The organism is Streptomyces sp. JL2001 (assembly GCF_050917515.1).
GTDB lineage: Bacteria > Actinomycetota > Actinomycetes > Streptomycetales > Streptomycetaceae > Streptomyces.
Map to the genome: position 1 here is coordinate 2,097,257 of NZ_CP169421.1, position 115,343 is coordinate 2,212,599.

The following is a 115,343-nucleotide window of genomic DNA, read 5'->3' on the forward strand; positions in this document are numbered from 1 at the left end:
GCCCCGCAGGCGGAGGCGACATCGGAGCTGGTCGACCGGTTGCGCGCGGAGGTGCTGCCCCCGCTGGAGCGGACCAGTGGCGCCGATCTGCTGGTCGGCGGCCCCACGGCGGCGACCGAGGACTTCGCCGCCACCGTCTCCGCCCGGATGCCGCTCTTCGTCTCGCTCGTCGTCGGGCTCTCGGCCGTGCTGCTGCTCCTGGTCTTCCGGTCCGTCCTGATCCCGGTAAAGGCCGCGCTGCTGAACCTGGTGAGCATCGGGGCGGCGCTGGGCGTGATCACCCTGGTCTTCCAGCACGGCTGGTTCGGGGTGCAGCCCGGCCCGATCGAGGCGTTCATCCCCGTGATGATCTTCGCGATCGTCTTCGGGCTCTCGATGGACTACGAGGTCTTCCTGCTCTCCCGCATCCACGAGGAGTGGCAGCGCACCCGGGACCCGCAGGAGGCGGTCCGCGAGGGGCTGGCGGCGACCGGCCGGGTCATCACCGCCGCCGCGGCGATCATGATCGTGGTGTTCGCGGCCTTCGTGCTCAGCCCCGACCGGATGCTGCAGCAGTTCGGGCTCGGACTGGCGGTGGCGATCCTGCTCGACGCCGTCGTCATCCGCTGCCTGATCGTGCCGGCGGTGATGCAGCTCCTCGGCCACCGCGCCTGGTGGCTCCCGGCGCCGCTGCGCCGGATCCTTCCGGAGGTGCACCTGGAACGGGACTGAGCACGGGGGATCCGGCACGGCGGGACCGGCCGCGGGAGGACCGGTGACGGGGGACCGGCGGGACCGCCGCCGGGCCCGCGAGCCCGGCCCGCCGACAGGTCAGGCGCCGTCCCTCGGGGACCCGGGCGGCTCGTCCGGCCCCTCGGCGTCCGGGGCCGCCTGCCCCTGCTCCCGCTTGTGGTGCAGGGCCTTCTGCAGCCGGGCGACCACGGCCTCCCCGTACCGCCGGTGGCCGTGGACGCGCGGGTCGTCGGTCACGTCGTACCGCTTAACGTAGGCGCCGAGGAACGCCTGCAGGGTGGCGACGGCGGGGATCGCGATCAGCGCGCCGACGGCCCCGAGCAGCGCCGTGCCCGCGATCACCGAGCCGAAGGCGACCGCCGGGTGGATGTCCACGGTCTTGGAGGTCAGCTTCGGCTGGAGCATGTAGTTCTCGAACTGCTGGTAGACGACCACGAAGATCAGCACCCACAGCGCGTACCAGGGGTTCACGGTGAACGCGATCAGCATCGGCAGCGCGCCCGCGAGGTACGTGCCGATGGTCGGGATGAACTGCGAGACCAGACCGACCCACACCGCGAGCGCGGGCGCGTACGGCACCCCGAGGATCTCCAGCAGGACGAAGTGAGCGACGCCGGAGATGAGGGCCATCAGGCCGCGCGAGTAGAGGTAGCCGCCGGTCTTGTCGACGGCGATCTCCCAGGCGCGCAGCACCTCGGTCTGGCGGGCCGGCGGCAGGACGGAGCAGAGAGCGCGGCGCAGCCGGGGCCCGTCCGCCGCGAAGTAGAACGAGAACAGGAAGATCGTCAGCAGCTTGAACAGCCCGCCGAGGACGGTGGCGGAGACGTCCAGGACGCCGGTCGCGCTGTTCTGGACGTACTTCCGCAGCCAGTCGGAGCGCAGCACGCTGTCCTGGACCTCGACCCGGGAGAGGTCGGTGTGGAAGGTCTGGTTGATCCAGTTGATCAGCGAGTCGAGGTACTTGGGGAAGTTCTCGACCATGTCGACGATCTGGCCCGCGAGCATCGAGCCGAGCAGCACGACGAAGCCGACGCTGACGATGATCACGCCGAGGAAGACGAGGAAGGTGGCGAGGCCACGGCGCATGCCGCGGGCCGCCATGCGTCCCACGGCCGGCTCCATGGCGAGCGCGAGGAAGAAGGCCAGCAGGATGTTGACGAGCAGGCCGACGAGCTGGTGGAAGGCCCAGCTGCCCAACTGGAAGCAGGCGTAGAGCGTGAGGGCGAGCACCAGGGCGCGGGGCAGCCAGCGGGGCATCCGCGCCGTGGCGGCCCCGGTCTCGCCGGGTGCCCCGGAAGGGGACGCGAGCGGTCCCGGGGCGGCGGTCGTCTCGGAGGCGGCGGCGGCCGCGGGCACCACGGAGGCTGTCCGTCCGGTCGCCCCCTCCGCCCGGCCGTTCACCGGGAGGCCCGTGGGCGTCGGCTCACGGGTCGTGTCTTCGTTGTCGCCGGTCTCGTCGGTCTCGTCGGTCTCGTCAGTCGGTGCCACCCCGCCAGTCTCGCGCACCGCGCGGACGTTCCGTCCCGCCGTGGGCGGGACCGCGGCGGGACGCCCGGCTCGGCCACGCCGGAGTGGGGGCGACGCGCCCGGCCGCGTGGGCCGGTCTCAGCGCCTGTCCGCGGGGACGTCGACGGCCGAACAGACCGCCCGCCAGACGTCCTTCGCCTCCCAGCCGGCGTCCAGCGCCTCGTGCACCGTACGGCCTCCCAGCTCGGCCATCACATGGTCCCGCGCGAAGGACTCGGCGTAGGACGCTCCGAAGTGGTCCGCCATCCGTTCCCAGAAAATCGTCAACCGCATGCCTCCAGTATCCCGCTCCCAAGAGTGCAGCCCGGTCCGTAACCCTTGTCACACGCTCCGTGCGGCCTACCGTCGGACCATGGCTGGAACTCCTCTCGCGGCCTCGCCCGCGGCTCCGCACGCGACTCCCCTCGCGCGCGCCGAGCACTTCGTCTGGCTGACGGCCCGCGTCCTCGAACAACGCCGCTTCGCCTACCACTTCCTGCGCGGCGGCGCGGAACCGGTCGAGGTCGCCCTCGCGGCGTACCTCAACGAGGACGGCGGCTACGGCCACGCCCTCGAACCCGATCTGCGGGGCCCGGTGAGCCAGCCGCTGCACACCGGGCACGCGTTGCGGGTGCTGGACTCCATCGGCCGCTGCGGCGGGCTGCGGGTCGAGCGGATCTGCCGCTATCTCACCGAGATCTCGACGCACGAGGGCGCGCTGCCCGCCGTGCACCCGTCCCAGCGCGGCTATCCGGCCGCGCCGTTCGTCCCGGTCGTCGACCACCCGCCGGCGGCGCTGCTGTCCACCGCACCGGTCGTCGGGCTGCTGCACCGCAACCAGGTGTGGCACGCCTGGCTGTTCCGCGCCACGGAGTTCTGCTGGGCCGCGGTCGAGTCCCTGGAGAAGTCGCACCCGTACGAGGTCGAGGCCGCGGTCGCGTTCCTGGACGGGGTCCCCGACCGGTCGCGGGCGCAGGCGGCCGGCGACCGGCTCGGACGCATGGTCCGGGAGCAGGGACTCGCCGTCCTGGACCCGGACCGTCTCGACGACTTCCCGGTGTCGCCCGGGTACGCGCCGGGCGAGCACCACTATCCGTACGACTACGCGCGCGTCCCCGATTCGCTGGCCCGGCGGTGGTTCACGGACGAGGAGATGCGCCGGTCGCTGGACCATCTCGCCGCCGCACAGGAGGAGGACGGGGGCTGGCCGGTCGCCTGGCGGCAGTGGGCCCCCGGCACGGCGCTGGAGGCACGACCGATCGTGACGATCGAGGCGTTGCGGACGCTGCGCGCCCATGGCCGCCGGATCGAGTGACCGCCGGGCCGGCCGGTGCCGGTGCCGGTGCCGGTGCCGAGCCGTCTCAGCGGACAGGGCGGCCAGGCCGGGCGGGCGGGGCCTCGGCGCCGCCCGCCGTGCCCCTCGCGCCGAAACGGGTGCGGGCCGGGCGCGGGCACGCGCCCCCTCCACGGCCTCGCTCAGCCGCCGAGCGCCCGGACCCCCGCCGTGACCACCACCGCCGCGGCGACCACGATCAGGAAGGGCGCGCGCAGGATCAGCGCCACGGCCGCCGCCGCGAGTCCCGCGGCCCGGGCGTCCAGCACCAGCCCGCCGTCGGCGCTGAAGGTCTGCTGGGCGGTGAGCGCGGCCAGCAGGGCGACGGGCAGCAGGGCCGCCAGCCGCTGGACGACGGGCCGCTCCAGGGCGCCGGCGGGGACCAGCAGCCCCAGCAGCTTGACCCCGTAGCAGCCGACGGCGGTGAGGGCGATCGCGAGCCAGACGTTCATCGGGCGTCCTCCTGGTCCTCGACGGGCTGCTGGGCCTCCGCGCGGGGCGCGGGATCCGCCGTGTCCCCGGCGGTGGCGTCGTCGGCCGCGGCGGCGCGGCGCCCCTGCACCCAGAGCACGGCGGGCGCGGCGAGCGCCGCCGCGAGCACCGGGACCCCGGCCGGCAGCACCGGCAGCAGCCCGAGGCCGAGCAGCACCGCGAGCCCGGCGGTGGTGCGCTCGGTGGCCGTGCGGAGCATGGGCGCCAGCAGCGCCAGGAAGGTGGCGGGCCCGGCCGCGTCGAGTCCCCAGGCGCTGGTGTCGCCGATGGCCTCGGCGCCGAGCGCGCCGAGGAAGGTGGTCAGGTTCCACAGCAGGTAGAGCGTGAGTCCGGTGACCGTGAAGCCGAGCCGCACGGCCCGCCGGCTCGGCTGCGCCAGGGCCACCGCCGCGGTCTCGTCGATCACCCAGTGCGCGGCGAACGGCTTGACCGCGCGGGGCAGGGCCAGCAGCTGCGAGAGGCGCAGCCCGTAGAAGGCGTTGCGGGTTCCCAGGAAGAACGCGCCGGCGGCCGCCGTGAACGGGTTCCCGCCCGAGGCGAGCGCCCCCACCAGGGCGAACTGCGAGGCGCCGGTGAAGACGAGCAGGCTGAGCACGCAGGTCTGGAGGAGGGTGAGACCGGACCCGGCGGAGGTCACGCCGAAGGCGAAGCCGGAGAGTCCGACGGCGACGCCGACGCCGAGGGCGTCGCGTACGACCGCCGCGTCCGCCTTGGCGGGGGCGGCGTCGGCCCGTATGACGGGGGGAGCTGTCTGTTCTGCCACGTCAGGGACGTTACGGGTCCCGGCGGCCCGCGGTCTTGTACGTTCTTGCGCGCTGGTACGCCCCCGGCGGGACCCCGACGCTCCGCGCGAAGTGCCGGGTGAGGTGTGGCTGGTCGGTGAACCCGACGGCGACGGCCGCCTCGGCCGGTGCCGTCCCCGCGTCCAGGAGCCGCCGCGCCCGGCGCACGCGGGCGTCGGTCAGCCAGGTGTGCGGCGGCATCCCGTAGGCGTCCCGGAAGGCCCGCAACAGCGCGAACGGGCTGGTCCCCAGGTCGGCGGCGAGCTGCTCCAGGGTCGGCGGGTCGGTCATGCGGGCTTCCAGGACGGCACGTGCGCGTGCCGCGTTGCGGGCGCCGGCCGAGCGGGGCGCGAGCGGGGTGCCGACCCGGCCGCCGTGGCTCCGCAGCATCCGTGCCGTGACGAGCCGCAGCAGGCTGTCGGCGGCGAGGGCGTTGCCCTCCTCCGCGGCCCGGTGGACGCCGACGACGAGCTGGGCGGCGTACGGGTCGTCCACGACGGGGTCGGTGAACCCGACGTCGCCGCGCAGCGCGAGGGTGTCGGCGGCGATCGACCGGATCAGCCCGGCGTCGGGGTAGATCGTGCGGTACGTCCAGCCCTCGGGCACGCCCGCGTGCCCGGTGTGCGAGGTGTCGGGGTTCACCAGGGCGATCTGCCCGGGGCCCGCGTACACGAGGTCGTCGCGGTAGTGGAACGCCTCGACGCCCTCGGTGATCGCCGCGAAGACGAAGGTCTCGTGGGTGTGCCGGGCGAAGGCCTTGCGGACGTAGTGGGCGTGCAGCAGGTCGACGCCAGGCAGCTCGGGGTACTGCCAGTACCGTGCCCGCTCCCCTGTCGCCATGCCCCCATTCTGCGCCAGGCGCCCACCCCGGCGCCCGGCGCGGGCGGCCGGGACGTCCCCGGGGCATCGGCGCCGGCCGCGGGTTCTCCCGGGGTCCCGGCGGTTGTCAGTGCCGGGGTGCACGATGGAGGGCATGGTCACGTCCGCGCTCGACGCCTTCTCCCCCGCGACCCGCGGCTGGTTCACGGGGGCCTTCACCGCGCCCACTGCGGCGCAGGAGGGGGCCTGGCAGGCGATCGGCGCGGGCTCGGACGTACTCGTGGTGGCGCCGACCGGCTCGGGCAAGACCCTCGCCGCGTTCCTGGCGTCCCTGGACCGGCTCGCCTCGACGCCCCCGCCCGCCGACCCCAGGAAGCGCTGCCGGGTGCTGTACGTCTCGCCGCTGAAGGCCCTCGCGGTGGACGTCGAGCGCAACCTGCGCTCCCCGCTGACCGGGATCCGTCAGGAGTCGGTCCGGCTCGGGCGGCCCGAGCCGGACGTGAAGGTGGGCATCCGCTCCGGCGACACCCCGCCCGCGGAGCGGCGGGCGCTGGCCACCAAGCCCCCGGACATCCTGATCACCACCCCCGAGTCGCTGTTCCTGATGCTGACGTCGGCCACCCGCGACGCGCTGGCGGGCATCGAGACGGTGATCCTGGACGAGGTGCACGCGGTCGCCGGGACCAAGCGGGGCGCGCACCTCGCGCTGTCGCTGGAGCGGCTCGACGAGCTGCTGCCGCGCCCGGCCCGCCGGATCGGCCTGTCGGCGACGGTCCGGCCGGTGGACGAGGTGGCCCGCTACCTCTCCCCGCAGCGCCGGGTCGAGATCGTCCAGCCGCCGTCGGGCAAGGAGTTCGACCTGTCGGTGGTCGTGCCGGTGGAGGACATGGGCGAGCTGGGGGGTTCGCCGGCGTCCGAAGGGCGGGAGGGCGGCGACCGGCCGTCGATCTGGCCGCAGGTCGAGGAGCGCATCGCCGACCTCGTCCAGGCCCACCGCTCCACGATCGTGTTCGCCAACTCGCGCCGGCTCGCGGAGCGCCTGTGCAACCGCCTCAACGAGATCGCGTACGAGCGGGCCACCGGCGAGGCGATGCCCGACGGCCCACCGCCGGCCGAGGTCATGGCCCAGTCCGGTGCGGCCCGGGGCGCGCCGCCGCTGCTCGCCCGGGCGCACCACGGCTCGGTCTCCAAGGAGCAGCGCGCCCAGGTCGAGGAGGACCTGAAGGCGGGCCGGCTGCCGGCCGTGGTCGCCACGTCCAGTCTGGAGCTGGGCATCGACATGGGCGCGGTGGACCTGGTGGTCCAGGTCGAGTCACCGCCCTCGGTCGCCTCCGGCCTGCAGCGGGTGGGCCGCGCCGGACACCAGGTCGGCGCTGTGTCCACGGGCGTCGTCTTCCCCAAGTACCGCGGTGACCTGGTGCAGGCGGCCGTGGTCACCGAGCGGATGCGCAGCGGTGCCATCGAGTCGATGCGGATCCCCGCCAACCCCCTGGACGTCCTCGCGCAGCAGCTGGTGGCGATGGTCGCGCTGGACAGCTGGCAGGTGGACGACCTGCTGGCGACCGTGCGGCGGGCGGCGCCGTTCGCCTCGCTGCCGGAGTCGGCGTTCACCGCCGTCCTGGACATGCTGGCCGGCCGCTATCCCTCGGACGCGTTCGCCGAGCTGCGCCCGCGGGTGGTGTGGGACCGGGTCACCGGGACGGTCACCGGGCGGCCGGGCGCGCAGCGGCTCGCCGTCACCTCGGGCGGCACGATCCCGGACCGGGGGCTGTTCGGCGTCTTCCTGGCCGGTGCGGACCCGAAGAAGGGCGGCGGCCGGGTCGGCGAGCTCGACGAGGAGATGGTGTACGAGTCCCGGGTCGGGGACGTCTTCACCCTGGGGACGACCACCTGGCGCATCGAGGACATCACGCGGGACCGGGTCCTGGTCTCCCCCGCGCCCGGTGTACCGGGCCGGCTGCCCTTCTGGAAGGGCGACCAGCTGGGCCGCCCGCTCGAACTGGGCCGTGCGGTGGGCGCGTTCCTCCGCGAGGTCGGTTCCCTCCCGGCCGAGGACGCGCGCCTGCGGCTGGTGGCCGCGGGCCTGGACGCCTGGGCCGCGGACAACGTCCTGGCGTATCTGGACGAGCAGCGCCAGGCGTGCGGTCACGTGCCGGACGACCGGACCATCCTGGTCGAGCGGTTCCGGGACGAGCTCGGCGACTGGCGGATCGTCATCCACTCCCCCTTCGGGGCGCAGGTGCACGCGCCGTGGGCGCTCGCGCTCGGTGCCCGCCTGTCCGAGCGGTACGGCCTGGACGCCCAGGTCATGCACGCGGACGACGGCATCGTGCTGCGGCTGCCGGACGCGGACCTGATGGGGCTGGACCTCCTCGACGACCCCGGGGCGCCGGACGGGCGGTCCGACACGACGTACGACACGGACCAGGCTCCCGTCGGCGCGGCCGACGCCCTCTTCGACAAGGGCGAGATCGGCCAGATCGTCACCGACCAGGTGGGCGGTTCCGCGCTCTTCGCCTCGCGCTTCCGCGAGTGCGCCGCGCGCGCCCTGCTGCTGCCCAAGCGCAACCCGGGCAAGCGCACCCCGCTCTGGCAGCAGCGCCAGCGCGCCGCACAACTGCTCCAGGTGGCGAGCGAGTTCGGATCGTTCCCGATCGTGCTGGAGGCGGTCAGGGAGTGCCTGCAGGACGTCTTCGACGTGCCCGGGCTGACCGAGCTGATGGGGGACATCGAGTCCCGCCGGGTCCGCCTGGTCGAGGTCACCACCCCCGAGCCGTCCCCGTTCGCCCGTTCCCTGCTCTTCGGCTACGTCGCCCAGTTCCTCTACGAAGGGGACTCACCGCTCGCCGAGCGCCGCGCGGCGGCGCTGTCCCTGGACTCCCGGCTCCTGGCCGAACTCCTCGGCCAGGCGGAGCTGCGCGAGCTGCTCGACGTGGACGTGCTCGCGGAGCTGGAGCGGGAGCTCCAGTGGCTCACCGAGGAGCGCCGGATCAAGGACGTGGAGGGCGTGGCGGACGTGTTGCGGGTCCTCGGTCCGCTCACCGACGCGGAGCTGGTGGAGCGGGGTGCCGAGCCGGGCTGGGCGCGGGAGCTGTCCGAGGCCCGCCGGGCCATCCGGGTCCGGATCGGCGGTGCCGAGCACTGGGCGGCGATCGAGGACGCGGGCCGGCTCCGGGACGCGCTGGGCACGGCGCTGCCGGTGGGGGTGCCGGAGGCGTTCACCGAGCCGGTGAAGGACCCGCTGGGCGACCTGCTCGCCCGGTACGCCCGTACGCACGGGCCGTTCACCTCCTCGGCGGCCGCGGCCCGATTCGGCCTGGGCGCGGCGGTCACGGACGGTGCGCTGCAGCGTCTCGCCGCGTCGGGCCGGGTCGTCCAGGGCGAGTTCCACCCCTCCGGCATCGGCCAGGAGTGGTGCGACTCCGCCGTGCTGCGCAGGCTGCGCCGGCGCTCCCTGGCCGCCCTGCGGCACGAACTGGAGCCGGTGCCCCCGGCCGCGCTCGCCACGTTCCTGCCCCAGTGGCAGCACCTGGGCGGGCACGGGCTGCGCGGGATCGACGGGCTGGCGCGCGCGATCGAGCAGCTGCAGGGCGCCCCGGTGCCGGCCTCGGCCCTGGAGAAGCTCGTCCTGCCGTCCCGGGTCGGGGGCTACTCCGCCGCCCTGCTCGACGAGCTGACGACCACCGGCGAGGTCCTGTGGGCAGGAGCCGGCTCGCTGCCCGGCAAGGACGGCTGGATCTCCCTCTACCTCGCCGACGCGGCGCCGCTCCTGCTCCCGCCACCGCACCCCCTGGAGCTCACGGCCCTGCACGAATCGGTCCTGACGGCCCTGACCGGCGGCTACGGCCTGTTCTTCCGCCAGATCGCCGACCAGGTCCGGGCCACCACGCACCCCGACGCGACCGATCCTCAGCTCGCGGACACCGTCTGGGACCTGGCCTGGTCGGGGCGGCTCACCAACGACACGCTCGCTCCGCTGCGCGCGCTGCTCGGCTCGGGCCGTACGGCGGGCTCGACGGCCCACCGTGCCAAGCGCACCGTCCCGCGCGGCCGGTACGGCACGGTCGGCGCCACCCGCCCGGCCTCGCGGACCGGCCCGCCCACGGTCAGCGGCCGCTGGTCGTTGCTTCCCCCGGCGGAGCCGGAGCCGACGCTTCGCGCGCACGCCCTGGCCCGGACGCTCCTGGACCGGCACGGCGTGGTCACCCGGGGCGCGGTGGCCGCCGAGGGTGTCGAGGGCGGTTTCTCGGCGGTGTACCGGATCCTGTCGGCCTTCGAGGACACCGGGCAGGCGCGCCGCGGATACGTCGTGGAGGGGCTGGGCGCGGCCCAGTTCGCGATGGACGGTGCCGTGGACCGGCTGCGGGCGGCGGCGACCGCGCGCGACCGGGGCGCCGAGGCGGGCGCCGGTCCGCGGGCGGTGGTGCTGGCAGCCGCCGACCCGGCCAACGCGTACGGCGCCGCTCTGCCCTGGCCGGAGCCGCCGACCGGGGCGGGCCACAAGCCGGGCCGCAAGGCGGGGTCGATGGTCGTCCTGGTCGACGGCGAGCTGACGCTTTACATGGAGCGCGGCGGCAAGACGGTGCTGTCCTGGCCGACCGAGCCCGACGACCCGGCGCTCCACGCGGCCGCCGAGGCCCTGGCGGCGGCCGCCCTCGCCGGCTCGCTGGGCACGGTCACGGTGGAGCGGATGAACGGAGCCGCGGCGCTGACCTCGCCGCTGTCCAAGACCCTGGAGGCCGCGGGCTTCCACGCCACTCCGCGGGGTCTCCGCCTGCGCCCCTGACCGCCCTGCCACCGGACCGGGGGGCGTCACGCGTGCCGCCGGTCCCCGGCCCGGGCGTCACCCGGGCCGGTCGTCGGCGGCCGCGCGCCGGATCGCGGCGAGCGTACGGCCGACGTCCTCGTCGGTCGTCGACCAGTTGCTCACCGAGATCCGCATCACGCGCCGCCCGTGCCAGGTGGAGCCGCTGATCCAGGCCGTGCCGTCGTCGAGCAGCCGGGTCAGGACCCGATCCGTCCGCTCGTCGCCGCCGAAGTCGGCGCAGACCTGCGTGAACACGACGTCGTTCAGGACGCTCGCGCCCTCGATCGCGGCGATACCCGACGCGAAGGCGGAGGCGTGCCGGCACAGCCGCTCGACGAGGTCGGCCACGCCGGACCGGCCGAGGGACCGGAGCGCCGCCCACACGGTGAAGGCCCTGCCGCGCCGGGAGAGCTCGGGGACCTTGTCGACCGGATCGCCGTGCTCGTGCTGGATGAGGTAGTCGCCGCGCTGGCCCATCGCCGCCCGGAGGGCCGACGGGTCGCGCACGAGGGCGAGGCCGCAGTCGTAGGGGACGTTGAGGGTCTTGTGCGCGTCCGTCGCCCAGGAGTCGGCGTCCGCGCAGCCCGCCGTCAGGTGGGCGTACCGCGGGGAGGCCGCCGCCCACAGTCCGAACGCGCCGTCCACGTGCACCCACGCGCCCGCCTCCCGGGCGGCCCGCACGGTGTCGGCGAAGGGGTCGAAGGCCCCGGAGTGGATGTCGCCGGCCTGGAGGACCACGAGCGTGGGTCCTCGCCCGCCCGCGGCCACGGCACGGCGCAGGGCTTCCGCGTCGATGCGCCCCTGGGTGTCCGCGCTCACGAGCCGCGGCCTGCCCAGCCCGAGGTAGCGCAGGGCCAGGTCGACGGCCATGTGGCGGGACTCGCCGGCCAGGACGCGGACGGGTGGGCCACCGGCGAGGCCGTCGCGGGCGACGTCCCAGCCGGCCCGGCGCAGCACGGCGTCCCGTCCGGCGGCGAGGCAGGTGAAGTTCGCCATCGTGGCGCCGGTGGTGAACCCGACGGAGGCACCGTCCGGCAGGCCGAGGAGATCGAGCAGCCAGGCGGCCGCGATCTCCTCGGCCGCCGCGTAGGCGGGGGTCACGGCGCGCATCACGCAGTTCTGGTCCCAGGCGCTCACCAGCCAGTCGGCGGCGAGGGCGGCCGGCTCGGTGCCGCCGACCACGAATCCGTAGAAGCGGCCGCCGGGAAACGCGGTGAGTCCCGGCTCGCAGGCCGTGGCCAGCAGGTCGACGACGTCGGCGGGCGGGCTGGGTCCGTCGGGCAGGTCGGTACCGAGGGCGCGCACGATCTCGTCGACGGTGGCGCGGGCGGGTACGGGGCGGTCGGGCAGGCTCGTCAGCCAGCGGACGCCATGGTGGTACGCCTGCCGGAGCGCCGCCTCGCGCGGGTCCATACCTCGGACTATGGTCCGGCCGTCCGGGCCCCGCAAGCCGGCGGCGGCCGGGCCGTACCCGCGCCTGGAATCCGCTGGTCCGCCGGTCCCGGTGCGCCATAGCATCCGCCCATGACCGAGAAGGTGGCGGAAGACGCCGGCGAGCAGGAATCCCGGGCCACGGAGGACGCGGAAGCGCCCCGGGAGGTCTGCTGGCGGGGCCGGGGGATCGCCTTCGCGGCGCTCGACGTCGACGACGCGGATCAGATACACGCCTGGCGCAGCGATCCGGTGGCGGCGTACGAGATCGGCATGTGGCCGCGCGCCCTGTCCGGGGTGCGCGAGCGCATCGAGCGCGACCGGGACGACGACGACCGCGACGACTTCCTCGTCCTCCTTCCGGACGGCACTCCGATCGGTCACATCGCCCTGATCGACCAGGACCTGGTGGACGGCACGGCCGAGATCATGCTGATGACGGATCCCGGCCGGCGCGGCCGGGGCCACGGCACGGACGCCGTGAACGCCCTGGTCGACCTCGCCTTCGGCGAGCTGCCCATGCACCGCGTCCAGGCCGTCACGCACACCACCAACACCGCGGCCCTCGCCGTCCTGGCGAAGGCCGGCTTCGTCCAGGAGGGGGTGCGCCGTTCCGCCTGCCTGCACCGCGGCCGGCGGCACGACGTCGCCGTCCTGGCCCTGCTGCGGGACGAGTGGGCGGCGCTCCCCCGTCCCCGGTCGTGGGACGAGCCGGTCGTCGCCGGCTGAGCCACCGGCGGCCCGCCGGCCGCCCCGCGCACCACACGTGCGCCGGGTCGGTCGCGCATCATGGGTGCCATGCCCGAGGGAGACAGCGTCTGGAAGGCCGCGCACCGGCTCGACTCCGCGCTGGCCGGGCGGGTCCTGACCCGGTCCGATCTGCGGGTGCCCCGGTTCGCCACGGCCGATCTCACCGGCCGCACGGTCCTGGACGTCACCCCGCGCGGCAAGCACCTGCTGACCCGTGTGGAGGGCGGCCTGACCCTCCACTCCCATCTGCGCATGGACGGGTCGTGGCGGGTGTACGCCACCGGTGAGCGCTGGCGCGGGGGCCCCGCCCACCAGATCCGGGCGATCCTCGGCAACGCCGAGCACACCGCCGTCGGCTACCGCCTCCCGGTCCTCGAACTGATCCGCACCGCGGACGAGGCCGAGGTCGTCGGCCATCTCGGTCCGGACCTCCTCGGCCCGGACTGGGATCCCGACGAGGCGGTCCGCAGACTCGGTGCGGACCCGGAACGCCCGCTCGGCGAAGCCCTGCTGGACCAGCGCAACCTCGCCGGCATCGGCAATGTCTACAAGGTGGAGCTGGCCTTCCTCGCGGGCGTCACGCCCTGGCTCCCGGTCGGCGAACTCCCGCCGGGTGTCCCCGAGCGACTGGTGGCCACGGCCCACCGCCTGCTGGAGGCGAACAAGGACCGGCCCGACCGCCGGACGACGACGACCGCCCGGAGCCGGGAGCGCCTGCACGTCTACGGCCGCGAGAACCGCCCGTGTCCGCGGTGCGGCACCCTCGTCCGCAAGGCGGAACCCCCGGGGCAGCTGGAGCGGATCAGCTACTGGTGCCCCGGTTGCCAGAAGGGCCCCTCCAGCTGATTGACGGTCCGTCAGATCCGGTCGTACGGTCCCGTCATGCCCCTCATGGCGTACGACCTCACCGGCCGCACGGCCTTCGTCACCGGCGCGGCGAGCGGCATCGGCCGCGCCACCGCCCTGCTCCTCGCCCAGGCGGGTGCCGTCGTCCACTGCGCCGACCGTGACGCCGCGGGCCTGGAGGAGACCGGTGCGCTCGTCTCACGGCACGGGGGGAGGGCTCGCCTCCACCCGCTGGACGTCACCGACCGCGCCGCGCTCGCCGCCGCCGTCGCGAGCGCGGGTCCGCTCGACGTCATGGCCGCCGTCGCCGGGATCATGCACACGAGCACCGTCCTGGAGACCCGCGACGAGGACCTCGACCGCGTCCTCGCGGTCAACTTCAAGGGAGTCCTGTACGCCTGCCAGGAGGCGGCCCGCTCGATGATCGCGTCCGGGACGCGGGGTTCGATCGTGACGATGGCCTCGGGAGCGGTGGACTCGGCCGGCACCGGCCTGCTCTGCTACAGCGCCGCGAAGGCGGCCGTGGTGCAGCTGACGAAGACCCTGGCCACGGAGGTCGGCCGGCACGGCATCCGCGTCAACGCGGTCGCGCCCGGCTGGATCCGCACCCCGATGACCGACCGGCACGAGCCGGCCGCACAGCTGCAGGCGGAGGCGGCCATGGTGCGGTACTCCCCCCTGGGCCGGGTCGGCGAACCGGAGGACATCGCGCACGCGGTCCTCCATCTCGCCTCCGACGCCTCGTCGTTCACGACGGGTCAGATACTCCGCCCGAACGGCGGGGTGGCGATGCCGTGGTGACCCGGGCGTCCGACACGCCCCGCCCACCCCGGCCGCCCGCGGCGGCGGACGCCGTCACGTGCACCGGCAGCAGACTCAACCCCCAGCCACCGGCCGCGACCGCCCCCTCGACCAGCCCGGACTGCTCCGGAACCAGCGCCAGTCGCAGCACCGCCCACCACCACAGCCCGCCGGCCAGCAGTGCGCCCGCCACCCGTGCGCGCGTCACCGCGGGAACCCGTCGCCGTACCATGGCCGCCTCCTGCGGTCGACGCTAGACCGGCCGTATCACCCGGCGGGAGGGCGCATGGGGGGCATACCGGGCGCACGGCCCCCACGGACCGCCCGGCCCGGACGCCGCCTCCGGCGTACGCGTCGGCGGGACCGGGACACCCCGGCCCGCCGTGCGCCCCTCGGACACCCTCAGGCGCTTTCCGCCTGGAACATCCACGCGTGCTTCTCGAGATCGGCCGTGAGGCCGATGAGGATGTCCTGCGTGACCGGGTCCGGTGCGTCGGTGGCCTCGATCCGCTCCCGCATCCGCGCGATCACCGCGACCAGGGCGTCCACGAGGATCTTCACCGCGTCGACGTCCTTGATCCAGCCCGCGGGGGTGTCAGCGATGGCGCTGCCGGAGGCCACCGAGGCGGCCCGGCCGTCGGGGTTCACGCCCACCGCGGAGGCACGCTCGGCCACCACGTCGGAGTGCTGGCGGGCCGTGGCGACGACCTCGTCGAGCTGGAGGTGGACGGAGCGGAAGCGCGGTCCCACCACGTTCCAGTGGACCTGCTTGGCGACGAGGGACAGATCGACGAGGTCGACCAGCGCTCCCTGCAGCGCGTCACCGACCGTCTTCAGGTCGGTCTCGGACAGCGAGCTCTTCACCACGGACATACGTGTTCTCCAACCAGTAGGAGGTTTCCTCACCATGGCACGCATCACCCGAATCGGGCATCTCAAACTCCGCCGCCGAACACACCCGAATGTGCTTGAAGAACGACAAAAGCCCCGGTAGGCGCCCTGCTGGGCACCACACCGGGGCTTTCGCCCACTTCGGTTCAGGCAGCGACGACGTCCACCGCTTCCGCGGGCGCCTTGATGGTCACCCGCTCGGTGGGCACACCTGCCACCGACGTCACCGACACCGAATTGAGCCTCGGGCGGACCGGCGCGGACACCGGTTCGCTCGCCGCTGCCGACTCGGCCAGTTCGGCCAGCGACAGCTCGTCGCTCACTTCACGCATGAGCTCGGACATCCGTACGTCAAGCGCGTCGCAGATCGCGGAGAGCAGCTCGGAGGAAGCCTCCTTCTGCCCCCGCTCCACCTCGGAGAGATAGCCGAGAGAAACCCGGGCGGACGAGGAGACTTCGCGCAGAGTACGGCCCTGGCGCTGGCGCTGCCGACGCAGCACGTCACCCAGCAGGCGACGGAGCAGAATCATCGGTGGCTCCCTCCTCGGACCGCGTAGCCGCATCCTTCACGCCCCACCGTACCGCCTCGCGCTGCGGCCGTGCGGGGAGCGATGTCGTGTTCACTCAGGGCTGCAAACATCAATTCCCCCCGTTCTGTTCCGTATCCTGTGCCCGCGCATTTCCCGAGAGTTCGTCGTGGAGCAGTTCCAGCACGCTCCGTACGCTCTCACTACGGATTTCCGCACGGTCGCCGTTCAACCGCAATGCGGCCACTTTCCCGGCACCGACCGGCCCCGCGACCGCGACGTACACCGTTCCGACGGCCTGGCCGTCCTGCGGATCGGGTCCGGCGACCCCGGTCGTCGAGACGCCCCAGTCGGCGCCGAGGCGATGGCGCACACCCGCCGCCATCTGCAGCGCGACCTCGGGATCCACCGCGCCGCGCTCGCCCAACAGGGTCCCGTCCACCCCGAGCAGATCGTGCTTGAGGGCCGTCGCGTACGCCGTCACGGACCCGCGGAAGCTCCGGGAGGCTCCGGGCACGGAGGTGAGCTCCGCGGCCACCAGACCGCCCGTGAGGGACTCCGCGGCGGCCAGCGTGTGACCACGCTCCGCGAGCAGCTCCAGCACCCGGGCGGCGGCCGTCATCGTGCCGGCCCCGCCTCCGCCGCCGCGGACTCGGCCTCGGCGGCGCCGGCCGCCCGTTCCTCGGCCAGCCCCCGGCGCCTCAGCACGACCGCCTGGCGGACGTAGTCCAGACCGGTGACCACCGTCAGCACGACGGCCACCGCCATCACCCAGAAGCGCAGGGTGGCCAGTGGACCGGTCAGCACGAGCACGTACATCCCGACCGCCGTGCCCTGGGCCAGGGTCTTCATCTTCCCGCCGCGGCTGGCCGGAATGATCCCGTGCCGGATCACCCAGAAGCGCATCAGCGTGATCCCCAGCTCCCGCGCCAGGATCACGATCGTCACCCACCAGGGCAGGTCTCCCAGCGAGGACAGACAGATCAGACCGGCGGCCATGATCGCCTTGTCGGCGATCGGATCGGCGATCTTCCCGAAGTCGGTGACCAGGTTGTACGCCCGGGCCAGGTGGCCGTCGAAGACGTCCGTGATCATCGCGACGGCGAACGCGGCCCACGCCCAGGCACGCCAGACCGGGTCGTGCCCGCCGTCCTGGAGCAGCAGCACCACGAAGCCGGGGACGAGCACCAGCCGGATCATGGTGAGGATGTTGGCGATGTTCCAGAGGCTGGCCTGGTTCACGGCCGCCGCGCCCAGCTTGCCACCGGGCGCCGGCCTACCGGTTCCGCCCGTCGCGGATGCCGGGGCTCCGGTCATCTGCCCGCCTCCTCGAAAAGACACTCGGCCACGAGGTCGACGCCTTCCGTATCCACGACCTTCGCCCTGACCATACGGCCGGGAACGAGTTCCCGGAGCCCTTCGGCGTCGGCGGTGACGATCACCTGGCCGTCCGTCTCGGGCGCCTGGTGGGCGGCGCGGCCGATCACGCCGCCGTCCTCCTCGACGGAGTCCACCGACTCGATCAGTACCTCCAGGGTCTCTCCGAGTCGCTCCTCCGCGCGCTGCGAGGTGAGCTCCTCCGCGAGCCGGGAGAGGTGGGCGAGGCGCTCGTCCACCAGCTCCTGGTCGAGCTTGTGCTCGTAGCCGGCCGCCTCCGTGCCGTCCTCGTCCGAGTAGCCGAAGACGCCGATGGCGTCGAGGCGGGCGTGGGTGACGAAGCGTTCCAGCTCGGCGAAGTCGGCCTCGGTCTCGCCGGGGAAGCCGACGATGAAGTTCGAGCGGGCACCGGCGGTGGGGGCCTTGGAGCGGATCGTCTCCAGCAGCTCCAGGAACCGGTCCGTGTCGCCGAACCGGCGCATCGCCCGCAGCACGTCCGGCGCGCTGTGCTGGAAGGACAGGTCGAAGTACGGCACGACCTTCTCGGTCGAGGTCAGCACGTCGATGAGGCCCGGGCGCATCTCGGCGGGCTGCAGGTAGCTGACCCGGACCCGCTCGATCCCGTCGACGGCGGCCAGCTCGGGCAGCAGCGTCTCCAGGAGGCGGATGTCGCCGAGGTCCTTGCCGTAGGAGGTGTTGTTCTCGGAGACCAGCATGACCTCCTTCACACCCTGCTCGGCGAGCCAGCGCGTCTCGCCGAGCACGTCCGAGGGACGGCGCGAGACGAAGGAGCCGCGGAAGGACGGGATGGCGCAGAAGGAGCAGCGGCGGTCGCAGCCGGAGGCCAGCTTCACGGAGGCGACGGGGCTGCTGTCCAGCCGGCGGCGCAGCGGGGCGCGCGGGCCGGAGGCCGGCGCCAGGCCGTCGGGGAGGTCGCTCGGCACGTTCTGCGGGGTCTCGACGGTGCCGTGTCCGGGCAGCGCCACTTCGGCGGCGGCCTGCTGCCGCTCGACCGGGGACAGCGGCAGCAGCTTGCGCCGGTCGCGGGGGGTGTGAGCCTCGACACTGCCCCCGTTGAGGATGGTCTGGAGGCGGGTGGAGATGTCGGCGTAGTCGTCGAAGCCGAGCACGCCGTCGGCTTCGGGGAGGGCGTCGGCAAGCTCCTTGCCGTAGCGCTCGGCCATGCAGCCGACGGCGACGACGGCCTGGGTGCGGCCGTGGTCCTTCAGATCGTTGGCTTCGAGGAGGGCGTCGACGGAGTCCTTCTTGGCGGCTTCGACGAACCCACAGGTGTTGACGACGGCCACGTCCGCGTCCGAGGCGTCCTCGACGAGCTCCCAGCCGTCCGCTGCCAAGCGGCCTGCGAGCTCCTCCGAGTCCACCTCGTTACGGGCGCAGCCAAGAGTGACAAGGGCGACGGTACGGCGTTCGGGCATGGACTCAAGACTACTTTGTCCCGGCCGTGTCCCCGCCGCGCAGGGTTCACCTGCGCGACGTGGGCCTCTGGCGTCACCCGGCCTCGGGGTCTCCCTTGGTGTACGAGAGCCGCTCGACCTGGCCGGACTCGAAGGAGTCCTCGATCTTCTTGCCGTTCACGAAGAGCTCGATCGGTCCGGCGTTGCCGAGGATCAGGTCGATGCGCTCGTCGTCCTGGAAGGTCTTGGACTCGCCCTTGAGCAGCAGCCCGTCGAAGAGGAGCTTGCCGTCGTGGGCCTTGGCCGAGATCCAGCTCTTGTCGTCGACGGCGGTCAGCTTCACCGTGACCTTGTCCTTCGGGACCGCCGCGATGGCGCTCTCGGAGGGCACGGGCTTGGGATCGGCCGGCCTGGTCGGCGTCGGCTTGGGGCTGGTGGTCTTCTTCTCGGGGGCCGGGCCCTCCGCCACGGCGCCGGTGGTCTTGCCGTCCTCGCCGTTGAACATCGTGAAGCCGGCGAAGCCGACGACGGCGACGATCGCCGCGACCATGGCGGCGGTCCAGTTGGGCCGGCGCGGCTCGGGACGGATGCGTTCCGCCTCGAACAGCGGCGCGGCGGGCGTGGGCGCGGGCCGGCCGCCGTGGTCGGCGTCGAACTGCTCGATCAGGGCCGCGGGATCGAGTCCGACGGCGCGCGCGAGCGTGCGGATGTGACCACGGGCGTACACGTCGCCGCCGCAGCGCGAGAAGTCGTCCTCCTCGATCGCGTGCACGATCGGGATCCGGACTCGAGTGGAAGCACTGACCTCGTCGACGGTCAGACCCGCGGAGATCCGGGCCTGCTGGAGAGCGCGACCGATCGAATCCCGGTCGTCTGCCGGGAAGTTCCGGTCGTCTTCGGGGGAGTTGCCGATGGACACGAGAGCGCCTTTCGAGCGTGTAACCACCTGCTGGAGGTTCAGTCTATGGGTGGTACGAAAGGGTGGGGCAACCGGGCGGGCACATTTGTACGCCATGAGGCTGGGACATCGTCCGTTCCCTTCCTCCAACTTGACGTACGCCCCCGGGAAACGGTTGCCCACGTTCCCTTACGAGTGAGTCTCGGCCAGGTCTCGGTACGGCTCGGCGGCTCTCCGAGCGGCCTGGCGGGTCCGGGCCGGGGCCGGTCCCACCACTCGCCTACCCCGTTACTCGCCCGGCTCCCCCGACTCGCCGCGGATGACGGCCAGGACCGCGTCCAGCTCGTCCGGCTTGACCAGCACGTCGCGCGCCTTGGACCCCTCGCTCGGCCCCACGATGCCGCGCGACTCCATCAGGTCCATGAGCCGTCCGGCCTTGGCGAAGCCGACGCGCAGCTTGCGTTGGAGCATCGAGGTGGAGCCGAACTGCGTCGAGACGACGAGCTCGGCGGCCTGGCACAGCAGGTCGAGGTCGTCGCCGATGTCCTCGTCGATCTCCTTCTTCTGCTTGGTGCCGACGGTGACGTCGTCCCGGAAGACCGGCGCCATCTGGTCCTTGCAGTGCTGGACGACGGCCGCGACCTCGGCCTCGGTGACGAAGGCGCCCTGCATGCGGGTCGGCTTGTTCGCCCCCATCGGCAGGAACAGACCGTCACCCTTTCCGATGAGCTTCTCGGCACCCGGCTGATCGAGGATGACCCGGCTGTCGGCCAGCGAGGAGGTCGCGAAGGCGAGGCGGGAGGGCACGTTCGCCTTGATCAGGCCGGTGACGACGTCGACCGAGGGCCGCTGGGTGGCGAGCACGAGGTGGATGCCGGCCGCTCGCGCCAGCTGGGTGATGCGGACGATGGCGTCCTCGACGTCCCGGGGCGCGACCATCATCAGGTCGGCGAGCTCGTCCACGATCACCAGCAGGTACGGATAGGGCTGGAGCTCGCGCTCGCTGCCCTCGGGCAGCTTGACCTTGCCGGCCCGGATGGCCTCGTTGAAGTCGTCGATGTGCCGGAAGCCGAACGCCGCCAGGTCGTCGTAGCGCAGGTCCATCTCGCGGACGACCCACTGCAGGGCCTCGGCGGCCCGCTTCGGGTTGGTGATGATCGGGGTGATCAGGTGCGGGATGCCCTCGTAGGCGGTGAGCTCCACCCGCTTGGGGTCGACGAGCACCATCCGGACGTCCTCGGGGGTCGCCCTTATCATGATCGAAGTGATCAGGCAGTTGATGCACGAGGACTTTCCGGAGCCCGTGGCACCGGCGACCAGGATGTGCGGCATCTTGGCGAGGTTGGCCATCACGTAGCCGCCCTCGACGTCCTTGCCGAGCGCCACCAGCATCGGGTGGTCGTCGCCCGCCGCGTCGGCGAGCCGCAGCACGTCGCCCAGGTTGACCATCTCGCGGTCGCTGTTCGGGATCTCGATGCCGACCGCGGACTTGCCCGGGATCGGCGAGATGATCCGCACGTCGGGGCTGGCCACGGCGTACGCGATGTTCTTGGTCAGCGCCGTGATCTTCTCGACCTTCACGGCGGGGCCCAGCTCGACCTCGTAGCGCGTGACCGTCGGGCCGCGGGTGAAGCCGGTGACGGCAGCGTCGACCTTGAACTCGCTGAAGACGTTGGAGAGCGAGTCGACGACGGCGTCGTTGGCGGCGCTGCGGGTCTTCCCCGGGCCGCCGCGCTGCAGCAGGTCGAGCGCCGGCAGACCGTAGGTGATGTCGCCGGAGAGCTGGAGCTGCTCGGCGCGGGCCGGCAGCTCGGTGGGCTCCGGCGCGGGCTTGGTCAGGTCCGGTACGGCTCCGGGGACGCGGCCGGGCTGCCCGCCACGGGCCGTCGGCACCGGGGCGGCCGGGGAGGCCGCAGGCTTCTCCCCCGCGGCCTTGGCGGCGGCCACCGCGGCGGCCCGCTCGGCGGTGACGTCCCGGGTCAGGTCGGCGACCAGCGGCGAGGGCGGCATGCCGTTGAGCACGGCGCCGTCGAGAGCGGCCGCCGCGGCGGCGGCGACGTCCACGGCGTCCATCTGCCGGTCGAGGGAGGCGGGGGCGCCGGACCTGCGGGGCCGCTTGCGCCGGGTGAGCGCCTCCTCCTCGGCCCGGTCCGCGTCGTACACCTGCCCGGACGACGGTCCGCCGCGCCGGGGGCGCGTGGTGCGGTCACCCTCGCGCCAGGAGCCGTCGTACTCCTCGTCCGCCGCGGCTCCGGCCGCCTCGGGGTCGTACGCCGGTTCGACGATGCCGAGCTTCGCCCCGAGCGCGCGCAGCCGCTGCGGGATGGCGTTGACGGGAGTGGCGGTGACGACGAGCAGACCGAAGACGGTGAGCAGCACCAGCATCGGTACGGCGAGGACCTCGCCCATCATGAAGATCAGCGGCTTGGAGGAGGCCCAGCCGATCAGCCCGCCGGCGTCCTGCATGGCCTTGGTGCCGTCGCCGCGCCCCGGGGAGCCGCAGGCGATGTGGACCTGTCCGAGGACGCCGACGACCAGGGCGGACAGGCCGATGACGATCCGTCCGTTGGCCTCGGGCTTCTCCGGATAGAGGATGAGCCGGACGCCGATGGCGCCGAGCAGCAGGGGGACGAGCAGGTCGAGGCGGCCGAAGGCACCGGTGACCAGCATCTCGACGAGGTCGCCGACCGGGCCGCGGAGGTTGGACCAGGTGCCCGCGGCGACGATCAGGGCGATGCCGAGGAGCAGCAGCGCCATGCCGTCCTTGCGGTGGGCCGGGTCGAGCCCCTTGGCCCCCCGCCCTATGCCCCGGAACATCGCCCCCACGGCGTGGGCGATGCCGAGCCAGAGCCCGCGGGCGAGCCGGTAGATCCCGCCGGTCGGTGACGGGGCGGGCCTGGGGGCCGCCTTCTTGGCGGGCGCGCGCTTCGCGGGTGCCTTCTTCGCCGCGGTCCTCTTCGCGGGAGGCTTGGCGGGGGATCGTGCGGGCGCCGCTTTCTTGGCGGCGCCGGTCGTACGGCCGGCGCGCGGCTTTGCGGTGCCCGCCGTGCCCTGGGAACCCTTGCCGGACGTACGTGAGGCCATGATGCTGAGGTTACCGGTGTGAGCGGCCTCGGACACGTGCGCGTCCGGCCTCACCCGTTCGTGTCGCCGCGGACGGGGCACGGAACTGACGCCCGTTCACGACGGGCGACGGCACCGTGACGCGATGTCAGTTCTGCGAAGGCAGCGTGGGCGCGGCGCCCGTGCCCGGTTCCAGGGCGTCGAGGGCTCGCCGCAGCCCGGTGAGCTTGCGCTCCAGGTGCGCGGCGGTGGCGACGGCGGCCGCGTCGGCGGAGTCGTCGTCGAGCTGCTTGGACAGCGCTTCGGCCTGCTCCTCCACCGCGGCGAGGCGGGCGGAGAGTTCGGCCAGCAGTCCCGCGGACTCCTTGGCCTGGCCGCCGCTGCCGCCCTCCAGCTGCAGTCGCAGCAGTGCGGCCTGCTCACGCAGCTGACAGTTCTTCATGTACAGCTCGACGAACACCGAGACCTTGGCGCGCAGCACCCACGGGTCGAAGGGCTTGGAGATGTAGTCCACCGCGCCGGCCGCGTAACCCCGGAAGGTGTGGTGCGGGCCGTGGTTGATGGCGGTCAGGAAGATGATCGGGATGTCCCGCGTCCGCTCGCGCCGCTTGATGTGCGCGGCGGTCTCGAATCCGTCCATTCCCGGCATCTGGACATCCAGCAGGATGACCGCGAAATCGTCGGTCAGCAGCGCCTTGAGCGCTTCCTCCCCGGACGATGCCCGCACCAGCGTCTGATCGAGCGCGGAGAGAATGGCCTCCAGCGCCAGCAGATTCTCCGGCCGGTCATCGACCAGGAGGATCTTGGCCTTTTGCACCATGCCCCGTCCTCCTCGCCCCGGCGACGGCTCTCCCCGGCTCATCGAGCCGGAGGTAGCACCGGGTGCCGCCCCAGAAGACGACTCCCTTGCGCCGTCCGTCCTTGTGCCGGTCATGGTAGCCGCACCCCGCCCGTCGCCACACCCTGTCACCGAGATGTCACTGTGCACGTAGCAGAAACGTGGTGAGAGACCAGAAGGTTCCCCGTATCCCGCCCTCTCACACGCCTTCGGCGACAGTCCGTCAGCAAGCTCACCTTCCGTTTCCGCGCATCCACTCCTCCATCACGGACAGCAGGTGGTCCGGGTCGACCGGCTTGGTGACGTAGTCCGAGGCGCCGGACTCGATCGCCTTCTCCCGGTCCCCCTTCATCGCCTTGGCGGTGAGCGCGATGATCGGGAGCCCCGCGAACTGCGGCATGCGCCGGATCGCGGTCGTCGTCGCGTACCCGTCCATCTCGGGCATCATGATGTCCATCAGCACCACCGTCACATCGTCGTGCTGCTCCAGGACTTCGATGCCCTCGCGGCCGTTCTCCGCGTACAGCACCGCCAGCCCGTGCTGCTCCAGGACGCTGGTGAGGGCGAAGACGTTGCGGATGTCGTCGTCGACGATGAGGACCTTCTCGCCGCCGAAGGTGAAGACCCGGCGCGGGGCGGTCTCCGCCTGGTCGTCCTCGGCCGCCGCGGGCCGCTCCTGCCCGCCCGGCTGTCCGGGCAGCGCCGGCCGTACGTCCGTGCCGGCCTGGGCCGCCTTGCGCCGGTGCCGGAACAGCGCTCCGGCACCCGAGCGTTCGCCCGGCGCGGCGGGCGTGGCGAAGTGCAGGCCGGCGTCCGCGGCGCCGCTCCGGCCGTCCTCGAAGCCGGCCTGCGGGTCCGTCCCGTCCGGCTCCCCCTGCCCGAAGCCGCTCGGGGGCAGCTCGCTCGGGTTCAGCGGCAGGTACAGCGTGAACGTCGAGCCGCGGCCCGGCTCGCTCGCCGCGTAGATCTCGCCGCCCAGCAGCCGCGCGATCTCCCGGCTGATCGACAGGCCGAGGCCCGTACCGCCGTACTTGCGGCTGGTCGTCCCGTCCGCCTGCTTGAACGCCTCGAAGATCACCCGCATCTTGCCGGCGGCGATGCCGATGCCGGTGTCCGTCACCGAGAAGGCGATCAGACCGGCCTCCGGGTCGCGCAGCGAGCCGGCCTCCAGGAGCTGCTCGCGGATCGACTGCGGCACGTCCGCGCCGGCGGGCCGGATCACCAGCTCCACCGCACCGGTGTCGGTGAACTTCACCGCGTTGGACAGCAGGTTGCGCAGCACCTGGAGCAGCCGCTGCTCGTCGGTGTGCAGCGTGGCGGGCAGCTCCGGCGAGACCCGGACGGAGAAGTCGAGCCCCTTCTCCGCGGTCAGCGGCCGGAAGGTCGCCTCGACGTAGTCGACGAGCTGCACCAGCGCGATACGGGTCGGGGAGACGTCCATCTTGCCCGCCTCGACCTTGGACAGGTCGAGGATGTCGTTGATCAGCTGGAGCAGGTCGGAGCCGGCTCCGTGGATGGTCTCGGCGAACTCGACCTGCTTGGGCGAGAGGTTGGCGTCCGCGTTGTCGGCGAGCAGCTTGGCCAGGATCAGCAGCGAGTTGAGCGGGGTGCGCAGCTCGTGCGACATGTTGGCCAGGAACTCGGACTTGTAGCGCATGGAGACGGCGAGCTGTTCGGCCCGCTCCTCCAGGACCTGCCGGGCCTCCTCGATCTCGGTGTTCTTCACCTCGATGTCGCGGTTCTGCTGGGCGAGCAGTTCGGCCTTCTCCTCCAGCTCGGCGTTGGAGCCCTGGAGCTCCTTCTGCCGGTGCTCCAGCTCGGCCGACCGCTCGCGCAGCTGCTCGGTCAGCTCCTGGGACTGCTTGAGCAGCACCTCGGTCTTGGTGTTGACGCTGATCGTGTTGACGGTCGTCGCGATCAGCTCGGCGAGCTGGTTGAGGAAGTCCCGCTGGATCTGGGTGAAGGGCTGGAAGGAGGCCAGCTCGATCACGCCGAGGACCTTCCCCTCGAAGAGCACCGGCAGCACGATCACGTGCGCCGGGGCGGCCTCGCCGAGCCCCGAGGAGATCTTGAGATAGCCCGGCGGCACGTTGACCTGGATCGTCCGCTTCTCCTCGGCCGCCGTCCCGATCAGCGTCTCGCCCGGGCGGAAGGAGGTGGGCATGGAGCCGGAGGAGTATCCGTAACTGCCGCGCATCCGCAGCTCGTACGGGCCCTCGCCCGGCCCGACCGGTTCGGCGCCGCCCGCCCCGGGACCGGTCGGCATCGCGACGAAGAAGGCACCGTGCTGGGCCGAGACGACCGGGGTCAGCTCGCTCATGATGAGCGAGGCGACGTCGTCGAGGTCGCGCCGGCCCTGCATCAGGCCGGAGATCCGGGCCAGGTTGCCCTTCAGCCAGTCCTGCTCCTCGTTGGCGAGGGTGGTGTCGCGCAGGTTGGCGATCATCGTGTTGATGTTGTCCTGGAGCGCCTGGATCTCGCCCGCCGCGTCCACGCCGTCGATCTTCAGGTTGAGGTCGCCGCGGGTCACCGCGGTGGCGACGGCCGCGATGGCGCGCACCTGCCGGGTCAGGTTCCCGGCCATCTCGTTCACGGACTCCGTCAGGTCGCGCCAGGTGCCGTCGACGTCCCGGACGCGCGCCTGGCCGCCGAGCTGGCCGTCGGTGCCCACCTCGCGGGCCACCCGGGTGACCTCCTCGGCGAAGTTGGACAGCTGGTCGACCATCGTGTTGATGGTGTTCTTCAGCTCCTGGATCTCGCCCCGGGCGTCGATGTCGATCTTCCGGGTCAGGTCGCCCTTGGCGATGGCGGTGGTGACCGTGGCGATCTGGCGCACCTGGCCGGTCAGGTTGGAGGCCATCGAGTTCACCGACTCGGTGAGGTCCTTCCAGGTGCCCGACACGCCCGGCACCCGCGCCTGACCGCCCAGCTCGCCCTCGGTGCCCACCTCGCGGGCCACCCGGGTCACCTCGTCGGCGAACGACGACAGGGTCGTCACCATGGTGTTGACGGTGTCGGCGAGCTCGGCGACCTCGCCGCGCGCCTCGACCGTCACCTTCTTCGTCAGGTCGCCGTTGGCGACGGCGGCGGAGACCCGGGAGATGTTCCGCACCTGGTTGGTCAGGTTGTTGGCCATCAGGTTGACGTTGTCGCTGAGGTCCTTCCAGGTGCCGGTGACCCCGCGCACCCGGGCCTGGCCGCCGAGGATGCCCTCGGTGCCCACCTCGCGGGCCACCCGGGTCACCTCGTCCGCGAAGTTGGACAGCTGGTCGACCATCGTGTTGACGGTCGTCACCAGCTCCAGGATCTCGCCCTTGGCGTCGACGGTGATCTTCTTCGAGAGGTCGCCCTTGGCGACCGCGGTGGTGACCTCGGCGATGTTGCGCACCTGCGACGTCAGGTTGTTCGCCATGAAGTTCACCGACTGGGTGAGGTCCTTCCAGGTGCCGGAGACTCCCTGCACCTCGGCCTGGCCGCCCAGGATGCCCTCGGTGCCCACCTCGCGGGCCACCCGGGTCACCTGCTCCGCGAAGCTGGAGAGCTGGTCCACCATCGTGTTGAGGGTGTTCTTCAGCTCCAGGATCTCGCCCCGGGCGTCCACGTCGATCTTCTGCGACAGGTCACCCCGCGCCACCGCCGTGGCGACCTGGGCGATGTTGCGGACCTGGGCGGTGAGGTTCCCGGCCATGCCGTTCACGGAGTCCGTCAGGTCGCGCCACACGCCGGCGACGCCCGGCACCTGCGCCTGGCCGCCGAGCCGGCCGTCCGTGCCCACCTCGCGGGCCACCCGGGTCACCTGCTCCGCGAACGCGGAGAGCTGGTCGACCATCGTGTTGATGGTGTTCTTCAGCTCCAGGATCTCGCCGCGCGCGTCCACGTCGATCTTCTGCGACAGGTCACCCCGCGCCACGGCCGTGGTCACCTGGGCGATCTGCCGCACCTGGGACGTGAGGTTGCCGGCCATGAAGTTGACGGAGTCGGTGAGCTCCTTCCACGTGCCGGAGACACCGTCGACGCGGGCCTGACCGCCGAGGCGCCCCTCGGTGCCCACGTCCCGGGCCATCCGGGTCACCTGGTCGGCGAACGACGACAGCTGGGACACCATCGTGTTGACGGTGTTCTTCAGCTCCAGCATCTCGCCCGCGACGTCCACGGTGACCTTCTGCGACAGGTCTCCGTTGGCCACCGCCGTCGTCACCTGCGCGATGTCCCGCACCTGGCCGGTGAGGTTGCGGAACGCCGTGTTCACCGAGTCGGTGAGGTCCTTCCACTTCCCCGCCGCCCCGGGCACCTCCGCCTGGCCGCCGAGCAGACCCTCGACACCGACCTCGCGCGCGACGCGGGTCACCTCCGAACCGAAGGCGGAGAGCTGGTCGACCATCGTGTTGACGGTGTTCTTCAGCTCCAGCATCTCGCCGGCCACGTTGACGGTGACCTTCTGCGACAGGTCTCCGTTGGCCACCGCCGTCGTCACCTGCGCGATGTCCCGCACCTGCGTGGTGATGTTCCGGAAGACGGTGTTGACCGAGTCGGTGAGGTCCTTCCAGGTGCCGGCCGCGCCGGGCACCTGCGCCTGACCGCCGAGCAGACCCTGCGCGCCGACCTCGCCGGAGACACGCGTCACCTCGTCGGCGAAGGTCCGCAGCGTCTCCGTCATCTGGTTGATCGTGTCGGCGAGTTGCGCGATCTCGCCGCGCGCGCTCACCGTGACCTTCTGGGAGAGGTCGCCGTTGGCGACGGCCGTCGTCACCTCGGCGATACCCCTCACCTGATTGGTGAGATTTCCCGCCATGGTGTTGACGGAGTCCGTGAGGTCCTTCCACACGCCCGCGACGCCGGCCACCTCGGCCTGGCCGCCCAGCTCCCCCTCGGTGCCCACCTCGCGGGCGACCCGGGTCACCTCCGAGGAGAACGAGGACAGCTGGTCCACCATCGTGTTGACGGTGTTCTTGAGTTCCAGCATCTCGCCGTCGACGTGCGCGGTGACCTTCTGCGACAGATCGCCGTTGGCCACCGCCGTCGTGACGAGAGCAATGTCACGCACCTGCGCCGTCAGCCGGTACGCCATCGTGTTGACCGAATCCGTGAGGTCCTTCCACGAACCGGACATACCGCGCACCTGGGCCTGGCCGCCCAGCTTGCCCTCGGTACCCACCTCCAGGGCGACCCGCGTCACCTCGTCCGTGAACGCCGACAGCTGGTCGACCAGGTTGTTCACGGTCCGCGCGACCTTCAGGAACTCGCCGCGCAGCGGCCTGGCCGCCCCGTCCGGACCGTCCGACCGCAGGTCCATCCGCTGGTCGAGGTCGCCCTCGGCCACCGCCGACAGCACCCGACCGACCTCGGACACCGGCCGCGTCATGTCGTCGACCAGCGCGTTCGCGGCCTCGATCGCCGCCGCCCAGGCGCCCTCGCTGGCCCCGGCCTCCAGCCGCTCCGACAGCTTGCCCTCGCGCCCCACCGTCCGGCGCACCCGCGACAGCTCACCGGTCAGGTGCATCTGCCGGTCCGCGACCTCGTTGAACACGGCGGAGATCTCCGCCATCACCCCGTCGCCGGACACGGTCAGCCGCTTGCGGAAGTTCCCGTCCCGCATCGAGACGAGAGCGGCCAGCAGCCGCTCCATGGCCGCCGCGTCCACCTGCACCGTCCCCACGCTCCGGGACCGTCCGCCTCTCGCGCGCGTATCGCTGCCGCTTCCGCCGCCGCGCCGCGCCGCCGTGCCAGACTCCACCGTGTCCCTCCCGAAGGGGTTGACCGTACTGCTCGGGCCGTACCGCTCGCGGCTGTCGTCGCAAGCCTTCCCAGTGTTTCACCGCAGCCGAACCCGGCCATAACAGTTCGGCAGCTTCGCATAACGTCCCCACCCCCGGGGGACGGAAACAGCGGTGACCGGCATCCGCCCGGACAGCGAAGGTAAGTAACCTGGCATCCGGCTGTCCAACCGTCCCCATCCGCCCGGCGGGGGGCAGGGTGGCGCGCAGACGACCACCGGGCGGCAGGAGGGGGCAGACCGACCATGGCACAGCCGGGCGTCGAGACGCGTACGAGGAGTTCTGTGATCACCGCGCGGGCGGCTGCCAGCTTCGATCCTGTCGGGCGGTCCGTCGCGACCGCCCGCGCCTTTGTCCGGGACACCCTCCAGGGATGGGGGTACGGCGAGGTCGTCGACGACGCCGTCGTCCTCACCAGCGAGCTCGTCACCAACGCGGTCGTCCACGCCGGCACCTCCGCCGACGTGCTGTGCCTGCGCAGCGACGACGGCGTACGGGTCGAGGTCGCCGACCGCTATCCCGAACGCGAGATCCCGGTCCAGGGCGGGCGCACCGTCGCCCATCCCGACCGCGAGAACGGCCGGGGCCTGCTCCTGTGCGCCGCCCTCGCCACCCGCTGGGGCGTGGAGTACACCCCCACCCAGAAGCACGTCTGGTTCCAACTCGATCTGCCCGAGCGTCCGATCGGCACCCGCGCCGCGGGCCCGGTGCTGCCCGACGCGCTCCTCCCGGTCGCCGACAGCCGCATCCGGGTGGCCGTCGCCCAGATCGACCGCGGCGGCACCATCAGCGCGTGGAACGAGGACGCCGAGGAGCTCTTCGGGTACAGCTCGGAGCAGGTCACCGGCAAGCCGCTCGGCGACCTCGCCGCCTGGCCCCACACCCCCGGCATCGGCACGGGCCTCGCCGAGGCGCTGCGCCTGTCCCGCTGGGAGGGCAGCTACGGCATCCGCTGCGCCGACGGCCGGGTGATCCCCGTCTACGCCTCGCATCTGCGCGTCCGCGACAGCCAGGGAGAGCCGTCCACGGTCTGCCTCCTGGTCCGCGAGTACGAGCGCGCGATCCTGCAGACCCCGCAGCGCCCCGCGGTCTCCGACTCCGGTGCCGAGAACCGCTCGACCGACCCCTTCGAGGTCTTCATCGGCTCTCCGGCGCCCGACGACCTCGACGGGCTGCTCCAGCGGACGGTGGAGCGCGCCCGGGACATGCTGGACGGCGACTCCGCCTTCCTGCTGCTCGCCACCGACGACGAGACGGAGCTGGAGGTCCGGGCCACCACCGGCCTCCCCTCGGCCCGCCAGCGCTTCGCCCGCGTCCCCGTCGAGACCGGCGCCAGCCGCTACGGCTCCGCACGGATGCCGGCCGTCCACGAGGACCTGGCCGCCGTCCCCGGCGCGGTCCCGCTCCTCGAGGGCACCGGCATGCGCTCGGTCGTCACGGTGCCGCTCAAGGTGGAGGGCCGCCTCACCGGCTCCCTGGGGGTCGCCGCCGAGGGCTCGCACCGCTACTCGAACGAGGAGGCCCTGCGGCTGCAGTTCGCGGCGGACCGGATCGCCCTCGCCGTCGAGTCGGCCCGTCTGGGTGAGCTCGAACGCCTCCGCCGCGGATCGCTCAGCTTCCTCGTCGAGGCCTCGGACCTGCTCGCCGGCACCCTGGACCGGGATCAGACCCTGGCCCTGATGGCGCAGATGACCGTGCCGACGCTGGCGACCTGGTGCGCCGTCTACACGATCGCCGACCAGGCGTCGGACCCGTACCTCTCCTATGTGCTGCACGAGGACGAGGACCGCATCGACGGCCTCAAGGAACTGCTGTCCTCGATCGCCCCGCCGGACCCGGTGCCGACGCCCGGTGCCCGGGTCTGGGCCGCCCCGGGGGACGCCGCCCACCGGGCCGCCGTGAACACGTCCATGCGCGAACTGGGCGGCACCGGCGGTTCGCTGGCCTCCGGTATCGACACGACGCTCGCCACGGCCGCCGCGGTCGGCGGCGAGACGGTGGTACTGCCGCTCGTGGCCCGCAACCGCGTCATCGGCATGCTGACCCTGGGCAAGCCCTCGGACGACCACTTCCGCCAGGAGATCCTGGAGCTCGCCGAGGACCTGTCGCGCCGGGCGGCGCTCGCGCTCGACAACGCCCGCCTCTACTCCGAGCGTGTGGCCATCAGCCAGTCCCTCCAGCGGAGTCTGCTGCCGCCCGGCCTGCCCGACGTCCCGGGCGTCGAGGTCGACGTCATCTACCGCGCGGCCGGCGAGGGCAACGAGGTCGGCGGCGACTTCTACGACCTCTTCCCGATCCGCGACAACGCCTACGGCTTCGCCATCGGCGACGTCTGCGGTACGGGCCCGGAGGCCGCGGCGGTCACGGGCCTGGCCCGCCACGCCCTGCGTCTGCTGGCCCGGGAGGGCTTCGGCGGCCCCGCGGTCCTGGAGCGCCTGAACGCCGCCATTCTCGACGAGGGGGCCCGCAGCCGCTTCCTCACCCTGCTCTACGGCGAGCTGTGGCCGCAGGAGGACGGCTCGGCCCTCCTGAAGGTGGTGTGCGCGGGGCATCCGCTGCCGTTGCGGCTGAGCCAGGACGGCACGGTCGTCCCGGCCGCCGACCCGCAGCCGCTGCTGGGCGTCCTGGAGGACCTGGAGCTCTACGAGCAGACCATCACGCTCGATCCGGGAGATGTCCTGCTGTGCGTGACCGACGGTGTGACGGAGCGCCGGGAGGGCACGCGCATGCTCGGTGACGACGGGCTGGCGGAAGTACTCAGGACGTGTACGGGGCTGACGGCCGGCGCGGTCTCCGCGCGCATCCTGCGCGCGGTGGAGCGTTTCGCCCAGGAGCCGGCGTCGGACGACATGGCGATCCTGGCCATGCGCATCCCGGAGCCCGATCACCGCTGAACAGCAAGAAGGCCCCCCGCCGTTGGGCGGGGGGCCTTCTTGGTTTCTGAGCCCCCATGCGGAATCGAACCGCAGACCTTCTCCTTACCATGGAGACGCTCTACCGACTGAGCTATAGGGGCCTGTTGTTCGCGGGGTTTCCCCTGCGGCAACGAGAAGAAGCATACCCCGAACCGAGCGGATCTCCGAATCGCTCCCCGGGCCTTCTCCGGGGCTTCGGTCGCACCTCGCCCGGGCGGGTCTCCGGCGGCGCCAACTTTCCTTTTGCCCAGGTCAGTTGGCCGGGAGAGGTGGGCGACTCCCGTCGCGCACGCCTCCCTGCCGGCAGGGGGACACCGGCCCCCGAGCGGTGGTCGGCGGCGAAGCGGCCTGGCTGTTGGGCCGTCCGTACGGCCCCTTCCCCAGGGGTCGTTGAGGCCGGCGAGCGCGGACAAGGGCTGCGGGGGTCGGTCCTGACGCGGCGTCCGGTCCCTTTGCCCTCGGATCCCTCCAGGCCTGAACGCAAAAATGCCTCAACCCCCGGACATGGTCCGGGGGTTGAGGCTAAAAATTGTTCGGCGGCGTCCTACTCTCCCACAGGGTCCCCCCTGCAGTACCATCGGCGCTGAAAGGCTTAGCTTCCGGGTTCGGAATGTAACCGGGCGTTTCCCTAACGCTATGACCACCGAAACTCTATGAAATAAACAAACTCCAGCCGACAAGGGGCGAGTTCGTTACTTCAGAACTAACACAGTGGACGCGAGCAACTGAGGACAAGCCCTCGGCCTATTAGTACCGGTCAGCTCCACCCATTACTGGGCTTCCACATCCGGCCTATCAACCCAGTCGTCTACTGGGAGCCTTACCCTCTCAAGGAGGTGGGAATACTCATCTCGAAGCAGGCTTCCCGCTTAGATGCTTTCAGCGGTTATCCCTCCCGAACGTAGCCAACCAGCCATGCCCTTGGCAGGACAACTGGCACACCAGAGGTTCGTCCGTCCCGGTCCTCTCGTACTAGGGACAGCCCTTCTCAATATTCCTACGCGCACAGCGGATAGGGACCGAACTGTCTCACGACGTTCTAAACCCAGCTCGCGTACCGCTTTAATGGGCGAACAGCCCAACCCTTGGGACCGACTCCAGCCCCAGGATGCGACGAGCCGACATCGAGGTGCCAAACCATCCCGTCGATATGGACTCTTGGGGAAGATCAGCCTGTTATCCCCGGGGTACCTTTTATCCGTTGAGCGACGGCGCTTCCACAAGCCACCGCCGGATCACTAGTCCCGACTTTCGTCCCTGCTCGACCCGTCGGTCTCACAGTCAAGCTCCCTTGTGCACTTACACTCAACACCTGATTGCCAACCAGGCTGAGGGAACCTTTGGGCGCCTCCGTTACCCTTTGGGAGGCAACCGCCCCAGTTAAACTACCCATCAGACACTGTCCCTGATCCGGATCACGGACCGAGGTTAGACATCCAGCACGACCAGAGTGGTATTTCAACGGCGACTCCACCATGACTGGCGTCACGGCTTCAAAGTCTCCCACCTATCCTACACAAGCCGAACCGAACACCAATATCAAACTGTAGTAAAGGTCCCGGGGTCTTTCCGTCCTGCTGCGCGAAACGAGCATCTTTACTCGTAGTGCAATTTCACCGGGCCTATGGTTGAGACAGTCGAGAAGTCGTTACGCCATTCGTGCAGGTCGGAACTTACCCGACAAGGAATTTCGCTACCTTAGGATGGTTATAGTTACCACCGCCGTTTACTGGCGCTTAAGTTCTCAGCTTCGCAACCCCGAAAGGTCACTAACCGGTCCCCTTAACGTTCCAGCACCGGGCAGGCGTCAGTCCGTATACATCGCCTTACGGCTTCGCACGGACCTGTGTTTTTAGTAAACAGTCGCTTCTCGCTGGTCTCTGCGGCCACCCCCAGCTCACGGAGTAAATCCGATCACCAGTGATGGCCCCCCTTCTCCCGAAGTTACGGGGGCATTTTGCCGAGTTCCTTAACCATAGTTCACCCGAACGCCTCGGTATTCTCTACCTGACCACCTGAGTCGGTTTAGGGTACGGGCCGCCATGAAACTCGCTAGAGGCTTTTCTCGACAGCATAGGATCATCCACTTCACCACAATCGGCTCGGCATCAGGTCTCAGCCTTAATGTGTGACGGATTTGCCTATCACACGGCCTACACCCTTACCCCGGGACAACCACCGCCCGGGCTGGACTACCTTCCTGCGTCACCCCATCGCTTACCTACTACCATCTTGGGTCAGCGGCTCCACCACTCCCCTTTGCCCGAAGGCTCCAGGGCGGCTTCACGGCCTTAGCATTAATGGGCTCGATATTGGGCGTTTCAAAGCGGGTACCGGAATATCAACCGGTTGTCCATCGACTACGCCTGTCGGCCTCGCCTTAGGTCCCGACTTACCCTGGGCAGATCAGCTTGACCCAGGAACCCTTAGTCAATCGGCGCACACGTTTCTCACGTGTGTATCGCTACTCATGCCTGCATTCTCACTCGTGAACCGTCCACAACTCGCTTCCGCGGCTGCTTCACCCGGCACACGACGCTCCCCTACCCATCACAGCACCCGTTGGGGCTTAATTGCTGCAATGACACGACTTCGGCGGTACGCTTGAGCCCCGCTACATTGTCGGCGCGGAATCACTTGACCAGTGAGCTATTACGCACTCTTTCAAGGGTGGCTGCTTCTAAGCCAACCTCCTGGTTGTCTCTGCGACTCCACATCCTTTCCCACTTAGCGTACGCTTAGGGGCCTTAGTCGATGCTCTGGGCTGTTTCCCTCTCGACCATGGAGCTTATCCCCCACAGTCTCACTGCCGTGCTCTCACTTACCGGCATTCGGAGTTTGGCTAAGGTCAGTAACCCGGTAGGGCCCATCGCCTATCCAGTGCTCTACCTCCGGCAAGAAACACACGACGCTGCACCTAAATGCATTTCGGGGAGAACCAGCTATCACGGAGTTTGATTGGCCTTTCACCCCTAACCACAGGTCATCCCCCAGGTTTTCAACCCTGGTGGGTTCGGTCCTCCACGAAGTCTTACCTCCGCTTCAACCTGCCCATGGCTAGATCACTCCGCTTCGGGTCTAGAGCGTGCAACTCAATCGCCCTATTCGGACTCGCTTTCGCTACGGCTTCCCCACACGGGTTAACCTCGCTACACACCGCTAACTCGCAGGCTCATTCTTCAAAAGGCACGCAGTCACGACCCATTGGGTAAACCCAATGAGCGACGCTCCCACGGCTTGTAGGCACACGGTTTCAGGTACTATTTCACTCCGCTCCCGCGGTACTTTTCACCATTCCCTCACGGTACTATCCGCTATCGGTCACCAGGGAATATTTAGGCTTAGCGGGTGGTCCCGCCAGATTCACACGGGATTTCTCGGGCCCCGTGCTACTTGGGTGTCTCTCAAGCAAGCCGTATGAATTTCAGCTACGGGGGTCTTACCCTCTACGCCGGACCTTTCGCATGTCCTTCGCCTATCCATACGGTTTCTGACTCGCCTCACAGCCGGCAGACTGTGAAAGAGAGATCCCACAACCCCGTATGCGCAACCCCTGCCGGGTATCACACGCATACGGTTTGGCCTCATCCGGTTTCGCTCGCCACTACTCCCGGAATCACGGTTGTTTTCTCTTCCTGAGGGTACTGAGATGTTTCACTTCCCCTCGTTCCCTCCACATGCCCTATGTGTTCAGGCATGGGTGACAGCCCATGACGACTGCCGGGTTTCCCCATTCGGAAACCCCCGGATCAAAGCCTGGTTGACGGCTCCCCGGGGACTATCGTGGCCTCCCACGTCCTTCATCGGTTCCTGGTGCCAAGGCATCCACCGTGCGCCCTTAAAAACTTGGCCACAGATGCTCGCGTCCACTGTGTAGTTCTCAAGCAACGACCAGCCACCCATCACCCTGATTCAAACGAATCAAGTTCACTGGGGCCGGCATCGCGAAGATACAAACCTTACGGCCGTACCCTCAGACACCCAACAACGTGCCAAGCACAGTCAGATCAACGATTCTCGCGTTCCACGCCGAAGCAGTACTGGCGAACTCGTCTCACTCACTGTGCCAACTAATCAACGTTCCACCCATGAGCTGACCGTGCAGAACGTTTGTCTGCAATCGGTACTGTGCTCCTTAGAAAGGAGGTGATCCAGCCGCACCTTCCGGTACGGCTACCTTGTTACGACTTCGTCCCAATCGCCAGTCCCACCTTCGACAGCTCCCTCCCACAAGGGGTTGGGCCACCGGCTTCGGGTGTTACCGACTTTCGTGACGTGACGGGCGGTGTGTACAAGGCCCGGGAACGTATTCACCGCAGCAATGCTGATCTGCGATTACTAGCAACTCCGACTTCATGGGGTCGAGTTGCAGACCCCAATCCGAACTGAGACCGGCTTTTTGAGATTCGCTCCGCCTCACGGCATCGCAGCTCTTTGTACCGGCCATTGTAGCACGTGTGCAGCCCAAGACATAAGGGGCATGATGACTTGACGTCGTCCCCACCTTCCTCCGAGTTGACCCCGGCGGTCTCCTGTGAGTCCCCATCACCCCGAAGGGCATGCTGGCAACACAGGACAAGGGTTGCGCTCGTTGCGGGACTTAACCCAACATCTCACGACACGAGCTGACGACAGCCATGCACCACCTGTATACCGACCACAAGGGGGGCACTATCTCTAATGCTTTCCGGTATATGTCAAGCCTTGGTAAGGTTCTTCGCGTTGCGTCGAATTAAGCCACATGCTCCGCTGCTTGTGCGGGCCCCCGTCAATTCCTTTGAGTTTTAGCCTTGCGGCCGTACTCCCCAGGCGGGGAACTTAATGCGTTAGCTGCGGCACCGACGACGTGGAATGTCGCCAACACCTAGTTCCCAACGTTTACGGCGTGGACTACCAGGGTATCTAATCCTGTTCGCTCCCCACGCTTTCGCTCCTCAGCGTCAGTAATGGCCCAGAGATCCGCCTTCGCCACCGGTGTTCCTCCTGATATCTGCGCATTTCACCGCTACACCAGGAATTCCGATCTCCCCTACCACACTCTAGCCTGCCCGTATCGGATGCAGACCCGGGGTTAAGCCCCGGGCTTTCACACCCGACGTGACAAGCCGCCTACGAGCTCTTTACGCCCAATAATTCCGGACAACGCTTGCGCCCTACGTATTACCGCGGCTGCTGGCACGTAGTTAGCCGGCGCTTCTTCTGCAGGTACCGTCACTTTCGCTTCTTCCCTGCTGAAAGAGGTTTACAACCCGAAGGCCGTCATCCCTCACGCGGCGTCGCTGCATCAGGCTTTCGCCCATTGTGCAATATTCCCCACTGCTGCCTCCCGTAGGAGTCTGGGCCGTGTCTCAGTCCCAGTGTGGCCGGTCGCCCTCTCAGGCCGGCTACCCGTCGTCGCCTTGGTGGGCCATTACCCCACCAACAAGCTGATAGGCCGCGGGCTCATCCTTCACCGCCGGAGCTTTCAACCAGCTTCCATGCGGAAGCCGGTGTTATCCGGTATTAGACCCCGTTTCCAGGGCTTGTCCCAGAGTGAAGGGCAGATTGCCCACGTGTTACTCACCCGTTCGCCACTAATCCACCCCGAAGGGCTTCATCGTTCGACTTGCATGTGTTAAGCACGCCGCCAGCGTTCGTCCTGAGCCAGGATCAAACTCTCCGTGAATGTTTACCCGTAATCGGGTGCACACATCACGAGAGCGGAACGACCAGTCGGAATAGGACCGGTCGTTCACAGCGTCCTCGCTGTGTTTTTTGCCTACCTGCCACAAGGGCCAGTAGGACTTCAAAGGAACCTCGACCATCCGAAGATGGACGGGGTATCAACTAATCTGGCGTTGATTTTTGGCACGCTGTTGAGTTCTCAAGGAACGGACGCTTCCTTCGTACTCACCCTCTCGGGCTTTCCTCCGGGCATTTTCCCTTCGGTCTTTCGTTTTTCCAGCTTAGCAGATCCGATTTCCGTTTCTGCCACCCGCTGGAGCGGGCTGCCTTTCAGGAATTCGCTTTCGCGCTTTCCTTTCCGGCGGTTCCGACTTTATCAGAGATTCTGAGCCGGATTTGCCGCCTCTCCCGTTCGGCCGTTCTGGCACACGACGGTGCCGGGCTCACGTTCAGGCGGAGATGTAAACGTACTGGAGCGGGGCGCCCCGATGCAAATCGAGGGGCCCCGCTCCAGGTCGTGCGCGTGGTGGTGCCGGAGGATCAGACCTCGACGACCACCGGAAGGATCATCGGACGCCGGCGGTAGGTGTCCGAGACCCACTTGCCGATCACGCGCCGGATCAGCTGCTGGAGCTGGTGCGGTTCGACCACACCGTCCTGGGCCGACTTGTTCAGGGCCTGGTCGACCTTCGGGATGACGGCGTCGAACGCCGAGTCCTCGATGCCGGAACCGCGGGCGTGGATGTTCGGGCCGCTGACGATCTTGCCGGTCGAGGAGTCGACCACGACGTAGACCGAGATGATGCCCTCGTCGCCGAGGATCCGGCGGTCCTTGAGGTGGACGTCGGTGACGTCGCCGACCGAGAGGCCGTCGACGTACACGTAACCCGCCTGGACCTTGCCGACGATCCGGGCCTTACCGTCGACCAGGTCGACGACCACGCCGTCCTCGGCGATGACGATGTGGTCCTTGGGGACACCCGTCATCGCGCCGAGTTCGGCGTTGGCGCGCAGGTGGCGCCATTCGCCGTGCACCGGCATCAGGTTCTTCGGCTTGCAGATGTTGTAGAAGTACAGCAGCTCGCCGGCCGAGGCGTGGCCCGAGACGTGCACCTTGGCGTTGCCCTTGTGGATGACGTTCGCGCCCCAGCGGGTCAGGCCGTTGATCACGCGGTAGACCGCGTTCTCGTTGCCGGGGATCAGCGAGGACGCCAGGATCACGGTGTCGCCCTGGACGATCCGGATCTGGTGGTCGCGGTTCGCCATGCGGGACAGCGCCGCCATCGGCTCGCCCTGGGAACCGGTGCAGACGAGCACGACCTCGTCGTCCGGGAGGTCGTCGAGCGTCTTGACGTCGACGACCAGGCCGGCCGGCACCCGCAGGTAGCCCAGGTCACGGGCGATGCCCATGTTGCGGACCATCGAGCGGCCGACGAAGGCGACCCGGCGGCCGTACTCGTGGGCGGCGTCCAGGATCTGCTGGATGCGGTGCACGTGGCTGGCGAAGCTGGCCACGATGATGCGCTTCTGGGCGTTCGCGAAGACGTTCCGCAGGACGTTGGAGATGTCCTTCTCCGGCGGGACGAAACCGGGGACCTCGGCGTTCGTCGAGTCGGTCAGCAGGAGGTCGATGCCCTCCTCGCTGAGCCGCGCGAACGCGTGGAGGTCGGTGAGCCGGCCGTCCATCGGGAGCTGGTCCATCTTGAAGTCGCCGGTGTGCACCGCCATGCCCGCGGGGGTGCGGATGGCGACGGCCAGCGCGTCGGGGATGGAGTGGTTGACCGCGATGAACTCGCAGTCGAAGGGTCCGAGCTGCTCGCGCTGCCCCTCGACCACCTCGAGGGTGTAGGGGCGGATGCGGTGCTCCTGGAGCTTGGCCTCGATGAGCGCGAGGGTCAGCTTGGAGCCGATCAGCGGGATGTCCGGCTTGAGCCGGAGCAGGTACGGGACGGCGCCGATGTGGTCCTCGTGGCCGTGCGTGAGCACGATGCCCTCGACCTCGTCGAGGCGGTCCCTGATGGTGGTGAAGTCGGGCAGGATCAGATCGATGCCCGGCTGCTCCTCCTCGGGGAAGAGGACGCCGCAGTCGACGATGAGCAGGCGGCCTTCGTACTCGAAGACCGTCATGTTGCGGCCGATCTCGCCGAGCCCGCCGAGCGGGGTGACGCGCAGGCCACCCTTGGGGAGCTTCGGCGGGGCGCCGAGTTCGGGATGCGGATGACTCAAAAGACTCTCCTCACCACACGCGCCACGTACCGCTTGGGCACGTGGCGCGCATGACATTCGTGCACTTGCTGTTGTCTGTCGGTCGGCCTCGTCGGACGCGGGATGCGCGGTACGTGCTGCGTGGTGCGTCCGCAGGCCGGTATTCACTTGTGAAGTCTGATGTCAGAGATCTACCCCGCCGGCGGCGAGATCGATCTTGAGCTGGGCGGTTTCCTCGGGCGAGAGCTCCACGAGCGGCAGCCGCAGGGGGCCGGCCGGGAGTCCCTGGAGGGCGAGGGCGGCCTTGGTGGTGATGACGCCCTGGGTGCGGAACATGCCGGTGAACACCGGGAGCAGCTTCTGGTGGATCTCGGTGGCCTTCTGCACGTCGCCGTTGAGGTACGCGTCGAGCAGGGCGCGGAGCTCGGGGCTCACGACGTGGCCGACGACGGAGACGAAGCCGCAGGCGCCCACGGAGAGCAGCGGCAGGTTGAGCATGTCGTCGCCGGAGTACCAGGCCAGGCCGGACCGGGTGATGGCCCAGCTCGCGCGGCCCAGGTCGCCCTTGGCGTCCTTGTTCGCGACGATCCGGGGGTGCTCGGCCAGACGGACGATCGTCTCGGTGGCGATCGGGACGCCGCTGCGGCCGGGGATGTCGTACAGCATCACCGGGAGGCCGGTGGAGTCGGCGATCGCCGAGAAGTGCCGGTACAGGCCCTCCTGCGGGGGCTTGTTGTAGTACGGCGTGACCGCGAGCAGGCCGTGCGCGCCGTCGCGTTCGGCGGTGCGGGCGAGCTCGAGGGAGTGGTGCGTGTCGTTGGTCCCGATGCCGGCGACGACGTGGGCGCGGTCGCCCACCGCCTCCAGTACGGCCCGTACGAGCTCAGATTTCTCCGCGTCGGTGGTGGTCGGGGACTCGCCGGTGGTGCCGTTGACGACGAGGCCGTCGTTGCCTGCGTCCACCAGATGGGCCGCCAGTCGCTGCGCGCCGTCGAGGTCGAGTGCGCCGTCCGCCGTGAAGGGCGTGACCATGGCGGTGAGGACCCGCCCGAAGGGGGTCTGCGGAGTGGAGATCGGAGCCATGGGTAACACGCTACTCGCTGCTCAGCGCCCGGTCCCCCCTCGGGGGACGTGTGAAGAGGAGCCCGGCACTGCCTGCTCGGGGGTTCAAGCAGTGCCGGGTCCGTTTGATCAGCCTAGATGAACTTCGTGAAACGCCGCAATACGGACACTTCGTGTGAGGGTTCGTACTGGTGTGCCTTACGGGGCTACACGGCCGTTCTGATTGAAGGCCGCGTAGGTCAGCGGCATGAGCTCGGCCCAGTGCCGCTCCATCTTTTCGCCGACCATCTCGATCTCCCGCTGCGGGAACGACGGCACCTTGGCCAGCTCGTGCTGGGTGCGCAGGCCGAGGAAGTGCATGAGCGAGCGGGCGTTGCAGGTGGCGTACATCGAGGAGAAGAGACCGACGGGCAGGACCGCCCGGGCCACCTCGCGGGCGACGCCGGCGGCGAGCATCTCCTGGTACGCCTCGTACGCCCGGACGTAGGAGTCCTCCATCGTCCGGCCGACCAGCTCCTGCTGGGCCTGGCTGCCCTCGACGAAGACGTACTTGCCCGGGCGGCCCTCCTGGACCAGCTTGCGGGAGGCGTCCGGCACGTAGAAGACCGGCTCCAGCTCCCTGTAGCGGCCCGACTCCTCGTTGTACGACCAGCCCACGCGGTGGCGCATGAACTCGCGGAAGACGAAGATCGGGGCACTGATGAAGAAGGTCATCGAGTTGTGCTCGAACGGGCTGCCGTGCCGGTCCCGCATCAGGTAGTTGATGAGCCCCTTGGACCGCTCGGGGTCCTTCTGCAGCTCTTCGAGCGACTGCTCACCCGCGGTGGAGACGCGGGCCGCCCACAGCACGTCGGAGTCGGCGGCACTGTGCTTCACCAGCTCGACGGTCACATCGCTGCGGAAAGCGGGCTTGAGGTCTGCGGTGGGGGTGTCGGTCACCGACGGGTCCTTCCGATGGCATCGCACGGGCGGCGCCCACTCTACGGGGACCCGCCGACAGCCCCGGGACGCACCCGCCCGGACGACGTTCTTTGGCCGATTCGGGGAAAACTCAGGGAAAACGGCACCGAACGGCGACTTCGCTCGTCTGTCCCTGTGACACCCGCACACCACGCACCCAGCCCAGAGGAGTGTTCCCGATGTTCCGCCGGCGAGAGCCCGTCCCGTTCTCCTTCGTCGCCGAGGCCGACCGATTCCGCAGTAACGTCACTCCGCCGCCCAGGGAGCGCCTCGCGGCCTCCGAGGTCGTGGGCCGTACGCTGGTCGGGCTGACCGTCGTGGCCGGGCTCGTCGGGTCGTTGCTCTTCGGCATGCCGTCCCTGCAGTCGGGCGCGGCGGAGGGGCATCGGCAGCAGGCCGAGGCGTCCGACGGCCGTTGATCTGTACGGCCACCCTGGGGTGGCCCGGTCGGGACCGTCTGGGTAGCCTCACCGGGCACAGCCCCTTCGAGCGTGCTTGTGAGTGAGGATCAGTCGTGCCCCTGCCCTTCCTGACGGCAGACCGCGCTTTCGACGCGACGGACGACGTCGCGCTGCCCTTCGACGACCACGACCAGTGGCGACGTCCCTACCGACCGGGCCCCTGGCGGGTCGGCGCCGCGGCGCTGGCGCTGCTGCTCGCGTCCTTCGTGCTCTTCGCCGCGGTGATCATCGCCGCCGCGGGGGCTACGCCCGGCTCGCTCGCCACCTTCGGGCTGGCCGCGCTGATCATCGCCGCCTCGCTGCGGATGCTGCGCGTGGGCGCCTGGGTCAGCCGGCACGGCGTGCGCCGCGTGGGGTTCTTCTCCACCACGACCGTCGCCTGGCAGCAGGTGACGGCCGTGCGCACGGCCCAGCAGCCGGTGCGCTGGCTGGGTCTCCCCCGCACCGTGCAGGGCCAGGCCCTGCTCCTCGACTGGCGTGGCGGTGAGCAGGTCGCCCTGCTCACCGACCACAACGCCGACTTCCTGTCCCGCATCGAGGCCTTCGACCGCGCCGCCGACACCGTCGAGGCGTGGAACGCCGAGTACGGCGCCCCCGCTACGCGCTGACCGAGGGGGCCGCCGGGCGGCCCTCGTGGAGCGCGATCGCCCGCTGCATCGCCTTGCGCGCGCGAGGGGTGTCGCGGGCGTCGTGGTACGCGACCGCGAGCCGGAACCAGCAGCGCCAGTCGTCGGGCGAGTCCTCGGTCTCCGCGCGGCGCCGCGCGAACACCTCGTCGGCCGAGTCCCGGTCGATCCGGCCGCCGGCCGTCCGCCTGAGCTCGTCCACCGGCAGGCCGCCCTCGGCCTCCAGTTCCTTGGCGAGGTGCTGGGCCCGGCGGGCGAAGCGGGTGTTCTTCCAGAGGAACCAGCCGCCGACGCAGGGCAGCAGGAACGCTATGGCGCCCATGCCCATGGCGAGCGGCTCGCCGGTGAGCAGGAGCAGGACCCCCTCCATCGCCACCACGCCGAAGACGAGCACCAGCACGGTGGCGAGGAAGAAGTACGTGATCTTTCCGCCCATGGCCGTCAGCCCAGGTCCAGGAAGTGTTCCAGGCCGAAGGTGAGGCCGGGAACGTCGACGACACGGCGGGCGCCCAGCAGGATGCCCGGCATGAAGCTGGAGTGGTGCAGGGAGTCGTGGCGGACGGTGAGCGTCTCGCCCTCGCCGCCGAGCAGCACCTCCTGGTGGGCCAGCAGGCCCCGGAGCCGTACGGCGTGCACGGGGACACCGTCCACGTCCGCGCCGCGCGCGCCGTCCAGCGCGGTCTGGGTCGCGTCGGGCTGGGCGCCGAGGCCGGCCTCGGCGCGTGCCGCCGCGATCAGCTGCGCGGTGCGGGTCGCCGTGCCGCTGGGGGCGTCGACCTTGTTCGGGTGGTGCAGTTCGACGACCTCGACGGACTCGAAGTACGGGGCCGCGAGCTGGGCGAACCTCATGGTCAGGACCGCGCCGATGGAGAAGTTCGGGGCGATCAGGACGCCGGTCCGCGGAGAGCCGTCGAGCCACGTCCGCAGCTGCGCGAGGCGGTCCTCGGTCCAGCCGGTGGTGCCCACGACCGCGTGGATGCCGTGGCGCACGCAGAAGTCGAGGTTGCCCATCACCGAGGCGGGGGTGGTCAGCTCGACCGCGACCTCGGCGCCCGTCTCGGCGAGCGTCTCCAGCTTGTCGCCACGGCCGAGGGCCGCGACCAGTTCCATGTCCTCGGCGGCCTCGACGGCGCGTACCGCCTCGGATCCGATGCGGCCCTGGGCTCCGAGGACCGCCACACGCAGCTTGCTCATTGCTCTGAACTCTCTCTAGGAGACGGATTCGTGCAGGCGTGCCGCCTGCTTGTCCTTCAGCGGCCCGATGACCGACAGCGAGGGGCGCCGGCCGAGCACGTCGCGGGCGACCTCCCGGACCTCGTCCGGGGTGACCGCGGCGATCCGGGCGAGCATGTCGTCGACCGACATCTGCGTGCCCCAGCACAGCTCGCTCTTGCCGATGCGGTTCATCAGGGCGCCGGTGTCCTCCAGGCCGAGGACGGTCGAGCCGGAGAGCTGCCCGATGGCGCGGGCGATCTCGTCGTCGGACAGTCCATCGGAAGCCACCTTGTCGAGCTCGTCCCGGCAGATCCCGAGCACGTCGTGGATCTGGTTGGGGCGGCAGCCCGCGTACACGCCGAAGAGGCCGCAGTCGGCGAAGCCGGACGTGTACGAGTACACGCTGTACGCCAGGCCGCGCTTCTCGCGCACCTCCTGGAACAGGCGCGAGGACATGCCGCCGCCGAGCGCGGTGTTCAGGACGCCCAGCGCCCAGCGGCGCTCGTCCGTGCGCGCCAGTCCCGGCATGCCGAGGACGACGTGTGCCTGCTCGCTCTTGCGGCCGAGGACCTCGACCCGGCCCGCGGTGCGGATGGTGCGCAGGCCGTCGCGGGGGGCGACCGGGCGGGCGTCGGTACGGCCGAGGGCGCCGGCCTTCTCGAAGGCGCCGCGGACCTGGCGTACGACCGTGGCGTGGTCGATGTTGCCCGCGGCGGCGACGACCAGATGGGTCGGGTCGTAGTGCTTCCTGTAGAAGCGGGCGATCCGGTCGCGGTCGAGGGCGTTGATCGTGTCGACGGTGCCGAGCACCGGGCGGCCCAGCGGGGTGTCGCCGAACATGGTGTGCGCGAACAGGTCGTGCACGACGTCGCCCGGGTCGTCCTCGGTCATGGCGATCTCTTCGAGGATGACGCCGCGTTCCGCGTCGACGTCGCTCTCCAGGATCAGTGAGCCGGTGAGCATGTCGCAGACGACGTCGATCGCCAGCGGCAGGTCCGTGTCGAGGACCCGCGCGTAGTAGCAGGTGAACTCCTTCGCGGTGAAGGCGTTCATCTCGCCGCCGACCGCGTCGAGCGCGGCGGAGATGTCGAGTGCGCTGCGCCGGTTGGTGCCCTTGAAGAGGAGGTGCTCCAGGTAGTGCGTGGCGCCGTTGAGGGCGGGGGTCTCGTCACGGGAGCCGACGTGCGCCCAGATTCCGAAGGTGGCGGAGCGCACGGAGGGCAGGGTCTCGGTGACGATCCGGAGGCCGCCGGGGAGGGTCGTGCGCCGGACCGTGCCGATGCCGTCCTTGCCCGGGAGAAGCGTTTGGGTACGGGCGACGGCCCGCCCCTCCGAAGAGGTGCGGGCCGTCGTCACGGAACTACGGGACGTCACTGGTCGGCGTCGTCCTTCTGGTCGGTGCCCTCGGCGGCACCCTCCTCGTCCGCGATCACGGGGATCAGGGAGAGCTTGCCGCGCTGGTCGATCTCGGCGATCTCGACCTGCACCTTGGAACCGACCGCGAGCACGTCCTCGACGTTCTCCACGCGCTTGCCACCGGCGAGCTTGCGGATCTGCGAGATGTGCAGCAGGCCGTCCTTGCCCGGGAGCAGGGACACGAACGCACCGAAGGTGGTGGTCTTGACGACCGTACCCAGGTAGCGCTCGCCGACCTCCGGCATGGTCGGGTTGGCGATGCCGTTGATCGTGGCGCGGGCGGCCTCGGCCTGCGAGCCCTGGGCGGCACCGATGTAGATGGTGCCGTCGTCCTCGATCGTGATGTCGGCGCCGGTGTCCTCCTGGATCTGGTTGATCATCTTGCCCTTGGGGCCGATGACCTCACCGATCTTGTCCACCGGGATCTTGACGGTGATGATGCGCGGCGCGTTCGGGGACATCTCGTCCGGAACGTCGATCGCCTCGTTCATCACGTCGAGGATGTGCAGACGCGCGTCACGGGCCTGCTTCAGCGCGGCGGCCAGGACCGAGGCGGGGATGCCGTCGAGCTTGGTGTCGAGCTGGAGCGCGGTGACGAAGGTCTTCGTGCCGGCGACCTTGAAGTCCATGTCGCCGAACGCGTCCTCGGCGCCGAGGATGTCGGTGAGGGCGACGTAGTGCGTCTTGCCGTCGATCTCCTCGGAGATCAGGCCCATGGCGATACCGGCGACGGGGGCCTTGAGCGGCACACCGGCGTTCAGCAGCGACATGGTGGAGGCGCAGACCGAGCCCATGGACGTCGAGCCGTTGGAGCCGAGAGCCTCGGACACCTGGCGGATCGCGTAGGGGAACTCCTCGCGCGTCGGCAGCACCGGCACGATGGCGCGCTCGGCGAGCGCGCCGTGGCCGATCTCGCGGCGCTTGGGCGAGCCCACGCGGCCGGTCTCACCGACGGAGTACGGCGGGAAGTTGTAGTTGTGCATGTAGCGCTTGCGGGTCACCGGGGAGAGGGTGTCCAGCTGCTGCTCCATACGGAGCATGTTGAGGGTGGTGACGCCCAGGATCTGGGTCTCGCCACGCTCGAACAGCGCCGAGCCGTGCACGCGCGGGATGGCCTCGACCTCGGCGGCGAGCGTACGGATGTCCGTGATGCCGCGGCCGTCGATGCGGACCTTGTCCTTGATGATCCGCTCGCGGACCAGCTTCTTGGTCAGCGCGCGGTAGGCACCGGAGATCTCCTTCTCCCGGCCTTCGAAGGCCGGGAGGAGCTTCTCGGCGGCGAGCTCCTTGATGCGGTCGAGCTCGGTCTCGCGCTCCTGCTTGCCGGCGATGGTGAGCGCCTGGGCGAGCTCGCTCTTGACCGCGGCGGAGAGCGCCTCCAGGACGTCGTCCTGGTAGTCGAGGAAGACCGGGAACTCGCCGGTCGGCTTGGCGGCCTTGGCGGCGAGGTCCGACTGGGCCTTGCACAGGACCTTGATGAACGGCTTCGCGGCCTCGAGACCGGCGGCGACGACCTCCTCGGTCGGCGCCTCGGCGCCGCCCTTGACGAGCTCGATCGTCTTCTCGGTGGCCTCGGCCTCGACCATCATGATCGCGACGTCGCCGTCCTCCAGGACGCGACCGGCGACGACCATGTCGAAGACGGCGTCCTCGAGCTCGGTGTGCGTCGGGAACGCGACCCACTGGCCCTTGATCAGCGCGACACGGGTGCCGCCGATCGGGCCGGAGAAGGGCAGGCCGGCCAGCTGCGTGGAGCAGGAGGCGGCGTTGATCGCGATCACGTCGTAGAGGTGATCGGGGTTGAGCGCCATGATCGTCTCGACGATCTGGATCTCGTTGCGCAGGCCCTTGGCGAAGGACGGGCGCAGCGGCCGGTCGATCAGGCGACAGGTGAGGATCGCGTCCTCGGAGGGGCGGCCTTCCCGGCGGAAGAAGGAGCCGGGGATCTTGCCGGCCGCGTACATCCGCTCCTCGACGTCCACCGTCAGGGGGAAGAAGTCGAGCTGGTCCTTGGGGCGCTTGGACGCGGTGGTGGCCGAGAGGACCATCGTGTCGTCGTCCAGGTAGGCCACGGCGGAGCCGGCGGCCTGCTTGGCCAGGCGGCCCGTCTCGAAGCGGATGGTGCGGGTGCCGAAGGTGCCGTTGTCGATGACGGCCTCGGCGTAGTGGGTCTCGTTCTCCACTAGCAGTTTCTCCTACGTGTTCGTCTTTGCGTCCGGGGCCCGTGTGGCCGGGGACGGTGTGAGGAGAAGCCCGCCTTCGGTGCGGGCCGGTCTTCGATCGAAGCACCCGGGGTTGAGGGGTCCGGGAGCCACTACCGAGGACCGGCGGCGGGCCGGCGGCTTCTCGCTCGTGAATGTGGCGTTGTGCGACCAGACTAAGTGCCGGTCGGCACATTGCGCACGTACAGCAAAGGGAGCGGCCCCCTATTCGTGGGAACCGCTCCCTTCACGGCGTCTTACTTGGCACCGCCGGCAGCGCCGCGGCGGATGCCCAGGCGGTCGACCAGCGCACGGAAGCGCTGGATGTCCTTCTTGGCCAGGTACTGCAGCAGGCGGCGACGCTGGCCGACCAGGATCAGCAGACCACGACGGGAGTGGTGGTCGTGCTTGTGCTGCTTGAGGTGCTCGGTGAGGTCCGAGATACGGCGGGAGAGCATCGCGACCTGCACCTCGGGGGAGCCGGTGTCGCCCTCCTTCTGGCCGAACTCGGCGAAAATCTGCTTCTTCGTAGCGGCGTCGAGAGACACTCGGTACTCCTCTGGTGTTCGTGCGCCCACGAGTGCCCCTGGTCTTGGTCTCAGGGGAGCTTCCGTGACTCGGAGGCGAAGGTCCGATGAGCGCAGCTTCCAGAGGATCCGGGATCCTGGGATCCGAGGATCAGGTGGATTCCGGGTGGTTCCGGGAGCGCGTACACAAACGGCCGTCACACAGCGTACCAGCTCGCGGGAGCGCCGTTACTTGCCGGTGAGCGAGCGGGCCGCCATGAAGACGTCCAGGACCGCGAGGCAGAGCGGGACGAGGGCGAGCAGGACGAAGCCCTCGGCGAGGTCGAGGAGCCGGCCCCAGAAGGGCGAGAGGCCCTTGCGCGGGATGATCAGGCCGATCGCGGTGACGAGGGCGGCACCGGCGGCGACGGCCGCGGTGAGCCAGATCGTGCGGATGTCCAGGCCGCCGCGGTCCCCGTACATCAGGAGGTCCTTGACCAGGTCGGCCGGCGGGTTCAGGGAGAGGCCGAGGATCAGCAGCGCGATCGCGGCGATGCCGGCGACCAGGACGCAGGCGACCTGCGAGGTGTAGCGGAAGAGGCGGGCGCGCAGCAGCATCGCGAGGCCGGCCGCGAAGGCCAGCAGCTGGCCCCAGACGTTGCCGGCGAAGCCGAGGACGGCGGCGGAGCCGACGACGACGGCCGCGCAGCCGCCGACGAGGCCGAGGAGCATCTCGTGGCCCCGGCGGGCCTGGAGCGCGATGCGCTCGCCGTCGACGGGCTGGACCTCGTCGGGGAGGGACTGCCCGGGTTCGGCGTGGAACTCCTCGTCGGTGGCGCTCCGCGGGGAGGCGTAGCCGATGGGGAGGCGGGCGAAGCGGGCCGACAGGCCGGGCAGGAAGGCGACCAGTCCGATGGCGACGGGGGCGCAGACGGCGGCGGTCTCGGTGGCGGACGACTCGGACAGGATCGCGAGGAAGGTGGCGAGGGTGCCGACGGTGGCCAGGAAGGTCGCGGCCACGAAGGGGGCGTCACCGCTGGGGGTGAGCGCGACCAGGGTGACGGCGGCGACCAGGACGGTCACGCAGCCGAGCAGGAACTGCAGGCGGCCGGGTCCGTCGCCGGCGTCGGGGCCGATGATCCCGGAGCCGGCGATCAGCAGCAGCGGGAGGGCGCCGAGTCCGAGGGCGACGGCGGTGCCGCGGTCCTTGTAGACGCGGGCGCGGACGCCGGCGAAGGCGGTGAGCAGCGCGCCGACGGCGCCGGCGACGACGCCGGGCAGGCTGTGCATGTCGTGGTGCACCGGGTCGGCGAACCAGAGCACGAAGCCCATCAGGACGAGGAGCAGCACTCCGGCGACCAGTCCGGCGCCGCGCAGCAGGTCGTCGCTCCACAGGTGCCGGTCACGGGTGACGGCGGAGGCGACGGCGTCGGAGACGTCGTCGAAGACGGCGGGCGGCAGCGACTGGGAGAACGGGCGCAGCGAGAGGACCTCGCCGTCGAGCACCTGCTGGGCGGCGAGCGTGCGGGCCCCGTCGAGGACCGAGCCGTCGCGCCGGACGAGGTGGTAGCCGGTCGGGGTGCCGGCGGCCTGGGTCTGCCCCGTGAGCCGCAGGATCTCCGGGTAGACGTCGGCGACCGCGATGTCCTCGGGGAGTGCGACGTCGATGCGGCTGTCCGGCGCCACGACGGTGACGCGGCAGAAGCCGGTCGCTGCGGTCGTACTCACGTGTCTGGACCCCCTGATTCGCGGTTGCGCACACTGCGGCGCCACCCTACCGGGCACAACCCCCGGTCGCTGCAAGTAGGATCGCCACTCTCGCGGGGGAGGCCGTCGTTGATGGGGGCGCCGGTGCGGAAGCTCCCCTCAAGAGGTCCGCCCGCAACGAGGGATTGATGCTCCGGTGAGCCAGATCGTCGTCAAACGACCGCCGAGGTCCCTTCCTCCGGAAGTGCCCGGTGAGGAACTGGTCCTGGAGTCGCCGCCCGAACTCCCGCGGGGGCAGCAGGAAGGCATGCTGATGCAGCTCCTTCCGATGCTCGGCATGGGCTCCTCGGTGGTGTTCTTCTTCATGCCGGGAGCGCATCCGTTCATGCGCATCATGGGCATCCTGATGCTGGTCTCGACGGTCGGCATGGTCATCGCCCAGCTCGTGCGGTTCCGGAAGGGTACGCAGGGGCAAATTGCCGATGTCCGGCGCGACTACCTCAAATACCTCGCCCAGACGCGGCGTACGGTGCGGCGCACGGCGCGCCGGCAGCGGGACGCCCAGCTCTATCTGCACCCCGCCCCCGAGCAGTTGTGGTCCGTGGTGGCCGAGGGCTCGCGGGTGTGGGAACGCCGGGTGGGCGACAACGACTTCGGGCAGGTGCGGATCGGCCTCGGCACGCAGCAGCTGGCGACGCCGCTGGTGGCGCCGGACACCGCGCCGGTGGACGAGCTGGAGCCGCTCTGCGCGGGCGCGATGCAGCAGTTCCTGGCCGTGCACGGCTCGTTGGACGGACTGCCGATGGCCGTCTCCATGCGGGCCTTCTACCACGTGACGGTCTCCGGTGACCCGGAGGCGGCGCAGGCCGCGGCGCGCGGTCTGGTCTCCCAGCTGGTGACGCTGCACTCCCCCGACGACCTGATGCTCGCGGTGGTGGCCGCGCGGAACGCGCAGGAACGCTGGGACTGGACGAAGTGGCTGCCGCACACGCAGGTCGCCGCGCAGGTCGACGGGGCGGGCACGAAGCGGCTGTTCGGCGACGACCTGGGCGAGCTGGAGCAGATGGTCCGCTCGCGCCTGGACGGGCGTCCGCGGTTCAGCCGCGACAACCAGCCGGTGCTGGACCAGCCGCATGTCGTCGTCGTCCTCGACGGCGGGATGGTGCCGCCGGACTCGCTGCTGGCGGCGCCGGAGGGCCTGCAGGGCGTGACCATCGTCGAGGTGGTGTCCGGTGAGCTCGACGAACCGCGCGGCGGGCTGTCCGTCGTGGTGCGGCCGGGCCGGCTGCGCCTGGAGTCGGGCGGCGGCTACGCGTACGAGGGGGTGCCGGACGGGATCTCGCTGCCGGCCGCCGAGGCGCTGGCGCGTCAGCTCGCCCCGCTGCGGATGGGCGGCGGGGACGACGACGAACCGCTGCTCGCCAACCTGGACTTCACGGATCTGCTGAACCTCGGCGACGCGGGTTCGGTGGACGTCGCGCGGACCTGGCGGCCCCGCTCGGTGGCCGAGCGGCTGCGGGTGCCGATCGGTGTCGGCGAGGACGGCCAGCCGGTCATGCTGGACCTCAAGGAGGCCGCGCAGGAGGGCATGGGCCCGCACGGCCTGTGCGTGGGCGCGACGGGTTCCGGCAAGTCGGAGCTGCTGCGCACGCTGGTCCTGGGTCTGGCGGTGACGCACTCCTCGGAGACGCTGAACTTCGTCCTCGCGGACTTCAAGGGCGGTGCGACGTTCGCGGGCATGTCCCAGATGCCGCACGTCGCCGCGGTCATCACCAACCTGTCCGACGACCTGACGCTGGTCGACCGCATGGGCGACGCGATCCGCGGTGAGCTGCAGCGCCGTCAGGAGCTGCTGCGCTCGGCGGGCAACTACGCCAACATCCACGACTACGAGAAGGCGCGGGCGGCGGGCGCTCCGCTGGAGCCGCTTGCCTCGCTGGTCCTGGTCATCGACGAGTTCTCCGAACTCCTCACCGCCAAGCCCGACTTCATCGACATGTTCATCCAGATCGGCCGTATCGGCCGGTCGCTGGGTGTCCATCTGCTGCTGGCCTCGCAGCGTCTGGAGGAGGGCAAGCTCCGCGGCCTCGACACGTACCTGTCGTACCGGATCGGTCTGCGGACGTTCTCGGCGGCTGAGTCGCGTACGGCGATCGGCGTCCCGGACGCCTACCACCTGCCGTCGGTGCCGGGTTCGGGCTATCTGAAGTTCGGCACGGACGAGATGACCCGCTTCAAGGCGGCGTACGTCTCGGGCACGTACCGGACGGGCGGGCCGCGGCTCGCGGCCGGGCAGCTGCCGATCGAGCGGCGCCCCGCGCTCTTCACGGCCTCTCCGGTGCCGGTGGTGTACGCGGCGCCCGACCCGGCGTACCTGACGGCGCAGCGCGAGGAGGAGGACGAGGCGCTCGCGGACACCGTCCTCGACGTGATCGTGCGCCGGCTGGAGGGGCAGGGCGTGCCGGCCCACCAGGTGTGGCTGCCGCCGCTGGACCAGGCGCCCTCGCTGGACCAGCTGCTGCCGGGGCTCGCGCAGACCGCGGACCGGGGTCTGACGGCGACGGAGTACACGCGGCCGGGCGGTCTGACGGTGCCGCTGGGCCTCATCGACAAGCCCTTCGAGCAGCGGCGCGAGGTGCTGTACCGGGACTTCTCCGGTGCGGCGGGCCACATGATGGTGGTCGGCGGTCCGCAGTCGGGCAAGTCGACGCTGATGCGCACGCTGGTCTCGTCGTTCGCGCTGACCCACACCCCGGCCGAGGTGCAGTTCTACGTACTGGACTTCGGTGGCGGCGGCATGGTGTCGCTGGCCGACCTGCCGCACGTCGGCGGGGTCGCGTCCCGGCTGGACCCGGAGCGGGTGCGGCGGACGGTCGCCGAGGTGCTCGGCGTGCTGAACCGGCGCGAGGAGTTCTTCCGGTCGAACAACATCGACTCGATCGCGACCTACCGGCGCAAGCGCGCCGCGGGTGAACTGCCCGGCGAGGCCTGGGGAGACGTCTTCCTGGTCGTCGACGGCTGGGGCGGCTTCCGCAACGACTACGACATGCTGGAGCCGGTCGTCTCGGACATCGCGGCTCGGGGTCTCGGCTACGGCATCCACGTGGTGATCACCGCGGCCCGGTACATGGAGGTGCGGGCCGCGCTGAAGGACCAGATGCTCGGCCGGCTGGAGCTGCGGCTCGGCGACGTCATGGACTCCGAGTTCGACCGCAAGGTGGCGGCCAACGTGCCGGCGGGTGTCCCGGGTCGCGGTCAGGTGCCGGAGAAGCTGCACTTCATGGGCGCGCTGCCGCGGATCGACGGGTCGAGTTCGGCGGGCGACCTGTCGGACGGCACGGCGGCGTTCGTGCAGGCGGCGAAGAGCTCCTGGGCGGGCGCCCCGGCCCCGGCCGTGCGGCTGCTGCCGCGGCGGCTGCCGGCGGAGCAGCTGCCGAAGGGCTTCGAGTACCCGCAGCACGGCATCGCGATCGGCATCGACGAGACGAACCTGGAGCCGGTGTTCGTCGACTTCGAGACGGATCCGTTCTTCCTGATCTTCGGCGAGAGCGAGTCCGGTAAGACGGCGCTGCTCCGGCTGATCGCGAAGCAGCTGTGCGAGCGGTACACGCCGGAGCAGGCGCGGATCGTGGTCGGCGACTACCGGCGCACGATGCTGGAGGCGGTCGCGCCCTCGCACCTGCTGGAGTACGCGCCGATGGCGTCCGCCATGCAGATGCACATGGACGCGATCAACACGGTGATGACGAAGCGGGCTCCGAAGCCGGACATCACCCCGCAGCAGCTGCGGGACCGCAGCTGGTGGACGGGTCCTCAGCTGTTCGTGCTGGTCGACGACTTCGAGCTGGTCGCGACGAACTCGACGAACCCGCTCCAGGTGCTGGTGGAGAACCTGCCGTTCGCGCGGGACGTGGGTATCCGCTTCATCGTGGCGCGCAGCGCGGCGGGCGCGTCGCGGGCGATGTACGAGCCCTTCATGCAGCGCGCGAAGGAGCTGGGCGCGCAGGGCGTCCTCCTCTCCGGCGACCCGAGCGAGGGCGACATCCTGGGCAACGTCCGTGCCCGGCCGATGCCTCCGGGCCGCGGCACCTTCGTCTCCCGCAAGCGGGGTACGCCGCTGGTGCAGCTGGGCTGGCTGCCGGACCGGACGTAGCGGGCCGCGCCGGCGGGGACCCCGAGGGGGCCCTGCCGGCGGATCGTGCGAGGGCCGGGGGACGGGCGCCGTGGCTGGCGGCCCGTCCCCCGGCCCTCGGTGCGTCGGGCCCTCGCGCCTCGGGTCCTCGGTGCCGAACCGTTCGCGCGTACGGCCGCCGGCGATAAGCGGAAGGGCCCGTTCGAGTGATCTGTCGGCGCGGGACCGTTGCCCTAGGCTGGCGGACGCAGCTCGTCCGTACGACCGCGAAGGGACCCGCCATGGCCGACGCCGGCGAGAAGGAACGTCAGAAGGAAGCGCTGTACGCGCTCGACATCTCCGGGGTCGAGTGGCTGGGCGCGCCCGGGACGAGTCCGGACGAGGAGCGCGTCGAGATCGCGCACCTGCCGGAGGGGGCCGTGGCCATGCGGTCGTCGCTCGACAAGGAGACCGTGCTGCGGTACACGAAGGCCGAGTGGGACGCCTTCGTCCTGGGCGCCCGGGACGGGGAGTTCGACCTCACGTAGGCCCCTTCGGAAGCCTTTCCGCGGCGGACATGCGTGAGGGGGTGGACCGCCGGAACGGGCCACCCCCTCACGCGGGGACGCGTGATCTCATCCCATGTTCATGCGGAACCGGGCCGCGTTGCCCTTGTCGGTGTCCCGGTAACCGATGACGGACTCGTCGAGCAGCTGCGCGATGCGCATGAGGTCCTGGTTCATGCCCGACATGTCACGGGTGAGGCGGTCCTGGCTCTCGCGGTACGCGGTCTTGGCCTCACCGTCCCAGTTGGAGGCGACGCGGTTGACCTCGGTCATGAGGTCCTCCAGCTTCTGGGTGAGCTGGGTGGAGGTGAGGCGGACGTCGCCCGCCGCCTGCGTCACGGTGTCGTAATTGACGGCAGTCGTCATGTTCTTGGCTCCTGAGGTGAGAGAGACGAGGAAGGAGAGTGGCCGGGCCCGGAGCCTCAGGCCATGCCGAGGATGGCGCTCTGACCCTGGCTGGTGTCGTCCATCTTGCGGAAGCCGCGGATGCGGTCCTCCTCCTCGCGCGTGAAGCCGTCGGCGCTCATGCGCATGACCTCTTCGAGCTTGATGAGCTCGACGCGCATGTTCTTCAGGCGCAGGTTGAGGTCGTTCTGGACCCGGTCGTACTCCTTGCTGGCCGCACCCTGCCAGCCCGCCTGGATGCGGTCCACGACGCCGTTGAGCGAGGTGATGCGAGACTGCAGCTCGTCGTGGAAGTCCTGGATCCGGCCGGCGAGCTTGGTCTGTTCGGCACTGGTTACGTTCAGGTCTTTCGACATCTTGCCCCTTCTTCCTTCGGTGACGTCGACGGTCGCTGCCGTCGGGCCTTCCGATGCTGATTCGGACGGGAATCTCTTGATGCCGCCCCCGTGCTGGGTCACTGCACTGTCGTGCACCACCCGACGGTCACTCTAGCCAGTTGATACGACAGTTCCAACTGCAAAGTACCGAACCGGTACTTGGTGATTCGGTTCATCGGGCGACTCCGTGACGGCGCCTGCTGTCGCGGATCACGATGGCGGTCGTGGCGACCACCGCCACCAGCACACCACCGATGCCGAGGGCGTAGGTGGCGAGTCGTTCGGTCCGCTCCTGCGGCGTCTCCGTCAGGGCCAGATGGGCCGGTTCGGGCGCGGGCGCTTTGGGCGGGCCGGGGTCGGGGACGGGCTGCGACTGCCGCTCGGCTCCGTCGGCGAGCGCGCGGACCGGATCGACGACGCCCCAACCCACGTGATTGTCACGGCCGTTGACGGACCGCACCGCGGTCTGCTCGATACGGGCCACGATCTCGGCGGCCGTCCAGTCCTTGTACTTGGCGCGCAGCAGGGCGGCGACACCGGCGACGTACGGGGCCGAGAAGCTGGTGCCGTTGTCGACGCACTGGCCGCCGCCGGGCACGGTGGACACCATGTCGACACCGGGCGCCGCGACGCCCACGAACGTGCCGGACTGGGAGAACGCGGCGCGTTCGTTGTTGCGGTCGGAGGACGCGACGGCGAGCACCCCGGGGAAGGCGGCGGGGTACGTGTTCTTCAGTTTGCCGTCCATGCCGTCGTTGCCCGCGGAGGCGACGACCACGACCTCCTTGGCGAGGGCCCTGGCCACCGCCTTGGCCATCGAGGAGTCGGCGCTCAGCGGCTGCGTGGTGTCCTGGGAGATGTTGATGACCTGGGCGCCCTTGGCGACCGCGTGGTCGATCGCCTGGGCCATCGTGTCGGACTTGCCGCTGTTCTTCTCGTCGTTCTGGCGGATCGGGATGATCGTCGCCTCGGGCGCGAGCCCGACGAAGCCGGTGCCCGGGCGCGGGCGGGCGGCGATGATCCCCGCGACCTTCGTGCCGTGGCCGACCTCGTCGACCGTGCCGTCGGTCTTGCCGCGCTTCTCGTCACCCGGCCCCGGGTTGTCCTTGTCGGGCTTGAGGTAGTCCTTGCCCGCCTTCGCGTCCACCGCGGTCTTCAGCTGCGGGTTGACGTCGTCGACGCCGGTGTCGATGACGGCGACGCGGACGCCCTTGCCCTTGGTGTCCTGCCAGAGCTCGTCCAGGAGCACCCGCTGGAGCGACCAGGGGATGCCCTCGATCTGCTTCTTCATCGGGAAGGTGCACTCGCCGCTGCCGTCGAGCCCGCCCACGGCCGGGCCGGCCGCGCCGTCGCCCGGGCCGCCGGCGGCGTACGCGGGCTGGGGCATCGCGAGGAGGCCCGTCAGGGCCGTGGCGGCGAGCAGGGCCGCGCCTCGGTACGTCGTCACCCGTGCCACCCCCTCAGGAACCCTGCGGCTGACGCGCGCTGTTGGTGTCCAGTCTCGGCCCCTTGGACAGGAACTCCGACCAGGTGATCGGGACGAGGACCGGCGTCACCTTCTCGTAGCCGAGACGACTCTGCGCCTCGCTCGGTTCCGGGCGGCCGTCGGTCTGCTTGTTCTCCCCGGCACCGATGTCGGAGTGCGCGGCGTCGCTGTCGCCGTTCGCCTGGACCGCGTAGCGCAGTCCGGTGTCGGTCACGAGGAACAGCGAGCCGTCCGGCTTGGTCTGGTTGCCCTGCACCTGGGTGTAGAGCAGGCCGCTGCCGGGCGTGACGTAGGTGCTGGTGCCGCCGGCGGTGATCTCGGCCGGGTACTTCGTGCCGGCCCAGGTGGTCAGGGTGGTGCGGCCCTTGTCGTCGACCTTGTTGAGCACGCTGCACACGGTGTCGCGGGCACCGTCGCCCGTCGCCGCGTTGACCTGGGTCGACTTGCGGGTGGGCCAGCGCCGTTCGGCCCCGAACGTGCCGGAGTCGGGCGTGAAGGACGCCGCGTCGACCGTGGTGGCCTTGCCGTCCATGTCCAGGGTGTCGGTCTGCGGGGAGTTGATGAGCAGCCAGGCGGTGAAGTCGGACACCGGCTGCACCTTGCCCGGCAGGACGACGTAGTGCTGCGGTCCGGAACCGGTCTGGGCGAGCAGGACCATGCCGACCCGGTCCTCGGTCTGGCTCAGTCCGTTCCCGCCCGCGCCGCCGATCCCGGCGGCGGTGCCGACCTGGCCGGGGATCTGCGGGAACTCGACGGGACTGCCGGTGTGCAGGGTGGCGAGCCAGTCGTCGGTGACCTGCTGCGGTTCCTTGTTGAGGCCGACGAGCGCGGTGGTGAGACCGGCCGACTGGGCCGGGTCGCCGGGCACCGCGTACTTCGTCCCGGTGTGGTCGACGAGGTAGCGGGCGTTGTCCTTCTGCCCCTTGACGTACAGGATCTGCCCGTCGCCGAGCTTCTCGCCCTTGCCCTCGGTGCGCTTGAAGTCCCGTTCGGCGAAGACGAAGGTCGCCTTCTGGACGCTGGATCCCTTGCCGCCGCCGGGCTGTTCGCACACCGCCCAGCGCTTGGCCCGGCCGGCCTCGTCGGCGCCGGGGAGACGGTCGGGCGCGTACGGGATGCCGAGGATCGGGCCGCGCGGCGGGTTGCCCCCGTCGAGCACCTTGTCGTCGACCTGGATGACGGCGAACTCCTGCGGGGTGAGCAGGAGCCGGGCGGACGCGAGGTTGAGGACGGGGTGGAGCAGCGTCTTCTTGCCGCTGCCCTTGCCGGTGGTGAGCACGACGTACCGGGTCGTCGACTGCTTGCCCACGATCACCTTGGTGCCGGGCTTGTCCCAGCCCTTGGGCGCCTTGGGGCTGAACATGCCCCAGGCGCCGAAGCCGGCGAGCACCAGTGCGCCGACGATGAGGCCCGGCACGACCGCGCGCAGCGGCCTCGGCGCCCCCTCCTCCGTACCCGAGGGAGAGGGTTGGAGAAATGCGGCCACCGTGCGCTTCTTCGCAAAGGTGTACGCGTTGAGCTCGTCCCGCCGTGATGCCATGAGTCCCCATTTTCGTCAGGCGCAGTCTTCACCGACGGATCCGGGGAGCATGGCACCCGGGCCCCGGCTGTCGGACCGGCCCCCTACTATGCCTGCTGTCCGACGGTGCTTGTGGGGCGGGTAGGGTGATCCAGCCGCCAAAGCCCTGGCGGGCCAGGGGTGATCGGGACGAATTGGGGGGATTCTCCATGATGGCATCCGCGACGCGGACACGGTCCGCTGCGGGGGCACCCTCCTCCGCGCCTCGGACGCAGCCTTCGACCGACGGTCCGGGGGCTCCGGCATCGGTCTCTCCGCGACTGCAGGCACGACCGGGACACTTCGGATCGTTCCGATTGCAACAACTCGTACTGATTGAGGTCGCGGCCGCGTTGCTGCTCGTGGCCTGGGTCGTGGAGCCGTTGTTGCTGGTCCCCGCCGGTGTGGTCGCGGCGCTGCTCGTCCTGCTGGCCGTCGTGCGCCGGCACCGCCGCTCGATGCCGGAGTGGCTGACCACCTTCCTGGCGCTGCGCGCGCGCACCCGCCGCGCCGCCGCGCTCGTCGTGCCGGAGGGCACGGAGCCGGGCCTGGCACCGGTGGTGGAGTGCGATCCGGCCCTGCGCACCTACGCGTACAGCGACCGGGACCGCCGTCCGGTCGGGATGATCGGCGACGGCACCTTCCTCACCGCGGTCGTGCGCGTCGAGTCCGACGCCACGGCGCTGCGCCCCGACCGCTCGGCCCGGCCGCTGCCCGTCGCGCTCGTCCGGGACACGCTGGAGGTCGACGGCATCCGGCTGGAGTCCGCCCAGATCGTCCAGCACACCCAGCCCGCGCCCGCTCCGCACCTGCCCGCGCAGTCGATGGCGGCCCGCAACTACGCGCCGCTGCAGGCCCAGACGGGGTCGCCGGCGTTGCGCATCACCTGGATCGCGCTGAAGCTCGACCCCGAGCTGTGCCCGGAGGCGGTCGCCGCCCGCGGCGGCGGCATGGAGGGCGCGCAGAAGTGCGTGGTGCGCGCGGCGGACCAGCTGGCCAGCCGGCTGGCCGGAGCGGGCTTCCGGGCGACGGTGCTGACCGAGCAGGAGCTGACGGCGGCGATCGCCACCTCGACCTGCGCGAGCCCGATGGCCATCGCCCAGGCGGGCCGGGGGCAGGCGCAGGCGCGCCGCACCCAGGAGACCGCGCGGACCTGGCGGGTCGACGACCGGCGGCACACGACGTACTGGGTCGGGCGCTGGCCCCAGTTGGGCGGGGCGGGCGGCGGCGCCGGCGCCTCGATGCCGCAGCTGATCGCGCTGCTGACCTCGCTCCCGGCACTGGCGACGACGTTCAGCCTGACCCTGAGCGGCGGCGACCGCCAGGAGGTAACGGTGACCGGCCACGTGCGCATCACCGGCCGGAGCGACGAGGAACTGGTCGCGGCCCGCCACGAACTGGAGCGCGCGGCGCGCGGGGTGAAGACGGGTCTGGTGCGGCTCGACCGCGAACAGGTCCCGGGAATGCTGGCCTCGCTGCCGCTCGGAGGTGCGCGCTGATGTCCTACCCCTCTGCCTCTCCCTCTTCTTCCTACCCGTCGTCCGCCTACCCGCCGCCGGCGCCCGCGCCGTCCTCGCGCGGCACGGGCGGGAGTTCGGCTTCCGGCCGGCGTTCGGGGCGGTCGGCACGGCCGCGGTTCGGCTTCGGGCTCGTGGGCCCGCGCCGCGACCGTCACGCCGTACCGCTCGACCAACTGGGCGCACTGACCCTGCCGGTCGGCGACGACGGCCTGGTCATCGGCGTGGACGCCGAGAGCCGGCCGGCGGTCCTGGGCATCAACCGGCCCACTCCGTACGAGGTCACGCTGATCGGCGGCCTGTGGACGGCCCAGGTCATCGCCCTGCGCGCCGCCGCGACCGGTGCCCGCATCGCGGTGGAGACCGGGCGCACCCAGGCGTGGACCGCTCTCGCGCAGGCAGCCGGGGGCGGCCAGCCGTGTATCACGCTGCACGACGTCGGCCGGGTGCCGCCGCAGGGCGCGTCGGCAGGCAGCCCGGTGGTCGTGGTGCGGGACTGCGGCATGCGTCCGCCGCGCGGCCGGGTCGTGTCCGGTCCCTGGCAGTCGGTGGTGACGCTGCTCCCGTATCTGAGCCCGGTGGCGCCCCGGCTCCTGGAGAAGTCCTCGCTCGTCGGCGTCCAGCGGGTGTCCCCGGACGAGGCGACGCAGATCGGCCGGATCATGGGACTGCCGCGCGGTGAGTCGGAGGCGCTCTCGACGCTGGCCGACGGCGTGACCCTGTGGTGCACGCCGAGCGACCGGCAGTTCGTGATGACGCAGGCGACCGACGCCGAGACCGGATTGTTGGGCAGCGCGCGCCGCATGGACTGAAGACACGAATGCCTTCAAGTCCGTCCGTTTATGTACCGTTTTGGATCGCCATGGGATCGCCGGGGTGTTCACTCTGCGGCGCGGGTAGGTCACTTGAGGGCGAGACCTGACCCCGGGGGACGGGCGCGGGCGGGCCGACGGCCCTGCCCCACCGACACGGATGGCGATTAGGGTGGGAAGGGCCCGCCCACGACGGCACAAGGGTGCGCGACCACACCAGGAGGCAAAGTGAACGGCGATCGGGACGAGATCCGGGGGGGCTGGAATCCGCCCGTCGACGATCAGTCCGACGCGGATCCCGCCGAGATGACGGGTGAGTTCACCATCGACTACACCCCTCCGGCCTGGTACACGCAGAACGCGTCGGGAGGTTCGGGCACGGCGGGCGCCACCGCCCCGCCGCCGACCGGTGCCCCCGTCGCCGTGCCGGGGCTCCCCGCGGGCAGCGGTTTCGAGCCCAACTGGGCTCCCGCGCCCCAGGCTCCCGCACCCTCCGCGCCGGTGCCTCCCGCGCCCGTTCCGCCGGCGCCGCACGCGCCTCAGGCACCGGCACCTCAGGCACCGCAGGCACCACTGGCTCCCGCGCCGCAGCCGCCCGTCCCGTCGGCGGCCGTACCTCCCACTCCTCCCGTACCGGCACCCGCCCCTCAGGCACCGGCGGCCCCGGAGCCCGTCACCGCGAGCGCGCCCGCCGACGGCGGTTCGCTCGGGGGCGGCGACCTGGAGAGCGGTGCCACCATGCGCTTCTCCCCCGCCGCGCTCCGGCGCGAGATGGCGGAGATCTCCGAGCGCGCCGAGAACGCCCGGTCCGAGACGCCCCCGGCCGCTCCCACGGTGGACGCGCAGACCGGTGACCTGCCCGCTGCCGCCGGCTCCGGCGAAGGCCCGGCCGACGGTGCGGACGGCGCCGCGGGCTCCGGCGCGAACGCCGAACCGGCGGCGGTCCAGGCCGGCTCCGGTGACGTGACCACCCCCTCCGACGACGCCGGCTCCTCCGCGGAGGCCGAGGCCGATGCCGCCGGCGCCGCGGACGCTCCCGAGGCGGCTCGGCCGATGCCCGCGGGCACGACGGACGACGGGTCCGAGGTTCCCGTGGCGGACACCGCGGGCGGCGACCCGGCGCGGCTCGGCCAGGAGCCGACCGACGCTCAGGCCGCCGACGCTCAGGTCGCCGACGAGGCGCCGCAGGACGGAGCGGCTCCGCTCGCGCCGGCCGCGGACGAGACCGCGGCGGCCGAGCCCCCTCAGGACGCCGTGCCGGGCGGGCAGCCCGCCGCGGCGCTGCCGCCCGCCCTGCCCCCGGCCCCCGAGCAGTGGAGCCCCGCCGCCCCGCAGGGCGGTGCCGGGCTGCCCCCGCTGCCGCCGTCCTTCCAGCCGGCCGCTCCCGCCGCCGCTCCGCAGTGGCCGGCGTCCGCGCCGCAGGGCGACCCGTCGGCTCCGCAGCCCGCGCCGCAGCCCGGAGCCGCACCCGCGCCGTGGCCCGCACCCGCGACTCCGGCCGCCGGCGCGCCCGTGCCGCCGCAGGCACCCGGCGGCTACGGCTTCCCGCAGCAGCCCACCGCCGACTCCCCCGCCCCGCAGGGCGGTTACGGGTTCCCGCACCCCGGGCAGCCGGGGCCCGCGCCCGTGCCGCCGCAGGCACCCGGTGGTTACGGCTTCCCGCACCCGGGCGCCCAGCCGCCGGCCGTCCCCGCACAGCCCACCCCCGCCGCCCCGGCGCCGCAGGCCGGCTACGGCTTCCCGCACCCCGGGGCCCAGCCCCCGGCCGTCCCCGTACAGCCCACCCCCGACTCCCCCGCCCCGCAGGGTGGTTACGGCTTCCCGCACCCGGGCGCGCAGCACCCGGGTGCCCAGCCCCCGGCCGTCCCCGGACAGCCCACCCCCGCCGCCCCGGCGCCGCAGCCCGGCTACGGCTTCCCGCACCCGGGCGCGCAGCCCCCGGGTGCCCAGCCCCCGGCGGCCGCCGGACAGCCCGCCCCGGGCTACCAGGCACCCGTGCCGCACCAGGACGTGTCGCAGGCGCCGGTCGATCCGCGGACCGGTGCCGCCTGGCCCACGCCGGTCACGCACGACCAGCGGGAGCGGTCCGTGCCCGGCGCCCCGCTCGGCTACAACGCCGCCGTGGAGCTGTCCTCCGACCGGCTGCTGCGCAACAACAAGCAGAAGGCCAAGTCCAGCCGGACTCCCGGCGCCTCGGCCCGGTTCAAGCTCGGCGGCAAGAAGGAGGAGGCGGAGCGGCAGCGCAAGCTCGACCTGATCCGCACGCCCGTCCTGTCCTGCTACCGGATCGCGGTCATCTCCCTCAAGGGCGGTGTCGGCAAGACCACGACGACGACCGCGCTGGGCTCGACCCTGGCGACCGAGCGGCAGGACAAGATCCTGGCGATCGACGCCAACCCGGACGCCGGCACGCTCGGCCGCCGGGTGCGGCGCGAGACCGGGGCCACCATCCGTGACCTCGTCCAGGCGATCCCGTACCTCAACTCGTACATGGACATCCGGCGCTTCACCTCGCAGGCGCCCAGCGGTCTGGAGATCATCGCCAACGACGTGGACCCGGCCGTGTCGACGACGTTCAACGACGAGGACTACCGGCGGGCGATCGACGTCCTGGGCAAGCAGTACCCGATCATCCTCACCGACTCGGGCACCGGTCTGCTCTACAGCGCGATGCGCGGTGTGCTCGACCTCGCCGACCAGCTGATCATCATCTCGACGCCGTCCGTCGACGGTGCGTCCAGTGCCTCGACCACGCTCGACTGGCTCTCCGCGCACGGGTACGCGGAGCTGGTGCAGCGGTCGATCACGGTCATCTCGGGTGTCCGCGAGACCGGCAAGATGATCAAGGTCGACGACATCGTGCAGCACTTCCAGACGCGCTGCCGGGGGGTCGTCGTGGTGCCGTTCGACGAGCACCTGTCCGCGGGCGCCGAGGTCGACCTCGACATGATGCGTCCGAAGACCCGCGAGGCGTACTTCAACCTGTCGGCGATGGTCGCGGAGGACTTCGCGCGGGCGCAGCAGGCCCAGGGCCTGTGGACCGGCGACGGCCAGGGCGGTCTGCCGCCGCACATGGCCCCGCCGATGCCCGGTCAGCCCCAGCCGTACCCCGGCCAGCCCGGCCAGCCCGGCCAGCAGCCGTACCCGCCGCACTACGGCCAGCCCGGTGTCCCGGGACAGCAGCAGCCGTACGCGCCCCAGGCCCCGCAGCCCGGGCAGCCGTACGGCGCCCCGGGAGGCCACCCGCAGGCCCCGCAGCAGCCGTACCCGCAGCAGCACGGCCAGCCCGGCCAGTACGCCGCTCCGCAGCAGCCGGGGCAGCCCGGAATGCCGCAGGGCTGGCAGCAGCAGCCCGCCCCGCCGCAAGCGGATCAGCAGGCTCCTGTACCGCCCGCCGGATGGCCGCAGCAGCAGCCTCCGCAGGCACCCCCGCAGGCTCCGCCAGCCCCTCAACAGTAAGGCGTCAGAGGACTGGACCAATGAGGCTCCGCATCGGCTCCCCGATGCGGAGCCTCATCGCATTCCCGCAGCCCACAAGGGGTTTGAGTCATCGTTGACGCATGTCGGCCACCGCTGATAGACCTTCGCTTCACCAGTTGGCGCCCCAAGATCCACGACGCGAGGTCACGTCCCATGGTCATGGTCACGAAGGTTCCACCCCGTCCGGTCGCCCCACGCAGACTCGTCCGACTCCTCCTCGCCGCAGGGGTCACCGCCACCACGCTGGCGGCCGTGCCGCAGGCCGCCCAGGCCGCGCCGGCCGCCGAGGGCGACGCCAAGAACGGCGGCAACACGCTCACCGTGGCGGTCTCCCAGAGCATCGACTCGCTGAGCCCGTTCCTCGCCCAGAAGCTCACCTCGACCAGCATCCACCGGTTGGCCTACGAGTACCTGACGAACTACGACCCGAAGGACGCCAAGCCCATCCCGGGCCTGGCGACCTCGTGGACGTCGTCACCGGACAAGCTGACCTGGACCTACACGATCCGCAAGGACTCGAAGTGGTCCGACGGGCAGCAGGCCACCGCCGAGGACGCGGCCTGGACCTTCACCAAGATGATGACGGACGAGAACGCCGCCACCGCCAACGGCAGCTTCACGGCGAACTTCAAGAAGGTCAGCGCACCCGACCCGCAGACGCTGGTCATCGAGCTGAAGAAGCCTCAGGCCACCATGACGGCGCTCGACGTGCCGATCGTGCCCAAGCACGTCTGGGAGAAGGTCGGCGACTTCTCGAAGTTCAACAACGACAAGCAGTTCCCGATCGTCGGCAACGGCCCGTACGTCATCACGGACTTCAAGGTCGACCAGTACATCAAGCTGAAGCCGAACAAGTCCTTCTGGCGCGGCGCACCGAAGTTCGACGAGCTGGTGTTCAAGTACTACAAGGACGGTGACGCGGCCGTCGCCGCGCTGCAGAAGGGCGAGGTGTCCTTCGTACCGAACCTCACGCCCGCTCAGGCCGACGCGCTGAAGACCGCGAAGAACATCAAGGTCAACGACGCCCCCGGCCGGCGCTTCTTCGCGCTCGCCACCAACCCGGGCGCCCGTTCCAAGGACGGCAAGACCTTCGGCAACGGCCACCCGGCGCTGCTCGACCCCGCCGTCCGCAAGGCGCTCTTCCTCGCCGTGGACCGCACCACGATCGTCGACAAGGTCTTCCAGGGCCACGCCGTCGAGGGCGAGGGCTACATCCCGCCGCGCTTCGGCTCCTACTTCTGGAAGCCCGGGGGCGCGCAGAAGCTGGCCTACGACCCCGCCAGGGCCGCGCAGGTCCTCGACCAGGCCGGGTACAAGAAGAACGGCCAGGGCAAGCGCGTCGGCAAGGACGGCAGGCCGCTGGACTTCCGGATCCTGTGTCACGCCACCGACCCGAACGACAAGGCGATCGGCAAGTACCTCCAGGAGTGGTGGGGCGAGCTCGGCATCGGCCTGAAGGTCGAGTGCCTCGACAGCGTCAGCGACCCCTGGCTCAAGGGCGACTACGACCTGGCCTTCGACGGGTGGTCGGTGAACCCCGACCCGGACTACGTGCTGTCGATCCACACCTGCGGCACCCTGCCGGCGACGCCGAAGGACTCCGGCGCCACCGACAACTTCATCTGCGACCAGCAGTTCGACGCGCTGTACGCGCAGCAGGCGGTGGAGTACGACGCCGCCAAGCGGGCGGATCTGGTGAAGCAGATGCAGTCCAGGCTGTACGACACCGGGTACATGAACATCATGGCGTACCCGAACGCCCTCGAGGCGTACCGAACGGACCAGATCAAGTCGATCACGACGATGCCGGAGGCGGCAGGCAACCTGTGGGGCCAGGACGGCTACTGGAGCTGGTGGTCGGCCGTGCCGACGGCCTCGGCCGGCGGTTCCGGCTCGGACGGCGGCTCCTCCACCGGAGTGATCGTGGGCATCGGCGCGGCCGTGGTGGTCGTGGTCGGTCTCGGCGTCCTCCTCGGCCTGCGGCGCCGCTCCACCGCCGACGACCGCGAGTAGTCCGTGACGACGGCAAGCACCCCCGCCGACGTGGCGCGGACCGGACAGGTCCGCGCCACGGACGGCGCCTCTCGCACCGGTACGGCCCTCCACTACCTCCGCTACGTGGCGGGCAAGCTGGGCGGCGCGGCGGTCTCGCTGCTCGCCGTGCTGGTCACCAGCTTCTTCCTGTTCCGGATCATCCCCGGTGACCCGGTCAAGGCGATGACGCACGGCATCCCGACCTCGGCCGAGCAGCTGGCGACCCTGCGCCGGCAGTTCGGGCTCGACCTGCCGCTGTGGCAGCAGTTCGCCGAGTACTGCACCAAGGCGCTGAGCGGCGATCTCGGCACCTCGTACCAGTTCCACGCCCCGGTCGGCGAGCTGATCGCGCAGAAGCTCCCCGCGACCCTGCTGCTGACCGGCGTGGCCGTCCTCGTCTACTCGGCGCTGGGGCTCTGGCTCGGCACCCGCTCCGCCTGGAACCACGGCGGGCTCGGCGACCGGGTGAACACCGGCCTCGCGCTGACCCTGTGGTCCGTGCCGTCGTTCTGGCTGGGCCTGCTGCTGATCATCGTCTTCTCCGTCGGCGTCGGTCCGATCCCGGGCCTCTTCCCGACCGGCGGCATGGAGTCGGGGACCGGCGAGACGGGCTTCGCGTACGCGCTCGACGTCGCCCACCACCTGGTCCTGCCGGTGGTCACCCTGGTCGCCGTCGGCTACGCCCAGACGCTGCTCGTGATGCGTTCCTCGCTGCTGGACGAGATGGGCAGCGACTACCTGACGACGGCCCGGGCCAAGGGACTGCGCGACGACGTCGTCCGGCGCCGGCACGCGGTGCCCAACGCACTCCTGCCGACGGTGACGATGGTCTTCATCAACCTGGGGCACGTGGCGGCCGGCTCGATCCTGGTCGAGACGGTCTTCTCGTGGCCCGGCCTCGGCGGCCTGTTCTACCAGGCGCTCAGCGTGCCCGACCTGCCGCTCGTCCAGGGCCTGTTCGTGGTCTTCGCCGGCGCGATGATCCTGATGAACCTGATCGCCGACCTGCTCTATCCGCTGCTCGACCCCCGGGTGGGCCGATGACGACGACCTCTCTGACGTGGACCCGGCGCAGGAACGCCGTGTCCCGCTTCTGGCGGCAGTACCGCGGCCACCGCGCCGGGCTCTACGGCCTGGCGGGGCTCGCCCTGATCGCCCTGCTGGCGGTCACGGCCCCGCTGACCGTCGGTGCGGACGTGCAGTCGGTGACGAACGCCCCCGGCACCGCGCTGGAGTCGCCGAGCGCGGAGTTCCCGCTCGGCACGGACCAGTTCGGCCGGTCCCTGCTCGGGCTGCTGATCTGGGGCGCGCGGATCTCCCTGCTGGTGGGACTGCTCGCGGCGACGCTGTCGGTCGCCATCGGCACCCTGGTCGGGATCATCGCGGGCCACTACGGCGGCTGGTTCTCCACCGTCGTCATGCGTGTCACCGACTGGTTCCTGGTGATGCCGACGCTCGTCCTCGCGATCGTGCTGGCCACGGTCATGGACCGGTCCATGTGGACGGTGATCCTGGCGATCGGCGTCACCAGCTGGCCGACCACCGCCCGGCTGGTGCGCGCGCAGACGATCGCGGTGGAGTCCCGGCCGTACATCGAACGGGCCACCGCGCTGGGCGGCGGGCACGGGCACGTCATGACCCGGCACGTGCTGCCCAACGTCATGCCACTGGTGCTCGCGCAGACCACGCTGGGCATCTCCACCGCGATCCTCACCGAGGCGACGCTGGCCTTCCTCGGGCTGGGCGACCCGACGGTGGTCTCATGGGGCGGCATGCTCCAGGACGCCCGGGAGGCGGGCGCGGTCTCCTCCGGCCACTGGTGGTACCTGGCCCCGCCCGGCATCGCGATCGCCCTCGTGGCGCTCGCCTTCACGCTGTGCGGACGGGCCATCGAGGCCGTTCTCAACCCGAAGCTGGGGGTGGGGCGTTGAGCCTGCTCGAAGTACGGAATCTGACGGTGACGTACGGCACGGGAGGGTCCGCCGTCCCCGCCGTGCGCGGTGTCGACCTGACCCTGGCGCCGGGACGCAAGCTCGGCGTGGCCGGCGAGTCCGGCTGCGGGAAGTCGACGATGGCGCTGGCGATGCTGCGGCTGCTGCCGCCCACGGCCCGGCTGACCGGCGAGATCCTGCTCGACGGCGAGGACGTGCTGGCGATGAAGTGGGGCCGGCTGCGGGCGGTGCGCTGGGCGGGGGCGTCGATCGTCTTCCAGGGAGCGATGCACTCGCTGAACGCGGTGCAGCGGATCGGCGACCAGATCGCCGAGCCGCTGCTCGTGCACGGGCGGGCGACCCCGGCCGCCGCGCGCACACGGGTCGGCGCGCTCCTGGAACAGGTGGGGCTGCCCGCGTCGCGGGCCCAGGCGTACCCGCACGAGCTCTCGGGCGGGCAGCGGCAGCGGGTGATGATCGCGATGGCCCTTGCCTGCGACCCGCGGTTGATCGTGGCCGACGAGCCGACGACCGCGCTGGACGTGATGATCCAGGCGCAGATCCTGCGGCTGATCGAGCGGCTGGTGGCCGACGAGGACATCAGCCTGCTGATGATCAGCCACGACCTGGCCGTGCTCGCCGAGACCTGCGACCGGCTCGCGGTGATGTACGCGGGCCGGGTGGTCGAAGAGGGCCCGGCGCGGGAGGTGTACGAGGCCGCGCAGCACCCTTACGGGCGGGCGCTGTCCTCGGCCTTCCCCCGGATCGGCGACCCGGCGTCCCGGCGGGCGCCGCGCGGGCTGCCGGGCGATCCGCCGGACCCGGCGGACCTGCCGGCCGGCTGCGCGTTCCACCCGCGCTGTCCGGTGGCGGTGGAGGAGTGCGGCGAGCGGGACCAGGAGCTGCGGGTGGCGGGCGCGGAGCGCCGGGCGGCCTGCGTACACGTCGGGAGCACGTCATGAGCACGGTGGTGTCGGACGCCTCGGCCCCGGAGCCCCCGGAGCCCGTGGGGCCTTCCCCGGAAGCGGACGGGGCTACCGCGGAGAAGAGCGGACCGGGTCCGCGGGCGGGCGCGGACGGGGACCGGGTGACGGGCCCGCTGTTGTCGGCGTCCGGACTGCACGTCACCTTCCCCGGGCGGCGCGGCGCGCCGGCCGCGCGCGCCGTGGACGGGGTGGACCTGGACATCGGCGCGGGCGAGATCGTGGCCCTGGTGGGGGAGTCCGGCTGCGGCAAGACGACGCTGGCGCGCTCGCTGCTCGGGCTGGTGCCGCCGACGTCCGGCGGGATCACCTTCGCCGGCGAGCCGCTGTCGTACACCTCCCGCGCCCTGAAGGCGTACCGGAAGCGGGCCCAGCTCGTCCTCCAGGACCCCAGTGGCTCGCTGAACCCGCGGCACACGGTCTACGAGGCGGTGGCGGAGGGGCTGCGCATCCACGGCTACCAGGGGGACGAGCGGGCGGCCGTGGCCGGGGCGCTGGCGCGCGCCGGTCTGCGCCCGCCGGAGCGCTTCTTCCTGCGCTACCCGCACGAGCTGTCCGGCGGGCAGCGGCAGCGGGTCGTCATCGCGGGCGCCCTGGTGCTGGAGCCCGAACTGATCGTCGCGGACGAGCCGGTGGCCTCGCTGGACGCGTCGGTGCGGGGCGAGATCCTGGCGCTGCTGCTGCGCCTGCGGGACGAACTGGGTCTGTCGGCGCTGGTGGTGACGCACGATCTGGGCCTGGCCTGGAACATCGCGGACCGGGTGGCGGTGATGTACCTGGGGCGGATCGTGGAGACCGGGACCGTGGAGTCGGTCCTGACGTCCCCTCGGCATCCGTACACGCAGGCGCTGTTGTCCGTGCTGCCCGAGTCGGGGACGGAGCCGGTGATCCTGACGGGCGAGCCGCCGGACCCCTCCCGAATCCCGTCCGGCTGCCGGTTCCACGCCCGCTGCCACGTCCTGGCCTCGGGCCGGGCCGCCGCGGTCGCGGACCGTTGCCGGGGCGAGGCCCTGCCGGTCCTGTCCGGTGACGGGACACGCGACGCGGCCTGCCACTGGGCGGCCGCCGGGAGCTGAGCGGGTTCCGGGGAGTCGAGCCGGCCGCCCGCCGCGCACCGGACGGGCGGGGGCCGGTGGCGCCCCGGCCCCGTCGCCCGGAGGGGACGGTTCTTACCGCAGGTCGTAGGCCTCGGTCAGCTCGCGGCACCGCTTGACGTCCGCCGCCATGGCGACGAGCAGGTCGTCCAGGGTGTCGAACTTCAGCATCCCCCGGACGTACGCGAGGAAGTCCACGGCCACGTGCAGGCCGTACAGGTCGAGTCCCTCACGGTCGATGGCGTACGCCTCGACGGTCCGCTCCGTGCCGTTGAACTGGGGGTTCGTGCCGACCGAGATCGCCGCCGGCATCCGCTCGCCGTCGGCCGTCAGCCAGCCTGCGTACACGCCGTCCGCCGGGATCGCCGTGTGCGGCAGGGTCTCGACGTTGGCCGTCGGGAAGCCGAGCTCGCGGCCCCGCTGCGCTCCGCGCACGACCACGCCCTCGACGCGGTGCGGCCGGCCGAGGATCTCGGCGGCACCCGCCATGTCGCCCTCGGAGACCAGCCGGCGGGTGAGCGTGGAGGAGAACGGATCCCCGCCGCCCGCGGTGCCGCTCACGTACAGGTCGATGACCTCGACCTCGTAGTCGTAGGTCGCGCCCAGTTCCGTCAGGAAGGCGACGTTGCCGGCCGCCCGGTGACCGAAGCGGAAGTTCGGGCCCTCGATGACGGCCTTCGCGTGCAGCTTGTCGACCAGGACCTTCACGATGAAGTCCGCCGGGGACAGCTGCGAGAACTCGGCCGTGAAGGGCAGGATCAGCACCGCGTCCACGCCCAGCTCCGCCATGAGCTCCGCCCGCCGGTGGTGCGGGGCGAGCAGCGGCGGGTGGCTGCCGGGCCGCACGACCTCGGAGGGGTGCGGGTCGAAGGTGACGACGACCGCGGGGACGCCCAGCTCGCGGGCGCGCTCCACCGCCCGTCCGATGATCAGCTGGTGCCCGCGGTGCACACCGTCGTAGGAGCCGATGGTGACAACACTGCGCCCCCAGTCCTGGGGGATGTCCTCCAAGCCACGCCAGCGCTGCACTGTGACCGCTCCTCGTCCGCCTGTTCGCCGATTACGCAGGTCTAAGACTGCCATGTCCCCGGCCGTCCGTTCGCATCGGCATGGAACTGCCGGGGCCCGACAGGGTACGGCGGGTGCTCGGGCCGACGAGCAGGGCCCAGTCGTCCGGAGCGGCCGACAGCCAGCCCACCAGCAGCACGCCGAAACGGGGGACTTCGCGCGCGAGCTCGACCAGGCGCCGGTCGAAGCGGGTGGCACCCTGCGGAGTGCGCACCAGGAGCAGCCCGACACTGTGGACGAGGTCCCGGGTGCGGCCTTCCGTGCGGCGCTCGCAGTCGAGGGCGGCGGCGCGCAGCAGGGCGTCGAGGACGGCGGGATCCCGCGTCCGGTCGTACTCGAAGTGGAGGAGTACGTCGAGGAGCTCGCTCCGCAGGAGCCGGGAGGCGCCGGTGCCGGGCGCGGCGAGGACGGGCGCCAGGGCACACCGGACCTCCGCCGGATGGCCCAGGATCAGGCCCGTGACCAGGGGGAAGAGGACGGCTCGGGCGGTGGGGCCGTCCTCGAGGCGGCGGTCGACGAAGGCGGCGACCGGCCCGGCGTTCTCGGGGTGGCGGCCGGCGTGGTCGCGGACGAGGGCGGCGGCCCGGCGGGCGAGGGCGGGCGTGGTGAGGCCGGCGAGGACGCGCAGGACCTCGCCGGCCCGCTCGGCCCCGGCGGTGTCCAGGCGGTCGCGGAAGGCGGCGAGGACCGGCTCGGGGTGGGTGGTGAGGGCGGCGGCGAGCGCCGCCGCCGGGACGGTCGGATCGGCCAGTGCGCGTGCCAGGTGCCGGGGACGGCTGTGCGGGTCGCGGACCAGCAGCCCGAGGGCGGGTCCGTGGAGGGCGGGATCACCGGGCCGGGCGAGCAGGGCGAGCGCGGCGTAGCGCAGGAGCTCGCGGTCGGGTCCGGTCGTGACGTGTCCGGCGACGAGGCTGCCGTACGCCGCGGCCGCCGCGCGCCGCTCCGGGCGGCCGTCGTCGTGCGCCCAGCGGTCGACGGCCCGGGCGACGGCGGCCGGCTCGTCCTCGGCGAGCGCGGCGAGCAGCCCTTCGGCCAGCGGGTGCGCGGTGGCGACGAGTGCCTCGCACAGGTCGTCGGCGGCGAGCCGGCGGTGGGTGTGGAGCAGCGCCTGGGCGGCGGTCGCGACCGTGGCGTGCGGGGCCGCGGGCAGCGCGCGCACGTCGGTGAACCAGCGGCAGAGCGCCGGCTGCACGTCCCGGGGCCGGGCGGCCAGCCGGGCGGCCACGGTGTCCAGGTACCGGGCCGGGCCGGCCGGGCCGCCGGGCGCGGGGTCGGCGGTCACGAGGCGCCGCAGCAGGTCCATCCGCTCGTCCTCGCCGAGGCGCAGCGCCTCCCAGAACGCGGGGTCGAAGGGGGCGAACACTCCGGACGGTCCGGGGGTGGGGGACGGTGTGCCGGACCCGACGGGCGGGACCGCGACGGGGCCGCGCGGCTGCGGGACGGTCGGGGGTTCCGGCCGCCGGCGGCCGATCCGGTCCGCCAGGAGGCGCAGGACCGGCAGGCAGGGCCGGGGGTCGGGCAGTCCGAGCAGGGTCCCGGCCAGCAGACGGGCCGCCCACCACGCCTCGTCGGTGCCGCCGAGGTCGGCGTCCGCGCGGCGGTCCAGGGATTCGGCCAGGGCGGCCAGCCGGGGCACGAGGGCCGCGGTGCCGTCGTCCCGGGCGAGCTGGAGCAGGGCCTGCAGGACCGGGCCGATCCGGTGGCGCGGGACGGGGGCGGCGCACGGGGGCCCGTCCGCGACCGTGGTCCGGTCGCGGTGGACCAGGGTGTGCAGGGCGCCGTCGACGTCGAGGTGCGCGCCCTGGAGACGGTCGGCGAGTTCCTCGTGGCCGAAGCGGTATCCGTCGCCCGCGGGCACGAGGAGGCCCTCGGCCAGGACGGCCGGCGCCCAGCCCGTGCTCCACGGGAAGAGCGTCTCGAAGGACGCGCGGTCGAGCGCGCCCTGCCCGGGGCCGAGGCAGCGGCGGGCGGCCTCGTGGACCTGTCCCGAGACCTTCGCCGCGAGCCGGCGCACGGCGGCGCCGCGCGGGACGGGGTGGCGGGCCGCGGCGATCCGCACCGCGATCCGCAGGCACACCAGGTCGAGGTGTGCGGTGAGGATCTCCGTGCGTCCCGGCCGGCCCGGCACGTCCGCGGGCAGTGCCGCCCGTACCTCGGCGAGCAGCCGCAGCGCGAGCGGGTGCCGGGCGTCCTCGGCGGCGAGATCGGTGTCCGCGAGCCCGTAGCGCTCCCGCGCGGTCCGTGCCTCCTCCTCGGACAGGTCGCCGAGGAGGACGGGGTCGGCGGCGCCGCCGGGCCCGTAGAGCGGCCGGGCCTGTTCCCAGTGCTCCGGCCGGCAGCCGAGCAGCAGCCGGACGCCGTGGGCGCGGAGCCAGCGTTCGGTCCCCCGTGTCCACGCGGCGAGGCGGGCGGCGAGGGCGGGCGGCATCTCCTCCGGGCCGTCGAGGACGACCAGCAGCGGTCGGCCGGCGTCCCGGGCGAGGGCGGCCACGCGCTCGGGGGTGGCGGTCGTGACGTCGCCGCGCGCGCCGGACGCGGCGACGATCCGGCCGGCCCGTTCCAGGGCGCGGCCGACGGCGGCGGCGACGGTGTCGTCGTCGGTGCGCAGGTCGGCGCCCCGCAGCCAGACGGTGGGGGCGGGCTCCGCTCCCCGGGCCCGGTGGGCGCAGTGGGCCGCGAGGGCGGTGGTCCGCCCGCTGCCGGGGACGCCGACGAGGGCGAGGACCGGGGCCGGGGCCGCCGCGAAGGCGGCGAACGCCCGCGTGCAGTCGGCCCGCTCGACGGGTACGGGCCACGGCTGCGGGGTGCCGTCGGCGGTCCGGTGGCCGGGGGCGCCGCCCGCGGCCCCCGCGCCGCCGGCGGTGGCGAGGGCGGTGCAGGTGGCGGTGAGCTCCAGGACGCCCGCCAGGTTCAGGTCGCGTCCGTAGCAGGGGACGGTGGCGGCGTTCTGCCGGAGCAGCGCCGCCAGCGGCCGGGCGGCCGCGGGCGGGACGGCGTGTCCGGCGGCCGGCCGGTCGCCGTGCAGCATCGTCCCGAGGACGCCGAGGACGGCGCCGGTGGCGGGGTCCAGGACGGGTCCGCCCGCCGCCCGGCCGCCGGGCCGCAGCGCTTCGGCGCCCTCGGTGCCGACGGCCAGGGCGAGGGCGTCGCCGATCAGGTGGCTGCGGCCGCCGGCCGTGTAGGTGGCGGGCCCGGTGCCGAGGACCCGGGCCTCCCGCCAGCCGTGGGCGGCGATCCGGACGTACTCGCCGGGCTCGGCCGCGGGCCGTTGCGCGATCGGCAGCGGGGGGACGCCGAGCCCTTCGGTGCGCACCAGGGCGAGGCCGTGCTCGGGCAGCGGGGTGACGGCGTCCGCCGCGGAGAGGCACGTCCGGGCGCCGGGGGCGTGCACGACGACCCGGGAGAGTCCGTCGACGACCTCGTGGGCGGTGACGACGGTGCCGCGGTCGTCGGCGAGGAACCCGGTCCCCCGGGGCAGTCCCGCCGGATCGCAGATCCGTACCAGTGTCGCCAGGTCCCCGCATGCCATGGGTCGACGTTAGGTCGGCGGTGATCACCGGGAGAAGCGCGCACCGCGAAAGCGCCCCGTCCGCTCCCCCGGTTCACTCCGAGCGCCTGCCCGAACGGGTGAGATGGGTGGCGGCGGTGGACAGACAGTCCTTCGAGGGGGGGCGTGGGGGCGGGCACGCGCGCGTGCCCGCCCCCACGAGGAGACGGCGAAGTGAGCCGAGGGAACGCCGGAGGGCGTCAGCCGAAGACGGCCAGGCTCTTGGCCTTGCCCTTCTGCTCCTCGACCAGGGCGAGCAGTCCGCCCTCGGGGCCGAAGACCGCGACCGGACCCGGCGGGTACGCCGGCATCTCCAGACGGACCCCGTTCAGCAGCAGCCGGGCCCGCTTCTCGTCGACGTCCCAGCGGGGGAACGCCGCCGAGGCGGCCTCGGCGACCGGCATGACGGTCAGCTCCTCCTGGAGCTGCTCGAGGGTCTTCGCGGCGTCCAGCTTGTACGGGCCGACCCGGGTGCGGCGCAGGGCGGTCAGGTGCCCGCCCACGCCGAGTCCCGCGCCGAGGTCCCGGGCGAGCGCCCGGATGTACGTCCCGGAGGAGCACACCACCGAGACGACCAGGTCGACCACCGGCGTGCCGTCCTCGGCGACGGCCTCGCGGACGTCGTAGACCCGGAAGGAGGAGACGGTCACCGGACGGGCCGGGATCTCGAACTCCTCGCCGCCGCGCACGCGCGCGTACGAGCGCTTGCCGTCGATCTTGATGGCGGAGACCTTCGACGGCACCTGCATGATGGCGCCGGTCAGTTCGGCCACGCCCGCGTCGATGCCTTCCCGGGTGACCCCGGACGCGTCCACGGAGGCGGTGATCTCGCCCTCGGCGTCGTCGGTGACCGTGGTCTGGCCGAGCCGGATGGTGCCGAGGTACTCCTTCTCGGTCAGCGCGAGGTGACCGAGCAGCTTGGTCGCCCGCTCCACGCCGAGGACGAGGACGCCCGTGGCCATGGGGTCGAGCGTGCCGGCGTGGCCGACGCGACGGGTCCTGGCGATCCCGCGCATCTTGGCCACGACATCGTGCGAAGTGAAGCCCGACGGCTTGTCGACGATGACAAGGCCGTCGGGCGTCTTGTTCTGCGTGCTCATTCGGCGGTCGTGCCGTCCTCGTCCTCGTCCGGCTTGCGGTACGGGTCGGCCTCGCCGGCGTAGGCGGCGCCCGAGGACGCCTCCCGCACCTTGGCGTCCGAGGCCCGCGCCTTGTCGAGGAGGTCCTCGATCGTCTTGGCGGTCTCCGGAAGGGCGTCCGCGACGAAGGTCAGCGTCGGGGTGAACTTCGTCCCGGCCGCGGCGCCGACGGCGGACCGCAGGATGCCCTTGGCGCTCTCCAGGCCCGCTGCGGCGCTGGCCCGCTCCTCGTCGTCGCCGTAGACCGTGTAGAAGACCGTGGCCTCCCGCAGGTCACCGGTGACGCGGGTGTCCGTGATGGTCACGTGCGTACCCAGGCGCGGGTCCTTGATGCCGCGCTGCAGCTTCTCGGCGACCACCTCCCGGATGAGGTCCGCCAGCTTCTTCGCCCGCGCGTTGTCGGCCACTGGTCCTTCTCCTCTTTCGTACTTCTCGTACGACTCGTACTTCTCGTGGTGCTCAGGTTCAGTCTTCGTCGGTGTGGAGCCTGCGTCGAACCGACAGCAGTTCCACCTCCGGCCGGGCGGCGACCAGGCGCTCGCACCGGTCCAGCACGCCGCTCAGGTGCCCGGGATCCCCCGAGACCATCGCGACGCCGATCCGGGCCCGTCGATGGAGGTTCTGATCGCCGACCTCCGCCACGCTCAGCCCGAATTTCCGCTGGAGCTCGGCGACGATCGGCTTGACGACGGAGCGCTTCTCCTTCAGCGACCGTACGTCGCCGAGGAGCAGATCGAAGGACAGTGTCCCCACATACATGTATGTCCGGATGTCCCGCCGGTTCGGGTTCAGTGGCCCCGCCGACCACTCGGCGGGGACATCGGAACCGACCGTACACGCAACGGCCGGGGCCGATCGACGGAATAGTTTCCGCCGACCGGCCCCGGCTCACTGCTGCGATCAGACGCGCGGCTTCTCGCGCATCTCGTACGTCGCGATGACGTCGTCGATCTTGATGTCGTTGAAGTTTCCGAGGTTGATACCACCCTCGAAGCCTTCGCGGATCTCGGTGACGTCGTCCTTGAAGCGGCGCAGACCGTGGATCGTGAGGTCCTCGGCGATGACCTTGCCGTCGCGGACGAGGCGCGCCTTGGTGTTGCGCTTGACCTCGCCGGAGCGGATGAGGACACCGGCGATGTTGCCCAGCTTGGACGAGCGGAAGACCTCGCGGATCTCCGCCGTACCGAGCTCGACCTCTTCGTACTCCGGCTTGAGGAGGCCCTTGAGCGCCGCCTCGATCTCCTCGATGGCCTGGTAGATCACCGAGTAGTACCGGACGTCGACGCCCTCGCGCTCCGCCATCTGCGCGGCACGGCCGGCCGCACGGACGTTGTAGCCGATGACGATGGCGTCGGAGCCCATCGCCAGGTCGATGTCGGACTCGGTGACCGCACCCACACCGCGGTGCAGGACCCGGATGTCCACCTCTTCACCGACGTCGAGCTGGAGCAGCGAGGACTCGAGAGCCTCGACCGCACCGGACGCGTCGCCCTTGATGATGAGGTTGAGTTCCTGGACCAGACCGGCCTTGAGCACCTTGTCGAGGTCCTCGAGGGACACCCGGCGGACGCGCTTGGCGAAGGCGGCGTTGCGCTCACGCGCAGCACGCTTCTCGGCGATCTGACGGGCCGTACGGTCCTCGTCGACGACCAGGAGGTTGTCGCCGGCACCCGGCACGTTGGTGAGACCGAGCACCAGGACGGGAGTCGACGGGGTCGCCTCCTCGACGTTGTTGCCCTTGTCGTCGAGCATCGCCCGGACGCGGCCGTACGCGTCGCCGACCACCACGGTGTCGCCGATGCGCAGCGTTCCGCGCTGGACCAGGACGGTCGAGACGGCACCGCGACCGCGGTCGAGGTGGGACTCGATCGCAATACCCTGCGCGTCCTGCTCCGGGTTGGCCCGCAGGTCGAGCGAGGCGTCGGCGGTGAGGACGACGGCCTCGAGCAGCGAGTCGATGTTCAGACCCTGCTTGGCGGAGATGTCGACGAACATCGTGTCGCCGCCGTACTCCTCGGCCACCAGACCGAACTCGGTCAGCTGACCGCGGACCTTGGTCGGGTCCGCGCCCTCGACGTCGATCTTGTTGACCGCGACCACGATCGGCACGTCGGCCGCCTTGGCGTGGTTCAGCGCCTCGATCGTCTGGGGCATCACACCGTCGTTGGCCGCCACCACGAGGATCGCGATGTCGGTCGACTTCGCACCACGGGCACGCATGGCGGTGAACGCCTCGTGACCCGGGGTGTCGATGAAGGTGATCTTGCGCTCTTCACCGTTGACCTCGGTGCCGACCTGGTAGGCACCGATGTGCTGGGTGATGCCACCGGCCTCGCCCGCGACGACGTTCGTCTTGCGGATCGCGTCGAGCAGTCGGGTCTTACCGTGGTCGACGTGACCCATGACGGTCACGACCGGCGGACGGGAGACCAGAGCCTCTTCGCCGCCCTCGTCCTCGCCGAACTCGATGTCGAAGGACTCGAGGAGCTCGCGGTCCTCTTCCTCCGGCGAGACGATCTGAACGGTGTAGTTCATCTCCTCGCCGAGCATCGTCAGCGTGTCGTCGGAGACGGACTGCGTGGCCGTGACCATCTCACCGAGGTTCATCATCACCGCGACGAGCGACGCCGGGTTGGCGCCGATCTTCTCGGCGAAGTCGGTGAGGGAGGCACCGCGCGACAGGCGAATGGTCTCGCCGTTGCCGCGAGGCAGCATCACGCCGCCGACCGACGGGGCCTGCATGGCCTCGTACTCCTGGCGCCTCTGCCGCTTCGACTTGCGACCGCGACGCGCGGGACCGCCGGGACGACCGAAGGCGCCCTGCGTGCCACCACGGCCACCGGGGCCACCGGGACGGCCACCGAAGCCGCCGGGACGACCGCCGAAGCCGCCGCCGCCACCGGGACCGCCGGGACGACCGCCACCGCCGCCACCCGGACCGCCGGGACGACCGGCGAAGCCGCCGCCGCCACCGCCGGGACCGGCCGGACGACCGGCGAAGCCGCCGCCGGGACGACCGCCACCGCCGCCGCCCGCGGGACGACCGCCGGGGCCACCGGGACCACGACCGCCGGGACCGGGGCGCGGGCCGGCAGCGGGACGCTGCGGCATCATGCCCGGGTTCGGACGGTTACCGCCGGGCGCGCCGCCCGGACGGGGAGCCTGCGGACGCGGCATGCCACCGGGGGTGGGACGCGCGCCGCCCGGGGCGCCGGGGCCGCCGGAACGCGGCGCGCCGCCGGGGCCGCCCTGCGGACGCGGGGCACCCGGAACGGCACCGGGGCCGCCGGGACGGGGGGCACCGCCACCCGGACGGGGCGCCTGCGGGCGCGCCATTCCGGTGGAGCCACCCGAGGTGAAGGGGTTGTTGCCCGGACGGGGACCGGCCGGACGGGCGCCCGGACGCGGCGCACCCTGACCCTGCGGACGCGGGGCACCCTGGCCCTGCGGACGCGGAGACTGCTGGCCCGGACGCGGCGCGCCCTGGCCCTGCGGACGTGCCGCACCGCCACCGGAACGCTGACCGGCTGCCGGAGCGGCCGGAGGCGCGGTGAACTCGGGGGTGGCCGGAGCCGGGGTGACCGGCTTGGGCGCGGGCTTCGGGCCCGGGCGGGGGCCCGAGGCGGCCGGAGCCTGGGAGGGGGTGCTGCTCGCCGGGGCCGCCGGGGTGACCGGGGCGGCGGGCGCGGCGGGGGCCGGCTTGGGGGCCGGTGCGCCGGGCTTCGGGGCAGCGGGACGTGCCGCGGATGCCGGAGACGGCGCCGCGGGCTTGGAGGGGGCGGCCTTACGAGGCGCGCCCGGCTTCGCAGCGGACTTGCCGGCGTTGCCGCCGGGCCCCTGCAGTGCGTCAGTCAACTTGCGCACGACCGGCGCCTCGATCGTCGAGGACGCCGAACGGACGAATTCACCGAGTTCTTGGAGCTTGGCCATGACGACCTTGCTCTCCACGCCGAACTCCTTGGCGAGTTCGTATACCCGGACCTTAGCCACTTCGCTCCTTTTAGGTCCGGATTACCGCCGGACCGTCGCTACTTCATGGGCGTACTCATCGCGTACTCATCGAGTGCTCATCGCAATCTCGACCTACTTCCAACTCGCGAGGTACCTGACCGCACGGTTCTCCGTGCCGTACTTCTTCTTACGGTGCTGCCTGCTCGACGAACCGTCGGACCGAAGCCGCTTCGAGTGGTCCCTGGACCTTGAAGGCCCTCGGGAACGCCCTGCGGCGGACCGCCAGGTCGAGACAGACCGAGGCGGGGTGCAGGTACGCACCCCGGCCGGGCAGCGTACCGCGATGATCGGGGACACATTCGCCCTCGACCGCCACGATGCGCAGCAGATCGCTCTTGGCCGCTCGCTCCCGGCATCCCACACAGGTTCGCTCAGGGCACGCGCGGGCATGCGTCCGGCCAGACACGCTTAAGTCTACCTCCCCGTAACGACCCTCCCCGTTGGGGGGAGGGATCGAACGGTCGTTTGTCGTGATCTCGCCGTGGCACAACGTGACCGCGGCGCGATCTGTTCCTTCGGGAAAGGCTTCAGTCCCGGTCGCGACGGTCGGCGTGCTCGGCCGACGGCTGCTCGGTGTCGGGCCGGATGTCGATGCGCCAGCCGGTGAGCCGGGCGGCGAGCCGGGCGTTCTGCCCTTCCTTGCCGATGGCGAGGGAGAGCTGGTAGTCCGGCACGGTCACCCGGGCCGAACGGGCGGCCAGGTCGACGACCTCGACCTTGGAGACCCGGGCCGGGGACAGCGCGTTGGCGACCATCTCGGCCGGGTCGTCGGACCAGTCGACGATGTCGATCTTCTCGCCCAGCAGCTCGGCCATGACGTTGCGGACCCGGCCGCCCATGGGGCCGATGCAGGCGCCCTTGGCGTTCAGGCCCGAACGGGTGGACCGGACGGCGATCTTGGTGCGGTGACCGGCCTCACGTGCGATCGCCGCGATCTCGACGGAACCGTCGGCGATCTCGGGGACCTCGAGCGCGAAGAGCTTCTTCACCAGATTGGGGTGGGTGCGCGAGAGGGTGACGGACGGACCGCGGACACCCTTGGCGACCCGGACGACGTACGTGCGCAGCCGCAGGCCGTGCGTGTAATCCTCGCCGGGCACCTGCTCCTGCACCGGAAGGATGGCTTCCAGCTTGTCGTCGAGCTTGACGAGGACGTTCTTCGGGTCCTTGCCCTGCTGGACCTGGCCGGCGACGACGTCGCCCTCGCGGCGCGCGTACTCGCCGAAGGTGACGTCGTTCTCCGCGTCACGCAGCCGCTGCTGGATGACCTGGCGCGCGGTGCTCGCCGCGATCCGGCCGAAGTCCGACGGCGTGTCGTCGAAGTCCTTCGGCTCCTGGCCCTCCTCCAGCTCGGAGGGGTCCTCCTTCGCCCACACGGTCACGTGACCGGTGTGCCGGTCCAGCTCCACGCGCGCGTGGCGCCGGGCGGAGGGGGTGCGGTGGTAGGCGATGAGGAGGGCCGACTCGATCGCCTCGACCAGCAGGTCGAAAGAGATCTCCTTCTCTTGTGCCAAGCCCTTCAGGAGCTTCACGTCGATGTCCACGGCTACGCCTCCTCTTCCTTCTTGTCCTTGCGGCTGAACTCGATCTCGACACGCGCCTTGGCGATCTCGGCGAACTCGACGCGCCGGGCGGTGGGCTTGCGCCCCTTCACGCCGGGCACCTCGAGGTCGAGGCCGTCGTCGTCCACGGTCAGGATGCGCGCGATCACCTCGCCGCCGCCCGCGGCGTCGGTCAGCCTCAGCTTGACCAGTCGCCCGGTGGCGCGCACGTAGTGGCGGTGCTGGGTGAGGGGGCGGTCGGCGCCGGGGGAGCTGACTTCGAGGACGTACTCGCCCTCGCCCATCGCGTCCGTCTCGTCGAGCTTCTCGGAGATGACGCGGCTCAGCTCGGCGCAGGCGTCCAGCTCCACGCCCTCGTCCGAGTCGACGATGACCCTCAGCAGTCCGCGGCGGCCGGCCCGGGACACTTCGATCTCCTCGAGATCCAGGTCCTTCGCGTGGACGAGCGGCTCCAGGAGTCCGCGCAGCCTGTCGCTCTGGGTGGTGCTCATCCGGGTGACTCCTCGGCCGCGTGTGCTGTTGTGGGTTCGTCGCGTGTCAGACCAAAGGGTATCCGGTCCCGAGGGGTGTTGCCGTCCACGGTGTCCCCGGCCGCGGGTACGCTCGCCTGCGGTGATCTTCGACCGAGGCCGAGGGAGGGAACGTGGGGCGCACGGGGACGGTGGGCAGGCGTGCGCTGCTGCTGGCCGGGGCGGCGACGCTGGGCGGGTGCACCACCACGCCGCCGCGGGAGAGGGCCCCCGAGCCGCCCACCGCGGCCGAACGGGCGGCCCGCGCCGAGGCGGAGCTGCGCCGCGGGTCCGCGGCGGCCGGCCGGACCCTGCTCGAACGTTACGACGCGGTGCTCGCCGCGCACCCCTCGCTCGCGGCGCGACTGACCCCGTTGCGGACCTCGGCCGCGGCGCACGCCGCGGCCCTGGCCGAGGGGACGGCCTCCCCCGGCGCCCGGCCGGCGCCATCGCCCACCGGCGGCGGACCGGCCGCCTCGTCCGCCGCCTCCCCCGCGGCCCCCTCGTCCGCCGCCTCCCCCGCCGGCCCGTCGGCCGGCGCCTCCGCCCCGGGGGCCACCGCCGTGTCCCCGACGCCGCCCGCCGTCCCCGCGGACCCGGCGGCGGCACTGCGGCAGCTGGCGGCCGAGGTCAGGCGGACCTCCGACACCCACACGGCCGCGCTGCTCGACGCGCCGCCGGAGTACGCGCGGCTGCTCGCCTCGGTGGCGGCGGCCGGCGCGGCGCACGCCTATCTGCTGACCGGGGGAGGCCGGGGATGACCGAGCGGGAGGACGCGCTCGCCGCGGCCCAGGCCGCCCTCGCCGCCGAGCACGCGGCGGTGTACGGCTACGGCGTCGTCGGCGGCCGGATCGGGGCCGGGCGCCGGGCCGATGCCACCGCGGCCCACGACGCCCACCGGGCCCGGCGGGACGCGCTGCGCCGGACCGTACGCGACCTCGGCGGCGAGCCGGTGGCCGCGGCCGCCGGTTACGCGCTGCCGTTCCCGGTGCCGGACACGGCCGCCGCCGTCCGGCTGGCCGCCGCCCTGGAGGACGGCGTCGCCGGGGTGTACTCCGACCTCGTCCGGGCCTCGACGGGTCCGCTGCGGCGGGACGCCGCGGCGGCCCTGCGCGACGCCGCCGTGCGGGCCGTCCGCTGGCGCGGCAGCGACGTAACCTTTCCTGGGCTCGCCGAGCGGGTCTGATCCCCGCTCCGGCCGGGCTCGTCCGAACTGCAGAAGGAACAACGCACGCATGGCTTTCGAACCGCCGCAGCGACTCGTGCGGGCGCTGGGCGAGACGTACGGGGACGCCGTCGCGGCCGAGTGGCTCGGAGAGCTCCCCGAGCTCTCCCGGACCGCGCTGGAGACCGCCTCCCTGGACGTCGACCGGACGGTCGCCCCCGGCGGGCGCAGCAGCCTCGTGCTGCTCGTCCGGCGGCCGGACGGCACCCCCGCCGCGCTGAAGATCGCCCCGGACGCCGCCCGGCCCGGGGCCGAGGCGCGGGCTCTGGCGCACTGGGACGGCTGGGGCGCGGTGCGGCTGGTCGACACGACCGCCGGCGGCGCACTCGTACTCGAACGGCTGCACCCGGAAGTGTCCCTGCGCTCCCTGCCGGAGGCGAAGGCGCTGCTGGAGGCCGCCGGCATCGTGCGGCGGCTGTGGGTCGAGCCGCCCGCGGAGCACGACTTCGAGACGGTCGCCGAGCGCACGGCCCGGCAGGCGGCGGCCATGGCGGGTCACCGCGGTGACGAGACGGCCGGCGGGCTGGCCGCGGCGGCCCTGGAGGCCCGCGCGGAGCTGGTCGCCGACTCCCCCGAGACGCTGCTGCTGCACGGCTGCTTCCGGCAGGGCAAGGTGCTGGCCGGCGACCGGACGCCCTGGCTGGCCGTCGGGCCCGAGCCGTTGGTCGGCGAGCGGGCCTACGACCTGGCACGACTGGTCCGCGACCGGGTGGAGGACCTGGTGGCGGCGTCCGCGGGGGCCTCTGCGGCACGCCGCCGGGTGAACCGGCTCGCGGACTCCCTGGAGGTGGACCGCGAGCGGCTGCGCGGCTGGACGCTCTTCCGGGCGGTCGAGTCGGGCACGCGGGCGCTGACCGCGGGACGGCGGCAGGACGCCGAGCTGTTGCTGGAGTTCGCGGGCTGGCTGTGAGCGGACGGCACTTTTCCGCGGCCTTCCGCCGGGGCATACCCTTGCTGTAAGGCTCGGCTCGGACGCCCGTCAGGGGGTCGTGATGATCGAAGCGCTGTTGATGGCCGCAGCGGGTGCGATAGCCGCCGCCGGGGTGTACACGGCGGCCGCGCTCCGCGTGGTGAAGCAGTACGAACGAGGCGTGGTGTTCCGCTTCGGCCGGCTCCGTGACGACGTCCGGCAGCCCGGCCTGACGATGATCGTTCCGGCGATCGACCGGCTGCACAAGGTGAACCTCCAGATCGTGACGCTGCCGGTGCCGGCGCAGGAGGGCATCACCCGGGACAACGTGACCGTGCGCGTGGACGCGGTCGTGTACTTCAAGGTGGTCGACGCGGCGGACGCGCTGGTGCGGGTCGAGGACTACCGGTTCGCGGTCTCGCAGATGGCGCAGACGTCACTGCGGTCGATCATCGGCAAGAGCGATCTGGACGATCTGCTGTCCAACCGCGAGAAGCTCAACCAGGGTCTGGAACTGATGCTGGACAGCCCCGCCATGGGCTGGGGTGTCGCCATCGACCGCGTCGAGATCAAGGACGTGTCGCTGCCGGAGACGATGAAGCGCTCGATGGCCCGGCAGGCGGAGGCGGACCGCGAGCGGCGCGCCCGGGTGATCAACGCGGACGCGGAGCTCCAGGCGTCGAAGAAGCTGGCGGAGGCCGCGGGAGTGATGTCGCAGCAGCCCGCCGCGCTCCAGCTGAGGCTGCTCCAGACGGTGGTGGCGGTGGCGGCGGAGAAGAACTCGACGCTGGTGCTGCCCTTCCCGGTGGAGCTCCTGCGGTTCCTGGAGCGGGCCGCGCAGCCATCGGCCGCCCCCGCTGCCCAGCCCGTCCAGGAGCCCTTGCCGGGCGTGACCCCCTCGCCCCACCTCCAGGGGCTCACGGGCGCCGCGAACGCGACCGGCGCGGCCAACGGCACGAGCGTCGAGGACCTGGCGGGCGCTCCGGTCGACCCGGCGCCGCAGGAGAGCTGAACCGGACGGCACACGACGGGAGCGGGTGGCAGGGGCAGGCCCCCGCCACCCGCTCCCGGGTGTCCTGCGTCAGGCGCTCAGACGCGCGATCGCCTCGTCGACGGTGAGCTCCTCGCGCTCGCCCGTGCGGCGGTCCTTCAGCTCGACGACGCCTTCGGCCGAACGGCGGCCGGCGACGAGGATCTTCGGGACGCCGATGAGCTCGGCGTCGGTGAACTTCACGCCCGGGGAGACACCCGCACGGTCGTCGACCAGGACCCGCAGGCCGGCGGCCTTGAGCTTCTCGGAGACCTCCAGGGCCAGCTCGGTCTGCAGCGCCTTGCCGGCCGCGACGACGTGGACGTCGGCCGGGGCGACCTCGGCGGGCCAGCACAGGCCCTTGTCGTCGGCGTGCTGCTCGGCGAGGGCCGCGACCGCGCGGGAGACGCCGATGCCGTACGAGCCCATGGTCACGCGGACCGGCTTGCCGTTCTGGCCCAGCACGTCGAGCTGGAAGGCGTCGGCGTACTTGCGGCCGAGCTGGAAGATGTGGCCGATCTCGATGGCGCGGTCCATCTTCAGGCCGGTGCCGCAGTTGGGGCAGGGGTCGCCGTCCTGGACCACGACGACGTCCAGGTAGTCGTCGACCTCGAAGTCACGGCCCGCGACGACGTTCCGCGCGTGCTTGCCCTCCTTGTTGGCGCCGGTGATCCAGGCGGTGCCGGGGGCGATGCGCGGGTCGGCGATGAAGCGGACCTTCTCCAGGCCCTGCGGGCCGACGTAGCCCTTGACCAGGTCGGGGCGGCCGACGAAGTCCTCGGCGGTGACCAGCTCGACGACGGCCGGGGCCAGGTGGTCCTCCAGCTTGCCGAGGTCCACCTCGCGGTCGCCGGGGACGCCGACGCCGACGATCTCGCCGTCGACCTTGACCAGCAGGTTCTTCAGCGTCTCGGAGGCCTGGACGCCCAGGTGGGCGGCGAGCGACTCGATGGTGGGGGTGTCGGGGGTGTCCAGCTCCTCGGCCGGGGCGTGCGCGGAGCCGTCGGCGGCCTGGGCCTTGAAGGTCACGGCCTCGGTGTTCGCGGCGTACTCGCAGCTCGGGCAGTACACGAAGGTGTCCTCACCGGCGGCGGCCGGTGCCAGGAACTCCTCGGAGGCCGAGCCTCCCATGGCGCCGGAGATCGCGGAGACGATCTTGTGCTCCAGGCCGAGCCGCTCGAAGATCCGGACGTACGCCTGGCGGTGCAGCGCGTACGCCTCGGCCAGGCCCTCGTCGGTGGTGTCGAAGGAGTACGAGTCCTTCATCTGGAACTCGCGGCCGCGCAGGATGCCCGAGCGGGGACGCGCCTCGTCGCGGTACTTCGTCTGGATCTGGTAGAGGATCACCGGCAGGTCCTTGTAGGACGTGCACTGGTCCTTGACCAGCTGGGTGAAGATCTCCTCGTGGGTGGGGCCGAGGAGGTAGTCGCCGCCCTTGCGGTCCTGGAGGCGGAACAGCTCCGCGCCGTACTCCTCCCAGCGGCCGGACGCCTCGTAGGGCTCCTTGGGCAGCAGGGCCGGCAGCAGGACCTCCTGCGCGCCGATCTCGTCCATCTCCTCGCGCACCACGCGGGTGACGTTCTCCAGGACCTTCTTGCCGAGCGGCAGCCAGGACCAGATGCCCGCCGCGTTGCGACGGACGTAGCCGGCGCGGACGAGCAGCTTGTGGCTGAGCGTCTCGGCGTCCGCCGGGTCGTCGCGCAGTGTCTTGACCATCAACCGGGACATGCGCTGGACCTGGGCCATGGGGAACTCTCCTGCGGTGAAAAGTGTGATGGCTAGGAGGTTAGCCGGGTGGCCCCGGGTCGGTGAAATCAGTTCCGGCGCAGAAGCGGCAGCGGCGCGCCCATCACGGCGTAGGGACGGGGTGCGCTGGGGAAGTGGACCTGCCGGGCGAGGTCGGTGTAGCCGAGGGCCCGGTAGAGCCCGCGGGCCGGGCTCTCGGTGTCGATCGCGGAGAGGATCGAGCGCGGCTGGGGGGCGCCGTCGGTGATGGTGGTGATCAGTGTCCGGCCGACCCCTCGCCCCTGGAAGGCGGGGTGGACGTGCAGTTCGGTGATGACGAAGGAGTCGTCGAGCCAGTCGGCGGTGCCGGTGGCGCGCAGGTACGGCTCGACGATGCCGGACCACCAGTGGCCGCGGTCGTTCGGCATGCCGTAGACGAAGCCGACCAGGCGGCCGTCGCCGGTGGTGGCCCCGTAGGCGCAGGCGCCGGGGCTGAGCAGGTGGCGCAGGACGATGTGCCGGCGTACGACGATCTCGTCCTCGCCCAGTCCGAAGGCGAGCGCCTGCACGGCGAGGGCGTCGTCCACCCGCGCGGCGAGATTGACCGGTCCGATCGTGACGTCAGCGTCATCCATGCGCGCACCCTACAAGTGGATCAGAAGAGGACGCTCATGAAGGCCCCCACCTCACGGAACCCGACGCGGCGGTACGCGGCCCGGGCGGGGGTGTTGTAGTCGTTGACGTACAGGCTGACCACGGGGGCGACGTCGGCGAGGGCGTAGCGCAGGACGGCGGCCATGCCCGTCTCGGAGAGGCCCTTGCCGCGGTGTTCGGGGGCGACCCAGACGCCCTGGATCTGGCAGGCGTGGGAGGTGGCGGCGCCGATCTCGGCCTTGAAGACGACCTTGCCGTCCTCGATGCGGGCGAAGGAGCGCCCGGAGCCGACGAGTTCGGCGACCCGGGCCTGGTAGAGCAGTCCGCCGTCGCCGGCCATCGGGGAGATGCCGACCTCCTCGGTGAACATGGACACGCACGCGGGCATGATCACGTCCATCTCGTTCCTGCCGACGCGGCGGACGAGGGGGTCGGGCTCGACGTCGGCCGAGGGCTCCTCGGTCACCATCAGGGGCTGGCGGGCGCGGATGTCGCGGGCGGGGCCCCAGCCGGGCTCCAGGAGCCGCCAGAGCTGGGCGGTGGGTTCGGCGGGGCCGACGATGGAGGAGCAGCGGCGGCCGGTGCGGCGCGCGCGGTCGGCGAAGGCCCGGACGGCGTCCGGGGTGGCGCACATCGGGACGAGGTTGGCGCCGGAGTAGCACAGCGAGCGCAGCCGCCCGTCGGCGTACCAGCCCCACATCTCGCCCCCGAGGCGCCAGGGATCGAGTCCGGCGGCCTGGACCCGGGCCGCGACGAAGGCGTTCTCGACGGGGGCGCTCTCCAGGACGGCGAGCGCGGCGCCGAGGTCGGCGGGTTCGAGGACCCGGGTGGTGGTCTGCGTCAACACGAGGGGGCCTCACCATGCGGTCTGCTGATTCTCCGCACTGTACCTGGCGCGTCGGGGAGGTGGTGGGTGAGTGGGTGGGGCGGCCCGTGCGGGCCGGGGTGGGGCGGTCCGGCCCGGTCGGGGACGGACGAGGCCCCGGGCAGGAGCCCGGGGCCTCGTCGTGCGCGTGCGGGGTGCGGTCAGACGCCGATGGCGACCGTCGGCTCGCCGGACATCACGCCGTCCTTCTCCATCTGCTCGGCGATCTTCATCGCCTCCTCGATCAGGGTCTCGACGATCTTCGACTCGGGGACGGTCTTGATGACCTCGCCCTTGACGAAGATCTGGCCCTTGCCGTTGCCGGAGGCGACGCCCAGGTCGGCCTCACGGGCCTCGCCGGGGCCGTTGACGACGCAGCCCATGACGGCGACGCGCAGCGGGACCTCCATGCCCTCCAGGCCCGCCGTGACCTCCTCGGCGAGCTTGTACACGTCCACCTGGGCGCGGCCGCAGGACGGACAGGAGACGATCTCCAGGCGGCGCGGCTTGAGGTTCAGCGACTCCAGGATCTGGTTGCCGACCTTGACCTCCTCGACCGGCGGTGCCGAGAGGGAGACGCGGATGGTGTCGCCGATGCCCTCGGACAGCAGCGCGCCGAAGGCGACGGCGGACTTGATGGTGCCCTGGAAGGCGGGGCCCGCCTCGGTGACGCCGAGGTGCAGCGGGTAGTCGCACTGGGCGGCGAGCTGACGGTAGGCGTTGACCATGACGACCGGGTCGTTGTGCTTGACCGAGATCTTGATGTCGCCGAAGCCGTGCTCCTCGAAGAGGGAGGCCTCCCACAGCGCGGACTCGACCAGCGCCTCGGGGGTGGCCTTGCCGTACTTCTTCAGCAGCCGGGCGTCGAGGGAGCCCGCGTTGACGCCGATCCGGATCGGGGTGCCCGCGTCCTTGGCGGCGTGGGCGATCTCCTTGACCTTGTCGTCGAACTGCTTGATGTTGCCCGGGTTGACGCGGACGGCGGCACATCCGGCCTCGATGGCGGCGAAGACGTACTTCGGCTGGAAGTGGATGTCCGCGATCACGGGGATCTGCGACTTCTTCGCGATCGTGGCGAGCGCGTCGGCGTCGTCCTGCGTCGGGCACGCCACCCGCACGATCTGACACCCCGATGCCGTCAGCTCCGCGATCTGCTGCAGCGTCGCACCGATGTCGGACGTACGCGTCGTCGTCATCGACTGCACGGAGACGGGCGCGTCCCCGCCGACGGCGACGCTGCCGACCTGGATCTGGCGGCTCTTGCGCCGCTCGGCGAGCCGGGTCGGAACGGTCGGGATACCGAGAGAAATCGCGGTCATCTGAAGTGCAACCTCGAGGTTGTGCGTCGGCGGGCTCAGGTCTCCGAGGTTACCGCCCTCGGGAGGGATGGCCGGACACCGGCGGTGTCCGGCCTCCCCGCGGTCAGGTCAGCTTCACCGGATTGACGATGTCGGCGGCGAGCACCAGCAGCGTGAAGCAGACGAAGACGCCCGCCACCACGTAGGCGGCCGGCATCAGCTTGGCCACGTCGAACGGGCCCGGGTCGGGGCGCCTGAAGATCCGCGCCGCGTGGCGGCGGACGGACTCCCACAGCGCGCCCGCGATGTGTCCGCCGTCGAGCGGCAGCAGCGGCAGCATGTTGAACAGGAACAGCGAGACGTTGAACATGACGAGCAGCTGCAGGAAGACCACGAGGAGCGTCTGCGGCGGGGCGTCGATGGTCATCAGCTCGCCGCTGATCCGGGCGGCCCCGACGACGCCGACCGGCGAGTCGGCCTTGCGCTCGCCGTCGCCGAAGGTGGCGTCCCACAGGTCCGGGATCTTGCTCGGCAGGGCGAGGACGGACTCGAAGCCGGCCTGGAGCTGGTCGGTCATCCTGGAGGCGGACTCGCCGAAGGTGAGCGGGACGACCTCGCGGCTCGACTCGAAGCCGAGGTAGCCGGCGGAGACGTACTGGGCGGGCTGGAGGACCTTCCCGTCCGCGTCCTTCTTGAGGACCTTGTTCTCCATCAGCGTGACGGGAAGCTGCCGCTCCACGCCGTCGCGCTGGACGGTGACGGTCGCGGGGCCGATGACCGCGCGGATCCGGTCGGAGAGGGTGTTCCAGTCCGAGACGCGCTCGCCGTTGAAGGCGACGATCCGGTCGCCCTTGAGCAGTCCGGCCGCCTTGGCGGGCGAGACGGGGTCGCCGGCCCGGCAGGTGTCGCGCTTCTGGCTCTGGTCGATGACGCAGTTGGTGACGCCGGCGACCTTGGTGGTCTGGGTCTCGAAGCCGACGGCCATCGCGCTGCCGAAGAAGAGCACCACGGCGAGGATCAGGTTCATGAACGGACCGGCGAACATCACGATGACGCGCTTCCACGGCTTGCGCGTGTAGAAGAGCCGGTTCTCGTCGCCGGGCTGGAGCTCCTCGAAGGACGCCTCGCGGGCGTCCTCGATCATGGAGCGCCACGGCGAGGTGGAGCGGGCCTCGACCCGGCCGTCCTTGCCCGGCGGGAACATGCCGATCATCCGGATGTAGCCGCCCGCGGGAACGGCCTTGAAGCCGTACTCCGTCTCGCCCTTCTTCCGCGACCAGATGGTCGGGCCGAAGCCGACCATGTACTGCGGCACGCGGATGCCGAAGAGCTTGGCCGTGGAGAGGTGGCCGAGCTCGTGCCAGGCGATGGAGACGAGCAGTCCCAGCACGAACAGCACGATGCCGAGAAGCGTCAGAAGTACGGTCATGCGCGCGCCTCCGCGGTCGCCTTCGCTGTGAGCTCTGCCAGTTCACGGGCCCGGGCGCGTGCCCAGGTCTCCGCTTCGAGGACGTCGGACACCGTCAGGGAGGTTCCCCGGGCGGGGGTGCCGTGTTCGGTGACGACTGCCGTGACCGTATCCATGATTCCGTTGAACGGCAGCCTTCCGGCGAGAAACGCCTCGACGCACTCCTCGTTCGCGGCGTTGAACACGGCCGGCGCGGTGCCGCCGAGCTCGCCGACGTGGCGGGCGAGTCCGACGGACGGGAAGGCCTCGGTGTCGAGGGGGAAGAACTCCCAGGTGGACGCCTTCGTCCAGTCGAAGGCGGGGGCCGCGTCCGGGACCCGCTCGGGCCAGCCGATGCCGATGGCGATCGGGCCGCCCATGTCCGGCGGGGTGGCCTGGGCGAGGGTGGAGCCGTCCGTGAACTCCACCATCGAGTGGACGTACGACTGGGGGTGGACGACGACCTCGATGCGGTCGAAGGGGATGTCGTAGAGGAGGTGCGCCTCGATGACCTCCAGGCCCTTGTTGACCAGCGTGGCGCTGTTCACCGTGATGACCGGCCCCATGGCCCAGGTGGGGTGGGCGAGCGCGTCCTCGCGGGTGACGTCCGCCAGCTCGGCACGGGTGCGGCCGCGGAAGGGGCCGCCGGAGGCGGTGACGACCAGCTTGCGGACGTCGGCGCGGGTGCCGGCGGCGAGCGCCTGGAAGAGGGCGGCGTGCTCGGAGTCGACCGGGATGATCTGGCCGGGCTTGGCCAGCGCCTTCACCAGCGGACCGCCGACGATCAGCGACTCCTTGTTGGCGAGGGCGAGGGTGCGGCCCGCTTCGAGCGCGGCGAGGGTCGGTGCGAGGCCGATGGAACCGGTGATCCCGTTGAGCACCGTGTGGCACGGGGATCCGGCCACCTGCGTGGCGGCGTCGGGCCCGGCCAGGATCTCGGGGAGGGGCTCGGTGCCGTACAGCGCGCTGAGCGCATCGCGGAGCTCGGGCACCACGTCCTCGCGGGCGACGGCGACCGTGGCGACCCTCAGCCGGTACGCCTGCTCGGCGAGCAGGGCGACCCGGCCGCCGGAGGCGGCGAGGGCGGTGACCCGGAAGCGGTCGGGGTTGCGCAGGACCAGGTCGATGGCCTGCGTGCCGATGGACCCGGTGGAGCCGAGGACGACGATGTCCCGGCGGCCTTCGGCTGGATCGAAGGCGATGTGCGGGTCGGCGAGAGGAGAGGGGCGGTCGCTCATGACCCCCATTCTTGCCCCAAAGGCGGTGCGCTCCGACAGCACGTCCGGCTCAGGGCGCTCGCCGGGCCTCCCCCGGGCCCGCTCCGGGCCCCCCGGGGCGGCCGGCGGGGGCGCGGCCGGCCGGGCGGAGGCCGCCGGCGTTCTCACCTGCCGGCGGCCCGGGAGCCGGCTCAGACGGCCGCGCGGAACTCCTCGAAGACGCGGTGGAAGTCGGGGAACGTCTTCCGTACGCAGCCGGGGTCGTCGAAGGCGATCCCGGGTGCGCGCAGCCCGGTGACCGCGAAGGACATCACGATCCGGTGGTCGCCGTGGGTGGCGATCTCGACGCCGTGCCCGGACGGAGTGCCGGGCCGGATCTCGATCCAGTCGGGGCCGGTGGCGACGTCGACGCCGAGCCGGCGCAGGTTCTCGGCACAGGCGTCGAGTCGGTCGCACTCCTTGACGCGGGTGTTGGCGACGTCCTCGATGCGGACCGGCCCGTCGGCGAAGGGCGCGATGGCGGCCAGCGTGGGCATGGTGTCGGAGATGTCGCGCATGTTGACGGTCAGGCCGCGCAGGGTGCCGGTGCCTCGGACGGTGGTTCCGTCGGCGGCGACGTCGACCTCGGCGCCCATCCGCCGCAGCACCTCGACGAAGCCGAGGTCGCCCTGGAGGGCGCCGGTGCCCAGGCCGGGGACGGTGACCGCGCGGCCGGCCTCGAGCGCGGCGGCGGCGAAGAAGTAGCTGGAGGTGGAGGCGTCGGGCTCGATGGCGTAGGTGGTGGCGCGGTACCCGGTGGGGGCGACCCGGTAGGTCCGGCCCTCCCGGGTCACCTCGGCGCCGAAGCCGCGCATCATGGCGAGGGTGATCTCGACGTACGGCTCCGAGACCAGGTCCGTGACGGTGATGTCGAGGCCCTCGGCGGTGAGGGGGCCGAGCATCAGGAGCGCGGTCAGGTACTGGGAGGACTGGCCGGCGTCGAGGGTGAGCGCGCCGCCCTTGATGCCGTCGGCGTGGACCGTGAGGGGGTGGTGGCCCTGTTCGAGCGGGTGGTGGAGGTCGACGCCGAGGGTGCGCAGCGCGGTGGTGAGGGGCCCGAGGGGGCGGCGGCGCATCTGGGCGGAGGCGTCGAAGCGGAAGGTGCCGTGGCCGGCGGCGGCGAGCGCGGGCAGGAAGCGGGCGGTGGTGGCGCCGTCGCGGCAGTACACGTCGGCGTCGTCCGCGCCGGGGCCCTCGGGGCGGCCCTCGATGTGCCAGGCTCCCGGTTCCCGCCGGACCTCGTAGCCGAGGGCGACGAGCCCCCCGGCGAAGCCCTCGGTGTCGTCGGAGACGAGCGGCCGGAGGAGCGTGGTGGTCCCGTGCGCGGCCGCGGCGAGGAAGAGCGCGCGGGCGGTGACGGACTTGGAGCCGGGGATGTCGATGACGGTCACGGCCCCCATGGTGCCGTGCGCGGGGGTGCCTCGGGGGCCGAGTCCGCTGATCGGACAGCGCGGGGGCGGTTTCCGGACGGGGTCGTGGGAAGGGTGCTCGGGGCGGGGTCCCGCCCCGAGCCGGCCCGTCCGTCAGCCGATGCGGCGGTGGACGTTCTCGTGGAGCGACGGGCCCGGGGGCGTGTCCGCGATCCAGGGGCCGTCCCCGCTCGGATCGACGACGCCCTCCTCCAGCCACTCGTAGCTGCCCGCAAGGACGCCCTCCACCACGGCGCGGTCCACGTCGTCCGTGTTGGACCAGAGCCGGCCGAAGAGCTCGTCCACCCGCAGCCGCGCCTGCCGGCAGAAGGCGTCGGCCAGCGCGTGGGCCTCGCGGCCGTGGTCCCCGGTGGACCGCAGCAGCTCCGCCCGGACGCACGCCGCGCTCATCGCGAAGAGCTCGGCGCCGATGTCCACGATCCGCCCGAGGAACGCCTGCTTCAGCTCCATCCGGCCCTGCCACCGCGACATCGCGTAGAACGTGGAACGGGCCAGCTTCCTCGACGTCCGCTCCACGTACCGCAGGTGGGTCGCGAGGGCGCCGAACTCCCGGTAGGCGCCCGGCACCTGACCCGGGCCCGCGACCAGCTTGGGCAGCCAGCGGGCGTAGAAGCCGCCCGCCCGCGCGCCCGCCTTCGCCTTGTCGGCGACGGACTTGTCCGGGTCGATGATGTCGCCGGCGACCGCGAGGTGCGCGTCCACCGCCTCGCGGGCGATCAGCAGATGCATGATCTCGGTCGAGCCCTCGAAGATCCGGTTGATCCGCAGGTCGCGCAGGAGCTGCTCGGCCGGCACCGCCCGCTCGCCGCGCGCCGCCAGCGAGTCGGCCGTCTCGTAGCCGCGGCCGCCGCGGATCTGGACGAGTTCGTCGGCGATGAGGCAGGCCATCTCGGAGCCGTAGAGCTTGGCGAGGGCCGCTTCGATGCGGATGTCGTTGCGGTCCTCGTCGGCCATCTGGGAGGCGAGGTCGACGACGGCCTCCAGCGCGAACGTGGTCGCCGCGATGAAGGAGATCTTGGTGCCCACGGCCTCGTGGCGGGCGACGGGCTTCCCCCACTGCTCGCGTACGGACGTCCACTCGCGGGCGATCTTCAGGGACCACTTCCCGGCGCCGACGCACATCGCCGGCAGGGAGAGGCGGCCGGTGTTGAGCGTGGTGAGGGCGATCTTGAGTCCGGCGCCCTCCGGGCCGATGCGGTTCTCCGCCGGGACCCGGACCCGGTGGAAGCGGGTGACGCCGTTCTCCAGGCCGCGCAGGCCCATGAAGGCGTTGCGGTGCTCGACGGTGACGCCGGGCGAGTCCGCCTCGACGACGAAGGCGGTGATGCCTCCCTTGTGTCCCTCGGACGCCGGGACCCGGGCCATCACGACGAGCAGGTCGGCGACGACTCCGTTGGTCGTCCAGAGCTTCACGCCGTCCAGGACGTACGCGTCCCCGTCCGGCACCGCCGTCGTCGCGAGCCGGGCCGGGTCCGAGCCCACGTCGGGCTCGGTGAGCAGGAAGGCCGAGATGTCCGTCCGGGCCAGGCGGGGCAGGAAGGCGTCCTTCTGCTCCCGCGTACCGAAGATCTTCAGCGGCTGCGGTACGCCGATCGACTGATGGGCGGACAGCAGGGCGCCGATCGCGGGGCTGGCGGAGCCGACGAGCGCGAGGGCGCGGTTGTAGTACACCTGGGTGAGGCCGAGCCCGCCGTACTTCGGGTCGATCTTCATGCCGAGCGCCCCGAGCTCCTTGAGGCCGGCGACGACGTCGTCGGGGATCCGGGCCTCGCGTTCGATCAGTCGTCCGTCGATCCGGGTCTCGCAGAACTCCCTGAGCCGGGCCAGGAAGGCCTCCCCGCGCTCGACGTCCGCGTCGGCGGGCAGCGGGTGCGGGTGGATCAGGTCGAGTCGGAACCGGCCGAGGAAGAGCTCCTTGGCGAAGCTGGGTTTGCGCCAGTCCTGTTCACGGGCGGCCTCGGCGACCTGCCGGGCCTCGCGTTCGGTGACCTTGGGCGGTGACGTCACCGGCCCGCCGCCGCCTGGCTCGCGGGGCTGGTCGGGGTCCTGGGGGGTCTGGGTCTTCTGGGTGGGGGCCGACATGAAGGGGCTCACCTCGCCGCTGATCGGGGGGATCGTGAGGGCTCGTGGCTACCCGTCCGTAGTACCCGATTTCATCGCGTACGGAAAGACGAGGCGCCGGCCGGAGCCGCGTACCCCGGCCGGGTCCCGGTACCCCGGCCGGAGCCTCGTACGCCCGTGGCGGCGCAGGGCAGGCAGAGTGCGCCCGCCGTCACGGCCCGGTGGGCAGCAGGCGCACCTCGGCGGCCTCGGGGAGTTTCGCCCACCAGTGGCCGTAGCGGCCGTAGACCGACGGCTCGCGGCCGGCCAGCAGCTCCCCGAGGGACCGGGCCTCCTCGGCCAGCGCCTCCCAGACGGCGGAGGAGAGGGGATGGAAGGCCGTCGCCTCGATGCCGCCGTCCGCGGGACGCCACACGCCGGCGACGTGGCCGTCGACCAGCAGGGTGGGAAGCACGTCGCCGTTCACACGGATCACGAGACGGCGGTAGGCCGGGGGGATCAGGCGCGCCCGCTCGGCGTGGGCGAGCAGGACGCTGTCCCACATCGCCATGAGCCGCGGCGGGGCGGGGGTGTCCTCGGCCGGCCGAGGGGCGCCCGGGAGGTCGTACAGCGTGGTCCCGTCCGGCCCGTCGAGGCGCTCCACGGTGTCGTCCAGGCCGCGCAGTGCCTCGCGGACGGGCGCGCGCCGGACGAGGGCGAACTGCGCCATGTCCGCCACCGACGCGGGCCCGAAGCCCGACAGGTAGCGCAGGATCAGGGTCCGCAGCCCCTCCTGGTCGGCCTGCCGTCCCGCGGGCAGGGGCCCGGACCCGGCGGCGACGAAGGACGCCCGCCGGCCGAAGGACCACGGCCCGCCGGTCGGGGCGTGGTGGAGCGGCGCGTACCCCTTGAGGCCCCACCAGGCGCCGGCCGTCCTCTCGGCGCCGAGCCGCCGCTCGATCCAGGCCTGCAGTTCGGGGGTGGTCCGGGACCGGTCCGCGAAGGCCAGCAGGTCCGGCAGCAGCTCCTCGGCGTCCGCGGGCGTCAGTCCGGCGGCGGCGAAGCGTGCGCCGAGCCGGGAGCCGTGGAGCGTCTGCTGCATGGCGGCGCGGAAGGGGGCGTAGTCGTCGGCGTGCACGGCGTGGAGGGTGATCCGCATCAGGGTCGCCTTGACCACGGAGCGTTCGGTGAAGGCGGCGTCCAGCTCGTCCGGCGTGAAGCCGGTGAGCCGGTTCCACAGCGCCAGGTAGGGCGAGGCGGGGTCCTGGGCCTGGAGGGCGACCACCCGCCGTATCCCGTCGAGGACGGGCAGGCGCTCCCGTTCCAGGAGGAGTTGGCGGCCGAGGGTGGCCCGGTTGAGTGCGCGCGCGGTGATCGTCACGACGCGGATTCTGCCCTGCGCCTCCGACAGCGCGGTGGTACGGCTGTGGCGGCATGTGCGGTGGTACGGCGGTGGCGGCATGTGAAGACGGCCGGAGCCCCCGCACAGTGGGCTCCGGCCGTCTCGTCCGCGGCGTACGACCTACAGCGCGAGGCCCGTGAGGACCAGCACCCGCTCGTACGTGTAGTCGTCCATGGCGTACTTGACGCCCTCGCGGCCCACGCCGGACTTCTTGGCGCCGCCGTACGGCATCTGGTCGGCGCGGTAGGACGGGACGTCGCCGACGATCACGCCGCCGACCTCCAGGGCGCGGTGGGCGCGGAAGGCGGCCTGCAGGTCGCGGGTGAAGACGCCGGCCTGGAGGCCGAAGTCCGAGTCGTTGACCGCGGCGAAGGCCTCGGCCTCTCCGTCGACCTTGGCGATCGTCAGGACCGGGCCGAAGACCTCGGCGCGGGCCAGGGTGACCTCGGCCGGCAGGTCGGTGAGGACGGTCGGGGCGTAGGTGGCACCCTCGCGCTTGCCGCCGGCGAGCAGCGTGGCGCCGGCCGCGACGGCCTCGTCGACCCAGGACTCGACGCGGCGGGCGGCGGCCTCGTCGACGAGCGGGCCGACGTCGGTGGCGTCGTCCGCCGGGTCACCGGTGACCTGGGCCTCGACGGCGGCGACGATCTTCGGCACCAGGCGGTCGTAGACGGAGGCGTCGGCGATCACGCGCTGCACGGAGATGCAGGACTGGCCGCCCTGGTAGTTGGAGAAGGTGGCGATACGGGTCGCCGCCCAGTCCAGGTCCGCCTCGGTGGACCAGTCCGGCAGCACGACGGCCGCGGCGTTGCCGCCGAGCTCCAGGGTGCAGTGCTTGTGCGGCACGGACTCCTGGATGGCGTAGCCGACCTTGTCGGAGCCGGTGAAGGAGATGACCGGGAGGCGCTCGTCCTGGACGAGGGCGGGCATCCGGTCGTTCGGGACGGTCAGGATCGACCAGGAACCGGCCGGCAGGTCGGTCTCGGCCAGCAGTTCGCCCAGGATCAGGGAGGAGATCGGGGTGGCCGGCGCCGGCTTGAGGATGATCGGGGCGCCGACGGCGATGGCCGGGGCGACCTTGTGGGCGCTGAGGTTCAGCGGGAAGTTGAACGGCGCGATGCCGAGGACGACGCCCTTGGGGATACGACGGGTGAGCGCCAGCCGGCCGACGCCGCCGGCCTCGGTGTCGAGGCGCTGGGCCTCGCCGCCGTTGAAGCGACGGGCCTCCTCGGCGGCGAAGCGGAACACGGAGACGGCACGGCCGACCTCGCCGCGCGCCCACTTGATGGGCTTGCCGTTCTCGGCGGAGATCAGCTGGGCGATCTCCTCGGTGCGCTCGGCGAGTCGCTTCGACACGTGGTCGAGGGCGGCGGCGCGGACGTGCGCCGGGGTCGCGGCGAACTCGTCGACGACGGCGTGCGCGGCGGCGACGGCCTCCTCGACCTGGGCCTCGGTGGGCACGCTGACCTTGCCGACCAGACGTCCGTCGAAGGAGTTCGTGACGTCGAAGGCGTCCTCGCCGGTGGCCTCGCGGCCGGCGAGCCAGAAGGCGTGGGTGCTCGTCATCGCGGCCCGGCCCCTTTCGTGTCGATGGGTGTCGCTGACTTGTCCGCCTGCCACGTTAGGGCCGAGGGGGCACACGGTGGTTTGTCCGCTGTGGAGTAGTGGGTGGTACCCGTCCTGCCGGTTTGGCCGAACCGGCGGGTCAGCCGCGTCTCTCCGTCGAGACGATGAGGCAGACGCCGCCCACGACGATCGCGCCGCCGAGCGCGATGGGCCAGGTCAGGGCCTCGTTCAGGACCAGGGCGCCGAGGAGGACGGCGACGACCGGGTTGACGTAGGCGTACGTGGCGACGAGCGGCAGCGGCGCCGCCTGGAGGAGCCAGGCGTACGCGGTGAAGGCGATCAGGGAGCCGAAGACGATCAGGTAGCCGAGCGCGACCCAGGAACGGCCGGACACCGCGGAGAGGTCGAGGCCGTGCTGCTCGCCCCGGAAGAGGCCGAGGGCGAGGCCGCCGAGGCCGCCGGCGACCATCTCGTACGCGCTGGCGGTGAAGGGGTTGGCGGGCATCGGGATCCGGGACGACGAGAAGGACCCGACGGACCACATGAGGGTGGCGGCGATGACGAGGACGACGCCGCTGATCCGGACGTCGCCGCTCAGGCCGGGGAGCGTGAGCACGGCGAGGCCGGCGAGGCCGAGGAGGACGCCGGCGACGGCCCCGGTGGTGGGGCGCTCGCCGGAGCAGGCGCGCAGGACGACGACCCAGGCGGGCACGACGGCGATGAGCAGCGCGGCGAGGCCGGAGGGGATGGAGGTCTCGGCGAGGACGACGAGCCCGTTGCCGCCGAGGATGAGGAGCAGACCGACGACGACGGCCGAGGCCAGCTCCCGCGGGGTGACCTTGAGGACCTGGGGGCCCTTCCGCCAGGCGAGGAGACCGGCGAGGACGAGGCCGGCGGTGACGAAGCGGGTGCCGGCGGAGAGGAAGGGCGGCATCGTCTCGACGACGATCCGGATCCCGAGATAGGTGGACCCCCACACGACGTACACGATGCCGAGCGCGGCCCATACGGCGCCGGAGATCCGCCGGGAGGCGGCGGGCGTTCTGTCGGACAGGGGGGCGGCGGGAGTCGCCTGGACCTCGGAGGCCGGATCGACGGCAGGGCTTGTCATGACCAGGAGATTAGGGACTGCGCCGCCGGATGACCAAGAATTTTGCCCGGCATCGGGCAGCGGCGGACGATTTTCCGCGCCCGGAGGGTCCGTGAGGCGCCGGGGGTGACCGGCGGGACACCTCTCGGAGGTGCGCGTCGACCGGTCCGGATCAGTGCCGGGAGCCCGGCACGAGCGACAGGACGCTCCTCACGGCGTGTCCGCGGTGTCCGTGCCGGTCGCCTTCAGGGCCAGCCACAGCTCCATCCGGACGTCCGGATCGTCGAGCGAGCGGCCGAGGATCTCCTCGACCCGGCGCATGCGGTAGCGGAGGGTGTGCCGGTGCACGCCGAGGTCCGCCGCGGCCGCGTCCCACTGGCCGTGGCGCGACAGCCAGGCGCGCAGCGAGGCGACGAGGTCGCCCCGGCCGGTGGCGTCGTGCTCGTACAGGGCGCGCAGCATGCCGTCCGCGAACGCCCGGACCGCGTCGTCGGCGAGCAGCGGCAGCACCGATCCCGCCGCCAGCTCCTCGTGCTCCACGAGGGCACGCCCGCGCCGCCGCGCGACCGACAGGGCCTGCTCGGCCTGCTTGTACGCGGCCGCCGCCGCGATCGGCCCGGCCGGCGCCGAGAGGCCGACGACCAGGCCGGCCTCCTCGGCGTCCCGCTCGGCGTAGCTCGCGCAGGCGGCGACCACGGCGCCGCCGTCGCCGGCCAGGACGAGGAGCCGTTCGTCGTTCTCGGGTACGGCGAGGACCGTCTCGCCGGCCCGCGCCGCCGCCGACTCCAGTGCCTCGGTCAGGACCGGGAGCGGCGGCTCGCCCTCCCGTTCGCCCGGGACCGCCTCGGCGATCAGCAGCCGGAACGGCGCGTCCAGCAGTCCGCCGTAGAGGTCGCCCGCCACGGCCCGGGCGTGGTCGGGCTGACCGGACAGCATCATGCGGAGCACCGCCGCGCCGAGCCGCCCCTCGGCGGCCTGGAGCGAGCGCGAGCGCTCGGTCGTCAGGGTGAGCAGCGCGATCGCGGAGTGCACGGCGTACCGCTCCGCCGTCCCCAGCGGCGCCCCGGTGCCGACGGCGAGGGCGCCCCGCACCCGGCGTCCGGAGCCCAGCGACTGGAGCTCGACCCGGTCGTCGGTGCCGCCGACCACGGCACTCGCGGGCGCCGGGCGTTCCCGGAGGCGTTCGACGTCGGGGGTCAGCCGGGCGGCCCGCCGGGCCGCCCATTCGGGCGACACGGCGAGGACGGCGCCGGAGGTGTCGTAGAGCGCGGCCCAGCCGTCCACGTGGGCCGCGAGCCGGGCCACCACCGCGTCCGGGCCCTCGGCGAGCGCGGCCCGGGTCAACTCGCGCTGGGCCTCGAAGCCGGCGGTGACGGCCCGGTACTGGTCGGCGGCGATCGCCGCCGACACGGCCTTGCTGATGGCGAGGAAAGGCGTCCGTCGCGGCACTTCCAGCAGCGGCAGGCCCTCCGCCGAGGCCGCCTCGACCAGCGCCGGGGGCACGTCCTCGTAGTTCACGCCGACGGCGAAGCCGAGCCCCACCACGCCCGCGCCGAGCAGCCGGCGCACGTAGCGGAGCATCGCGTCGGCGTCGCCGGCGTCCAGGGTCAGCCCGGTGGTGAGCAGCAGCTCGCCGCCCTCCATGTACGGCACGGGGTCGGTGAGCTCGCTGACGTGGGCCCAGCGCACGGGGGTGTCCAGGCCGTCCTCACCGGCCCGGACGGTGAGTTTGAGCGCCGAGTGCTGGACGAGGGACGCGAGGGTGGGCGGCATGGGACCGTCGAACCTTTGGGCAGAGGACTGCGGGGCGACTGCGCACGCAGCGGAGAGCGCCGCTCCGACGAACGACGCCCCCGATTGTGCCAGGGCCCACCCGGTCCCGCGTCAGCTCCGCAGATCCACCAGCAGCGGCGGCGTGTGCTCGCCGCGCACATGGGTCAGGGACAGCACGGCGTGCCCGGCGGGGACGGCGTGCGCCAGGTCGGAGGCCGACCACCGCTGCCGCTCCACCTCCCGCACGGTCACCGCCTCGGCGGTCGCCGCCTTGCCGGTCACCACCCGCCGCATGAAGTGCAGGGCCTTGGTCAACGGCTCGTCGGAGATGATCTGGCGGTTGGTGACGTCGCGGGTCTGCACCCACTCGGTGCCCCAGGTCTCGGCGAACCGCCCGCCGTCCCAGGGGGCGATCCCGGCGAACGCCATCCGGCATCCGACGGCCCCGAGGAGCGGTCCGCGCAGCGCCTCCGGCACGTCCTCCAGACTGCGCAGGGCGAGGACGACCCCGGCGTTGGCGGAGCGCAGCCGCTGCACGGACCGGACGGACTCGCCGGTGACGGTGTACGTGGCGTCGTCGAGGACCAGGCAGGCGAAGAGCGAACGGTCGCGACGGGCCAGGATCGCCTCGGAGAACTGGGCGAGCAGCAGCCGGGAGACGATCCGGGATGCCTCGGCGTGCCCGCGCTCGGGCAGGTCGACGCGGACCCGCAGCGGATGCTCGACGGCGTGCAGGGAGAACTGCCGGGTCTCGCCGTCGGTGCGGAAGAAGCGGGCGAATGCGGGCCGGTCCAGGAAGGCGATCCGCTCCGCGAGGAGTTCTCCCACGTCGTCGCCGCGTGCGGCCTGCCGCTGCCGGGCGTCGAGCTCGCGCAGCTGGGCGGGGTCGTCGCCGACGGCCGCGCGCAGCGCGTCGAGGGCGCCGGGGGTGCCGCCGAGCAGTTCGCGCAGTTCGGGCACGGCCGGGAAGCGGCCGTGGGCGGCGCGGAAGGGGCCGATCAGCTGGGCGAGCGCGGTGGCGGCCCGGCGGCTGTCGGCGACCAGGTCGCCGACGAGCGCCTCGGCGAGGATCCGCGCGGCCTCGTCGGGGTCGTCGGCCCCGCCGTAGAGGTCGAGGTCGTGGGTGGAGTCGGGCCGGCCGACGGAGACGACGACGTCGAAGGACTCGTCCGGGCCGAGGGCCGAGCCGTGCGAGGTGACGGCGACCACGGCGGCGCGGTTCGCGAGGGCCTGGAGGCAGAGGGACTCGACGACCGGCCGGACGAGCCGCACGGTCTTCCCGGCTCCCGCGGGCCCGACGGCGAGCAGCGAGGTCCCGAGCAGCCCTGGCTCCAGGGCGACGCCGGTGGTGCGGCGGGCGTAGGGGTTGCGGGGGTGGTCGGCGGCGGTGCCGATGAGCACCTGCGCGGTGGCCAGGTCGTGGGTGGCGCTGCGGACGGGCAGGTCGCGGACGCCGGAGGGGTGGCCGCAGGCGGCGGCGCCGCGGGTGCGCACGGCCTCCGTGAAGGCGGCGAGCCGCTCGGGCCGGGTCCGTACGCCTTGCCAGGCACGGCGGATCCGGGCGTAGTCGACGTCTCCGAGCGTGCCACGGCGGGTGGCGTCGGCGAGGGTGCCGGCGGCCTCGGTGAGCCCGGCGTCGCGGAGCTCGGGCCAGTCCACCGGGTCGGCGGCGGGCGGGGGCGGCGGGGGCGGGGCGTCCTTCTTGTGCGCGTAGCGGCGCCAGATGTCCGGCACGTGGCCGATCCGGGCGAAGAACACCAGGAAGCCGCCGCCGACGAGGGTGTAGTACGCGTAGCTGGCGGTGGCCCAGGTCTCGGCGTCCGTGCGCCAGGAGTCCGGGGTCAGGACCAGCAGGGGCCAGAGCCAGTAGCGGCCGAGGTAGCCGTTCCACAGCAGGGACCACAGGAGCCAGCCGCTGAGCAGGGAGATCACGGCCCCGGCGAACAGCCGGCGCGCGGGCACGAGATCCGGCTCCTCCTGCGGGCGGGGCCGGTGGCCGAGCCGCCAGACCCCGGGCTCGGCGGCCGGCCGGGGGATCCGGAGCCATTCGGCCACCCCGACGCGGGTGGGGGCGTGGGTGGGCGGCGGCGGGACGACGGACCGTGTGTGCGGGACCACCGGACCGGCGGGCGGTAGGGGCCGGTCCGCCGGGCGGCCGTCAGCGGGCTCCCGGGTGGGACCGGACGCCGCGGCACCCGGGTCGGCCGTGAACCCCGCCGGGCGCGGGACCGCGCCTCCCCGGGTGTCGCGTGACTCGTACGTGCCGTCGGTCTCCATGAACCCCTGCCCCCTGACCAGCCAGGTCGCCGCATCTGTGCCACCGTCAATCTAGTGGGCACGGCCCGGCCCGGAGCGGTTTCGCCGCCGCCATGTCCACACCGGACAACGACATGCCCCCCAACACTCCCTATCGGCGCATGCCCGCATCCCTCCCGCGCGCCTAGCCTGCGGAAGAAACCCACACAGTGCGTCCAGAACACCCCCAGGAGCCCCGCATGACCGCCCTTCCGCAGGAGCGCCGCGTCGTCACCGCAATTCCCGGCCCGAAGTCGCAGGAGCTTCAGGCCCGCCGCCTCGACGCGGTCGCCGGTGGCGTGGGCTCCGTGCTTCCCGTGTTCACCGCCAGGGCCGGCGGCGGCATCATCGAGGACGTCGACGGCAACCGTCTGATCGACTTCGGCTCCGGCATCGCCGTGACCTCGGTCGGCGCCTCCGCCGAGGCCGTGGTGCGCCGTGCCGCCGCCCAGCTCGCCGACTTCACGCACACCTGTTTCATGGTGACGCCGTACGAGGGCTACGTGGAGGTCTGCGAGGCGCTCGCCGAGCTGACCCCGGGCGACCACGCCAAGAAGTCCGCGCTGTTCAACTCCGGCGCCGAGGCCGTCGAGAACGCCGTCAAGATCGCGCGTTCGTACACCAAGCGCCAGGCCGTCGTCGTCTTCGACCACGGCTACCACGGCCGTACGAACCTCACGATGGCGCTGACGGCGAAGAACATGCCGTACAAGCAGGGCTTCGGCCCGTTCGCCCCCGAGGTCTACCGCGTGCCGGTCGCCTACGGCTACCGCTGGCCCACCGGCCCGGAGAACTGCGGCCCCGAGGCCGCCGCCCAGGCGATCGACAACATCACCAAGCAGATCGGCGCCGAGAACGTCGCCGCGATCATCATCGAGCCGGTCCTCGGCGAGGGCGGCTTCATCGAGCCGGCCAAGGGCTTCCTGCCGGCGATCGTGAAGTTCGCCAACGACAACGGCATCGTCTTCGTCGCGGACGAGATCCAGTCCGGCTTCTGCCGCACCGGCCAGTGGTTCGCCTGTGAGGACGAGGGCATCGTCCCCGACCTGATCACGACCGCCAAGGGCATCGCGGGCGGTCTCCCGCTCGCCGCCGTCACCGGCCGCGCCGAGATGATGGACTCCGTGCACGGCGGCGGCCTGGGCGGCACCTACGGCGGCAACCCGGTGGCCTGCGCCGGTGCGCTGGGCGCGATCGAGACGATGAAGGAGCTCGACCTCAACGCCAAGGCCGCGCACATCGAGTCGGTCATGAAGGCCCGCCTGACGGCGATGGCCGAGAAGTTCGACGCCATCGGCGACATCCGCGGCCGTGGCGCCATGATCGCCATCGAGCTGGTGAAGGACCGCGCCACCAAGGAGCCGAACCCGGAGGCCGCGGGCGCGCTGGCGAAGGCCTGCCACGCCGAGGGCCTGCTGGTCCTGACCTGTGGCACGTACGGCAACGTGCTCCGCTTCCTGCCGCCGCTGGTCATCGGTGACGATCTGCTGAACGAGGGACTCGACATCATCGAGAACGCGTTCGCACAGATCTGACGTACCGTGTGAAGAAGCTGTGGGGGGCCGATGGCGGGATGGCGATCCGGCTGTCGGCCCCCCTTTCCCTGACGTACGGTCTTCGCAGATGAGAGAAACACCCCGCCCGCAGGGATCTGCGAGCGACTCCGGGACGATGCAACCCCAGCCCCGCCCCGGCCGTGCCCTCGCGCACACCACTGGAGCCTCTGGCTCCGGAACTCCTCACCGATCGGATGGCCGCCCGCCCCACACCCCCCGGGGCGCGCGGCAGCCCGATCCCGTCGGCCGTCCCGGAACCACCCCCCCTGTTCCGGGACGGCCGACTTTCTTCTGTGCGCTCGTGCTGCTCGCCCTCGTCACGTGGCAGGTCCTGGTCGACGGGCCGCTGGCCCGCCTGGACGAACGCGCCTCCCGTTCACTGGTCGGCACCGTCCCGCGCGGCCTCTCCGAACTGGGCGCCGATCTCGGCAACATGACGGTCGCCCTGCCGGTCCTCGGGTGCGCGATGGCCTGCGCGGCCTGGCGGGGACGGCGCGCCGCGGCCCTGTACGCGGGCCTCGCGATGGTCCTCGTCCCGGTCCTGGTGATCCCGCTGAAGGAGTGGACCGCCCGCCCGGGCCCGCTGGAGCCGTGGGCCGCCGGCTACTACCCCTCGGGGCACACGGCGACGGCGATGGTGGCCTACTTCGGCGCGGCGTTCCTGGTCTCGCGCCGGCTGCTGCCCGTCGCCGCCGTGCTGACGGCGGCGACGGGCGTGGGGCTGGTCCTGCGGGGTTACCACTGGCCGCTGGACGTGCTGGCCAGCCTCTGCCTGGGAGTGCTGATCCTGACCGTCAGCTCCAGTTGTACGCGTCGAAGTTCCGGCTGAACTCCCCGTTGTTGAAGCGGTCCCAGTTGATCGACCAGGTCATCAGGCCGCGCAGGCCGGGCCAGGTGCCGTGGGTCTGGTAGCTGCCGCAGTCGGTCTTCCTGGTCAGGCAGTTCAGCGCCTTGTTCACCTCGGCCGGGCTGGTGTGGCCGTTGCCCGCGTTCACGGAGGCGGGGAGGCCGATGGCGACCTGGTCGGGACGGAGCGCCGGGAAGACCCGGGAGGTGTCGCCGGCGACCGGGAAGCCGGTGAGGAGCATGTCGGTCATGGCGATGTGGAAGTCCGCGCCGCCCATGGAGTGGTACTGGTTGTCGAGGCCCATGATGGACCCCGAGTTGTAGTCCTGGACGTGGAGCAGGGTGAGGTCGTCGCGCAGGGCGTGGATGACCGGGAGGTAGGCGCCGGCGCGCGGGTCCTGGCCGCCCCAGGGGCCGGAGCCGTAGTACTGGTAGCCGAGCTGGACGAAGAAGGTCTCCGGGGCCATCGTCAGGACGAACTTCGCGCCGTACTTGGCCTTGAGGGTCTTCACGGCGGAGACGAGGTTGACGATCACCGGGCTGGTGGGGCTGCGGAAGTCGGTGTCGCCGGTGTTCAGCGAGAGGGAGTGGCCCTCGAAGTCGATGTCCAGGCCGTCGAGGCCGTACTCGTCGATGATCTTCGAGACGGAGGAGACGAAGGCGTCGCGGGCGGCCGTGGTGGAGAGCTGGACCTGGCCGTTCTGGCCGCCGATGGAGATGAGGACCTTCTTGCCCGCGGCCTGCTTGGCCTTGATCGCCGCCTTGAACTCGGCCGGCGACTCGACGCCCGGGCACTCGGTGGCCGGGCAGAGGCTGAAGCGGATGTCCCCGGAGGTCACCGAGGTCGGCTCGCCGAAGGCGAGGTTGATGACGTCCCACGAGTCGGGGACGTCGGCCATGCGGGTGTAGCCGGAGCCGTTGGCGAAGCTGGCGTGGAGGTAGCCGACCAGGGCGTGGGCGGGCAGCTGGCCGGGGTTGCCGCCGCCTCCGCCGCTGGTCGTGGTGGCCGTGACGGTCGCCGACGCGGGCGACTCGCCGGCGCTGTTCGCGGCGGTGACGCGGAAGCTGTACGCGGTGGAGGCGGCAAGTCCGGTCACCGTGGCCGAGGTTCCGGAGACCGTGAGGACCTTCGTTCCGCCCTGGTAGACGTGGTACGAGGTGGCCCCGGAGGAGGCCGACCAGCTCAGCGGGACGCTCGACGACGTCGGCGCGCCGGCCGTGAGGCCGGTGGGCGCGGCGGGGATCCCGACGGGGGTGCCGCCGGGGCCGGTCAGGCTCAGGTCGTCGACGTGGTAGCCGCCGGTGCCGTACCAGCCGTGGGTGTAGATCGTCACCGAGGTCGTCGACGGACCGGTGGTGAAGGTGGTCGACAGGCGCTGCCAGTCGGGGGCGGACTGGGTCCAGGTCGACACGTCGGAGGTGCCGGTACCGGACGCGCCGAGGTACACGTAGCTGCCGCGGACCCAACCGCTCAGCGCGTAGGCGGAGTTCGGGGCGACGGTGACGGTCTGGGAGCACTGGGCGCGGTCGCTGCCCGCCGGCGTGGCCAGCAGGGCCTTCGTACCGCCGTGGACGGGTGACGAGACGACGGCCCCGCTGCCGGCCGTACAACTCCAGCCGTCCAGGCCGGACTCGAAGCCGCCGTTGCGGGCGAGTTCGGTGTCGGCCGCCTGGGCGGCGGGGGTCAGGGCGACGAGTCCGCCGGCGGCGAGCACGCCCGCCAGCGCGAGGACAAGGGGTCGGGAGCGGTCCACAACTGCCTCCGGGGGTGGGGGAATCGAGGTGGGGAGCGCGCCACAGCATGGTCCAGACCAATCAAGTGGTCAAGACCTCTGTTCGGCACGGCGCCGCCCGCCCCGGCCGCCCTGGAGCGGCCGCGGTCCCGGGCGGGGGCGGCGGTCGGGATCGGCGGTCGCCGGCGGGGGCGGGCCGCCCGCCCCCGGAGCACCCGACCGGCCGGACGTCCCTCAGCGCTCGGGTCCCGCACCGGGCTCCCCGGCCCCGCCGCTCTGCCCGACTCCCCTGACCTCTCCGCTCCCCCTGACCTCCCCGGCCAGGCCGCCCGCCGCCTCGTGCATCGCCAGTTCCAGGAGCGCGGCGTCCGTCAGGGTCCCGGTGCCGTCCGGAGCCACCAGCCAGCGCATCCCGCCCGCGACACGACCCGGGTACGGCACGGCGATCCACGTGCCGCGGCCCACACCGCGCACCCCCGTCCCGAGCCAGCGGGCGGCCGTGCCGGGCGGCACGAAGAATCCCGTGCGGCCGTCGCCGAAGTCGGCCAGGACAGGCCCCGGCCGGTCCACGAGCCGGGTCAGCACGTCGAGCGTGGGGTAGCCCAACTCCCCCGGCAGGATGAGCACGTCCCAGCGCCGGCCGGCGGGCAGCAGCGCCACCCCGAGCGGGTTGCGCTCCCATTCCCACCGGCACGCGTCGGGATCCGGCGCCACCGACGCCAGCCACTCCACCGCGGTCCTGGCCCCCGAACCGGTCATCGTCAACGGCCTCCTCACTGTGCGGACACGGTGTCCGCACACGGGAGAGCGCGGAAGGTGACGATCATTACGCGGGTTCGGGCCGCGGGTTCAGGGGGAACTGGATCACCTCCCGTCCCGCGGGGTGCGCCCCCGGCGCGCAACCGAGTGGACGCGCCCGTTCGGGTGGACGGCGAGGGGCCGGGTCGGCGGCTCCGCCACCCGTCCGGCCAGGCGTGTTCCCATGAGCCTCCGCCGTGTCCACCACGACACCGCCCGCCTCGGCCCCTCCCCCTCCTCCGCCGTCCTCGCCACGGGAGTACCCATGCCGTTCCCGCAGTCCTCGGACCCCTCGCACGGCACGCCGGGCGGTGCCCCGGCCGCCGGGAAGAGCCCTCGCCCCGGCAAGGGCCTGCTGCGGCGGATGGGCGAGTGGTCCGCCCGTCACTTCGTGATCGTGCTGGTCGCCTGGGTCGTGGCGCTCGTCGCCCTGCTGGCGCTCAAGAACGCCTTCGGCGGCGAGTACTCCGACAACTACTCGCTGCCCGGCACCCAGTCCCAGGAGGGACTCGACGTGCTGCGCGCGCACGAGCCCGCCGCCGGCGGCTACAGCTCGCAGGTGGTGCTGTACGACGGCGCCAAGCCGCTCACCGACGTGAGCGACCAGGTCTCGTCCGCCGTGGCGTCGCTGCAGAAGCTGCCCCACGTCCTGAACGCCACGAGTCCGCTGCCCGCGCCGGGCACCCCGCCGCCGTCCCCGCCGCCGGGCACCCCGAACGTCGGCCCCCTGTCGACCGACGGCAAGACCGGGTACATCACGGTCCGTTTCGACGTCCAGCCCGGCACCCTCGGCGACGGCTACCTGGCCGGCGTGGACTCCGCCGTGCAGCCGCTGCGCTCCGCCGGGGTCGAGGTCGAGTACGGCGGCTCGCTGGGCGAGCTGGCCCGGCCCGAGCCCGACGACCGGGTCAGCGAGACGATCGGCTTCGCGGTCGCGATCATCGTGCTGATCATCGGCTTCGGCAGCCTGATCGCCGCCGTACTGCCCCTGGTCACCGCACTGGTCGCGGCCCTCTGCGGCCTCTCCGTGCTCGGCCTGCTCGCCGCCGTGTGGACCTTCGCCACCGTCTCCCCCACGCTGGCGACGATGATCGGGATCGGCGTCGGCATCGACTACGCCCTCTTCCTGATCACCCGGCACCGGCAACTCCTGATGAACGGCATGGATCCGGTGGCCGCGGCCGGGATGGCGACCGCGACCAGCGGCCGGGCCGTCCTCGTCTCGGGCTGCACGGTCGTCATCGCCCTGTCGGGGCTGTGGGTGTCCGGGCTGAGCTTCATCGGACTGCTCGGCCTGGCCGCGACCTCCACCGTGGTCACGGCCGTCATCGGCGCGCTCACCCTCGTCCCGGCGATGCTCGGCCTGATCGGGCGCCACATCGACCGGCTCCACCTGCGCAAGCCGGTGGCCGAGGTCGAGCCCCAGGCCGAGGGGGACGAGGCCCAGGGCACCTGGCACCGCTACGCCCTGCGGGTGGAGCGCCGCCCCTGGTGGTTCCTGACCGCGGGCGTCGTCATCCTCGCCGTGCTCTCCATCCCGCTGTTCTTCATCCAGCTCGGACACATCGGCGACGGCGCGGATCCCAAGTCGTTCACGGACCGGCGGGCGTTCGACCTGATGTCCTCGGCCTTCGGGCCCGGCTCCAACGGGCCGCTGACCCTGGTCATCGACCAGACCTCGGTTCCGGCGGCCGACCGGTCCGCGCTGGCGAGCCAGGCGCAGAAGGCGCTCACCGGGGTCCCGGACGCCGCCCTGATCACCCCGCTCACCCCGACCTCGGACGGCGACGTCCTGATCGCCACGGCCTACTCGGTGGCCGCCCCGCAGGACGAGCTCACCACGTCGCTGACCAACCACCTGTCCGACGACGTCCTCCCGCAGGCGGTCAGCGGCACGACGGCGGCCACGTACGTGACCGGGACCACCGCCGCCCAGATCGACTTCCTGGACATCGTCTCCAGCCGCCTGCCGCTCATCATCGTCGTGGTCGTGGGCCTGGCGTTCCTGGTCATCCTGGTGGTCTTCCGGGGGCCGCTCGTCGCCCTCAAGGCCGCGCTGCTGAACCTGCTGTCCATCGCCGCCTCGTACGGCGTCGTGGTCGCCGTCTTCCAGTGGGGCTGGGGCGGCCCGGCGCTCGGGGTGTCCGGAGACGTCCCCATCGAGAGCTACGTGCCGATGATGATGTTCGCCATCGTCTTCGGTCTGAGCATGGACTACGAGATCTTCCTGCTGTCCCGCGTGCACGAGGCCTGGCTGCGCACCGGCGACGCCAAGGCGAGCGTGGCGCACGCTCTGGAGATCACGGCCCGCGTCATCACCTGCGCGGCGCTCATCATGGTCAGCGTCTTCGCCGCGTTCATCGTCAGCGACAACATCGTGATCAAGATGATGGGGCTCGGCCTGGCCGCCAGCGTGCTGATCGACGCGACGATCGCGCGCCTGCTGCTGGTGCCCGCCGTGATGACCCTGCTCGGCGAGCGGGCCTGGTGGACCCCCCGCTGGCTGGACCGGATCCTGCCGCACGTGGACACCGAGGGCGAGGGTGAACTGGCCGCCGCGGGAGGCACGGGCGGGGCGGGGTCGCGGCCCGCGCCGTGACTCCGGCGGGACACCTCGCATGCGCGGTGTCCCGCCGGGGATCACGGGACAGCCCTCAGCTGTCGAAGCCCAGCCCCAGGCGGTCCATCGCCTTCAGCCACAGGTTGCGCCGGCCGCCGTTCTCGTCGGCGCGGGCCAGTGACCACTTGGTGATGCCGATGCCCGCCCAGGCGATCGGCTCGGGCGGGAACGGCAGCGGCTTGGAGCGCACCATCTCCAGCTCCGTCCGCTCCGTGCGCTCCCCCGCGAGGAGGTCGAGCATCACGTCCGCGCCGAACCGGGTCGCGCCGACGCCGAGGCCGGTGAACCCGGCCGCGTAGGCGACCTTGCCGCGGTGGGCGGTGCCGAAGAACGCCGAGAAGCGCGAGCAGGTGTCGATCGCGCCGCCCCAGGCGTGGCTGAAGCGGAGCCCCTCCAGCTGCGGGAAGCACTGGAAGAAGTGCTCGGCCAGCTTGAGGTACGTCTCGGGGCGGTGGTCCATCTCCGCGTTCATCCGCCCGCCGAAGGGGTAGATCGCGTCGTAGCCGCCCCACAGGATCCGGTCGTCCGCGGTGATGCGGAAGTAGTGGAACTGGTTGGCGCTGTCCCCGAGCCCCTGCCGGTTCTTCCAGCCGATGGAGGCGAGCTGTGCGGGGCTGAGCGGCTCGGTCGTCAGGGCGTAGTCGTAGACCGGGACGGTGTAGGGCCGGACCCGCTTGACCAGCGACGGGAAGACGTTCGTGCCCAGCGCGACCCGGCGGGCGACGATCCGGCCGTAGGGGGTGCGCACGCCCATCCCGGCGCCGACCGGGACCAGTTCCAGGCCGGGCGTGTTCTCGAAGATCCGTACGCCCAGGTCCTGGCAGGCCCGCTTCAGCCCCCAGGCGAGCTTCGCCGGGTTGAGCATGGCGACTCCGCGGCGGTCCCAGAGGCCGCCGAGGAAGGTCGGGGAGTCGACCTCCGCGCGGACCGCGTCCCGGTCGAGGAGTTCGAGTCCGCCGCCCAGGCCGAGCCGGCGGGCCGTCTCGTGGACCTCGGCGAGCTCCTCGACCTGGTGCGGCTCGGTGGCGACGTCGATCTCGCCGGTGCGCTCGAAGTCGCAGTCGAGGGAGTAGCGGGCGACCGCCGCCTCGATGGCGTCGAGGTTGCGCTCGCCGAGCCCCTCCAGCGTGGCCAGCTCGTCCGGCCAGCGGGCGAGCCCGTTGCCGAACCCGTGGGTGAGGGAGGCGGCGCAGAAGCCGCCGTTGCGGCCCGAGGCGGCCCAGCCCACCTCGCGCCCCTCGATCAGCACGACGTCCCGCTCCGGCTCCCGCTCCTTGGCGAGGAGCGCGGTCCACAGGCCGCTGTAGCCGCCGCCGACCACGAGGAGGTCGCAGTTCTCCGTGCCGGTGAGGGCGGGGAGGGCGGCGGGCTTGCCGGGGTCTTCCAGCCAGAAGGGGACGGGCTGGGCGTCCGAGAGAGATTGTGCAGCGATACGCATGGCGTCTGGGGCCATGGTTTCCAACTCCTTCAGGGCGTGCTCGGGGCCGTGCTCACTGTGCTGCCGCTTTGCGGCGCCGGTTCGTGACGATCTGACCGGCTACCACCACCAGTACGGCAATGATGAACATCGCCGTGCCGATGACGTTGATCTGGACGGGCGTGCCGCGCTGTGCCGAACCCCAGACGAACATGGGGAACGTGACGGTGGAGCCCGCGTTGAAGTTGGTGATGATGAAGTCGTCGAACGAGAGCGCGAAGGCGAGCAGCGCGCCGGCCGCGATGCCGGGGGCGGCGATCGGCAGCGTCACCCGGACGAAGGTCTGCACCGGGCCGGCGTAGAGGTCGCGGGCGGCCTCCTCCAGGCGCGGGTCCATCGACATCACGCGCGCCTTGACGGCGGTGACGACGAAGGACAGGCAGAACATGATGTGGGCGATCAGGACCGTCCAGAAGCCCAGCTCGGCGCCCATGTTGAGGAAGAGCGTGAGCAGCGAGGCGGCCATGACGACCTCGGGCATCGCCATCGGCAGGAAGATCAGCGAGTTGATCGCGCCGCGCGCCCGGAAGCGGTAGCGGACCAGCGCGAAGGCGATCATCGTGCCGAGGACGGTGGCGCCCAGGGTGGCCCAGGCGGCCAGCTGGAGCGACAGGGAGAGCGAGCCGCACATGTCGGCGACGCCGCACGGGTCCTTCCAGGCGTCCAGCGAGAACTTCTGCCAGGCGTAGTTGAAGCGCCCGTTCGGCTTGTTGAACGAGAACACCATCACGACGATGTTCGGCAGGATCAGGTACGCGAGCGTCAGCAGGCCCGCGATGACGACCAGGTGCTGTCGTATCCAGCGCATCAGACGAGATCCTCCGTTCCGGCGCGGCGGATGTAGACGGTGACCATGACCAGCACGATCGCCATGAGGATGAAGGACAGCGCGGCCGCCGTCGGGTAGTCGAGCACCCGGAGGAACTGCGACTGGATGACGTTGCCGACCATCTTGGTGTCGGTGGAGCCCAGCAGTTCGGCGTTGACGTAGTCGCCGCTGGCCGGGATGAAGGTGAGCAGGGTGCCCGAGACGACGCCCGGCGTGGAGAGCGGGAACGTCACCTTCCGGAAGGTCGTCGCGGGTGAGGCGTACAGGTCCTGGGCGGCCTCGTGCAGCCGGCCGTCGATCCGCTCCAGCGAGGTGTAGAGCGGAAGGATCATGAACGGCAGGAAGTTGTACGTCAGACCGCAGACGACCGCCATCGGGGTGGCGAGGACCCGGTCGCCCTCGGTCCAGCCGAGCCAGCTGGTCACGTCCAGGAGGTGCAGGGCGTTCAGCGCGTCGACCACGATGCTGTCGTCCGCGAGGATCGTCTTCCACGCCAGGGTCCGGATGAGGAAGCTGGTGAAGAACGGCGCGATCACCAGGACCAGCAGCAGGTTCCGCCAGCGGCCGGCCTTGAACGCGATCAGATACGCCAGCGGGTACCCGAGGAGCAGGCAGAGCAGCGTGGCCGTGCCGGCGTAGAGCAGGGAGCGGACGAATTGCGGCCAGTACTCCTGGAAGGCGTCCCAGTAGGTCTGGAAGTGCCAGGTGACCTCGAAGCCCTTCTCCAGGGAGCCGGTCTGCACGGAGGTCGACGCCTGGTAGACCATCGGCAGCGCGAAGAAGACGAGCAACCAGATGATGCCGGGCAGCAGCAGCCAGTACGGGACGAGCCGCTTGCGGGTGGAAGGCTTGCGCGTCACCGGTTCCTCGACCGGCGCCGCTTCCTCCTTCGTCAGGGTGGAAGTGCTCATCCGGCGTCCTCCACCGTCTCCACGCCCGCGTCGATGTCCTGGGAGGCGTCCAGGCCGAAGGTGTGCGCCGGGTTCCAGTGCAGGACGACCTCGGCCCCGGGGACGAGACGCGCGTCCCGCTCGATGTTCTGCTCGTAGACCTGCAGCTCCGCGCCCGCCGGGCTGTTCACCACGTACTGCGTGGAGACGCCGATGAAGGAGGAGTCGACGATCCGGCCGGTGACCTTGTTGCGGCCGTCGGCTATCGCCCCCGCGTCGTCGGCGTGGGCGAGCGAGATCTTCTCGGGGCGGACGCCGACGAGGACCTTGCCGCCGGTGCGGACGGTCGCGGAACAGCGCTCGGTGGGCAGTCGGAGC

Annotated in this window: 84 protein-coding genes, 1 tRNA gene and 3 rRNA genes (2 of these 88 running past the window's edge); 27 read left to right on the forward strand and 61 right to left on the reverse strand. The window is 71.8% G+C overall.

What is annotated here, in order from left to right:
* Positions 1-711, forward strand: the 3' portion of a protein-coding gene (locus tag ACE1OA_RS09095; RefSeq protein WP_432752619.1) for an MMPL family transporter. It extends 1,482 nt beyond the left edge of the window; the window shows 711 of its 2,193 coding nt (coding positions 1,483-2,193); the start codon falls outside the window, past its left edge; the stop codon is at positions 709-711.
* Positions 712-810: 99 nt separating this feature from the next.
* Here ACE1OA_RS09095 and ACE1OA_RS09100 read toward each other — a convergent pair whose 3' ends face one another.
* On the reverse strand, positions 811-1,989 hold the full coding sequence (locus ACE1OA_RS09100; RefSeq protein WP_432754055.1) for an AI-2E family transporter: 1,179 nt from the start codon (positions 1,987-1,989) through the stop codon (positions 811-813).
* 348 nt (positions 1,990-2,337) lie between these two features.
* The gene (locus tag ACE1OA_RS09105; protein WP_147980005.1) at positions 2,338-2,532 is read right to left on the reverse strand and encodes a DUF3046 domain-containing protein; all 195 of its coding nucleotides are present in this window, start codon (positions 2,530-2,532) and stop codon (positions 2,338-2,340) included.
* 79 nt (positions 2,533-2,611) lie between these two features.
* Between ACE1OA_RS09105 and ACE1OA_RS09110 the strand changes: the two genes are divergently transcribed.
* Positions 2,612-3,553, forward strand: a complete 942-nt coding sequence (locus ACE1OA_RS09110; protein WP_386542296.1) for a hypothetical protein — start codon at positions 2,612-2,614, stop codon at positions 3,551-3,553.
* Between the two features lie 161 nt (positions 3,554-3,714).
* Here the strand turns inward: ACE1OA_RS09110 and ACE1OA_RS09115 are convergent, their stop codons facing one another.
* From ACE1OA_RS09115 to ACE1OA_RS09125, 3 genes are read right to left on the reverse strand one after another with little or no spacing between them, the layout of a single operon-like run.
* Entirely contained in the window at positions 3,715-4,023 is a 309-nt protein-coding gene (locus ACE1OA_RS09115) for an AzlD domain-containing protein (RefSeq protein WP_356604321.1), read from the reverse strand.
* Entirely contained in the window at positions 4,020-4,826 is an 807-nt protein-coding gene (locus ACE1OA_RS09120) for an AzlC family ABC transporter permease (protein WP_356604323.1), read from the reverse strand. Before ACE1OA_RS09120 ends, ACE1OA_RS09115 begins: the two co-directional genes overlap by 4 nt.
* Positions 4,827-4,836: 10 nt before the next feature.
* On the reverse strand, positions 4,837-5,685 hold the full coding sequence (locus tag ACE1OA_RS09125; RefSeq protein WP_356777484.1) for an AraC family transcriptional regulator: 849 nt from the start codon (positions 5,683-5,685) through the stop codon (positions 4,837-4,839).
* Between the two features lie 133 nt (positions 5,686-5,818).
* On the opposite strand from ACE1OA_RS09125, the gene ACE1OA_RS09130 reads away from it, so the two are divergent.
* Positions 5,819-10,450, forward strand: coding sequence for an Lhr family helicase (locus tag ACE1OA_RS09130; RefSeq protein WP_384867759.1), 4,632 nt, complete (start codon positions 5,819-5,821; stop codon positions 10,448-10,450).
* Positions 10,451-10,507: 57 nt separating this feature from the next.
* On the opposite strand, the gene ACE1OA_RS09135 is transcribed toward ACE1OA_RS09130, so the two are convergent.
* Entirely contained in the window at positions 10,508-11,884 is a 1,377-nt protein-coding gene (locus ACE1OA_RS09135; RefSeq protein ID WP_432752620.1) for a pyridoxal phosphate-dependent decarboxylase family protein, read from the reverse strand.
* A 111-nt stretch (positions 11,885-11,995) separates the two neighbouring features.
* Here ACE1OA_RS09135 and ACE1OA_RS09140 point away from each other — a divergent pair, with 111 nt between their 5' ends.
* The 3 genes from ACE1OA_RS09140 to ACE1OA_RS09150 all read left to right on the forward strand — a co-directional run bounded on the left by ACE1OA_RS09140 (position 11,996) and on the right by ACE1OA_RS09150 (position 14,299).
* The gene (locus tag ACE1OA_RS09140) at positions 11,996-12,631 is read left to right on the forward strand and encodes a GNAT family N-acetyltransferase (protein WP_432752621.1); all 636 of its coding nucleotides are present in this window, start codon (positions 11,996-11,998) and stop codon (positions 12,629-12,631) included.
* A gap of 69 nt (positions 12,632-12,700) precedes the next feature.
* Complete coding sequence (locus ACE1OA_RS09145; RefSeq protein ID WP_384867763.1) at positions 12,701-13,498, forward strand: DNA-formamidopyrimidine glycosylase family protein; 798 nt, start codon at positions 12,701-12,703, stop codon at positions 13,496-13,498.
* A gap of 36 nt (positions 13,499-13,534) precedes the next feature.
* Positions 13,535-14,299 carry an SDR family NAD(P)-dependent oxidoreductase gene (locus tag ACE1OA_RS09150; protein WP_356777492.1) on the forward strand — a complete coding sequence of 255 codons (765 nt, stop codon included), beginning with the start codon at positions 13,535-13,537 and terminating at the stop codon, positions 14,297-14,299.
* Here ACE1OA_RS09150 and ACE1OA_RS09155 read toward each other — a convergent pair.
* The 10 genes from ACE1OA_RS09155 to ACE1OA_RS09200 all read right to left on the reverse strand — a co-directional run bounded on the left by ACE1OA_RS09155 (position 14,247) and on the right by ACE1OA_RS09200 (position 29,042).
* Entirely contained in the window at positions 14,247-14,531 is a 285-nt protein-coding gene (locus tag ACE1OA_RS09155; RefSeq protein ID WP_356604337.1) for a hypothetical protein, read from the reverse strand. The genes ACE1OA_RS09150 and ACE1OA_RS09155 overlap by 53 nt on opposite strands.
* Before the next feature lie 170 nt (positions 14,532-14,701).
* On the reverse strand, positions 14,702-15,172 hold the full coding sequence (locus ACE1OA_RS09160) for a Dps family protein (RefSeq protein ID WP_356604339.1): 471 nt from the start codon (positions 15,170-15,172) through the stop codon (positions 14,702-14,704).
* Positions 15,173-15,336: 164 nt separating this feature from the next.
* Entirely contained in the window at positions 15,337-15,720 is a 384-nt protein-coding gene (locus ACE1OA_RS09165; protein ID WP_147979995.1) for a helix-turn-helix domain-containing protein, read from the reverse strand.
* A gap of 109 nt (positions 15,721-15,829) precedes the next feature.
* Complete coding sequence (locus tag ACE1OA_RS09170) at positions 15,830-16,339, reverse strand: CinA family protein (protein WP_356604341.1); 510 nt, start codon at positions 16,337-16,339, stop codon at positions 15,830-15,832.
* Complete coding sequence (gene pgsA / locus ACE1OA_RS09175) at positions 16,336-17,034, reverse strand: CDP-diacylglycerol--glycerol-3-phosphate 3-phosphatidyltransferase (protein WP_356604343.1); 699 nt, start codon at positions 17,032-17,034, stop codon at positions 16,336-16,338. Before pgsA ends, ACE1OA_RS09170 begins: the two co-directional genes overlap by 4 nt.
* Positions 17,031-18,530: a 30S ribosomal protein S12 methylthiotransferase RimO gene (gene rimO / locus ACE1OA_RS09180; protein WP_356604345.1), complete on the reverse strand. Its 1,500-nt coding sequence runs from the start codon at positions 18,528-18,530 to the stop codon at positions 17,031-17,033. The genes pgsA and rimO overlap by 4 nt, the downstream gene beginning before the upstream one ends.
* A gap of 73 nt (positions 18,531-18,603) precedes the next feature.
* Complete coding sequence (locus ACE1OA_RS09185) at positions 18,604-19,428, reverse strand: helix-turn-helix domain-containing protein (RefSeq protein WP_356604347.1); 825 nt, start codon at positions 19,426-19,428, stop codon at positions 18,604-18,606.
* Positions 19,429-19,695: 267 nt separating this feature from the next.
* A complete protein-coding gene (locus ACE1OA_RS09190) occupies positions 19,696-22,491 on the reverse strand; it encodes a DNA translocase FtsK (protein WP_432752622.1) in 2,796 nt (931 codons plus the stop codon).
* A 127-nt stretch (positions 22,492-22,618) separates the two neighbouring features.
* Entirely contained in the window at positions 22,619-23,290 is a 672-nt protein-coding gene (locus ACE1OA_RS09195) for a response regulator (protein ID WP_356604351.1), read from the reverse strand.
* A gap of 250 nt (positions 23,291-23,540) precedes the next feature.
* Entirely contained in the window at positions 23,541-29,042 is a 5,502-nt protein-coding gene (locus ACE1OA_RS09200; protein ID WP_356604353.1) for a HAMP domain-containing protein, read from the reverse strand.
* Positions 29,043-29,327: 285 nt separating this feature from the next.
* On the opposite strand from ACE1OA_RS09200, the gene ACE1OA_RS09205 reads away from it, so the two are divergent.
* Positions 29,328-31,976: a SpoIIE family protein phosphatase gene (locus tag ACE1OA_RS09205; RefSeq protein WP_384867770.1), complete on the forward strand. Its 2,649-nt coding sequence runs from the start codon at positions 29,328-29,330 to the stop codon at positions 31,974-31,976.
* A 49-nt stretch (positions 31,977-32,025) separates the two neighbouring features.
* Here ACE1OA_RS09205 and ACE1OA_RS09210 read toward each other — a convergent pair.
* The 4 genes from ACE1OA_RS09210 to ACE1OA_RS09225 form a co-directional block, all read right to left on the reverse strand.
* Positions 32,026-32,098: transfer RNA gene (locus ACE1OA_RS09210), tRNA-Thr, on the reverse strand.
* Between the two features lie 430 nt (positions 32,099-32,528).
* Positions 32,529-32,645: ribosomal RNA gene (gene rrf / locus ACE1OA_RS09215) — 5S ribosomal RNA — on the reverse strand.
* Positions 32,646-32,724: 79 nt separating this feature from the next.
* A 23S ribosomal RNA gene (locus ACE1OA_RS09220) occupies positions 32,725-35,849 on the reverse strand.
* Between the two features lie 287 nt (positions 35,850-36,136).
* Positions 36,137-37,662: ribosomal RNA gene (locus tag ACE1OA_RS09225) — 16S ribosomal RNA — on the reverse strand.
* The 16S, 23S and 5S rRNA genes sit together here with 1 tRNA gene alongside, the layout of an rRNA operon.
* 82 nt (positions 37,663-37,744) lie before the next feature.
* Between ACE1OA_RS09225 and ACE1OA_RS09230 the strand changes: the two genes are divergently transcribed.
* The gene (locus tag ACE1OA_RS09230) at positions 37,745-38,050 is read left to right on the forward strand and encodes a hypothetical protein (protein WP_432752623.1); all 306 of its coding nucleotides are present in this window, start codon (positions 37,745-37,747) and stop codon (positions 38,048-38,050) included.
* A gap of 151 nt (positions 38,051-38,201) precedes the next feature.
* Here ACE1OA_RS09230 and ACE1OA_RS09235 read toward each other — a convergent pair whose 3' ends face one another.
* The 3 genes from ACE1OA_RS09235 to thyX form a co-directional block, all read right to left on the reverse strand.
* Positions 38,202-39,887, reverse strand: coding sequence for a ribonuclease J (locus tag ACE1OA_RS09235; protein ID WP_356609329.1), 1,686 nt, complete (start codon positions 39,885-39,887; stop codon positions 38,202-38,204).
* A 162-nt stretch (positions 39,888-40,049) separates the two neighbouring features.
* Positions 40,050-40,949, reverse strand: a complete 900-nt coding sequence (gene dapA / locus ACE1OA_RS09240) for a 4-hydroxy-tetrahydrodipicolinate synthase (RefSeq protein ID WP_356609331.1) — start codon at positions 40,947-40,949, stop codon at positions 40,050-40,052.
* Positions 40,950-41,126: 177 nt separating this feature from the next.
* Positions 41,127-41,867 (reverse strand): FAD-dependent thymidylate synthase, encoded by a 741-nt coding sequence (gene thyX, locus ACE1OA_RS09245; protein WP_356609333.1) that lies wholly within the window; start codon positions 41,865-41,867, stop codon positions 41,127-41,129.
* Between the two features lie 200 nt (positions 41,868-42,067).
* On the opposite strand from thyX, the gene ACE1OA_RS09250 reads away from it, so the two are divergent.
* Both ACE1OA_RS09250 and ACE1OA_RS09255 read left to right on the forward strand, forming a co-directional pair.
* On the forward strand, positions 42,068-42,307 hold the full coding sequence (locus ACE1OA_RS09250; RefSeq protein ID WP_356609335.1) for a hypothetical protein: 240 nt from the start codon (positions 42,068-42,070) through the stop codon (positions 42,305-42,307).
* 95 nt (positions 42,308-42,402) lie between these two features.
* Positions 42,403-42,957, forward strand: a complete 555-nt coding sequence (locus tag ACE1OA_RS09255) for a hypothetical protein (protein WP_356609337.1) — start codon at positions 42,403-42,405, stop codon at positions 42,955-42,957.
* Here the strand turns inward: ACE1OA_RS09255 and ACE1OA_RS09260 are convergent.
* From ACE1OA_RS09260 to eccD, 6 genes are all read right to left on the reverse strand, one after another.
* Positions 42,947-43,411, reverse strand: a complete 465-nt coding sequence (locus ACE1OA_RS09260; protein ID WP_356609339.1) for a hypothetical protein — start codon at positions 43,409-43,411, stop codon at positions 42,947-42,949. The genes ACE1OA_RS09255 and ACE1OA_RS09260 overlap by 11 nt on opposite strands.
* Before the next feature lie 5 nt (positions 43,412-43,416).
* Positions 43,417-44,169 (reverse strand): 4-hydroxy-tetrahydrodipicolinate reductase, encoded by a 753-nt coding sequence (gene dapB / locus ACE1OA_RS09265; RefSeq protein ID WP_356609341.1) that lies wholly within the window; start codon positions 44,167-44,169, stop codon positions 43,417-43,419.
* Between the two features lie 15 nt (positions 44,170-44,184).
* Positions 44,185-45,564, reverse strand: a complete 1,380-nt coding sequence (locus tag ACE1OA_RS09270; protein WP_356779374.1) for a M16 family metallopeptidase — start codon at positions 45,562-45,564, stop codon at positions 44,185-44,187.
* Positions 45,561-47,789, reverse strand: a complete 2,229-nt coding sequence (locus tag ACE1OA_RS09275) for a polyribonucleotide nucleotidyltransferase (protein WP_356609345.1) — start codon at positions 47,787-47,789, stop codon at positions 45,561-45,563. The genes ACE1OA_RS09270 and ACE1OA_RS09275 overlap by 4 nt, the downstream gene beginning before the upstream one ends.
* 275 nt (positions 47,790-48,064) lie before the next feature.
* The gene (rpsO, locus tag ACE1OA_RS09280) at positions 48,065-48,355 is read right to left on the reverse strand and encodes a 30S ribosomal protein S15 (protein WP_147979976.1); all 291 of its coding nucleotides are present in this window, start codon (positions 48,353-48,355) and stop codon (positions 48,065-48,067) included.
* Between the two features lie 207 nt (positions 48,356-48,562).
* Positions 48,563-50,041, reverse strand: a complete 1,479-nt coding sequence (eccD, locus tag ACE1OA_RS09285) for a type VII secretion integral membrane protein EccD (RefSeq protein ID WP_356779375.1) — start codon at positions 50,039-50,041, stop codon at positions 48,563-48,565.
* Positions 50,042-50,216: 175 nt separating this feature from the next.
* Between eccD and eccCa the strand changes: the two genes are divergently transcribed.
* Positions 50,217-54,173, forward strand: coding sequence for a type VII secretion protein EccCa (gene eccCa / locus ACE1OA_RS09290; RefSeq protein WP_356609349.1), 3,957 nt, complete (start codon positions 50,217-50,219; stop codon positions 54,171-54,173).
* Between the two features lie 260 nt (positions 54,174-54,433).
* A complete protein-coding gene (locus ACE1OA_RS09295) occupies positions 54,434-54,679 on the forward strand; it encodes a DUF397 domain-containing protein (RefSeq protein ID WP_147979973.1) in 246 nt (81 codons plus the stop codon).
* Between the two features lie 87 nt (positions 54,680-54,766).
* On the opposite strand, the gene ACE1OA_RS09300 is transcribed toward ACE1OA_RS09295, so the two are convergent.
* From ACE1OA_RS09300 to eccB, 4 genes are all read right to left on the reverse strand, one after another.
* On the reverse strand, positions 54,767-55,063 hold the full coding sequence (locus tag ACE1OA_RS09300; RefSeq protein WP_147979972.1) for a WXG100 family type VII secretion target: 297 nt from the start codon (positions 55,061-55,063) through the stop codon (positions 54,767-54,769).
* A 56-nt stretch (positions 55,064-55,119) separates the two neighbouring features.
* On the reverse strand, positions 55,120-55,458 hold the full coding sequence (locus ACE1OA_RS09305) for a WXG100 family type VII secretion target (RefSeq protein WP_147979971.1): 339 nt from the start codon (positions 55,456-55,458) through the stop codon (positions 55,120-55,122).
* A gap of 193 nt (positions 55,459-55,651) precedes the next feature.
* A complete protein-coding gene (gene mycP / locus ACE1OA_RS09310) occupies positions 55,652-56,866 on the reverse strand; it encodes a type VII secretion-associated serine protease mycosin (RefSeq protein WP_356609368.1) in 1,215 nt (404 codons plus the stop codon).
* Positions 56,867-56,939: 73 nt separating this feature from the next.
* Positions 56,940-58,505 carry a type VII secretion protein EccB gene (eccB, locus tag ACE1OA_RS09315; protein WP_356609352.1) on the reverse strand — a complete coding sequence of 522 codons (1,566 nt, stop codon included), beginning with the start codon at positions 58,503-58,505 and terminating at the stop codon, positions 56,940-56,942.
* 191 nt (positions 58,506-58,696) lie between these two features.
* On the opposite strand from eccB, the gene eccE reads away from it, so the two are divergent.
* The 8 genes from eccE (at position 58,697) to ACE1OA_RS09355 (ending at position 70,356) form a co-directional block, all read left to right on the forward strand.
* Positions 58,697-60,022 carry a type VII secretion protein EccE gene (gene eccE / locus ACE1OA_RS09320; protein ID WP_432752624.1) on the forward strand — a complete coding sequence of 442 codons (1,326 nt, stop codon included), beginning with the start codon at positions 58,697-58,699 and terminating at the stop codon, positions 60,020-60,022.
* Entirely contained in the window at positions 60,022-60,852 is an 831-nt protein-coding gene (locus tag ACE1OA_RS09325; RefSeq protein ID WP_432752625.1) for a hypothetical protein, read from the forward strand. The genes eccE and ACE1OA_RS09325 overlap by 1 nt, the downstream gene beginning before the upstream one ends.
* Positions 60,853-61,080: 228 nt before the next feature.
* A complete protein-coding gene (locus ACE1OA_RS09330; RefSeq protein ID WP_432752626.1) occupies positions 61,081-64,311 on the forward strand; it encodes an SCO5717 family growth-regulating ATPase in 3,231 nt (1,076 codons plus the stop codon).
* 180 nt (positions 64,312-64,491) lie between these two features.
* Complete coding sequence (locus ACE1OA_RS09335; RefSeq protein WP_384871560.1) at positions 64,492-66,345, forward strand: ABC transporter substrate-binding protein; 1,854 nt, start codon at positions 64,492-64,494, stop codon at positions 66,343-66,345.
* 3 nt (positions 66,346-66,348) lie between these two features.
* Positions 66,349-67,410, forward strand: a complete 1,062-nt coding sequence (locus tag ACE1OA_RS09340) for an ABC transporter permease (RefSeq protein ID WP_356609358.1) — start codon at positions 66,349-66,351, stop codon at positions 67,408-67,410.
* Positions 67,407-68,297 carry an ABC transporter permease gene (locus tag ACE1OA_RS09345; RefSeq protein ID WP_147979965.1) on the forward strand — a complete coding sequence of 297 codons (891 nt, stop codon included), beginning with the start codon at positions 67,407-67,409 and terminating at the stop codon, positions 68,295-68,297. Before ACE1OA_RS09340 ends, ACE1OA_RS09345 begins: the two co-directional genes overlap by 4 nt.
* Positions 68,294-69,259: an ABC transporter ATP-binding protein gene (locus ACE1OA_RS09350; RefSeq protein WP_356609360.1), complete on the forward strand. Its 966-nt coding sequence runs from the start codon at positions 68,294-68,296 to the stop codon at positions 69,257-69,259. Before ACE1OA_RS09345 ends, ACE1OA_RS09350 begins: the two co-directional genes overlap by 4 nt.
* Positions 69,256-70,356 (forward strand): ABC transporter ATP-binding protein, encoded by a 1,101-nt coding sequence (locus tag ACE1OA_RS09355; protein ID WP_356609362.1) that lies wholly within the window; start codon positions 69,256-69,258, stop codon positions 70,354-70,356. The genes ACE1OA_RS09350 and ACE1OA_RS09355 overlap by 4 nt, the downstream gene beginning before the upstream one ends.
* Before the next feature lie 93 nt (positions 70,357-70,449).
* Here ACE1OA_RS09355 and ACE1OA_RS09360 read toward each other — a convergent pair whose 3' ends face one another.
* The 9 genes from ACE1OA_RS09360 to rimP all read right to left on the reverse strand — a co-directional run bounded on the left by ACE1OA_RS09360 (position 70,450) and on the right by rimP (position 82,192).
* Positions 70,450-71,403, reverse strand: a complete 954-nt coding sequence (locus tag ACE1OA_RS09360; RefSeq protein WP_356609364.1) for a bifunctional riboflavin kinase/FAD synthetase — start codon at positions 71,401-71,403, stop codon at positions 70,450-70,452.
* A 31-nt stretch (positions 71,404-71,434) separates the two neighbouring features.
* Positions 71,435-74,971 (reverse strand): trypsin-like peptidase domain-containing protein, encoded by a 3,537-nt coding sequence (locus ACE1OA_RS09365; RefSeq protein WP_432752627.1) that lies wholly within the window; start codon positions 74,969-74,971, stop codon positions 71,435-71,437.
* 218 nt (positions 74,972-75,189) lie between these two features.
* Positions 75,190-76,089: a tRNA pseudouridine(55) synthase TruB gene (truB, locus tag ACE1OA_RS09370; RefSeq protein WP_356604372.1), complete on the reverse strand. Its 900-nt coding sequence runs from the start codon at positions 76,087-76,089 to the stop codon at positions 75,190-75,192.
* Positions 76,086-76,535, reverse strand: coding sequence for a 30S ribosome-binding factor RbfA (gene rbfA / locus ACE1OA_RS09375; protein WP_147979960.1), 450 nt, complete (start codon positions 76,533-76,535; stop codon positions 76,086-76,088). The genes truB and rbfA overlap by 4 nt, the downstream gene beginning before the upstream one ends.
* Positions 76,536-76,593: 58 nt before the next feature.
* The gene (locus ACE1OA_RS09380; protein WP_147979959.1) at positions 76,594-76,887 is read right to left on the reverse strand and encodes a DUF503 domain-containing protein; all 294 of its coding nucleotides are present in this window, start codon (positions 76,885-76,887) and stop codon (positions 76,594-76,596) included.
* A 141-nt stretch (positions 76,888-77,028) separates the two neighbouring features.
* The gene (gene infB, locus ACE1OA_RS09385) at positions 77,029-80,118 is read right to left on the reverse strand and encodes a translation initiation factor IF-2 (RefSeq protein WP_356604374.1); all 3,090 of its coding nucleotides are present in this window, start codon (positions 80,116-80,118) and stop codon (positions 77,029-77,031) included.
* A 148-nt stretch (positions 80,119-80,266) separates the two neighbouring features.
* The gene (locus ACE1OA_RS09390; protein ID WP_147979958.1) at positions 80,267-80,545 is read right to left on the reverse strand and encodes a YlxR family protein; all 279 of its coding nucleotides are present in this window, start codon (positions 80,543-80,545) and stop codon (positions 80,267-80,269) included.
* A gap of 121 nt (positions 80,546-80,666) precedes the next feature.
* Positions 80,667-81,683, reverse strand: a complete 1,017-nt coding sequence (gene nusA, locus ACE1OA_RS09395; protein WP_356604377.1) for a transcription termination factor NusA — start codon at positions 81,681-81,683, stop codon at positions 80,667-80,669.
* A gap of 2 nt (positions 81,684-81,685) precedes the next feature.
* The gene (gene rimP, locus ACE1OA_RS09400; protein WP_147979956.1) at positions 81,686-82,192 is read right to left on the reverse strand and encodes a ribosome maturation factor RimP; all 507 of its coding nucleotides are present in this window, start codon (positions 82,190-82,192) and stop codon (positions 81,686-81,688) included.
* Between the two features lie 152 nt (positions 82,193-82,344).
* Here rimP and ACE1OA_RS09405 point away from each other — a divergent pair, with 152 nt between their 5' ends.
* From ACE1OA_RS09405 to ACE1OA_RS09420, 4 genes are all read left to right on the forward strand, one after another.
* Entirely contained in the window at positions 82,345-82,971 is a 627-nt protein-coding gene (locus tag ACE1OA_RS09405; protein WP_432752628.1) for a hypothetical protein, read from the forward strand.
* On the forward strand, positions 82,968-83,396 hold the full coding sequence (locus tag ACE1OA_RS09410; protein ID WP_356604381.1) for a ferritin-like domain-containing protein: 429 nt from the start codon (positions 82,968-82,970) through the stop codon (positions 83,394-83,396). Before ACE1OA_RS09405 ends, ACE1OA_RS09410 begins: the two co-directional genes overlap by 4 nt.
* Positions 83,397-83,445: 49 nt before the next feature.
* Positions 83,446-84,345, forward strand: a complete 900-nt coding sequence (locus tag ACE1OA_RS09415; protein WP_356779383.1) for an aminoglycoside phosphotransferase family protein — start codon at positions 83,446-83,448, stop codon at positions 84,343-84,345.
* Positions 84,346-84,427: 82 nt separating this feature from the next.
* The gene (locus tag ACE1OA_RS09420; RefSeq protein ID WP_384871510.1) at positions 84,428-85,357 is read left to right on the forward strand and encodes a slipin family protein; all 930 of its coding nucleotides are present in this window, start codon (positions 84,428-84,430) and stop codon (positions 85,355-85,357) included.
* 69 nt (positions 85,358-85,426) lie between these two features.
* On the opposite strand, the gene ACE1OA_RS09425 is transcribed toward ACE1OA_RS09420, so the two are convergent.
* The 13 genes from ACE1OA_RS09425 to ACE1OA_RS09485 all read right to left on the reverse strand — a co-directional run bounded on the left by ACE1OA_RS09425 (position 85,427) and on the right by ACE1OA_RS09485 (position 104,198).
* On the reverse strand, positions 85,427-87,121 hold the full coding sequence (locus ACE1OA_RS09425; protein ID WP_356604387.1) for a proline--tRNA ligase: 1,695 nt from the start codon (positions 87,119-87,121) through the stop codon (positions 85,427-85,429).
* Between the two features lie 68 nt (positions 87,122-87,189).
* Positions 87,190-87,735 carry a GNAT family N-acetyltransferase gene (locus ACE1OA_RS09430; RefSeq protein ID WP_147979951.1) on the reverse strand — a complete coding sequence of 182 codons (546 nt, stop codon included), beginning with the start codon at positions 87,733-87,735 and terminating at the stop codon, positions 87,190-87,192.
* A 20-nt stretch (positions 87,736-87,755) separates the two neighbouring features.
* Entirely contained in the window at positions 87,756-88,601 is an 846-nt protein-coding gene (locus ACE1OA_RS09435) for a GNAT family N-acetyltransferase (protein ID WP_356604390.1), read from the reverse strand.
* Between the two features lie 179 nt (positions 88,602-88,780).
* Complete coding sequence (ispG, locus tag ACE1OA_RS09440; RefSeq protein WP_356604392.1) at positions 88,781-89,938, reverse strand: flavodoxin-dependent (E)-4-hydroxy-3-methylbut-2-enyl-diphosphate synthase; 1,158 nt, start codon at positions 89,936-89,938, stop codon at positions 88,781-88,783.
* Positions 89,939-90,041: 103 nt separating this feature from the next.
* Positions 90,042-91,346, reverse strand: coding sequence for a M50 family metallopeptidase (locus tag ACE1OA_RS09445; RefSeq protein ID WP_356604394.1), 1,305 nt, complete (start codon positions 91,344-91,346; stop codon positions 90,042-90,044).
* Positions 91,343-92,602 carry a 1-deoxy-D-xylulose-5-phosphate reductoisomerase gene (dxr, locus tag ACE1OA_RS09450; RefSeq protein WP_432752629.1) on the reverse strand — a complete coding sequence of 420 codons (1,260 nt, stop codon included), beginning with the start codon at positions 92,600-92,602 and terminating at the stop codon, positions 91,343-91,345. Before dxr ends, ACE1OA_RS09445 begins: the two co-directional genes overlap by 4 nt.
* Before the next feature lie 170 nt (positions 92,603-92,772).
* Positions 92,773-94,011, reverse strand: coding sequence for a 3-phosphoshikimate 1-carboxyvinyltransferase (gene aroA / locus ACE1OA_RS09455; RefSeq protein WP_432752630.1), 1,239 nt, complete (start codon positions 94,009-94,011; stop codon positions 92,773-92,775).
* 132 nt (positions 94,012-94,143) lie between these two features.
* Positions 94,144-96,132 carry an acyl-CoA dehydrogenase family protein gene (locus ACE1OA_RS09460; protein WP_432752631.1) on the reverse strand — a complete coding sequence of 663 codons (1,989 nt, stop codon included), beginning with the start codon at positions 96,130-96,132 and terminating at the stop codon, positions 94,144-94,146.
* 190 nt (positions 96,133-96,322) lie between these two features.
* Positions 96,323-97,471 (reverse strand): winged helix DNA-binding domain-containing protein, encoded by a 1,149-nt coding sequence (locus ACE1OA_RS09465; protein ID WP_384871524.1) that lies wholly within the window; start codon positions 97,469-97,471, stop codon positions 96,323-96,325.
* Positions 97,472-97,612: 141 nt separating this feature from the next.
* On the reverse strand, positions 97,613-99,058 hold the full coding sequence (locus tag ACE1OA_RS09470; protein ID WP_432752632.1) for an aldehyde dehydrogenase family protein: 1,446 nt from the start codon (positions 99,056-99,058) through the stop codon (positions 97,613-97,615).
* A 139-nt stretch (positions 99,059-99,197) separates the two neighbouring features.
* Positions 99,198-100,169 (reverse strand): EamA family transporter, encoded by a 972-nt coding sequence (locus ACE1OA_RS09475; protein WP_356604404.1) that lies wholly within the window; start codon positions 100,167-100,169, stop codon positions 99,198-99,200.
* 189 nt (positions 100,170-100,358) lie between these two features.
* Positions 100,359-101,921: a PucR family transcriptional regulator gene (locus ACE1OA_RS09480; RefSeq protein WP_432752633.1), complete on the reverse strand. Its 1,563-nt coding sequence runs from the start codon at positions 101,919-101,921 to the stop codon at positions 100,359-100,361.
* Positions 101,922-102,032: 111 nt separating this feature from the next.
* Positions 102,033-104,198, reverse strand: coding sequence for an ATP-binding protein (locus tag ACE1OA_RS09485; protein WP_432752634.1), 2,166 nt, complete (start codon positions 104,196-104,198; stop codon positions 102,033-102,035).
* 218 nt (positions 104,199-104,416) lie between these two features.
* Between ACE1OA_RS09485 and gabT the strand changes: the two genes are divergently transcribed.
* Both gabT and ACE1OA_RS09495 read left to right on the forward strand, forming a co-directional pair.
* Positions 104,417-105,751: a 4-aminobutyrate--2-oxoglutarate transaminase gene (gene gabT / locus ACE1OA_RS09490; RefSeq protein ID WP_356604410.1), complete on the forward strand. Its 1,335-nt coding sequence runs from the start codon at positions 104,417-104,419 to the stop codon at positions 105,749-105,751.
* 88 nt (positions 105,752-105,839) lie between these two features.
* Positions 105,840-106,601 carry a phosphatase PAP2 family protein gene (locus tag ACE1OA_RS09495; protein ID WP_356604412.1) on the forward strand — a complete coding sequence of 254 codons (762 nt, stop codon included), beginning with the start codon at positions 105,840-105,842 and terminating at the stop codon, positions 106,599-106,601.
* Here ACE1OA_RS09495 and ACE1OA_RS09500 read toward each other — a convergent pair.
* Both ACE1OA_RS09500 and ACE1OA_RS09505 read right to left on the reverse strand, forming a co-directional pair.
* On the reverse strand, positions 106,567-108,372 hold the full coding sequence (locus tag ACE1OA_RS09500; RefSeq protein ID WP_356604414.1) for a chitinase: 1,806 nt from the start codon (positions 108,370-108,372) through the stop codon (positions 106,567-106,569). The genes ACE1OA_RS09495 and ACE1OA_RS09500 overlap by 35 nt on opposite strands.
* A gap of 213 nt (positions 108,373-108,585) precedes the next feature.
* Positions 108,586-109,110, reverse strand: a complete 525-nt coding sequence (locus ACE1OA_RS09505; protein ID WP_432752635.1) for a hypothetical protein — start codon at positions 109,108-109,110, stop codon at positions 108,586-108,588.
* A 304-nt stretch (positions 109,111-109,414) separates the two neighbouring features.
* Between ACE1OA_RS09505 and ACE1OA_RS09510 the strand changes: the two genes are divergently transcribed.
* Positions 109,415-111,748, forward strand: coding sequence for an MMPL family transporter (locus ACE1OA_RS09510; protein WP_361312045.1), 2,334 nt, complete (start codon positions 109,415-109,417; stop codon positions 111,746-111,748).
* Between the two features lie 55 nt (positions 111,749-111,803).
* Here the strand turns inward: ACE1OA_RS09510 and ACE1OA_RS09515 are convergent, their stop codons facing one another.
* The 4 genes in view from ACE1OA_RS09515 to ACE1OA_RS09530 are tightly spaced (at most 37 nt apart) and all read right to left on the reverse strand, a layout consistent with a single transcriptional unit that may run on beyond the window.
* The gene (locus tag ACE1OA_RS09515) at positions 111,804-113,222 is read right to left on the reverse strand and encodes an NAD(P)/FAD-dependent oxidoreductase (protein ID WP_432752636.1); all 1,419 of its coding nucleotides are present in this window, start codon (positions 113,220-113,222) and stop codon (positions 111,804-111,806) included.
* A gap of 37 nt (positions 113,223-113,259) precedes the next feature.
* A complete protein-coding gene (locus tag ACE1OA_RS09520) occupies positions 113,260-114,054 on the reverse strand; it encodes an ABC transporter permease (RefSeq protein WP_356604420.1) in 795 nt (264 codons plus the stop codon).
* Complete coding sequence (locus ACE1OA_RS09525; protein WP_356604422.1) at positions 114,054-114,986, reverse strand: ABC transporter permease; 933 nt, start codon at positions 114,984-114,986, stop codon at positions 114,054-114,056. Before ACE1OA_RS09525 ends, ACE1OA_RS09520 begins: the two co-directional genes overlap by 1 nt.
* On the reverse strand, positions 114,983-115,343 hold the end of the coding sequence (locus ACE1OA_RS09530) for an ABC transporter ATP-binding protein (protein ID WP_432752637.1). 791 nt of this gene lie beyond the right edge of the window; the window shows 361 of its 1,152 coding nt (coding positions 792-1,152); its start codon lies beyond the right edge, outside the window; it ends in the stop codon at positions 114,983-114,985. Before ACE1OA_RS09530 ends, ACE1OA_RS09525 begins: the two co-directional genes overlap by 4 nt.

Bases quoted from the DNA above. Each gene is read 5' to 3' on its own strand.
- ACE1OA_RS09100 (WP_432754055.1), bottom strand. From the start codon at position 1,989: ATGCCCCGCTGGCTGCCCCGCGCCCTGGTGCTCGCCCTCACGCTCTAC.
- ACE1OA_RS09105 (WP_147980005.1), bottom strand. From the start codon at position 2,532: ATGCGGTTGACGATTTTCTGGGAACGGATGGCGGACCACTTCGGAGCG.
- ACE1OA_RS09110 (WP_386542296.1), top strand. From the start codon at position 2,612: ATGGCTGGAACTCCTCTCGCGGCCTCGCCCGCGGCTCCGCACGCGACT.
- ACE1OA_RS09115 (WP_356604321.1), bottom strand. From the start codon at position 4,023: ATGAACGTCTGGCTCGCGATCGCCCTCACCGCCGTCGGCTGCTACGGG.
- ACE1OA_RS09125 (WP_356777484.1), bottom strand. From the start codon at position 5,685: ATGGCGACAGGGGAGCGGGCACGGTACTGGCAGTACCCCGAGCTGCCT.
- ACE1OA_RS09130 (WP_384867759.1), top strand. From the start codon at position 5,819: ATGGTCACGTCCGCGCTCGACGCCTTCTCCCCCGCGACCCGCGGCTGG.
- ACE1OA_RS09135 (WP_432752620.1), bottom strand. From the start codon at position 11,884: ATGGACCCGCGCGAGGCGGCGCTCCGGCAGGCGTACCACCATGGCGTC.
- ACE1OA_RS09140 (WP_432752621.1), top strand. From the start codon at position 11,996: ATGACCGAGAAGGTGGCGGAAGACGCCGGCGAGCAGGAATCCCGGGCC.
- ACE1OA_RS09145 (WP_384867763.1), top strand. From the start codon at position 12,701: ATGCCCGAGGGAGACAGCGTCTGGAAGGCCGCGCACCGGCTCGACTCC.
- ACE1OA_RS09150 (WP_356777492.1), top strand. From the start codon at position 13,535: ATGCCCCTCATGGCGTACGACCTCACCGGCCGCACGGCCTTCGTCACC.
- ACE1OA_RS09155 (WP_356604337.1), bottom strand. From the start codon at position 14,531: ATGGTACGGCGACGGGTTCCCGCGGTGACGCGCGCACGGGTGGCGGGC.
- ACE1OA_RS09160 (WP_356604339.1), bottom strand. From the start codon at position 15,172: ATGTCCGTGGTGAAGAGCTCGCTGTCCGAGACCGACCTGAAGACGGTC.
- ACE1OA_RS09165 (WP_147979995.1), bottom strand. From the start codon at position 15,720: ATGATTCTGCTCCGTCGCCTGCTGGGTGACGTGCTGCGTCGGCAGCGC.
- ACE1OA_RS09170 (WP_356604341.1), bottom strand. From the start codon at position 16,339: ATGACGGCCGCCGCCCGGGTGCTGGAGCTGCTCGCGGAGCGTGGTCAC.
- pgsA (WP_356604343.1), bottom strand. From the start codon at position 17,034: ATGACCGGAGCCCCGGCATCCGCGACGGGCGGAACCGGTAGGCCGGCG.
- rimO (WP_356604345.1), bottom strand. From the start codon at position 18,530: ATGCCCGAACGCCGTACCGTCGCCCTTGTCACTCTTGGCTGCGCCCGT.
- ACE1OA_RS09190 (WP_432752622.1), bottom strand. From the start codon at position 22,491: ATGGCCTCACGTACGTCCGGCAAGGGTTCCCAGGGCACGGCGGGCACC.
- ACE1OA_RS09195 (WP_356604351.1), bottom strand. From the start codon at position 23,290: ATGGTGCAAAAGGCCAAGATCCTCCTGGTCGATGACCGGCCGGAGAAT.
- ACE1OA_RS09205 (WP_384867770.1), top strand. From the start codon at position 29,328: ATGGCACAGCCGGGCGTCGAGACGCGTACGAGGAGTTCTGTGATCACC.
- dapA (WP_356609331.1), bottom strand. From the start codon at position 40,949: ATGGCTCCGATCTCCACTCCGCAGACCCCCTTCGGGCGGGTCCTCACC.
- ACE1OA_RS09250 (WP_356609335.1), top strand. From the start codon at position 42,068: ATGTTCCGCCGGCGAGAGCCCGTCCCGTTCTCCTTCGTCGCCGAGGCC.
- ACE1OA_RS09260 (WP_356609339.1), bottom strand. From the start codon at position 43,411: ATGGGCGGAAAGATCACGTACTTCTTCCTCGCCACCGTGCTGGTGCTC.
- dapB (WP_356609341.1), bottom strand. From the start codon at position 44,169: ATGAGCAAGCTGCGTGTGGCGGTCCTCGGAGCCCAGGGCCGCATCGGA.
- ACE1OA_RS09295 (WP_147979973.1), top strand. From the start codon at position 54,434: ATGGCCGACGCCGGCGAGAAGGAACGTCAGAAGGAAGCGCTGTACGCG.
- ACE1OA_RS09300 (WP_147979972.1), bottom strand. From the start codon at position 55,063: ATGACGACTGCCGTCAATTACGACACCGTGACGCAGGCGGCGGGCGAC.
- ACE1OA_RS09305 (WP_147979971.1), bottom strand. From the start codon at position 55,458: ATGTCGAAAGACCTGAACGTAACCAGTGCCGAACAGACCAAGCTCGCC.
- mycP (WP_356609368.1), bottom strand. From the start codon at position 56,866: ATGCCCCAGCCCGCGTACGCCGCCGGCGGCCCGGGCGACGGCGCGGCC.
- eccB (WP_356609352.1), bottom strand. From the start codon at position 58,505: ATGGCATCACGGCGGGACGAGCTCAACGCGTACACCTTTGCGAAGAAG.
- eccE (WP_432752624.1), top strand. From the start codon at position 58,697: ATGGCATCCGCGACGCGGACACGGTCCGCTGCGGGGGCACCCTCCTCC.
- ACE1OA_RS09325 (WP_432752625.1), top strand. From the start codon at position 60,022: ATGTCCTACCCCTCTGCCTCTCCCTCTTCTTCCTACCCGTCGTCCGCC.
- ACE1OA_RS09335 (WP_384871560.1), top strand. From the start codon at position 64,492: ATGGTCACGAAGGTTCCACCCCGTCCGGTCGCCCCACGCAGACTCGTC.
- ACE1OA_RS09345 (WP_147979965.1), top strand. From the start codon at position 67,407: ATGACGACGACCTCTCTGACGTGGACCCGGCGCAGGAACGCCGTGTCC.
- ACE1OA_RS09355 (WP_356609362.1), top strand. From the start codon at position 69,256: ATGAGCACGGTGGTGTCGGACGCCTCGGCCCCGGAGCCCCCGGAGCCC.
- ACE1OA_RS09365 (WP_432752627.1), bottom strand. From the start codon at position 74,971: ATGGCATGCGGGGACCTGGCGACACTGGTACGGATCTGCGATCCGGCG.
- truB (WP_356604372.1), bottom strand. From the start codon at position 76,089: ATGAGCACGCAGAACAAGACGCCCGACGGCCTTGTCATCGTCGACAAG.
- ACE1OA_RS09380 (WP_147979959.1), bottom strand. From the start codon at position 76,887: ATGTATGTGGGGACACTGTCCTTCGATCTGCTCCTCGGCGACGTACGG.
- rimP (WP_147979956.1), bottom strand. From the start codon at position 82,192: ATGAGCACCACCCAGAGCGACAGGCTGCGCGGACTCCTGGAGCCGCTC.
- ACE1OA_RS09410 (WP_356604381.1), top strand. From the start codon at position 82,968: ATGACCGAGCGGGAGGACGCGCTCGCCGCGGCCCAGGCCGCCCTCGCC.
- ACE1OA_RS09415 (WP_356779383.1), top strand. From the start codon at position 83,446: ATGGCTTTCGAACCGCCGCAGCGACTCGTGCGGGCGCTGGGCGAGACG.
- ACE1OA_RS09420 (WP_384871510.1), top strand. From the start codon at position 84,428: ATGATCGAAGCGCTGTTGATGGCCGCAGCGGGTGCGATAGCCGCCGCC.
- ACE1OA_RS09425 (WP_356604387.1), bottom strand. From the start codon at position 87,121: ATGGCCCAGGTCCAGCGCATGTCCCGGTTGATGGTCAAGACACTGCGC.
- ACE1OA_RS09430 (WP_147979951.1), bottom strand. From the start codon at position 87,735: ATGGATGACGCTGACGTCACGATCGGACCGGTCAATCTCGCCGCGCGG.
- ispG (WP_356604392.1), bottom strand. From the start codon at position 89,938: ATGACCGCGATTTCTCTCGGTATCCCGACCGTTCCGACCCGGCTCGCC.
- ACE1OA_RS09445 (WP_356604394.1), bottom strand. From the start codon at position 91,346: ATGACCGTACTTCTGACGCTTCTCGGCATCGTGCTGTTCGTGCTGGGA.
- dxr (WP_432752629.1), bottom strand. From the start codon at position 92,602: ATGAGCGACCGCCCCTCTCCTCTCGCCGACCCGCACATCGCCTTCGAT.
- ACE1OA_RS09460 (WP_432752631.1), bottom strand. From the start codon at position 96,132: ATGTCGGCCCCCACCCAGAAGACCCAGACCCCCCAGGACCCCGACCAG.
- ACE1OA_RS09470 (WP_432752632.1), bottom strand. From the start codon at position 99,058: ATGACGAGCACCCACGCCTTCTGGCTCGCCGGCCGCGAGGCCACCGGC.
- ACE1OA_RS09475 (WP_356604404.1), bottom strand. From the start codon at position 100,169: ATGACAAGCCCTGCCGTCGATCCGGCCTCCGAGGTCCAGGCGACTCCC.
- ACE1OA_RS09480 (WP_432752633.1), bottom strand. From the start codon at position 101,921: ATGCCGCCCACCCTCGCGTCCCTCGTCCAGCACTCGGCGCTCAAACTC.
- ACE1OA_RS09485 (WP_432752634.1), bottom strand. From the start codon at position 104,198: ATGGAGACCGACGGCACGTACGAGTCACGCGACACCCGGGGAGGCGCG.
- gabT (WP_356604410.1), top strand. From the start codon at position 104,417: ATGACCGCCCTTCCGCAGGAGCGCCGCGTCGTCACCGCAATTCCCGGC.
- ACE1OA_RS09495 (WP_356604412.1), top strand. From the start codon at position 105,840: ATGAGAGAAACACCCCGCCCGCAGGGATCTGCGAGCGACTCCGGGACG.
- ACE1OA_RS09505 (WP_432752635.1), bottom strand. From the start codon at position 109,110: ATGACCGGTTCGGGGGCCAGGACCGCGGTGGAGTGGCTGGCGTCGGTG.
- ACE1OA_RS09510 (WP_361312045.1), top strand. From the start codon at position 109,415: ATGCCGTTCCCGCAGTCCTCGGACCCCTCGCACGGCACGCCGGGCGGT.
- ACE1OA_RS09515 (WP_432752636.1), bottom strand. From the start codon at position 113,222: ATGGCCCCAGACGCCATGCGTATCGCTGCACAATCTCTCTCGGACGCC.
- ACE1OA_RS09520 (WP_356604420.1), bottom strand. From the start codon at position 114,054: ATGCGCTGGATACGACAGCACCTGGTCGTCATCGCGGGCCTGCTGACG.
- ACE1OA_RS09525 (WP_356604422.1), bottom strand. From the start codon at position 114,986: ATGAGCACTTCCACCCTGACGAAGGAGGAAGCGGCGCCGGTCGAGGAA.